Raw genomic sequence first — 115343 nt, 5'->3', positions numbered from 1 at the left:
CGGCGTCGTAGGTGTGCGTGAGGCCGTTGGCCGTCCACAGGGCGAACGGATCGGTCAGGGCAACGGCGTCGCTGCCGCGGCCGTCGAGTTGGCCGATGAGGCGGCCCTGGATGTCGTAGAGCGCGCGGCTGGTGCGCTCGTCCGTCGTGCCCACCGCGGTGGTGGTCTGGACCAGCTGGCCGACGCTGTCATAGGCGAACTGGGTGACGGTGCCTTCCGCGTTCGTGCGGGTGAGCAACTGGTTGGCCGCGCTCCAGGCCTGGATAGTGACTTGATCGCGCGCAGCATCTACGGCCGGACGGATGCTGTCCAGGGTGGACGTGCCATTGACGGCGCCCGTCGGATTGGCGCGCCGGATGATCTGCGTGACGTTGCCCCGGGCGTCGTAGAGGGTTTCGGTGAGGTAGCCCTCTCCATCGACTTGCCCGACAAGGCGGCCTTGGGCATCATGGAGGTTGTAGGCGTGGATGTCGGCGCTGCTGTTGGTGCTGGGGCGCAGGCCGCTCAGGTTGTAGCTGGCGCGTGCGATGGCCACGGCAGCAAGACGCGCTGGCAGGTTGGCGAAGTTGGCGGCGCGATTGGCGTAGCGGACGGTCTGTACCAGTTCGCCAGCGGCGTTGTACTTGTACTCGGTGAGGTAGCCCTCGGCGTCCAGGGTGCCTTGCAGGCGCCCGTCTCGGTTGTACAGCTCGGTGACGGTGCGGTCCTGCTGGATGTCCAGTGCCGCGTAGATGGTGGTGACAGGCGTGCCCTGGACGACCTGGCTGAAGCTGAGTTCGCCGTCGAGGTAGTGGGCATCGCCTGTATAGGCGGCGGTGAAGGTCTGCGTACCCGGCGGCAAGAACACGCCCGACAGCGTGGCCACGCCGTTGACGACCTGGGCGGTGCCCAAGAGGCGGAGGCCTTGGTAGAAGCTCACGAGGCCGCCAGGGGCGACGCCGCCGACCTGCACGGACAAGGAGCCGTCCTTGGCGATCGAAGCCGCCGTGAGGTTGGTTAAGGTGACCGGGGCCTTGGTTATCGTGACGCTGCTTGTGATCTGCGAGGTCGCATTGTTCGCATCGCCCGAGTACACAGCCTTGATGCTGTGCGATCCCACATCGAGGGTGCTCACGCTCAAGGTGGCCTTGCCGTTGACCAGGGCCACGGTGCCCAGCAGGACCGCGCCGTCGTAGAAGCTGACTGTGCCGCCTTCGGGGTTGCCTTGGCCCGTGGGAGTGGCGGTGAGGATCAGGGGAGCGCCGTAGACAGGTGCGGCGGGGCTGGTCGTCAAGCCAACGAAACTCTCCACGGGAGCAGCCACGATCTGCTGGGACAACGCCCGGTAAGACTCAACGCTGACGGCCTGGTAGCTGGCATCGCCCGCGTAGCTGGCCGTGATGCTGGCCGTGCCCAACGGCAGACTGCTCAGTGTCAGTGTGGCTACGCCATTGATCACATCGGCAGTCCCGATCGCCGTGCCGTTGCTATAGAACGTGACCGGGCCGGTGACGGGCGGACCGTTGAAAGCCCCGTCGTAATAGATATCCGTTCCCCTGACCGCGATCTTGGCCATCAAGGTCAGCGGCGAGCCAGCCGTAGCCTGGGACCTTGACGAAGTGACCTCAATGGCGGGCGGAGCCTTCTCGATGACGATCTGCACCGTGCGGCTCACTCCGGCAGGATTGCTTGCATCGCCCGAGTACACCGCCGTGAGATTGTGCGTCCCCAGAGACAGCGGCGGAATCTGGAAGGAGCCGCCGCTGCCGACACCAAGCAGCGTTTGCCCCTCGAAGATGCTGAAGGTGCCTCCGCTGCTGCCGGAACTGGGATACAAACTCGCACGCAACCCAACCGGTATGCCGAGGACTGGCCTTGGCACGGAGCCCTGGGACAAAGTCACCGAATTGGCCGCCACAGTCGGCGCAGGCACTGCCGTGGACCCCGCAGCCACCTGGACCGAAGGCCCCGCAGCCATGACGCTGCCCTGGTTGTTGGCGTCGCCGCCATAGCTCGCCTGCAGCACGCTGGCGCCCAGCGGCAGGTAGTTGGTCACGAGCGTCGCGACACCATTGACCACCGAAGCCCTGCCCAGGAACGTCGCACCCGCGAAGAAGGTCACCACGCCGCTGGGAGCGGTTCCGGCCACCTGCGCCGTCAGCGTCACAGCTTCGCCCTGCGTCACGCTGGTTGCGGAAACCGCCAGCGTCGTCTCCGAAGCCTTGACAACAGAAATACCGAAAAGATCGGCCGCGCTCGCAGCATTGCCTGCGTCGCCGCTATATACGGCGCGTAGCGTGGGTCTGCCTACGGGAAGCTGGTCGGCGCTGAGACTGGCTTGGCCGTTGACCAATGCAACAGTTCCCAGCAACTCCAAGCCGTTGTAGAAACTAACAGTGCCAGCGGGCGCAAGGAGCGATCCCTCGCCCGCAGTGACTACCGCGGTCAAAATCGGAGGCGAGTAGCTCCCGGTCGTCTGGGCGATAGTCAGCGTTGTGGTGGTGGAGACTGCTTGTGTCGATGCCACGATCTGCTGGTACAGCGCCAGGCGAGACTCAAGGCTGACGGCCTGGTAGCTGGCATCGCCCGCGTAGCTGGCCGTGATACTGGCCGTACCCAACGGCAGACTGCTTAGCGTCAGTGTGGCTACGCCATTGATCACATCGGCAGTTCCGATCGCCGTGCCGTTGCTATAGAACGTGACCGGGCCGGTGACGGGCGGACCGTTGAAAGCCCCGTCGTAATAGATATCCGTTCCCCTGACCGCGATCTTGGCCATCAAGGTCAGCGGCGAGCCAGCCGTAGCCTGGGACCTTGACGAAGTGACCTCAATGGCGGGCGGAGCCTTCTCGATGACGATCTGCACCGTGCCGCTCACTCCGGCAGGATTGCTTGCATCGCCCGAGTACACCGCCGTGAGATTGTGCGTCCCCAGAGACAGCGGCGGAATCTGGAAGGAGCCGCCGCTGCCGACACCAAGCAGCGTTTGCCCCTCGAAGATGCTGAAGGTGCCTCCGCTGCTGCCAGAACTGGGATACAAATTGGCATACAACCCAACCGGTACGCCGAGGACTGATTTCGGCGAGTAGCCCTGGGACAAACCCACCGAGTTGGTCACCGTCGGCGCAGGCACTGTCGTGGATCCCGCAGCCACCTGGACCGAAGGCCCCGCAGCCATGACGCTGCCCTGGTTGTTGGCGTCGCCGCCATAGCTCGCCTGCAGCACGCTGGCGCCCAGCGGCAGGTAGTTGGTCACGAGCGTCGCGACACCGTTGACCACCGACGCCCTGCCCAGGAACGTCGCGCCCGCGAAAAAGGTCACCAGACCACTGGGAGCGGCCCCGGCCACCTGCGCCGTCAGCGTCACAGGTTCGCCCTGCGTCACACCCGTCGCGGAGGCCGTCAGCGTCGTCGCCGTGGGCGACCGCACCACCGCGCCGTTCTGACCCGATGTGTTGCTGGTGGCATTGATCGCATCGCCGCTGTACACCGCCTTGAAGGCCGCGGCACTCGCCGGACCTGCGATCTGGATCGATGCAATGCCATTGACCAGCGCCGCGCTGCCTACCACCGTAGCGCCGTTGTAGAAGGTCACCGTGCCGCTTGGCGAGATCGGAAAAAGGGAAGCCGTGCCCACGGATGCGCTCAGATTCAATGCCGATTCGCTACCCGATACAACGAGCACAGTCTTGGTGGGGTTTGGACTGATCGTGAGGCTTTGCGGGCTGGAAGTTACCGCCGCGTGCATGGCGTCCCCCGCATACTCCGCTCGAATGTTCAGATTGCCCACCGGCAGGCTGGCGATCTCGAGCATAGCCAGCCCGCCGATGACTGTTGCAGTCCCGATGAGTACCGTTCCGTTGTAGAACTTCACCTCGCCGGCGGCTGACGCAAGTCCGGGCGGCTGCATGGTAGTCAGCGCGACCGACAGCGTCACCGCTTGTCCGTAGCTTGGGTGAGTGCCGAAAGCCCCGCCGTATGCGTCGAATCTGCTTGAGAAACTCAGTGCGGCGCTGGTGGTTGCACCCGAGATCGTCTTTAGGGCGATCGGCGAAATGCTCGCAGGCCGCTGTACATCGCCCGAGTACGCCGCGCGGATGCTGTGCCCCCCCACCGGCAGCTCAGTCGTGACGAGCGTGGCCACGCCATTGACCACCGCCGCGCTGCCGATCACGGTCTCGCCGCTGAAGAACGTCACCATCCCGCCGGGATTGGTCCCCTCGATGGTGGCCGTCAAGGTCACCGCCGTGCCCAGCGGGGCCGGCGCCGCACCCACGTTGAGCGAGATCCCGCCCACGGTGGCCGGATCGATCAGCAACTCGATGTTGGCCCCATTGCCCAGCTGCGTCACATCGATCGGATTGGCCAGTTGCGTCACGCTCAGGATGCGCGACGCCCCGTCATAGGTGGTCTGCTTCACATAGCCCAGCGCATCCACCTGCCAGGTGAGCCGGTTGGCCGTGTCGTAGAAGCGCCAGACCTTCTGGTCCCGCGCCGTGGCGGCCGGACGGATGGCATCGAGGCCGGTGGCCGTGTTGGTCGCACTCCAGGCGGTCGTTGGCTTGCCGACCCCATCCACCAGGGCCGCCGTGCCGATCGGCGTCGCATAGGCAATGGTCTGCCGCAGCTGCCCGTTGGCGTTGTACACATACTCGATCACCGCCCCCGTGGCATCGATGTCGGCGATCTTGCGGTCCGCCGCGTCGTACAGCATCCACTTGCGCACGCCCGTCGGGTCCTGCGTCATCAGCAGGTTGCCGTCCTTGTCGTAGGCATAGGTGGTGGTGCCCAGCACGCCGGTGCCCACGCTGGTCTGCGTGACGCTGACCAGCCGCCCGGCGCGGTCGTAGGCCGAGATGGTGACCAGGCCGCTGGCCAGCGTGACGGTGGTCCTGGCGTTGGCGTCGTCGTAGCTGGTGACGGTGACGTTGGCCGTGGCGCCGCCGTCCAGGGACGGGCCGCTCGCGGAGAGCAGCCTACCCAGGCCGTCGTAGACGTAGTGGCTGACGCCGGCAGTCGCGCCGGGCTCGATCTTCTGCAGCAGCAGGCCGCGCGGGTCGTAGATGTACTGGGTGGTGGCGGCGGTAGCAGGGTCGCCCTGCCCGCTCGCATTGACGGCCCCGTAGGTGGTGGCGGTCTGGAGTTCGCCGCGGCCGTCGTAGGTGTAGTCGGTGCGCTGGCTGCGCGTGAGGTCCTGGCCCTGGCGCCAGGTGGTCATCTGCGCCTCGGTGGGCACGGCCGTCTGCGCGAGGGCGGCGGTGTCGTACGGGGCGCCGGCGTATTCGACGGCGCTGGTGCGCAGCCCGTTGGCGTCGTAGCTGTATTCGGTGACGTTGCCCTGGGCGCTGACGGTGAAGCGCAGCTGGTAGGGGTTGTTCTGTGCGTAGACGTAGCGCACGGTCTCGGGCAGCGCGGCCTCTTTGCTGAAGGCGCCTCGGCTGGTGGCGGCATCGGCGTAGAGGGTGTCGGTGAGCAGCTGGTTGGCGGCGCTGTAGGTGCGGGTGCGGGTGTCGCCGGCCGAGTCGACTTCCTTCAGCAGGTTGCCGCGCTCGTCGTAGGTGAGCGCCACCTTGTGGCCTTCGCCGTCGGTGACGAGGGTGAGGTTGCCCGCGGCGTCGTAGACATAGCTGACCTGGCTGAGCCCGGCGGGGTTGCCGGCGGTGACGCCCTGGCGCACCTGGACGAGCTGGCCCTGGGCGTCGTAGAGGTAGACGGCGGCGGCGCCGAGCGCATCGGTGACGGTGGTGGTACCGGCGGCGGTGTCGTAGGCGAAGGTGGTGACGGCGCCGAGCGCGTCGGTGACGCTCTGGACCTTGTAGACGCCGCCGGCCTGCACGTAGGTGAAGGCCAGGCTGGTGCCGTCGCTCTGGCTGACGCTGGCCACGCGCCTGCTGGCGCCGTCGTAGGTGTAGGTGGTGACGTAGGTCTTGCCATCGGCCACGCTGTTGTCGTCGGGGCTGAGGTCGACGGTGACGGTGGACAGGCGGTTGCTGCCGTCGTAGGCGTAGCGCACGCGGGTGGAGGTGGCGCCCCCGGCGGTGACGGTGCGGATCTGGGTGAGGTTGGTGCCGCTGTAGTCGTAGTGGGTGACGTCGCCGTTGGCAGCGGTGGCGGACTGCACGGTGCCGTTGGCGTTGTAGGTGTAGCTGACCGTGTTGCCACTGGCGTCGGCGGCCGAGACGAGGCGGCCCTGTCCGCTGGCCTGGTAGCGCTCGGTCAGGCCGCTGTCGCCGTCGGTCCAGATGAACTGGGACGCGCCTGCGTCGTGGGCGATGGTGTCGAAGGCGCCCGCGCCGGCGGTGCTGACGTAGAGGTTCCTCGCAGCGTCCCAGGTGTAGACGGCTTGGGCGCCGTCGCGGTCGGTGCGGGTGAGGGTGCTGCCGGCGGTGGCCACGGTGCCGGTGAGCAGCATGCGCTGGCCGAAGGCGCCGACGGCCCAGTTGTCGGCGTTGTCGTCGCTGAGCTGGCCCTGGCTGTTGTAGGTGCGCAGGCTGACGGTGTCGGGACCGCGGCCCAGGAGGAGTTCGTCGCGGGTCTGCAGCACGAGGTTGCCGGTGGCGGCGTTGACGTAGGCCTGCTCGCCGCTGCGCCCCTGCCCCGCCGTCCCCGTCTGACCGCGCTGGCCCAGTGTGGCCTGCGAGCCCAAGCTCAAACCCAGACTATTGCCGCTGACGATTGCAACCATTGAGAGCCTCACCCATTGTTCCTGGGAACCGCCGATCGGCAGCCTTGGGATCCGCCCGCATCGCTTGGAGAGGGGCGGCTCACACGGAGGGACCTCCCCTCTGGCTGTGCCAGCCCCATACCGGGCTGGCTTACGGTTCTTCTGCGGAACTCATCCAGCGAGTTGCCAATTCGTTTAGCGGGAAGACCAACTGGAATGCAGGGGCAATCGCACGGAGCCTCAGCAGCTGCCGCTAAACAGATCGCCTGGGCACTGGATATGCTTGCGAAACGTTGCCTCGCCGCTGGCCTGCCTGTCTGGCAGATCCGGATGCTCCGACGCAGCGGATACCACCCCCTCCCATGCCTAAGATGGTCTTCGAAGACCGGAGATTGATATGACGAACAGTGAACCCATTGCGTTCGATGCCCTGATGTCCCAAGGCATGGCGGCGAGCCAAGCCAACGATGGTGCGCAAGCGGTCGAGTGGTTCCAAAAGGCGAGCGCCGCCGAGCCCGCTGCGGGCCTGCCGCAATTTTTGCTGGGTGCCGAACTTGCGTCGATGGGCAACATGGACCAGGCCGAAGCGGCATTTGCCAATGCCACGCGTCTGGCGCCAGACTTCCCGATGGCGCGCTACCAGTTGGGCCTGTTGCAGTTCAGCTCGGGGCGAGCAGCCATCGCGCTGCTGACCTGGCAGCCGCTGCTTCACTTGCCCGACTCCGATCCGCTTCCCCACTTCGTGAACGGATTCGCGGCACTGGCGCAAGACCGCTTCGACGAGGCCTTGCGGCACTACGAGCAAGGCTTGGCGCTCAACACCACCAACGATGCATTGTCTGGCGACATCGAGAAAATCATCGCAGGCATCAAGGCGCTTGCGCCAAATGCAGCACCGTCGGCAGACGGCCCCGGGGAGTTGCCCGCCGAATCTGACACCCACGTCCTGTTGGCCAACTACCAGCAGCAGGGCCGCCCGCATTGATTGCCGAGCAGGACTGCGCATGCCCTCTCCCAGCCCACGCACGACCCGATGATTGACCCGTCGACGCATTTGGCGGCCATGATCCGTGCCCAGTTCGGCGCGCAGTTTCGTGCGCAGGTTAAGGAGCGCGCCACTGTCGCGAGGGACGTGCCCCGCAATGCGGATGACCCCCGCTCGCCTCCTGGAAAGGACCAGGCGCAAATACAGGAGATGGTGGCGCTGCGTGTGCGGGCGCTGTCGCCCGATGATCCGCAGCGACAGCGCAAGGCTTTTCGGCTCTTTCTCGAATCGGTGCTGATGCAATCATTCGGCCGCGAGCGGCTCGACGACAGGGGGTTCGACCAGATGGTCGATGCTGTCTTGCAGCGGATGGAAAGCGATGCCGGCCTCCATGCGGCACTGCGCGAAGCGGGCGACCTCCTGCTCGCCGATGCGACGCCAGATGCCCACGGTCGACCCGCCTCGCGCCCGGGGGGGGCTTTGCCGCGCTAAGCGCCTTCTTCGCGTTTCAGTTCAGGTTCGAGGCCCGGCGGCAACAGATCGGCCATGTCGCCGCCCAAGGGAGCCGCGCGCCCGCCGAGCAGCCGCCTCGCAAGGCGTTGAAGATCGTTGGCATCCTTCACTTCGCCGCTCAGCAGTGCAATGGCATAGCGGCCCGACAAATTGCCCGGGTCGAGCCGCTGCGCCAAGGCGGCATGCGCCTCGGCATCTTGCCGCAACTGCTGCATCGCAAGAACGACCGCGAGTCCGCCATGACTCTCTCCAAAGTTCCGGTCCAGCGCCAGCGCAGCCTCGAAGCTGGTGCGTGCCGCCGGCAAGTTGCCCTGCAGGATTTGCGTCCATGCAAGGCCATGCCATGTCCCGATGTGTGCCGACATGGCCGACAGCGCGCGCACGAAGGCGGCGTTGGCTGCCGCCAGATCACCGGCCAGCAGCGCGGCAAAGCCCCGGGTCGACCAAGCCCGGCCATCGTCCGGATGGCGCTGCAAAGCCGCATCTGCCAATGCGGCCGCGCGCACGGCGTCGCGCGCCGCCAATGCCAATGAAGCCTGGGCCACCAGGGCTTCGACCGGAGGTTCATCCGGCGTGCTGCCGCCAAGGCTGGCTGCCGACCAGCGCTGCGCTGCGGCAAGCTCGGACGCATCGACGGCGATGAGGCTCGCGACGCCGGCGGCACTGACGTCGAGTTGGCGGCTTGCTTCCGCTTCCTTCGCCCAGGTCATGGCACGGGTGAGCTGACCGTCGTGATGCAGCGCCCGCAGCCACAACTGCTGCAGGGCCCGCGTCGCGACCACCGGTTGCGTGCCAGCAACTTCAGATGCGGCAGTCCCGACTTCGACCGTCGGTGCCAGCCGTGCGATGCAATCTTGATAGCGGCCACGCCTCAGATCGATGAAGGCCAGGTTGTGCAGCAGCACTTCGGCAAAACCAACCGGCGGCTGCGGTGTGTTCGTCAATGCCTCAAGCACGCCGGCGGCTTCGTCGTAGCGCTGCTGCGCGAGCCAGAAGTCGCCTTCGCGCAATCGCCAGGCGAGCGGCTCGGCCTCCAGGGTCTGGCCGTGTTCCAGGTGAAACCGCGCGCGCTCCCACTCTCCGCAGGACAGCGCGGTCTCGAAGGCGTCGATCAAGAGCGCATTGTTGGATGGATCTTCGCGCAAGAAACCGTCGAGTCGGTCAAGGCGCTGGCGTGCTGCGGCGAGGTAAGCGGTCGATTGGGTCATAAAGGAATGGATGTGGTCTTTTGGCCGATGGAGGTCACCAGGACACGTCGCAACGCGCGTCGTTGCTCAGAAGCTCACGCAGCCGCAGCAAACCCTGCCGATGCAGCTGCGAAATACGCCCTCGCGTCACCCCCATGGCGTCAGCGATTTCGTCGAACGGAACGTCCTGCAGATAGTGGTGGCGGATCACGCGCTTCTGCTGCTCGGAGAGCTGATCAACCAGCCCACGGAGGACGGTACGCAATTGCTGGACTTCGGTTTTCCGGAAATAGCTAACTTCGGGGGAAGGCGCATGAGTGTCGCCGCCGAAGGACTCGGCGTCGACCATGCCCGTGTCCTCGAGCAGGATACCCAGCGCGAGACCGATGCCGACCTCCGCGAGATAGCGAAAGAGCTTGTCGGCATCGCGCGTCGACGACCGGCCCGCTGCGGTCTCGTTCGTATTGGTGCCGGCGGCTTCCTGTGCGGCCTCTTTGGCCGCTTCGAGACGCTCCTGGCGCAGACGCATCTTGATGCTGATCTGCTGGTTTTTTTCGGTGAGGCGCACGAGCCCGTTGAGCACGGCACCCTGCACGCGCTTGGCCGCGAAGGTCTTGAACTGTGCGCCCTGGCCCGGATCGAACCGGTCGACCGCTTCGACGAGACCGACACGGGCGAGTTGCAGATAGTCTTCGAACTCCACATCGCTGTGGGTGCGCCGGGCGAAGACCGTGGCAGCCACCATGCGCGCATAGGGAAGATAGTGACAGATCAACTGCTCGCGTGCTGCGGCGTCGGCACCCTGCCGCCAACGGTTCCAGAGCGGTGCCGTATCCAGATCGGTATCGGCGTCCACCGGCATCGAACTTGCGCGAGACATCGTGCGCGTCGTCTCAATGGAAACTGCCGACCAGTGCCTTGAGCACAAGGCTCCAGCCATCGACCAGGATGAACATCAGTATCTTGAGCGGCAGCGCGATGGTGGTGGGCGGCATCATCATCATGCCCAGCGCCATCAGGATGCTCGACACGATCAGGTCGATCAGCAGGAAGGGCAGGAAGATGACGAACCCGATCTGGAATGCAGCCCGCAATTCCGACAGCATGAACGACGGGATGAGTTGCACGTTGCTGATGTCGTCCATCGACTTGGGAATGGGCGCCTTCGACAGTTCCACCATCAACGCCAGATCGGCTTCACGCGTCTGACGGACCATGAAGTCGCGCAATGGCGCAATGCCCTTGCCGTAGCCCTCCTCGACCGAGAGTTTTCCGGCCATGAACGGCTCGAAGGCATCCTGATTGAGCTTCTGCAGCACCGGAGACATGGTGAACAGGGTCAGAAAGAGCGCCAGGCCGATCAACACGGTATTGGGCGGCGTTTCGTTCATGCCAATGGCATGGCGCAGCATCGACAGCACCACGATGATGCGCAGGAAACTCGTCAGACACACCACCAGGGCCGGGAGGATGGCCAGCACCGTGAGGCCGAGCACCACCCGCAGGGCCTGCGCCGTTTCGGTGGCGGGAGTGCCTGAAAGCACCGGTGCGCTCGAAGACAGCGGCGCTGCATTCGACTTGCTGCCGCTTTTGGGAGCAGTCCTGGTCTCGGCAGTTTTTGGTGCGGGTGCCGGCTGTGCCACAGGAGGAGTGGCCGCCGGGGACACGGTGCCGCCCGACATCTCCGGTGCGGGAACCGATTCCGGCTCTGCCTGCGCGCGCGCATCACTGACCGGCCAGGCAAACAGGCAGACGGCCAACAGCACAAGCCAGATGGCGAGATGCAACGGCAGCCGCGCACGTCGATCGCGCTCCCCCACAGTACGTACGGCAGCACGCGTCATCGGAGTGCCTCGATGGTCGACCCCGCAACCGGCTCCGGCGACGGCTCCTGTTCGGGGGTCGAGGTCTCGGCGAGCAGTTGAATCGACTGGGCCGTGCACCCCAGCAGCAGTCGACGCCCACCCCAAACCACCACATGCAGGCTGTGGCCCGACGACAGTCGCGTGCTCGACACCCGTTCGATCTCGCGGGAGGACGCGGTGTCGAGCAGTCCGCCGAATCGCAGCCAGGAGGCCCCGCCTGCCCTCCTGGCAGGGGAGGACTTTCGGCGAGCCACCGCCAGGGCGCCAGCCAGCAATCCGCCCGCGACGAGAATCGCGATCCACCATCGATCGCCGGCGCTTCCGGCGGCGTCATTCGGATGTCCGCGTTTGACGGGAATGCTGGAGGGCAAGCTGGTACCGCCTGACAGTGCCACGGCATTGCCGCTGTCTCGCGTGCTCTGTGCATGGATGGGTGGTACCGCGAGCAGCAGACCCGCCGCGACCATGCCGCAGACAAGACTCGACTTGCAGGCGCCGATCCGCGGCTGCCATTTCGCCCCTGCGTCCATTTGTCAGCTACCAGAGCCTAAGGCCAGCGAAACAGGCAGCTCGGTGAGACGAACCGCGAAGTGCCCATCGACCGCGACGAGTTGGCCCCGTGCCACCACGCGTCCCTCGATGGTCAGATCCACGGCCTGATCGATTTCGCGATCGAGACGCAGGACCTGGTGCTCCTTGGCACCGAGCAGCTCGCCGACAGACAACGTGGCCTCTCCCACGCACACCTGCAGCTTGGCCCTGATCTGATGCAGCGGATTCCAGTCCTTGAGGATGGTGCCGTCGCCGGTCGGGTTGGCGCCTTCGTCGTGCTGACCTGCATGGAGATCCGGCAGCGCGATGATCTGCGCGGTGGGCGGGCTGCCGCTGCCTAGCATCGGGCGCGTTCTGTTCTCGCCGCGCCCATCGGAGGCGGTTCCGGATGCACCGATACGGTTATCGGTGGCAATGCCTTCCAAGGCTGTCGTCATAGGTTTCTTTCCTTCGATGGATGAGTATTCGAGAGCGGCGCTGCGACGGCGGTCGAAGATGTCGGCGCTCCCAATTCGACCGCGATTCGCCCTTCGCTTTGACCGAGCCAGCCGTGGCATACCGGTGCCCCGTCCGTACCGGCCACCTGGGCGGGCGCATCGAGCGCATGCGCGAGCGGCAATACGTCGCCGAGCTGAAGCCCTTGCAGCTGTCCGAGGTTCAACTCCGTGCCTTCGAGCATCACGCGCAGTGCCACACGTTGGCCAGACAGGGCTTGAGCGAGCGGCACTCTGGGCATTTGGGGCGGATAAGTGCGGGGCGGCGATGCAGATCCCGCGGCGTGGCCAAGCAGGACTGCGACGGCGCCGTGCGGCAGATCCAGGTGCCAGGATCCGCCGCACCACGGCCAGCGGACGCACAGCGCGCCGGACCATGGGTTGGAAGGCGTGCTGGCTCGTTCTGAACCCGCAGGCTCCTTTGCCTCGATCCCAAGGCCCGGAAACAAGGCATGAAATCTCTGCAGCCAGTCCTCCCACGCCGCCCGTGCGACGGCGAGTGCCACTGTCTGCGGTTCCTGGGAGGACGCTGTCGAGGTGTCTGCGTCGAATGCAAACATCCGGTCTGCAATCGCACGGATGGCAGCCTGTGCGGTGTCGTGCCCGTCGCGCGACGAGGAAGGAGCGTCCGGGCTCCGTCGACGCGTGCGATGCGCCGGCGCAGCGAATGACCAGCAGGCAATGTCCCCTGGTGCCAGGGGCACGCTCCCATCAGGCTCCTGAACCTGGATGTCGGCCTCTGCGGGCGATGTTTCCCGCGCCGGAATCCACTCGGCATGCCAACTGCGAAACAGCTCGGAAAAACGCACCCGCACCGCGTCCTTGTGCTGGTCTTGCCAGTTGCGCAACGGCCGCGCCTTGCGCATGGATTCCGCGACGCCGAGCAGCACCGGGATCGAGACCGCATTCGAAGGCCGGGCGTTCATTTGCTCTTCATGGAGAACAGCTCCTGCAGCATCTCGTTGGCGGTCGAGATCACCTGTGAACTGGCCTGATAGCCACGCTGCATGATCACCAGGTCGCTGAATTCCTGCGAAAGATCGACGTTCGAGATCTCGATCTTGCCCGAGGCCACCGAACCGAAGGCGCCTTGGCCGGCAACGCCGACGTGCCAGGCGTCCTTGTTCAAGACTTCGAACTGATTGCCGCCCAGTGCGCCCACTGCATCGGGCGAATCGAAGCGCGCCAGTGCCAAGCGCGCTCCATCGAGTGTTCGTCCGTTCGCATAGGTCTTTTTGAGCGTGCCGGTGTCATCGAACACCATGCCACTCAATGCGCCGGCCCCCAAGCCGTCCTGCGACCGCATCTCGACCTGGTATTCGCCGGCCCAGTAGAAGACTTCGGTCAAGTCCAATGTCAAGGCCATCGGTGCCTGGCCCGCGGGCGTATAGGTCATGGAAACCATGGCCGTCCCGGCGGTCGGCTTTCCATTGGAAAAGAGCAGTTGCCCCGTGCTGACGACCGTGGTGCCGTCCAGAAGTTCGACTTTCACGGGGATATTGCCGGACGTTGTGTCGCTTTTTGTGAACTTGGGAGTCAACGTATGAGTGGCACCCGCCGCATCGATCACCTGAAGGGTGTACTTGGTGTCTACAGGAATCTTGGGTTCTTGCACCGTGGCCGTGTTCGGCAGATTGCCGGCCAGCTTGAAACGGGAGCTGGGCCTTCCCAGATCCATCATCTGCCCTGCAAGCGTGATCGCCACGAAGTTGCCGCTTTCGTCCAGCCCCATGACCTTCTCGCCGTTGAGTCGGCTCACCAGCACGCCGTCCGTGTCGAACTTGAACTGCCCGGCGCGGGTGTAGCTGATCTTGCCGTCCGCATCCTGCAGGACGAACAGGCCCTGGCCGTCGACCGCCATGTCGAGGTCGTTGCCGGTCTGGCGCAGTTCGCCCTGCTTGAATGACAGCGTCGTTCCAGCCGTGTCGAGCCCGAAGCCGGTCTGGTTGTGGTTCTGGCTGGCATTGCCGCCGCTCAGGTTGCCGCCCGAATAGAACAGATCCGCGAACTGCAGGCTCGAGCTCTTGAAGCCGGGTGTGTTCATGTTGGCCGTGTTGTTGGCGATCACGCGCAGGCCGCGCGAATAGCCCAGCAAGCCGGTCATTCCAACGTAGATGGATTCAAGCATGAGAGATCTTTCGTGAATTCCAAAGCGTCTGCTGCGCGCGACGAGACGGCGCACTCACCGCACCGCAACCAGCTGGCTGAGCGAGACATCGGTCAGAACAGCACCGCTGGCCATCTTGACTGTCAGCAACGGCGAATCGCCCGACAGCGAAAGCGCGCTCACCGTGCCGGTGACGGAACCGGTCGACGTCGCCACATCGACGGTCTTTCCGATCAACCCGACCGACTGCAGCGCCGCCTGATTGCTGATCAGTGTCGCGATCTTGGTATTGAGCTGCTGGGTCTGCTCCAGGCTCGTGAACTGCGCCATCTGCGCCATGAACTGCTGGTTGTCCATGGGCTTCAGCGGGTCCTGGTAGGTCAGCTGGGTCAAGAGGATCTTGAGAAAATCCTCCATGCCCATGCTGTTGGCCTGCAGATTGGTAGTGCCCGTAGTGCCTATTGCGTCAATGGCCATCACGCCCCCTTTTGAATGTATGAATCGACTGGTGCCGGGTGACCGCCGCCACCCGGATCGGTTGTGTTGCTGAACACGGATGCATTGAAGCCATTGCGCCAGACGAGGCGCCCGTTGCAAACGACCTGGTAGAGGCGCTGGCCGCGGTCCTGCAGCATTCCGTGCTGAAGGTCTGCCACGATGCGGGGCAACATCGCCGCCAGCGCATCGTCGTCCGCACGCATGGCAATCCACACCGCCTGGCCTTCGGCCATGGACTCCTCATGCAAACGCAGCGGTGGCTGAACGTCCGACGCCGACGGTTGTTGCGCTCGGGATTCGTCGGCCGCTTCAGCTTCTAGCTCCGGCGCGCTGGCCGCCGCGGGGCCGTCCGCTGTCCACAACGGGACCGCACCACGGCGCATCTGCAGGTCCGCCGGTGCCTTGGCTTCCAAGGGTGGTTCTGCAATGAATGCGGGGCGCATCTCTGCGGAAAACCGAACGGCTGCGCGCGGCGCTTCTGCGGCACCTTCGGAGACATCGGCCACGCCGATCCGCAGACCCGCAGCAAGCGGCTCCAAGGGCATACCCGGCGCTGATCCGACAGCGGCGGGGTTGCTTCCGGCGATCGCACCCGAGGCTCGTGCCGCACTGTTGATTGCGCGGCGCGCGAGAGGTTCGGGTCCGCGACCTGGCGGCACTGCGTCGTCCCCTCGATCCGAAGCAACAGGAGGCTTGAACCAGTTCGCCAACTGCGCCCTCTCCATCTCGCGCTGCCATGCAACCTGCTGCTGTTGCACCGTGTCGCCCCGACCCGCGAGCGAGCCTTGCCGCACAGGCAAGGCGGCAGAATTGAGCGTCGCCGCCGGCGTAGGATTGGCGCTCATTGCGAAGACTCCCCCACATGGCCGCGCACGACCGAGCGCGCGAGCCAGTCGCGGTCCTGCTCGTTGCTGTTGCGTTGTCGGACTTCGTCGGCGTATTGCGTCAAGGCATCCTCCCTGTGCTGGGTCATTCCGTCGAGACGCAGTTGCAGCGCCATGCATTCCTTGCGCAGCCGATCTCTTTCGGCAAGCTGCTCTTTCCGCTGCGCATCCAGTTCTCGCCATTGGTCGCGCAGATGCGTCAGAAAGCCGAGTGCACCCCTGTGGGCACCGGGGTGCATGCGCTGCACCAGCGCCTGGCCGGCACTGCGCGCCTGCTCGTCGTGCAGGGACTGAACTTCGTTCAGGCGTGCTTCCGTTTCGACGAGGGATTGTTGCGTGCGCGCGAGCGACGCCATGAGCTTGTCCATGTGCCACTGCTGCCGCTGGCGCACCGGCTCGAGCGCATAGACGAAGCCGCGTACATCGACGTCGCGCGCGGACGAGGAAGCCTTGAGCGCGTTGTTCATGGCTTGGGTCCAATGGGCGCGGCTGTCGATGCCGGCGTTAGGATGCCGCGCAGCCCCTGGATCGCCTCTGCGCGGGACACGCCGCCCGTGCTCTGCCGCAGCCATGACCGCAACCCGGACTCGAGCTCGATCGCCCGGTCCAGTTCGGCACTCGCACCCTTTTCGTAGGCGCCGATGTCGATCATCTGCCGGTTGCGCTCCAGCACGGCGAGTTGCTGCACCGCCGAGACCGCCAGCGCACGCTGCTCCTTGTCGGCCAGTTCGGGCATCAGCCGGCTCACGCTCTTGAGCACATCGATGGCGGGGTAGTGCCCCCGGTGGGCGAGATGCCGCGACAGCACGACGTGGCCATCGAGAATGGCGCGCAATGCATCGGACACGGGCTCGTTGAGGTCGTCGCCTTCGACCAGCACCGTGAGCAGCGCAGTGATCGAGCCTCCGCCCGGGGCCGTGCCGCAACGCTCGCAGAGCTCCGGCAGCTCGGCAAAGACCGATGGCGTATAACCCCGCGCCGTCGGTGGTTCTCCCGCAGAGAGCCCGACCTCGCGCCGAGCCATTGCAAAGCGGGTGATCGAGTCCATGGTGAGCAGGACGTTGTGGCCGTCATCGCGAAAGAACTCCGCAATGGCGAGCGCGGCATAGGCCGCCCGCAAGCGGGCCAGTGCGGGCTGGTCGGAGGTGGCAACCACAACGACGGAGCGTGCCAGTCCTTCGGGCCCGAGCTGCTTTTCGATGAACTCGCGCACCTCGCGCCCCCGCTCACCGATGAGCGCGATCACGTTGATGCTGGCCTGTGTGCCGGTATCGGCGTGTGTCTTGACATGCCGCGCCAGCAGGCCGAGCAAGGTGCTCTTTCCGACCCCGCTGCCTGCGAAGATGCCGATGCGCTGGCCCTGCCCAAGCGTGAGCAGGCCATCGATGGCACGGATGCCGGTCTCGAGAACGCGCTGGATGGGCGGGCGCTGCATCGGATTGATGGGCGCGGCCTTGAGCGGCCTGCGCACCTGCGTCAGAGGCCTGGGTTTACCGTCCAGCGGATCGCCGAATCCATCGATCACGCGGCCGAGCAGGCTGTTGCCAACGCCGATCTGCGACTCCGCGCCGAGCGCGCGCACCTCGCAACCCGCGGCGATGCCTTCGACGGATCCGTAGGGCATCAAGGTGACGCGGCCGTGCTTGAGGCCCACGACTTCGGCGAGCACGCCGGGCTGGCTCTTGATTTCGCCGCCCCTTGCCACGCTATTGGTGCGGCCATGCGTCCGGACCATGATGCGGCAGAGCTCACCCACGGCTGCATCGGGGCCGAGCGCGTCGATGGCGAGGCCCTGCATTTCCTTCACCCAGCCGATGCGGCGGTGCAGCTCGGCACCCTTCACGGCTTCGCGGTAAACGTCGAGCGCGCTCAACTCATGCCTCCACGGTGCGGGCCGCGGCCCGGGTTTGCAGCAACAGCTCCCGCAACGCTGCCAGTTGGGTTTCGAAGCGGGTGTCGAGCCCGCCTTCGGGCGATTGCAAGATGCAGCCGCCCAGTACCACGTCGGCGCTGGCGACCCATTGCACGTCGGCCCCGCCCAAGAGTCCTTGCGACAAGCTTTGGCCCCGCTGGAGCATGGCCAGATCGTCGGGGTGCATGTGAATCGCCGTCAGCTTCCGGCTGCGCAAGCTGTCCATCGCCTGCGCCAGTTGCGCCCGCACTGCTTCGGGTTGCACGGCGTTTTCGCCCAGCGTGCGACAGACGACTTCGAAACACAGTGCGAGCATGTCGTCTTCCGTGGCAGCCAGCCGTGCTTCGATCTGCGGTGGCAATGCCGCAATCAGGCCGTCCAGCACCTGCACACGGGCTTGGTAACCGGCTTGGGCCTGTTGCTGCAGCTCCCGCGTCATGCGCTCGGCGTGATCTTCCAGGTCGCGGGAAGCCTTCTCGGCCGCTTGAGCGGCGAGCAGCCTGGACTCTTCGTCGCCACGCGCGCGCCCATCGATGCGGCCTTTGGCAAATCCTTCCTCGTAGCCGCGCTGGCGGGCTTCTTCTTCCACTCGCGCCAGATCGGCCCAGGCATCCGGCGCACTCCCCTGCGGACCAACGGGGATGGAGACGTCCGTCTCCGGTGCCGGAACGCCGAGCTGCGGGTTCCGGCCGGATGGCACCGAAAGCAGCGTCGCTCCCTGCGAGCGCTCAGCACCGCGGCCGTTCCGGCCGCGGGGAAGTGCCAGAGCCACTTGCCCCTGCATGACGATATCGCGCAACACGACCGCTTGCGCCAACGACTCGGCGTTCGGTGGCACGGCGTCGCTCCGATCCGGCAGTGCGGGATTCATCGATGCCAACCCCGGTGAGACGGTCCGCCTCGAAACATCCGGCTGAACGATTGCTTCAGGTTGTGCCACGGCGCCTCAGCAGGCGCTTCGCCAGCAGGCCGCTTCCGCAACCGTGCCGCCACAGCAGAGATCATGGCCGCGCGCATGCCAGGCGGCGCCTGAAATCCGGGCTCCGTTGCCAACAGCTTGCCTTCGATCCGACGTCGTTGAGCGGGCTCCAGCGCGGCGAGCAAGTCCTCGCGCCACGGCCAGTCGGCCAGACGCAGCCATTCGGTGATCAGCCCCACCGGCTCGGCCCGCAGGCACGCGACGAGCTCGCGCACTTGCCCGCCATCGAGCGTGTGCAGCATGGCTTCGTCCGACACGGGCAGCCGCGGCAGCGCCGTGGCCGCGAAATCTTGCTCCGGCATTGCCGGAGACGACGCATCGGCGGTCGCGTCGTCGATCAGTGCGGGATCTCTTTCGATGCCGAGGGCTTCCAACTCTGCCAGCAGCGGTACCAGGCCAGCCCGCTGCGAGGCGGGCAGCGCCTCAAGCATCCATGACCGGTCTTCGGGGGACATCGCGTGCAGCAACAGTGCCGCATGGCGGGCGCCGCGCGATTCAGGCACGCCGTTGCTCGCGTTCTGGGGTTGGGCGGGACGAGGCGCGGAGATCATCCGTTGGGCCCCCTCGCGCCCATGGTGCCGACAGTGGAAGAACTGGCGGCAGGTTCATGCATCCACGCACGCACCCTTCGCAGGGCGGCCGCGCGCTCGGCTTCCGAGAGCGGTGCCCGGCGGGGCTCATTGCCCTGCGGCAGTGCTTCGCGACGGCCGGCCCTGAATAGCAGCAGCGCGAGAGCAGCAATCAAGAATCCGCCAATCAGCAGTTGAAAAAGAGAAGGCTTGCCGTTGTCGAACAGGGCGGCACCCGCTGGGTTGGCAGCAACACTCTCTTCTGCCGCCGTGGCCCCGGTGGCGCCCGAGCTGCCCCCCGGCGCATCGCCCCCCTGGATAGCCCCACCCACCAACGACTGCACAACCACCGCATCACCGCGGTCGGTCGAAGCACCTGCCGCCGCAGCAATGACTTTTCGCAGCTGCTCTTCCTGTGCCGCGTCCAGGGCCTTGCGCACCACGGCCACCACCTGGATGCGCCGAATGGAGCCGGGCTGACTGACCACCTGTTCGACGCGACGGCCCACGGCGTATTCGACATCGCGCTGCGCGCTTCCATTGCGCGAACCGCCGGCATCACTCACCTTGGTGTCGAGCGATGCCCCGCTGTCGCGGAGGACTTCGCGTTCGCGCACCACCACGCCCGTGGCCTGCAGGCCGGTGCGCGTCGCGGCGGGCAGCACGTCCTCCGTCGTGGTGCGGATCTGGTCCATGTTCAGCGTCACGTCGACGCTGGCCAAGGCCTGCCCCACGCCGAAGCTCCGGTCGAGAACCACCGCGACCTTGCGCGAGAGATAGGCTTCGGTGTCGCGCTTGAGTTCGAGCCTCGCGCCATTCACCTCGGTCTCGCCATTGCTGCCTTCGGCGCGGGTCAGCGCCACGCCATGGCCATCGACAATGGTGACGTCCTGTGTCGCCATCCCAGGCACAGCGGCCGCGACCAGACGCTGGACGCCGACCACCTGCTCCGCGCGCAGCGCCTGGCCCTGCCGCATCGTGAGGGTGATCGATGCCTTCGCCTTCGAGGTCGCCTGCTTGAACAGCCCCTGCTCGGGCAATGCCAGCAACACGCGGACCTCGCGCACTTCGGACAGCGACTGGATCGTGCGGGTGAGTTCACCTTGCAGCGCACGCTGGTAGTTGATCTTCTGCGCGAACTCCGTCATGCCGAAGTCGGTGTTGTTGAACAGTTCGAGCCCGACCGCGCCCTGCAGCGGCAACTCCTTGCCCATCAGCTTGATGCGGGTGGCGTGCACCGTCGTCTTGTCGACAAGGATCGAGGTGCCGCTGTCCCCGAGGCGGTAGGGAATCTTGAGGCGCTCCAGCTCCGTCGTCATCGCCTGGGCATCCTGTGGTTTCAGGTCGGTGAACAGCGCCTGGTACTCCGTGTGGAATGCCCACCAGGCCAGCCCGGCGGTCATCAACAGGATGGCGATGGCGCCGCCGATGAGACCGACGCGCGCACGCTGGGTAAGTCCTTGCCAAAAACTCATATCGGCATCTTCATGATGTCTTGGTAGGCCTCAAGCAGGCGGCTGCGCACCTGCATCATCAGTTGGAAAGACACGCGACTCTCCTCCAGGTTGATCATGATCTGGTGCAGGTTCTGCGCGTCGCCCATCGCGAGCTTCTGCAGATCGACCTGGCTGCCGATCAACTGGTTGTTGACCTGCGAAAGTCCGTCGGACACCAGCTGGCCGAACGAGCCAGCAACTGGATTGGCCGAAGTTCCGGAAGCCATGACCGAGGCAGGGCCTTGCAGCGACTGCGCGTTGGCCGCGGCCACCATGGACTGCGCCTGTTGGGAAAGCCCGGACAGCGCCTCGACGGGAAGAAAACCACTCATGCGTTGCTCCCGATGTCGAGCGCCCTGAGCGCCAGCGTGCGGGCCGTGTTCATGGCCGACACGTTGGCTTCGTAGGCACGGGTCGCGCTCATCATGCTGACCATCTCGGTCGCAGTATCGACTCCCGCGTAGGCCACGAAGCCGCGCTCATCGGCCAGGGGGTGGCCCGGCTCGTACACCAGCCGAGGGGCAGCATTGGCGGGAACAATGCGTGCCAAGGGACCCGCCTGCGACGCGAGGTCGCTGCTTTCAAGTCCCTGGCTGACCAGCGCGCCGAAACCGCCGCCGTCAGTACCCGACAAGGCCCCGTTTGACGATGGGGCTTCCGCCAGCACCCGAAGCGGCTGGTAGCTGCTGCCGCCCACGCTCTGCACGGTGTTGGCGTTGGCCAGATTGAGTGCCGCGACGTCGACGCGCATGCGTTCGACGTTCATGCCGGCCGCGCTGATGGCAAACGATTGCATGTAGTCCATGGCTATTTCCTGCCGTCGCCGGCAGCCATTGAAAGGATTGCGAAATGACGCGAGAGGCCTTTGACCAGCGCCTGGTACTGCACCGCGTTGCGTGCCATGTCGGCCGCTTCCATGTCCAGCTGCACCTGCGCCGGAACGCCCTGGCTGTCCACCACGGTTTCCATGCGCGGCCGAACATCGCCCAGGGCGAATGCGTCGAGCCGCCCCGTCTGCGCCATGCTGCGTCGCGCGTCCACAAGCTGGTCCTCGAAGCTCACGCGCTGCGGCACATAGCCGACCGCGTTGGCGTTCGCGATGTTGGCCGAGATGGCCTGCTGCCGCAGGCTGGCCGCGTCGAGCGCCAATGCCAGCACCGATCGGGTCACGGCTTCGATTCCATCTGTCATGTCTGTCTCCGGAGGCTTCCTGGGGATGGTGGGGTTGAATTGCCTGGTGCAACACGGTCACTGGACGACCAGTTCCCCGTGCAGTGCGCCCGCGGCCTTGACGGCGCGCAGGATCGAAATCACATCTCGCGTGCTGGTCTTGAGCCGCGCGAGCGACTGCACGAGATCGGACACCGTGTTGGAGCCGGTCACGAAGCCGGTGCCGCCCTGCTCCTCGACGTCGACGCGCGTGTTGGTCACGATCGCGGTGCGGATGTCCGCCCCGCCGTTCACGATGTTGAACGGCTGCGAGGCGGTGTTCTGGCTCGAGATCGCGATCTTGATGTCGCCGTGCGAGATGGCCACCTTCGAGATCCGCACGTCACCGCCCGAGACCACCGTGCCGGTACGCTCGTTGATGACCACCTTGGCGCGCCGGTCGGGTTCGACAGTCACGTTCTCGATGCGCGTGAAGAGGCTCACCAGGTCGCCGCGCTGCGCCGGCGGCACGGCGATCTCGATGCCGGAGGCATCCTTCGCTTTCGCCAAGCCGCCGCCCAACTGGCTGTTGATGGCAACGGCAACCCGGCTGGCCGTGGTGTAGTCGGGCTCAGAGAGCACGAAGGTCACTCTCTGCTGTTCGTCGAGCATGGCCGCGTTGACGCCCACTTCAACCGTAGCGCCGTTCGGTACCGATCCGGAGGTCGGATGGTTCTTCTGGACCACGTTGCCATTCGCGTCATAGCGATAGCCGCCGACCGACAGGCCGCCCTGAGCCAGCGCATAGACCCTGCCGTTGGCCCCCTTCAGCGGCGTAATCAGCAATGTTCCGCCTACCAGGCTGCGTGCATCGCCCGCGGAACTCACGGTGACGTCGAGCGTGTCGCCTTCGCGCGCGAAAGTCGGCAGACTTGCACTGACCATCACGACGGCGACGTTACGGCTTTGCACGGCTTCCGGCGCGATCGTCAGGTTGAACTGCGACAGCACGTTCGCCAGCGACTGGCGCGTGGTGCGGTTCGCCGGCGAATCCCCGGTGCCGGCGAGTCCGGTGACGATGCCCGTGCCGAACAGCGCGTTGTCGCGCCAGCCCTTGAGCTTGCCCAGGTCCTTCACGCGTATGGCGTCGGCCGCATGCGCGACGGAGAGCCCGGTGCACAGAATAGCCACGGACAGCGCGCAGCGCAGCGACAAGGTTGAAATCATGCGGCGCATCAGAACCCCAGCCAATCAAGAACTTTCCGCCATCCGGCGCGGCGCGCGCGGTCGGTCACGTCGCCCTCGCCCACATAGGTGATGCGGGCGTCGGCCAAACGGGTCGAGAGAACCACGTTGCCATCGGAGATGTCCTGCGGACGCACCCGCCCTTCCAGGTTGACCTTCTGCAATTCTTCGTTGACCGTGAGCAGCTGCTCGCCGGCCACGCGCAATTCGCCGCTGGCAAGCACTTCCTGAACTGTCACGGTCAGCGTGGCGAGCAGCTTGTTGGCTCGCTGGGTGCGGCCTCCGCCATCGAACCCCCCGGATACACCGATGCCGAGCTGCCCCACCACCCTGTTGCCGGTTTGCGTGACCGAGCCGGAGATATCGTTGTTGCGGCGCGTGCCGGTGTCGGCGCTGGTCGATGCGGACGAGTTTTCGAAGACTTGGACGGTGAGCGAATCCCCGACGCGGAACGCCTTGTTATCGGCGGTGAGCGGACGGAAGCTGCCCTCCTGGTAGAGGCTTTCGGCGGCTACGGGCAGGGAAGCAGACAGCAACAGGGCGAGCGCCAAGCTCAAGCCGATGCGCCCTTTCTTCAGCAGGGAAGCGATCATGGCTGCACCTCGACCTGCCCCGGCCCCGTCACGCGAGCCAGCACCTCGCCGCTCGACCCGGGAACCTTGACGCGCACGACCTGGCCTTGGCGACCGTCCTGAAGCACCTCGACACGGCTCTCCACCGACACATCGCCGCTGCGGGCCTGCAGATGTGCCCAGTTGCCTCGCATGACCGCGGGCGTGGTCTCGAGGTGCGCGCTGGTGAGCACCTCGCCCGGCCGCAACGGACGCCGCAGGCGCTGGCGGCCGTCCGCAGAATCGCCGCCGGCCTTGCTGGCCACGGGCGTACCTTGCCTGACCGTTGTCAGGTCGACTTCGCGCGTTTGCATCGCGCCGCGAAGCATCACCGGATCGACGGTTGCACCGCGGCCGACATCGGTGGTGGCCACGGCAACCGGCGCCCATGCGCCCACTTCGAAGGTGACCGCCGTCGTCCGCACGAAACGGTCATCGACCCAGGCGTCGACCCACACCAGCATGCGACGCGTCGGCTGGGCCTGATTGGCCAGGGGTCGCACTCGCAGTGTTGGCACGCCCGGCGGCAAAAGCAGATCGCGTGCGGTGGACACGGGCTCGACCTCGGCGCGCACGCTGCGCTGAGAAAGCCAGTTCAGAAGCGCCGAACGCGCCGCGCTCACCACGGCCTCGCCGGGCAATTGCTGAGCGGCGCTTTCGATCTCGGTTTCGCTGGCGCCAGTCCATCGGATGGCGGGCGACTGCACGCGCAGCGCGCTGTCCACCGTCTGCAGGCCGCTGCGTGCCTCGACCCATCGCACGATTGTTTCGCGGTCCAGCAGCGCTGGCGATCCGGGCCGCGGTGCCGGGCCCAGTGGAAGCGCCATCAACCGGCGCAAGGTCGGCATGTCCCGCGTCGTGAGGAATGCGATGTCGCCCAGACGGACACTGCCGTGATCCAGCTTGACCTGCGGCCGCAGCTCGATCGAGACCTGCGGTTCGATCAACGACTGGGCGGCGGCGAGTGTCGGCACGGCCAGGGCGAGAGCCGGCGCCAAGGCTGCGCACATGGCCCGCAGCACAGCGGGCGCACGCTTATTTGCGCAGGCCATTGATCATTCCCAGCATCTCGTCCGATGCCTGCATGACCTTCACGTTGGCTTCGTACACGCGTTGGGCCACCATGAGACTCACCATTTCCTCGGTCAGCTTGACGTTCGATCCCTCGAGGAAACCCTGGGCCACGCTGCCGAGGCCCTCCTCGGCCGCCTTACCGGCAATGGCCTCGCCGGAATTGGAGCTCGAGCGATAGAGGTTGTCGCCTTGGGCGGTCAACCCCGAAGGGCTGGTGAAGCGGACCAGCTCCAGCTGGCCGAGGTCCACTGGCGTTGCCTGGCCGGCGATCTGGACGCGCACACGCCCGTCGCTGTCGATCTGCATGTTCTGGGCGTTGTCGGGGATGGCAAGGTTGGGCTTGAGCGGAAAGCCGCCCGAAGTGGCCAGCAGCCCCTCGCGATTGATCTTGAAGGTGCCGCCGCGCGTGTAGGCGCTCGAACCGTCGGGCATCGTCACTTCGAGGAAGCCCTCGCCCTGGATGGCGATATCGAAGGCGGATTCGGTTTTCTTGAGGTCGCCCATGTCGAACAGCTTGGCGGTGGAGGCAATGCCAACGCCCGCCCCGAGGCGGCTTCCTCCGCCCACGATGCCCGCGTCCTCCTGCGAAGGCACCAGTCGACCCGCCTCGCGAACCATCAGGTCGGTGAAGCTGATCTTGCTTTTCTTGAAGCCGGTGGTGTTGACGTTGGCCAGGTTGTTGGCAATGGTGTCGACATTCAGCTGCTGCGCCTGCATGCCGGTGGCACTGATGTAGAGGGCGTCGAACATGTTTGTGTATCCCTGTTGAAAATTGAGGTATCCGCGGTCCGGCTTACGACAGTTCGCCGAGCTTGCGCACCGCGCCGCCGATCATTTCGTCGTAGCCGAGCGCCACGCGCTGCATCGATTCGAAGTGGCGCATCGACTGGATGAGTTGCACCATCTCCTGCATCGAGCTCACGTTCGAGTTCTCGAGAAAGCCCTGGCGCAATTGCACTTCGCTGTCTGGGAGCTGCGTGGGTGTCTGATCGGTATTCAGAAGGCCATCGCCCATGCGCCTGAGGTCCTTCGCGTCGTCGAACTGCACCACCTTCAACTGCGCAACAGGCGTTGCTTCGGCACCGCCGCCGGGCCTGGATTCGAAGACCCGCCCGGCGGCATCGATCACCGGGTTGGGACGCGTGAGCACAATCTCACCGCCCTGCCCCATGACCGGATGCCCTTGCGCGGTGACCAAGCGGCCGCGTGCGTCCAACTGCCAACTGCCCTGGCGCGTATAGGCCGGGCCGGCCTCGGTGGAAATCTCGAAGAAGCCCGGGGTGGCCAATGCGACATCCAGGCTCTGGCCGGTCGACTTGAGAGTGCCGGGCCTGGCATCGGTCTGAATGAGCAGCATCCCCGTAGCCGCGGCGCTGCCAGGCACGCCGGGCTGCGCCCCAAGTCGCCGCGCGTCGACGTTGCGCATCGCGTCGGAGAAGGCATCGGCATGCATCGGCAGCGACGAGGCGACCTCCCGCTTGTAGCCAGGCGTCGTGGCGTTCGCCATGTTCATGCTGATGCGTTCGAGGCGCGCCATGTCCTGCTGCATGCTCCGCAGGCTGATCGCAAGTACGTCGGTCATGAAGAGGTTTCCTGGTATCTCAGAGCTGGACGACGCTGAAGGACTTCAGCTCGATGGTGTGCGGCACTTCGGACATGGACAGCACGCGCAGGTGAGGCATGACGCGCTCGGACAACGCGCGCACATGGCGCCGCAGTTCGGGCGCGCAGAGCAGCACCGGCAGCAGGTTGCTTTTCATCATGCGTTCGGCCTGCTGGACGAGCCGTTTCATCAGTTGCTCGGTCAGGCGCGGATCAAGCACGAACGGCTGCGCCCCTCCCGCTTCGGTGGCGACCTGAACGCTCTGCAGGAACTGGCTTTCTATCGCGGGATCGAGCGTCAGCACCTGCAGCGAAGTCGCTTCGCCAAGGAGTCCCTGGCAGATGGCATGGCCCAGTCGCTGACGGACGATCTCGGTCAATTGATTGGCGTCGCGGGTCGTTCGCCCTGCATCGGCCAGCGTTTCGAGGATTGCTTCCACGTGGCGGATCGAGACCTTCTCTCTCAGAAGGTTCTGCAGCACCTTCTGCACATCGCTGGACGAAAGGACTGTCGGGATCAGCTCCTCGACCAGCCCGGGCTGACTCTGCCGGACGCGGGCGAGCAATCGATCGACCTCGGCGCGCGTGAGCAGCGTTGCGGACTCGCGCCGCAGCATCTCGGTGAGGTGCGTCATGAAAACGGTGGCCGCATCGACCAGCGTGTACTTCGCCTGGCCGGCCGCGTCGCGCTGGCTTTCTTCGATCCAGAGGGCGGGCAAGCCGTAGGTCGGATCCCGGGTCGGCTCGCCCGGGACGGACTTGACGTCGCCGGCGGGGTGGATCGCGAGCAACCTGTCGGCCCGCGCCTCGCCCTTGCCGACCAGCACGCCGTCAAGATGGATTTCATACCGGTCCGCCGACAAGCGCGCCGAGTCCTTGAAGCGGACGCGCGGCAGCACAAGGCCGAGCTCCTGCGCATGTTGCTTGCGGAACGTGGCGATCCGTTCCATGAAGACACTTCCCGGCTGGTTGACCACGGAGACCCAGTGGGTCCCCAGGTGCACTTCAATGGGCTCGACCTGCAGCAGCGCGTAAGGATCGTCGCTGGCCGGCACAGCGGCGCCATCGCCTGCGCTCGCCGGCGTGCCGCCCACTGCATTGGCGGCGCCTTGCTGGACTGCAGCGGCGTCCGTGGCCTTGTTCTTCGTGGCCCGGTACAGCATCGTTGCAGCCAGCAGGAAGCACAACGTCAAAGCCAGGGTCGGCAACGCAGGGATGCCCGGCAACAGCAGGAGCCCGCCGAGGGCCATGGCCACTAGCAGGAGCGTTTTGGGAAAGGAACTGATCTGCCGCAGTGCCTCGCGGCTCAGATTGGCGTCGGAAGACGAGCGCGTGACGATGATGCCGGTGCCGACGGCGATCACGAGCGCGGGCACCTGCGTCACGATGCCGTCGCCGATCGTCAGCAGGGTGTATGTCTTCAGCGCCTGCCCCCACGGAAGGCCGTGCTGCATCACGCCGATCACCAGGCCGCCGACGATGTTGATCAGCAGGATGATGATGCCCGCGATCGCGTCGCCCTTGACGAACTTGCTGGCGCCGTCCATGGCGCCATAGAAGCCGGCTTCCTTCTCCAGATTCTTGCGCCGGCGCTGGGCCTCGGCCTGATCGATGAAGCCCATGTTGAGATCGGCATCGATGCTCATCTGCTGGCCCGGCATGCTGTCGAGCGTGAACCGCGCCGCCACCTCGGACACCCGCTGCGCACCGCTGGTCACCACCACGTACTGCACGACGATGAGAATCAGGAAGACGATCAGGCCGATGACATAGTTGCCTCCGACGACGAAGGCACCAATGGCGCCGATCACCCGCCCCGCGTCGCCGTCCGAGAGGATCAGCCGCGTCGCGGCCACGTTGAGCGACAGACGGAACAGCGTCGCGATCAGGAGCAGCGACGGGAAGGTCGAAAATTCCACCGGCCTGGCCATGTAGAAGGTCAGCAGCAGCACGAGGAACGCGAAGCTGAAGTTGCTCAGGATCAGGAAATCGAGCAGTCCGCTGGGTATGGGTGCAAAAAGCACCACCAGCACGCCGAGCACGAGCAACACCAACGCGATGTCGCTGTGCTTGCCCGCGACACGTGCCAGAGCGTTCATGCACCTGCTCCGGTGGCCGCACGGTCTTGACGTTGCTCGCGCATCGCGAACACCCAGACGATGATGCGCGCGACCTGCGCGTAGAGATGCGGCGGCACCGGATGATCCACCGGCAGCTCGCGATAGAGGCGTCGTGCAAGCGCAGGGTTCTGCACCACGGGAATGCGGTGGCGTGCGGCGATCTCGCGCATGGCGGCGGCCATGTGGCCCGCGCCTTTGGCCAGGAGCTGCGGGGAAGCCATCCGCCCATGTTCGTACTTCAATGCAATCGCGATATGGGTCGGATTCGTGATGATCACGTCCGCATTGCGAGTCTGGCGCAACGCCAGGCTTCGCTTGAGCATTTCGCGGCGCAGTTCGCGCAACCGGGCCCTGATGCGCGGATCGCCCTCGCGGTGCTTGGCCTCGTCCTTGAGCTCACGCTGGCTCATGCGCATTTTCTTGGCAAATTCGCGCCGCGTGTACATGAGGTCGAGCAAGGCGATCAGGCCGAGTACCAGCGCCAGCTTGAGGCCCACACTGGCGAGGTCGTCCAGCAGGGTCCGCAGATAGCCGATGGGGGACAAGGATGCAAGTGCGTAGAACTGGCTTGCCAGGGCCTTGAGACTCAGGAACGCCACCAGCGTCAACAGCGCGAGCTTCACGAGGGCGCGCGCGGTGTCGAACAGAACCCGCATCGAAAACAGCTTCTTGAGACCATTGACGGGGTTGATGCGATCGAAGTCGACCTTGACCGGCTCGAAGGAAAGTATCGGTCCGGTCTGCATCATGTTGCCCACGATGGCGGCAAGCATGATCGTGGCGAAGAATGGCGCCGACAACATGAGCACAGCGCGCAGGGCCCGTTCGATCATGGGCCAAAGGCCAACTCCCGACGGATCCATGCGGCCCGCGTGAATCAGCAGCGCGAGATCGAAGCGGAACTGGCTGGTCACCGCTTCGAGTCCCCGCCATGTCAGATAGATCACGGCAACAGCAAACACGAGCGCCGAAACAATGTCCGCGCTTTTGGCGGTTTGTCCGCGTTCGCGCGCGCGCTGCAGCTTGTAGGGCGTTGCGGCTGCGTTTCGATCAAGATCCTGCTCAGCCATCAGCGAACCTGTTCACGTCGAAGCTGGTTCGCAGGCAATGGGTTTGCAGCGACAAAGATCGCATCCCAGGTCGTCGCGATACTTGCGTAGACCCGCGTCATGACGCCGCCGATGCCCGAAAACCAGAGTGACAGCGCGATCAGGCCCACCACGATCTTGACGGGAATGCCCATGGTGAACATGTTCATCTGGGGCAGGTTTCGGCCCACCACGCCGAGGACAAACTCCACCAGCAAGATGCAAAAAACGACCGGTGCGGCCAAGGCAAAACCCAGGCTGAACAAGCCGGTGGCCTGCTTCATCAGCGGCTCCACGGCGTTGACCAGCGACCACGGCGCTCCGACAGGAAAGCGCTCGACGCTGTAGCGGATGCCGCGCAGCAACGCGTGGTGTCCGTTGAGCAGAAAGAAAACAACGATGGCGAGATACTGGAAGGCCGACGTCAGGATCGGAACAGGACGCGCTGTGACAGGATCGATCACCTGGGCGATGCCGAAGCCGAGTTGGACATCGAGCAACTGCCCCGCCACCACGAAGGCCCCAAAAGCCAGCAGGATTCCAAGACCCAGCGTCGCACCGAGTGCAAGTTCTGCGATGGCTGCAGTCAGGAAGGAGTCCCAGTCAGTCTCGCTGCCCGTGGGCAAGGAGATGCCAGAGGCCAGGGCGACGGACAGGCTCAACACGAGCAGCACGCGCACCGACGCCGGCAAAGGCACCGCATAGAGCACTGGCGTCATTGCAAAAGTGGCTGCGATTCGCAAAGCCAAAAGGGCGACGAAACCCAGCCAAGCCGTCCCGATCTCGGGGGCAATGGCTGTCAGCAGCGCGGGCGCCGGATCTAACGACAAAGCATTCACTCGAAGCGTCGATTCAGAACATCGAGGGAATGCCGCTCCAGAGTTGGGCGGTGAATTGCGTCAGCTTGCGGAGCATCCAGGGTCCGGCCAGAACCATGACCGCTCCGGCAGTGAAGAGTTTCGGAACGAACGTCAGGGACATTTCCTGTACTTGGGTCACGACTTGAAGCACGCTGATGGCGACGCCCACCAGCATCGTGAGACCCAGCAACGGCAGGCATACGACGAGCCCTGTCCAGAACAGGTCCGACATCATCTTCAATGCCAAATCCGCGTGCATATCCGCTCCCCATAAAACTTCTGCATCCAGCACCAGCAAGCTAACTTCTGAAACAGATTAGGCGTTCGAAAACGTCAGTTTTGTTAAGAGTGGTTTCAAACACAGAAGATTGTGCGTGTTTTTGCGCAATAAGTCGCATTTCTGTGCAGCTAAAATACATCGCGCTAGCAATTGTTAATTCTTTGGTTTTATATTAGTCGGCGAGCTTTGGCGTACCGGCACTCACCATCGAATCAGACGGCTGGCACAGGCCCCAGCTCCCTGCTCCTTTGAAGGCGGGAGCCCTCGCGAGCCTAGACGTGCAGACATAGCAACGTCGAGTCTCATCGGACAACTCAGCCGCGCGCGAACGGATTCCCGCTTTGGCGATTCGATTCAGCTTCGGGCCCAGGGGCTGGCGGACCCAGACTCGTCTGGTCACCTTAGCCAGCACGCTGAGGCTCGCGAGGTGCCGTCGAGGATCAGCGGACAACAAACCTTCGTCATGAACCTGCGGTCGTGCGTCGGAATCGCCTTGTTTGTAGACACCTGACAAAAGCAGTCACCGGCACCCAAGGCAAGGTTCGGCCGCGCCCGGATCAGCGGAATGCTGGCACCCGCGTGAAGCGGTTGGTGCTATCGGCAATATCTCTCCCTTCGGACGCTGCGCCACCGATGCGACGCCTGCCGCGTAGTAAAGGGGCGGATTCAACCGGTCGTCGCAACCCCTCCATGATTGAAGATGTTGCGACGACCGGTTGAATCCGCCCAGTATGCAAGCGAGACGTACCGACGCGCATTGCAGGAGCCCGGGCTTCGAGGCTCCACGAGCTCACCGGGCAATCCGTATCACAATGCCCAGGCCGAGAGCTTCATGCAGACGCTCAAGGTCCAAGAGGTGTACCTGGCCGGCTACGAGAACTTCGCAGATGTTGCAACGTGGCTGCCCCGGTTCGTCGAAGAGGTCTACAACGCCAAGTGGCCGCACTCGGCACTCGGTTACCGCCCACTTAACGAATTCGAACCCCAACTCGCTCAGCAGGCGACTTAGTTCTGACGGCCCCAGTGGTCCAGTCGATGAGACTCACTCCAATCTCGGATCAGAGATCGGCGAAATTCAACGCGCTCGTACTCAAAACCTCCGTTGTCCGCCTCGACGAAACCGGCGTCCGTCATAACTCCGATGTGCAGCACCCCTGCATTGGCGTACTGAGCGCCACTGCCGCAGGCAGGCTGCCCTCCCCTGCCGAAATCCGACAAGAGTTGATCGGCCGTGGTCGACGACACATCTGGCCGCAACATCGCGCCGGGGAGCGATACCCAGCCCAGTTGTGGGTCCCGAGGCACCGTCGAAGCTTCGTCGCCCCGCGCGCCAGCATGCGCGCGGCGGTTGCCTCAGCGCGCCGCTGTTATCTTCATTCAATATTGACCTGCTGAATTGGCGTGCCAACGGGTAAGCCACGAGTCTTCTCAAGCAATTGCCCCGCAATCTCCCAATACACCTCAAGATCTGAAAGTTCGAGGTTGTCCGTCGTATCCGAGCCGCCAAGAAAGAGTGGACGCTTGTACCCAACACATTGATCGATGCATGGAGCAGCCCCGCCCTGCGAGCGCCATTGCTTGTAGAAGCTCTTAGCCAAAGCTTCCTCCGAGTACTGAATCAACTCGACCTCGTGGAAGCTAGCTATGTTGCACGGGATTTCCAATGCCGCACCAGTTCCGGGTTCCAGCAACACGACGCCTGCTGCGCCGTCGATCAACCGCGTACGATCCAGCGCAAACACCCGACCCAGCCAGTCGATGCCAAAGCAAGTGACTTTTCCGACGAAACTCGGGAACATAGTAAAAACTCGCTAGCCCCACCGCGATACCGCCTCTACAGAGATAACTCTGTAGAGGCCTTGGTTGAAGGAAACCCCTCCATACCGTGCAAACAATTGATCGAGCCGATCATCACCGGAAGCAGGTAGAGTTTCCGCCAAGCTGCGGCTTTCATCTGCATCGGGAGAAAATTCTTTCTCGAAAATTTCAAACACGATCTAATCCCTAATAGTCACGAGCAACTGCCCAAGACCAAGCAGCAGTTCGTCTCCCAGATGCTGGAGACGGTGCTGGCGCAGGCCAGCCACTGAAGAACAAAGACCGGAAGACCAGACCAGGGAACGCATGGCGACCAACACAACGACAAGAACAGCCGGCGCGCTGCTGCCGCGCATCGAGGGGCGCATCCAGCTGCTGCGCGGCCTGAAGGTGATGATCGACGCCGATCTGGCCGAGCTCTATGGCGTACCGACCAAGGCGCTGAACCAGGCGGTCAAGCGCAACGCGGGGCGCTTTCCGCCGGACTTCATGTTCCAGCTCGACGCGGCCGAGAAGGCCGAGGTGGTCACAAACTGTGACCACCTCTCGAAGCTGAAGTTTTCCAGATCGCTGCCGTTTGCTTTCACGGAGTTCGGGGCGGTGGCGCTGGCCAACATCCTGGCCTCCAGCCAGGCCGTCGAGATGGGCATTTATGTGGTGCGCGCGTTCGTGCGGCTGCGCCAGGCAGCGAGCCTGCATGAGGACCTGGCCAAGCGGCTGGCCGAGATCGAGGAGAAGACGGAGCGGCTGGAATTGAGCCACGACACGTTCAGCCGCAACACGCGCAATCAGCTGAGGCAGCTCTTTGAGGCGGTCAGGGAACTGACGATGCCGATCGATCCACCGAAGCGGCCGATCGGGTTCGTGACGCCCGAGGAGAAGAAGGCCACGAAGGGCAAGGCGCGCTCGGGCTGACAGACGCCAGACCGATGACGCGCTCAGGGTGGTTGCAGTTTGCGCCCCCCATCGAACCCCGGCACTCGGCGGCCAAGGGGTTGGTGAGGCATTTATTTTTTAGCTGCTATCAACAGAGCAACGACTGCGCGCACGAGGCACTGCAGTCGTTCACATCCATCAAGGGACGAGAAGAACCATGAGCAAGCCAGAGATCTACATCAGCACCGATGTCGAAGCCGATGGGCCAATCCCAGGACCGCACTCGATGCTCAGTTTCGGGTCAGCCGCCTACCTTGCCGACAAGACCTTGGTCGCGACCTTCACGGCCAATCTGGAAACGCTGCCGGATGCCAACGGGCATCCCGACACGATGGCCTGGTGGTCGCAGAATCCAACCGCGTGGGACGCTTGCCGAGTGGATCGCCAAGCACCGGAGACGGCCATGCGCAACTACGTGGCCTGGCTCAAGACGCTGCCGGGCAAGCCGGTGTTCGTGGGCTACCCGGCCGCGTACGACTTCATGTTTGTCTATTGGTATCTGATGCGCTTCGCGGGCGAGAGCCCGTTTTCTCATTCGGCGCTGGACATGAAGACCTTTGCGATGGCGCTGCTCAAGACGAGCTATCGCGATGCGACCAAGCGCAACATGCCCAAGAACTGGTTCGACGATCTGCCGCACACTCATGTCGCGCTCGACGATGCAGTCGAGCAAGGGGCGCTGTTTTGCAACATGCTGAACTCAATCGCACCGCCACAGAACATGGCAAGGGCTTAGTCAACGCCCATCACTTCGACGACCGCCCCCATAGAAGGAAGTACGTCTTGCAGCAATCGGTCCATCAGTGCTTTGTTCGACGACACCGAAGAAGTTGCTTGAACAAACGAGACGGTGACATCGATCGGCTGCTCTCCGAACCACCACATCATCTGAACAGAATCCTCGTTCACACCTGAGACATAAGGGCCTTGCATATCGCTGTCCCCCTGCCGCCATTTGAAGTTTGGAAGTACGTTATCGAGTCGATCAAGCAGCGCGGAAGCCTCAAGCGCCCCTGTCATACGGACGTGAATGAAATCTTTCAATTTCCTCTCCTAAGGACATACTCGGTGGGGTCTCGTGGTTGAGGTGCTGGATACCCCACAAAGTTGACGTCACGTCCGAGGGTCGCGGACCATTTTTGACGGAATTCATCAAGTGCACCAAACGATCGTTGCATGTCGGCTGTCTTGAACACACCGTATTTTTCGCTGGGCGAGATGCCCGCGTTTGTCAGTGTATCCACCATTTTCGAGCTGGTGACGTTAAGGTCATAGTCGCCAAGCGCCGCTGGATTTGCATCCCAGTGATGGCCTAGATTCTTGCTGGGATTTTCAGAATAGAAGGTGGTCGATGTCCCCTTCAACCCGACTTCTGCATCTGGCAAACCAGCCTTGTTCAAGGCTCTATCGAGTTCGGATTTGAATTGGGCAACCTGCTGTTCACTCTTGAAGCCTAGCGGCACCTTGCCTTGTGACATCAATTCAATTTGTCCGCGCGTAACGCCGACCTTTGCCATGTCCTCTGCAAAGGTAGCGCTTGCTCTGAGTTCCGCATTCGCAAGTTGCCGAAGTTCAATAGCCGTAAATCCGCGCGCAGCACCCACGCTACCCATCCCGATCGGCAGCGTTGCCGCATTGATGAAGGTATCGATGCGCGCATCGCGTTGCTGCACCGGGTTGAGGTACTTGCCGGTCGCAAAATTGTAGCCATCCGAGCGGAAGCCAGCGACCCCAGAGCCCACAATATTCATCAAGCCACCAACCGCCTTGCCAGTGATGCTATTGCTCATGACGTGTTGGACCTCTGGCGACAAGTACGTTCGCTCCCAGACAGTGGGCGGCAGATTGGTGATGGTGCCTGTGACGGCACTGTCTTCCCAATGCCCCCGAACAAGATCGTCATCGACCATCTCGTTCGATACCCATCGGTACGGAGACGGCGACAGCGGCGTGCCCATCGCGCTCCCCTGATTGATCGGCCCTTCCGCCGCACTCCTGACTTCATCGATGAAGCTGTGCCCGTCATCCCCAACTCCACTGACCAAGATGCCGATCCTTCCATCGTCAGTGATGTAGGTGCTGGGGTCGCCTGTGCTCACATATCTCGAACTCGATTCCGGGCTGTTGGCCAGATTGAGCATCCGATCAATGTTCCGGTCGTGGTCGCTGCTGCCCGAACCCATGCCGCTGTAGCCCGAAGCTGCTGCGAGCTGCACGCCGGGATACCGGTTGCCCTCACCGGGCTGACCGAACGCCCCGACGATCTGGTCGTAGTAAGGCTGCGTCTGCCGCTGCAGCGCGGCGTTGTCACTCTGGATGTCCATGCCATTCCGATAGTCCGCATCCGACCATGGCCCAACGCCTTGGGTTCGCTGCCCATTGGCCGCCGCAATCGAGTCCCCCAATGCATTGCCAAAAGCATCGGCGCTGACCTGAACCACGCTGACCTTCCCGCCCCTGAGCACGGCGGTCGTCAATCCGGCAGCAAACCCAGCGACCGTGCGCCGCGCCAAACCTCCGCCAAGTTCCCCCCACTCGCTGAACGCCGGCGGCTGCGCCGGATCTGGCAAACCGGATGCAAGTGTGCCGCCGCTCAGCGCTTGGCCGACCCCCCACCCGACGCCCGCGCCGGCCGCGGACGCCACCACGCCCTTCCAACTGAACTTGTCCTGCAGCCCCGTGGCTACTGCAACCCCCTGCGTTAGGGCATTGCCGAGCGCGGCCCGGGCGATCACGTTGGAGGCATCACCGACTGCCCCACCAAAGGGCGTGGGCATCACCTCGGTAAGACCCGCCGAGACTCCCGCGCTCACGCCAGCAAGAGCCACCTGCTTCCAGCTGATGGTGTCCTGCACATCCATCGCCACGCCTGCCGCCTGGCCGACCACCGACCCCAGCATCGCACCGCCAATGCCGCCGGTGTAGATGGCAACCACCGCGGTAATGACTGCCACGATGACCTGCCCGACCCCGCCGCAGCCCTTCTCGTCCTGCGGCCGCGCCAGCATCGTCGGCGTGTCGTTCGCAAGCTTGCTCGGGTCGTACGGCTTGAATGTATTGACGTTGTTCGCGCCCGTCACGCGCGTGGGGATGGTGAGCACCTGACCCGCACGCAAGTCCGCATTGCTCATCAACCCGTTCGCATCTGCGATCAGGTACCAGAGGCTGCCGTCACCGTACGCACCCTTGGCGATGCTTTGCAGCGTGTCGTTGACTTGCACCGCATACACCCCCGGGCTGGCTGCGGGATAGTTGCCGTCGATGGGCTGGTAGCCGAAGCTGAAGCTCACCTCGGGCTCCACCACGTCGAGACCCGGTATGAAGGGATTGCCGTTCGGGTAGCGCTGATCGATCGTCATGCCGTAGCGTCCGAGTACCTCCCCATTCACGACCATCTGGCGCTGGCCGTTGTAAGCCGTGTTCGGATCCGTTGCGCTCGTGTAGTCCGCGTACAGCACCGTGCCTTGCACGTCGTTGACGAAGCGGTGCTGCGGCAGCAGTTTATCGTGCGCATCGATCGTTCGAATCATGTAGCCGTTGGCGTCGTACGCGTATCCCAGGTACCCCGGCAGCTTGCCGGTGGCCGCCGTCTCGCGGATCTTGACCTGATAACCTCCGGCGCGTTCGAACCGTGTTCTCTCGGCATGGTGCGAGGCCAGCATCGAGCCCGCTGACAGAGAAGACGACTCCGACAGCACCATGTTGCCCACGGCGTCGTACTTGTACGTCGTTTCGCTGTGCACCGGTGTAACGCCGACACTGTTGCTGACCTGGGCGGTCAAGCGTCCGTTGGCGTCGTAGCTATTGATGTCCCCGCGCAACGGGCCTCCCGCCAGATCCGCCGGCAAGGGCCCGCCGTTGAGAAGGTTGTGCGCGTTGATGTAACCGATATCCACGCCGCCGACGCCAAGTACGACCCCGCTCATCAGCACGCGGCTGGCTCCGTCGTAGACGCGCGTGTCGATCGTCACGCCGTCGCGCGTGTTGGTCTTCAAGCGACCGAGCGAATCGTAGGAATAAACCTCTTGGGTCTCGCCCGTCACATCCCGCACCGCCTGCCACTGGCCGTTGACCTGAACCACGCGCTGGTCGCTGTTGTGCGTGTCGCTCTCGCGGCTGCCGTCCTTGAAATATGTCAGCCGGTGGCCTTCAGTCCCCAGCGTCAGGGTGCCGTCGGCGAGCTTTTGCGCATCCACCATCGTCTGGCGGTTCATCGCGTCGTACGCGTAGTACTTGTCGATGTAGTGACCGTCGCCGCCTGCGCCGCTGGACGGGTCGTTCACATGGATGCCCACGTGGGTGCGATTGCCCACCTTGTCGTAGTCGATGCTGATGTACGCACGCGTGTCGGCCACCCAGCGCATGCGCCCGAGCGCGTCATAGGCGATCCGGTTGTCCTGGTAGGTGATGCCGCCCTGCACGGTGGTCTCGCGCACGCGTCGCCCCGCCAGGTCATACCGATAGCTGGTGGTTTGGACGATCGCGAGATCCTCGATGCGGATCTGCTGGCCTGCGGCATCGTAGGCGTAGGTCCGTTCCTGCCCCCGGCTGTTGTCCTGCGCGACCAACTGGCGTGCGTTGTCGTAGGTGTATGTGTAGGTGGCGCCGCCGATATCGGTATGCCGCTTGAGCTGCCCGAAGTAGTCATAGCGCCAGGCGGCCACCGCGCCGTTGGCATCCATCTCGATGATCTTGCGGTTCAGCGCGTCGTAGGCGGCCAGGGTGGTTTGGCCCAGCGGCTGCGTGGTCCTGATCAGGTTGCCGCGCAGGTCGTAGTCGTACTTGATCCGACCACCGGCACCGTTGGTCTGGCTGAGCTTGCGACCGGCCTGGTCCCAGCTCTGCCACTCCGCGATGGCCTCGGTGCCGCTTCCCCGGTTGGTGCGCACCAGCCGGTCATGCTTGTCGTACAGGAAAGTCGTGGTCCGATTGACGGCATCGATCGTGCGCAGCTTGTCGCCGAACGCGTTGTAGGCATGGCTGATCACGCCGCCGTCGGCATGCAGCTCGCGCACGAGGTTGCCGCCCGCATCCCACTCCTGACCGTTGACGTTGCCATTGGCATCGCGAACCGCCACCTGCCGCCCCATGGCGTCGTAGTAGATCTGGGTGACCGGCGCGTTGGCATTGCTGACGTTGCCGTTGGTATCCACGCCCGAATTGCCATCCGCGTCGGTCTGCACCTGGCGCACCATCTGGTTGTTGGCGTTGTAGCTGTAAGTGGTTTTCCAGGCCGTCGATCGAGGATCGGTGATAGCGACCACATTGCCCCAACGGTCCACGTTCTGGTTGACGACAGGCCGGCGGTTACCGTCGACGCCGTTTTGACCGGCGACCTGGGTGATCTGGCGCCCGCCGAGCAGCGGGTCTTGGCTGATGGCGTAAGGACCCAGGTTCGTCGCACTCCAGCCATACTGTGCAGGAGTCCCCGGCACAGTATGGCTCTGGGGCAGGGTACCCGCCGTGTAGAAGTGATCACCGATCGCGCCCTTATACATCCGCACGAGCGGGGTATCGCGAACAGCATTTGCCGCAGTCCCGACAAATCCAATCGGTCCGTTGTAGGTCCATCCCATTCCAACCAACTGCTGGATTTCCGCCCACGAAGTGGTATAGAGGTGCGCCGGGAAACCTCCTGAGAAGCTCGAAGCCCGAAAGAGGGGCGTGGTATCGGGAATCTGCGAACCTGCCACATAGCCGCTCACAAACTCATACTTCCACCCCGGGGTGCCTAAAACGGTGTCTCTCTCGCTCGGTGACGTGGTGTAGAAGTGCCTTCCAGAGATCGTGTTCAGCAACCGATAAATTGGCAGCCCACCGGCAAAGGGAGCGTGCGATATGTATCCAACGTTGCTCTCGACAACGTAGCCTATCGATTGCGCATAGGCTACTTCAGGGTTTGTGACGTTCGTGATGACCTGATACGGTGGCGTTTCCGCCACCTTGTTGATCTGACCGGTCGCATGAGCATAGGGCCCTGCTTCGCCCGGATGGGTCCACAGGATCTCGTACTCGTACTGCCCTGCGCCCAGGCCCGAGAGATTGATGGTGCTCCAGTCACTGCCCGCAGCCCGGCTGATGCCCCATGGCCCGCTCCAGCTGCCGCCGACCTGGCGCACCCGGATGGTCTGCAGGTCTCCCGCGCCCGGGCCTTGCCAGTCGAGTGTCTGCGCCGATGCATTGACACCGGCCACGCCGAATGTGGCCAGCGGCCGCGGCGTGATATTGAAGGTCCCCGTGGACGTGGTGCGGTCGCTTTGACCCGGCGCATGGGTGATGGCCCGGTATTCGTAGCGCCCCAACGGGATCCCCGAAAGGTCGCCCCGGGCCGCATTGCCGAACCGCACCGTGCTGAGCTCGCTCCACGCGCCGCTGCTGCCGGCCAGCCGGTATTGCACCTGCACCCAGGCGCTCGGATCGTCCGGGCTCGCCACCTGCAGGCTCTGGCCGGAATAGCCCACGCCGTTTTGCGAGATGAGCGTCTGCCAGTTGGCCTGGAGATCCTTCTTGGCCACCACGACGCGCGAGATGCGGCCAATGCCACCGTAGCCTTCGCCGGCAGCGGGATTCCAGCTGAAGCTGGCGCCGCCGTTGCCTTGCGTGGCGTTGAGCGTCTGGCTCTTGACCTGTTCGGGCCCCTCGTTGCCTTGGGCATCGATGGGGATGTAGTACAGCTCCACACGCACGTCGCCGCTGCCCAGGCCTCCGAGCGCGTTCCAGCCCAGGTTGACGGTGTTGGTGCCGCTCCAGCCTTGGCTGCCGCGAACGGCGCGGGAGGCGATTCCGCCCACCAGCGCATCGGTACGCACACTGACCCCGCCCTGCACCTCCTGGCGCTCCGGCAAGGCCTGGCTCAGGATGTGGCCGATCAGGTCATAGGTGGTGTCGGTGCGTCGCACGTCCGACAGCTGCGCGACCTGCTGGGCGTCGGCAGCCTTGCGCAGGTTGATGTCGCCGCGCCCCGAACCGGCACTGCGGATGTCGGCAGTCTGGCGGCCCTGCAGGTCGTACAGCGCGATCTTGTCCACGCCGTCGCCCGCGTTGGTGCGCCACAGGCGCCCGGCACGGTCGTAGTCGAAGTATTCGCCGCCTTCCTGGCCCACGACCCCCTTGCTCACCAGTTCGCCGAAGGCGTTGTATTCCAGGGCGGTGTCCACCACCGTCCCCGACGCGCCAGGCCCGCTCATCAGCGCGTTCTGCCCATCGGCCTGCGCTTGCGTCCCCTGCCAGCGCGGCGCGGGTTCCTTGACGGGAACCGGGAACGGAAACACGATGCCCAGCTGGTAGACGCGGATCTGCAGCACGCTGCCGTCCGCGCCGATCGGCCCGTACGAATCGCCGGGCACCAGCTCCACGCTGGTCGCGGTGTCCAGCAGGCCCATGTCCGTGAAGTCTTGGCCATAGGTGACCGTATGGGCAGGCACACCCGGCTCGATCGGAACGGTGGTGCCGGGTTGTAGCTTCGGTGGACGCGCGGGAGTGATGTAGTCGAACTCGACCCGGAACCCTGCGGCCGTCTTCAGGTCCAGGAGGTTGGCCAGTTGCGCGAGCTCGAATGTGAACTTGCCCATCTCCACGGTCGTGTCGACGCCGATAGGCACATCGCCGTGAGTGCCGTCTGAGGAGTTGTCGTTGCCGTAGATCACTTGCCCGTAGTTCGGGCCATAGCCGCCCGGCATCACGGTGACCTTGGGGTTATTGACGTACCCGTGGCCCTGCTTGGCTGCGCCTTCCGTGTAGACGGCCTTGTCACTGGAAGTTCCGGGATCGAGCACGTGGGTCTGGCGGCCCAGTGCGTCGTACTGGTAGGCGCGGAACAAGGTGCGGGTCGTGCCCGCGTTATCGCTGACGCCCTGCCATTCCTTGGCGATCAGGCCCAGACTGTTGTAGGAGCTGTAGTAGTTGACGCCCATGGCGTCGGTGCTCTGCACCTTGTGGCCCACGGCATCGTACTGGGCGAAGGTGGTTCGGTCCGAGTTGGCGATGGCATCGGCGTATGCCGACGGATCGGACATTGGATCGACCTTGACGGTGCCGGCCAGGTAGCGATGCTCCTCCCCCAGGATGGGCATCAGGTCGGTGGGGTCGATGTACGGCAGCACCTGCATGACCATCTGCAACGGCGTATCCATCGCACCGGTGCCGGTCGCGCCCAAGTATCCGAGGACGAGTGGATTGCCACTCCCGTCGAGGTCCAGGCTCCATCCAAGGCCTTGCAGTCTCGCAATCTCGTTGGAATCTGCGACCAGCTGGGTGAATTCGAGTTCGCTCTTTTGCCGCATGCGGTACAGCGGCCGGGTGCCGGAGGTCTGCGTCTGTGCCACATGTCCGATCGGCGTCGGTTCGCCCCAGATCGGGATGCCGTTCACGGGCGCCAGGTTCGAGGCCAGTTCCGCCTGCGTGACGTACTTGTAGAGGTTCGGGAAAAACGTCGCGTGAATCTGGTAGATCGGCACGCTGCCCGCAAACGGCACCGGCGAGAAGTACCCGATCGGACCGACGTTCGTCCAGCCATCCGCGGTCAGCTGTGCAAGCTGCGGGTTGGGCACCTGCACAGGGCCCAAGGCGCTCGGACTCAACGGATTGCCCTCGGCATCGGCGCCGTTGACGTACTCGGTCTTCATGACCACGTTGCCGAAGGCATCGCGGCGGAAGACGGTCAGCGGCGTGACCGGGGTTGCGCCGTCGCTGCCCGCGCGCGTGGGCTCGGCCACCGCGGTGACGCGGCCCAGCGCGTCGTAGTAGCTGTAGGTGGAGGCGCCCTTGGCGTCGGTCGTGCGCGTGAGGTTGCCCACGGCGTCGTAGCCGTAGCTGGTGGTCAGATCGCCGCGCGTGCTGGTGCCGTTGGACGCAGTGCTGTACTCCACGTTGCGCCGGATCTCGCTGGTCTTGCGGTTGTTGCGGTCGTAGGTGGTGTCCACGCGGCGGTCGTTGTTGGCGTCCGCCACGGGAGCCGGCGGCGTGCCGCCCGCGTTGGCCGTACCGGTCCAGCCCGCCAGGCTGCTGGTGCCGGCCCAGCTCACCGCCTTCGCATATTCGATGCGCATGGTGGCGTTGCCCACCGCATCGAACGCCTGGGTGGTCAGATAGCCCATCGCATCGACACTGGCGATCTGCTGGCCGCGGCGGTCGTAGAAGTTGGTGCTCAGGGTCCAGGTGCCCGCACTCTTGAGTTGTGCCACCTGGGTGAGTTCACCGAAGGTGTTGTAGGTGTTGCGGGTCGTCTTGCCCGCGAAGGTATCCTGCGCGGTGCTGCTGCCGCCCTCGTGAACGTAGGCAGCCGCCTCGCGCACCTCGATGCCCCGGCCCAGGCGGTCGTACGTGGTCGACAAGGTGCGATCGGCATCGTGAACCAGCGCATCGACCGTGGCCTGGACCTGTGCGCGGCCCAGGCTCGGCGGATGCCCTGCCGCCAGGCCGGTCGCGACGCCGTAGCGGGTGAGCACGGTCGCATCGCCGAAGGTGTTGCGGCTGTAGCCGGTCACGAAGCCCAGGGCATCGACCTCATGGACCACGCGTCCGGCGAGGTCGTAGGTCTTGTAGCTGTAGTTGCCGCCGATGTCGCGGTTGGCAACGGCATTGCCGAGCGCGTCGTAGGTGGTCTGGGTGTACAGGGTCTGGACGGTGTCGTGGCGGCCGTCCAGCCCATCGACGGCGAAGGTGTCGCCCGAGGGGTTGTACACGCCCACCGGCGGGTAGATGACCTTGACCTGGCGTCCCAGCTGGTCGTATTCGTACGTGGTGGTGCGCTGCTCGGGCCGCCCCGCTCCTTCCGTGCGGCTGCGCAGGTTGCCGAAGCTGTCGTAGGCCAGCACGGTGATGACGTTGCCGACACCGCTCGAGCCGGCGTTGACCTGCAGCCGGCCATCGCCGCCAACCGTGACGGCGGTGAGCTCGACCGGCGGAGAGATCTCCCGCAGCATGCGGCCGCTGCGGTCGTATTCGTACTGCCACACCCACGTCTTGGCATTGGTGTAGCTGGTCTTGTTGTCCAGTGCGTCGTAAGTCCACGACTCGGTGAAGTCCCCGTCGACGCTGGACAGAACGCGCCCTGCGGCGTCGTACTGGAAGCTCTTGCTGCGGTCTTCGGCGCTGGTGACGACAGCCGCGGCGATGGCGGCGGTGCTGGCGGTGCCGGCAGGGATGGACAGCGCATAGTGCAAGCTGGCGCGCACCTGCCCGAGGCCGTCGTAGTCGGTCTTGCTGACGAAACCCAGGGGATCGACGCTGTAGATTTCTTGTCCGCCGGCATTGAAGACGTGGGAGGACACACGGTCGTTGGCGGCGTCAAGTGCCGTGCGGGAACGGATGTCGCTCACGCTGGCGGTGGTGCTCAGCCCGGCGGTGTTGAGGGCCTGCGCATGGCCTCGGCTCTGGACGACCTGCCCCAGGCCGTCGTAGATGGATTCGGTGACGGCGCCCTGGGCATCGACAGCGAAGACCTGGCGGTTGGCCTGGTCGTAGGCAAAGCGCTGGATGCGGTCGGCGCCCGCGTTGGCAGAGACGGCGCCCTGCAGGGCCGCATCGGTGTAGGTTGTGGCTGCGGTGGGCGCCGCGATGGGGTTGGCATAGCCGATCTGCTGGGTCACGTTGCCGAAGGCGTCGTAGACGGTGCGGCTGACGCCGCCCAAGGCATCGACCGTGAAGGTGCGGCGGCCCGCGCCGTCGTGGGCGAAGGCGGTGATGCGGTCGGTGCCGCTGGCCACCGCGCTGGAAGGCAAGGCGCTGGCCGAGACGGGTGTGGCGTACTGCACCTGACGCACAAGGCGACCCGTGCCGTCGTACGCAAAGCCGGTGACTGCCCCCGTGCCGTCGGCCTGCCAGGCCAGGCGGCCTGCCGGGTCGTAGACATTGCGGATACGCACATCGTGCGCGTCGTCGGCCTTGCCTGCGAGAGCTGCCGCCAGCGATGCCGCGCTCGCTGTGTCGCCCGGATTGACCGTGCTCGCATAGGCACGCTGATCGACCACGTTGCCGTTGCCGTCGTACTGCAGATGCGTGACGGCACCCAGCGCATCAACGCGCCAGTTCTGACGGTTCGCCGCGTCGTAGAGGTAAGTGCTTGTCCGGTCGGCCGAACCGGCAACCACGCTGGTCGGATCTGCTCCTTCGGCGATGGGGTTGGCGTACTGGCTGCGGCGCGTGACGTTGCCGTTGCCGTCGTACTCGGTCTTGCTGACCGCGCCGATGCCGTCCACGCTCCAGGTCAGCCGGTTGGCCGCGTCATGGACGTTGCGCACGCGCGCATCGTGCGCATCGTCGGCCACCGGAGCGGGCGCCGTGCGACCGTCCCAGGCCGCAAGCGCTGCGGCCGTCAGAGGCGTGGCATAGCGGCGCTGCGCGGCGATGTTGCCGTTGGCGTCGTAGCTGTATTGGGTGACATTGCCCAAGGCATCGACATTCCACGTGGCGCGATTGGCGGTGTCGTAGACGCTGCGACTCCGCTGGTCGCGCGTGGCGTCGGCCGCCACAGGCGGTGCGGACGTGCCGTTCCAGCTGCCGAGCGCGGCACTGGTCAGCGCCGTTGCATAGGCACGCGACTCCGTGACGTTGCCATTGGCGTCGTGGAAGTACTGGACCACATTGCCGGCGCCGTCCACCTTCCATGTGGCGCGGTTCAGGGCATCGTAGACGGTGCGCACGCGCTCGTCGCGCGCCGTGTCGGCGTTGACGGGCGGATCGCTGGCGATGTTCCAGGTCGCCAGGTTGATACGGTTGGCATACGCCCGCGTCTCGACGACATTGTTGGCCTGGTCGTAGGTGTATGCGACGACGGCGCCTGTGCCGTCCACGCTGAAGCGCAGGCGGCCATCGCGGTCGTAGCGGCGCGATTCGACAAGGTCGACGCCGGCGCTGGCCACCACCTTGGCCTGGATCTGCGCGACGGTGGGAGCATTGCCAAGTCCCGTGCTGTCGATGGGCAGCGCATACGAGGTGCGGCGCACGACGCGGCCTTCGGCGTCGTATTCCTGGCGGGTGACGTTGCCCAGCGCGTCAAGCGTGAAGACAAGCCGGTTGTCGGCGTCGTAGGCGTAGCGCGTGGCATGGCCGTTGGCGTCGATGGAACGTGTGAGGTTGCCGGCCGCATCGTATTCGAACCAGCGCGAGAGATTGAGTCCTTGGGGGTCGACCTGCTCCTTCACGCGGCGGCCCGCGCCGTCGTAGGTGTACTGGGTGGTACTGCCGTTGGGCATGGTCACGCGCAGCACCTGGCCGGTGGTGTCGTAGGCGTAGGTGGTGACGAGGTTCAGGCCCGCGGGGTCGACCGCCTGGTGCAGGACCTGGCCGTTGAGGTCGTACTGGGTCGCGGTGACCACGCCGCGCGCGTCGGCGACGCGGACGGTCTGGCCCTTGGCGTCGTAGCCGTAGCTGGTGACGAGGTTCAGGCCCGCGGGGTCGACGGTGCGGGTCAGCAGGCGGTTGACGGCGTCGTAGGTGTAGCTGGTGACGACGCCGTTGGCGTCGGTGCTGGTGAGTTTGAGGCCGGTCTTGTCGTAGGTCGCGCCGGTGGTGATGGTCGTGGAACCATCCAGCGCGGCGGCTGTCTGCAGCAGGTTGCCGCTCTTGTCGTAGCTGTAGCTGGTGGTGTTGCCGCGCCCATCGGTCACGCTCTGGGTCTGGCCCTGGCGGGTGCGCACAGTGGTCAGGGTCACGCCTTCGGGCGTGGTGACGGTGGTGCTGCGGTTGGCGGTGTTGTAGCTGTAGCTGGTGGTGTTGTTGAGCGCATCGCGCTGGGTGAGCACGCGGTCGAAGGCGTCGTAGCTCGTGGTGCGGCTGGCGTTGAGCGCGTCGACGGTGGTGACGATGCGGCCGAGCCGGTCGTAGCCGACCTGGCTGCGGTTGCCGTTGCCGTCGAAGCGCTCGGTGACGCGGCCGAAGGCGTCGTAGGTCTGGCGCCGCGTGATGGCGAGGGTGGTCGCATCGCTCACGCTGCGGGTCAGCAGGCCGCGGCGGTCGTAGCTGGCGGTGTCGGTGACGACATAGCCGCTCTTGAGCGCGTAGGTGGTGGCGGTGGCCTCGCGGAAGGCGTTGTAGGAATAGCTGGTGGCACTGTCCAGCGCGTCGGTGGTGCTGGCGCGGGTGCCGGTGGCGTTGTAGGTGTGCAGGACGTGGGTGTCCTTGGCGGGATCGGCCACGGCGGCGAGCTGGCTGGCCAGGCTGGCGGTGTTCAGGCCGCCGGGGGTGGTGGCGCCGAGCGTCACCACATCGACGCGGCTGCCGTAGACGACCTCTTCGGCCAGTTGGCCCAGGGCGTTGTAGCGGCTCTCGGTGACTTCGCCCATGGCATTGACGGTGTAGGCCAGGCGCCCGATGGGGTCGTAGAAGAAGAGCGTGCGATGACCGTTGGCGTCGGTGGTGCTGGTGCGCCGGCCGGCGGCGTCGTAGGTGTGGGTGAGGCCGTTGGCGGCCCAGGCGCTCAGCGGGTCGGTCAGGGCAACGGCGTCGCTGCCGCGGCCGTCGAGTTGGCCGATGAGGCGGCCCTGGATGTCGTAGCGCAGGCGGCTGGTGCGCTCGTCCGTGGTGCCCACCGCGGTGGTGGTCTCGACGAGCTGGCCGACGCTGTCGTAGGCGAACTGGGTGACGGTGCCTTCCGCGTTCGTGCGGGTGAGCAACTGGTTGGCCGCGCTCCAGGCCTGGATAGTGACTTGATCGCGCGCAGCATCTGCGGCCGGACGGATGCTATCCAGGGTGGACGTGCCATTGACGGCGCCCGTCGGATTGGCGCGCCGGATGATCTGCGTGACGTTGCCCCGGGCGTCGTAGAGGGTTTCGGTGAGGTAGCCCTCTCCATCGACTTGCCCGACAAGGCGGCCTTGGGCATCATGGAGGTTGTAGGCGTGGATGTCGGCGCTGCTGTTGGTGCTGGGGCGCAGGCCGCTCAGGTTGTAGCTGGCGCGTGCGATGGCCACGGCAGCAAGACGCGCTGGCAGGTTGGCGAAGTTGGCGGCGCGATTGGCGTAGCGGACGGTCTGTACCAGTTCGCCAGCGGCGTTGTACTTGTACTCGGTGAGGTAGCCCTCGGCGTCCAGGGTGCCTTGCAGGCGCCCGTCTCGGTTGTACAGCTCGGTGACGGTGCGGTCCTGCTGGATGTCCAGTGCCGCGTAGATGGTGGTGACAGGCGTGCCCTGGACGACCTGGCTGAAGCTGAGTTCGCCGTCGAGGTAGTGGGCATCGCCTGTATAGGCGGCGGTGAAGGTCTGCGTACCCGGCGGCAAGAACACGCCCGACAGCGTGGCCACGCCGTTGACGACCTGGGCGGTGCCCAAGAGGCGGAGGCCTTGGTAGAAGCTCACGAGGCCGCCAGGGGCGACGCCGCCGACCTGCACGGACAAGGAGCCGTCCTTGGCGATCGAAGCCGCCGTGAGGTTGGTCAAGGTGACCGGGGCCTTGGTTATCGTGACGTTGGCCGTGGTTTGCGAGGTAGCGTTGCTGGCATCGCCCGAGTAGACGGCCTGGATGGTGTGCGAGCCGACTTCGAGGTTGCTCACGCTCAGGATGGCCTTGCCGTTGACCAAGGTCACGGTGCCCAGCAGGACCGCGCCGTCGTAGAAGCTGACGGTGCCGCCCTCGGGCTTGCCCTGACCCACAGGGGTGGCCGTAAGCGTCAGGGCTGATTCATAAGCGGGCGCCACAGGGGTGGTGGTCAAGCCAACCGAACTCATCACGGGAGCCGCCACGACCTGCTGCGATAGGCTTCCAGAACTGGATACCCTGTAGTTCGAATCGCCCGAATAACTGGCCGTGATATCGGCCGTGCCTAGGGCCAGGTTGCTGGTGGTGAAGGTCGCGACGCCATTGACCACAGTGCCGCTACCGATTGCCGTTCCATTGCGGTAGAAAGTAACCGTGCCGGTGAAGGAAGGCCCACTGAATGAGCCGGGATTGTTCGCCAGCGTGGTAGTGGACGGCATGACTTTTGCTGTAAAGGTCAGCGGCGCGCCAGCCGTCGATTCGGGCCTGGACGAAGTCAATGTGACCTTGGTGTATCCCTGCTCAACGTTAAGCCGAACCGTACGAGCGGCAGCTGCCCGACTTGCGTCGCCGGAGTACACGACAGTGAGATCGTGCCACCCCAATGACATCGCTGGCAAAGCCACATAACCCCCTAAAGGATTCATGTAACTCGCGATCAATTTCAGGCCATCGAAAAAGCTGAAGGTGCCTGAATAACCGGAGTCAGGAGACACGGACTCAATCGGATACGCCTGGGTCCACGTGGAGGCCCCCACCATCGACGCCGGCGGGAGACTGACACCAACCCCGTCGGCCTTCACCAGGGGAGGAATCACCACCGCGGATCCTGGCCACGCGCCGACCGCGAGTCCGCCGTCCAGCACGCTACCCAGGTTGTTGAGGTCACCCGCATAAGCGACCTGGAGAATGCTGACGCCCTCCGGCAGGTAGTTGGTCACGAAGGTCGCCACCCCATTGAGCACCGACGCTGTGCCCAGGAACGTTGCGCCGGCGAAGAATGTCACCAAACCGCTGGGGGCGGCTCCAGTCACATGTGCGGTCAACGTTACCGGCTGGCCCTGCGTCACGCTTGTGGCCGACGCCGTCAAGGTAATCGTCGAGGCTTGCTTCGCTGCTTGGTTACCAATGCTCGTCGCGCTGCTCGTATCGCCACTGTAGACGGCGCTCACTGCACCTGCATCTATCGATAAGTCGCTGACACTCAGACTCGCCTGGCCGTTGACGAGAGCGACGGTTCCCAATAGCTGCGTACCGTTGTAGAAGCTGACCGTACCCGTGGGTTCTGCTAATGAACCTGCCCCAGGAGTCACCGCTGCCGTATAGATCAATGGGGTGCCGAAGGCACCGGCGGGATTGACGGTCAGTGTCGTGGTACTGGAAGCGACCTGGGTCGAGGCAATCACCTGCTGGGACAGGCTGCCCGACACGGCCGTCAAATAGTTTGCATCGCCCAGGTATCTCGCTGTGATGCTGGTCGTGCCCAGCGCCAAGTTACCGGTGGTGAAGGTGGCAATGCCATTGACCACTGCGCCGGTGCCGATGGCCGTGCCGTTGCTGTAAAAGGTGACCGTGCCGGTCGAGGACGGGCCACTGAAGGCACCTCCGTAGGAGCCCATCAAACCGGAATCCGCGGTGATCTTTGCCGTAAAGGTCACTGGCGCGCCAGTCGTTGTTTGAGGCCTGGACGAGGTCACTGCGACGTTGGCGGTCGCAGCCCCTACAACAAGCTGCACTGTGTACGCAGCGGGCGACCGACCCGAATCGCCGGAGTACACCACCTTGAGCGTGTGCGTCCCCTTCGACATCGGAGGCAGATTGACAGGCCCCCCATTCGGATTCAAGAAGCTGGCAATCAGTGTCTGTCCGTCGAAGATGCTGAACGTACCCGGATAGGGCGCACTGCCCGCACTCGGACGGATCACCACCTGCGTCGGAAAACCGGCGACAGCTGAACTCCAACCGCTGACGGTGAGATTGGCCGAAACCGGCGGGGCGGGTGTGACAGGAGACCATCCAGGGTTCAGGGGCCCACTGACCGTATCTGCCCCGCTCCACCACAGCGCGGTGCCCGTCGCCGTATAGATCACCAAATTGCCATCGTTCTGGAGTTCGAGACGCTGTGCACCCTTATTCGCGCTGCCCGAGTTCCATACGTGCGCAACTCCCCCGTTCGCCGTGTTGTAGATGACAAGATTTCCATCTGTCTGAAAGACAGCTAGCGTTCCACCAGCCCCCCCTGTCTGGCTGTGCCAGACAGCTGGCGTGTTCTCTTTGAGGTCATAGACGACAAGGTTGCCGTCGGCCTGGAATACAAGTTGGTAGCGCCCATCGGGAGAATAGATCGACTGGCCTGCGGTTAGACTGGACCCCAGGGGGAGCGATGAGACCAGTGCGGACACCTGAAGCGTTGGTCCTTGCACAACGCTCATCACGTTGTTGGCGTCACCCGCGTAGGCGGCGCTGACCACGTTCGTGCCTACCGGCAGATACTTGGCCAGGAACGTCGCCACGCCATTGACCACCGACGCCGTTCCCAGAAAGGTAGTGCCGGCGAAAAAGGTCACCGTCCCACTCGGCGCCGCACCCGCAACTCGCGCCGTCAGCGTCACCGATTGGCCTTGCCTCACGCTCGTTGCAGAGGCCGTCAACGTCGTCGAGGTCGGCGACGTCACAGTGGAGCCGTAATCGATCGCGGTCGTGCTGGTGGCATTGTTGGCGTTGCCGCTGTACACGGCCTTGAAGGCCGCGGCATTTGCAGGGCCCGCAATCTGCAACGAGGCTGTGCCATTGACCAGCGCCGCACTTCCCACCACCGTGGCACCGTTGTAGAACGTTACTGTGCCGCCAGGCGCGGTGGAAGGTCCGGATGCGGTGGCGACCGTCGCGCTCAGATTCAAAGTGGAGCCGCTGCCCGACACCTGGAGCGTGGTCTTGGTGGGACTCGGATTGATCGTTAGCGACTGGGTAGTACCCGAGCTCGCGTGCGTTGCATCACCGGCATATTCCGCGCGGATGCTCAGATTGCCCGCTGGCAGGCTGTTGAGCGTGAGCACCGCCAAGCCGTTGATGAGCGAGGCCGTGCCAATCAGCGTCGGGCCACTGTAGAACTTCACGTCGCCGGTCGCTGCTGCGAGTCCTGGCGGCTGCGTCGTAGTCAGCGCGACCGATAAGGAGACCACTTCACCGAAGTTCGCCGTGCCCGGCTGGATGGTCAGTGCCGAACTGGTTGCCGCCGCCTGCGTGATCGTCTTCTGGGCGATGGGTGACACGCTGGCTGGCCTGCTCACATCCCCCGAATACGCCGCGCGGATGCTGTTGACCCCCACCGGCAGCTCAGTCGTCACGAGCGTGGCCACGCCATTGACCACCGCCGCGCTGCCGATCGCGGTCTCGCCGCTGAAGAACGTCACCATCCCGCCGGGATTGGTCCCCTCGATGGTGGCCGTGAGCGTCACGGCCGTGCCCAGCGGGGCCGGCGCCGCGCCCACGTTGAGCGTGATCCCGCCCACGGTGGCCGGATCGATCAGCAACTCGATGTTGGCCCCATTGCCCAGCTGCGCCACATCGACCGGATTGGCCAGCTGCGTCACGCTCAGGATGCGCGAGGCGCCGTCATAGGTGGTCTGCGTCACATACCCCAGCGCATCCACCTGCCAGGTGAGCCGGTTGGCCGTGTCGTAGAAGCGCCAGACCTTCTGGTCCCGCGCCGTGGCGGCCGGACGGATGGCATCGAGGCCGGTGGCCGTGTTGGTCGCACTCCAGGCGGTCGTTGGCTTGCCGACCCCATCCACCAGGGCCGCCGTGCCGATCGGCGTCGCATAGGCAATGGTCTGCCGCAGCTGCCCGTTGGCGTTGTACACATACTCGATCACCGCCCCCGTGGCATCGATGTCGGCGATCTTGCGGTCCGCCGCGTCGTACAGCATCCACTTGCGCACGCCCGTCGGGTCCTGCGTCATCAGCAGGTTGCCGTCCTTGTCGTAGGCATAGGTGGTGGTGCCCAGCACGCCGGTGCCCACGCTGGTCTGCGTGACGCTGACCAGCCGCCCGGCGCGGTCGTAGGCCGAGATGGTGACCAGGCCGCTGGCCAGCGTGACGGTGGTCCTGGCGTTGGCGTCGTCGTAGCTGGTGACGGTGACGTTGGCCGTGGCGCCGCCGTCCAGGGACGGGCCGCTCGCGGAGAGCAGCCTACCCAGGCCGTCGTAGACGTAGTGGCTGACGCCGGCAGTCGCGCCGGGCTCGATCTTCTGCAGCAGCAGGCCGCGCGGGTCGTAGATGTACTGGGTGGTGGCGGCGGTAGCAGGGTCGCCCTGCCCGCTCGCATTGACGGCCCCGTAGGTGGTGGCGGTCTGGAGTTCGCCGCGGCCGTCGTAGGTGTAGTCGGTGCGCTGGCTGCGCGTGAGGTCCTGGCCCTGGCGCCAGGTGGTCATCTGCGCCTCGGTGGGCACGGCCGTCTGCGCGAGGGCGGCGGTGTCGTACGGGGCGCCGGCGTATTCGACGGCGCTGGTGCGCAGCCCGTTGGCGTCGTAGCTGTATTCGGTGACGTTGCCCTGGGCGCTGACGGTGAAGCGCAGCTGGTAGGGGTTGTTCTGTGCGTAGACGTAGCGCACGGTCTCGGGCAGCGCGGCCTCTTTGCTGAAGGCGCCTCGGCTGGTGGCGGCATCGGCGTAGAGGGTGTCGGTGAGCAGCTGGTTGGCGGCGCTGTAGGTGCGGGTGCGGGTGTCGCCGGCCGAGTCGACTTCCTTCAGCAGGTTGCCGCGCTCGTCGTAGGTGAGCGCCACCTTGTGGCCTTCGCCGTCGGTGACGAGGGTGAGGTTGCCCGCGGCGTCGTAGACATAGCTGACCTGGCTGAGCCCGGCGGGGTTGCCGGCGGTGACGCCCTGGCGCACCTGGACGAGCTGGCCCTGGGCGTCGTAGAGGTAGACGGCGGCGGCGCCGAGCGCATCGGTGACGGTGGTGGTACCGGCGGCGGTGTCGTAGGCGAAGGTGGTGACGGCGCCGAGCGCGTCGGTGACGCTCTGGACCTTGTAGACGCCGCCGGCCTGCACGTAGGTGAAGGCCAGGCTGGTGCCGTCGCTCTGGCTGACGCTGGCCACGCGCCTGCTGGCGCCGTCGTAGGTGTAGGTGGTGACGTAGGTCTTGCCATCGGCCACGCTGTTGTCGTCGGGGCTGAGGTCGACGGTGACGGTGGACAGGCGGTTGCTGCCGTCGTAGGCGTAGCGCACGCGGGTGGAGGTGGCGCCCCCGGCGGTGACGGTGCGGATCTGGGTGAGGTTGGTGCCGCTGTAGTCGTAGTGGGTGACGTCGCCGTTGGCAGCGGTGGCGGACTGCACGGTGCCGTTGGCGTTGTAGGTGTAGCTGACCGTGTTGCCACTGGCGTCGGCGGCCGAGACGAGGCGGCCCTGTCCGCTGGCCTGGTAGCGCTCGGTCAGGCCGCTGTCGCCGTCGGTCCAGATGAACTGGGACGCGCCTGCGTCGTGGGCGATGGTGTCGAAGGCGCCCGCGCCGGCGGTGCTGACGTAGAGGTTCCTCGCAGCGTCCCAGGTGTAGACGGCTTGGGCGCCGTCGCGGTCGGTGCGGGTGAGGGTGCTGCCGGCGGTGGCCACGGTGCCGGTGAGCAGCATGCGCTGGCCGAAGGCGCCGACGGCCCAGTTGTCGGCGTTGTCGTCGCTGAGCTGGCCCTGGCTGTTGTAGGTGCGCAGGCTGACGGTGTCGGGACCGCGGCCCAGGAGGAGTTCGTCGCGGGTCTGCAGCACGAGGTTGCCGGTGGCGGCGTTGACGTAGGCCTGCTCGCCGCTGCGCCCCTGCCCCGCCGTCCCCGTCTGACCGCGCTGGCCCAGTGTGGCCTGCGAGCCCAAGCTCAAACCCAGACTATTGCCGCTGACGATTGCAACCATTGAGAGCCTCACCCATTGTTCCTGGGAACCGCCGATCGGCAGCCTTGGGATCCGCCCGCATCGCTTGGAGAGGGGCGGCCCACACGGAGGGACCTCCCCTCTGGCTGTGCCAGCCCCATACCGGGCTGGCTTACGGTTCTTCTGCGGAACTCATCCAGCGAGTTGCCAATTCGTTTAGCGGGAAGACCAACTGGAATGCAGGGGCAATCGCACGGAGCCTCAGCAGCTGCCGCTAAACAGATCGCCTGGGCACTGGATATGCTTGCGAAACGTTGCCTCGCCGCTGGCCTGCCTGTCTGCAGATCCGGATGCTCCGACGCAGCGGATACAACAACCCGCTCCCATGCCTAAGATTACGAATGATGAAATGACCGCGCACGGGTTTCTCGCCATGGCCCGCACCGTCATGGCAGAGCAACTGCATGGCATCCAGCCTGACGTGATCGAGGCGCAGCTTGCGCACGGCAAGAGCGGCCCGCTGGGTGCAGCCTACGACCGGGCGGAATTCATGGACAAGCGCAAAGACATAATGCAGCGCTGGGCGGACTATCTGGACTATCTGGACCAACTTGCGGCCGGCGCGCAGGTCATGGCGCTCAAGGCAGCTTGAGGCGACGAGCGCTCATCGCTTTCTTGCCTTAAAAACCAGGCCCGGCGCATTTCTCTGTTAGCGGACAGCAGGCTATTCCGCCGCCTGCGCCACAGGCGTGCTGACCCAGCGGCGACCGGGTGGCAGGCAACTGCATTCACTGCGCTGGCGATTGAGGTGTGTTCGAGTAACTCTCCGGATCGCCGATCCACCGCTGAAGCGCTGCGCGCGGCCACCTGCAGGCCCGCCCTCCTAAATGGACCGGTGCGGGAACTTGCCTCCGACATTTCTTCGATACACGGTCGCGCGACTTAATGCGGTGATGCGAATCACGTCAGCCATGCGAAAAAATGCAGGCATACCGACGGTCGGAGCACCGAGTTCGCGGCGGTCGACATGGCGTTCAAGTTGCAGGACCGATCCTTTAGAGCAGTCTGGCTGATGCTCAACTTCATACATTTGCAGGACTTGCTACTTTCGGGCTCTTCCGCTGCCATGACATCCACTTACATAATCTTCGTGGATCCAATCGCAGGTTTGTAGCTCCGCCGTCCGCAACCGCTCTAAGAGGTGTATCCCGGCGGATTTTTGATCCTTGAATAAATAAATCAGGAGGAATCTGAATGAATCGTCTGCGTCAACTGCTCTTCTCAGCGCTCGGACTGTTTCTCTTACTCTTAAACTCCGCGCACTCAGCAGACTATCAAACGGTTACTGCCAACAGTTCGAGTCAATTGTGGCCACTCACCTCTGCCTACGATGGCAATGGTTCAACAGTTTGGAGTAGCAACACTCATGCGTCTCCTGCAGCCACAGAGGAAATCGCGTACTGGTGGTCAGGACTTCAGAGCACCAATTATGTGAAGTTGATGCCGCGCTACTCGCAGAACTGTGCCGCGCTCGGATTCCCCATAGATTTCAAAATATATTATTCCAATGGGCCCAGCTGGGTGGAAGTTGGAAATTACGTCAATTATCCTCGGCCCACCCGATGTGACTGGATTGTCATTCCACTCCCGACAAGCAATCAAGCAAACGGAATTCGCATCATTGCCACAAAGCTGGGCGGTGATGATGCAGGGACTCCAGTTTTCCAACTGGCGGAGGTCAAGGCAGGCACTGATGCTGGCTTCAATCAGCTATCTTTCGGCGGCAACAATGCACCTGCCTTGCCAAATAAAACGCAAGTGGCCGGGATTCAAGCCAATGCTTTCGATCCAACTCGACTCGGCAACTGGAACTACGATGAGCGAGGATCTTCGATGATTGCTCCAAATCCTGGGGCGTATCGAAATATCTATTCTCCTCAGGCCGTCCAATTGAGCGGTTCGGTTTGGCGTGTGTATTTTCACGGCTGGGACGGAATCTCTCCCCCTTTGTTTGACCGTATATACACCACTGTCACCTTTGATGATTTTCTGAACTTCGATGCTCACTATGTTCAGATCGACCACGGCGACTGTTTAAACGTAGGAAATGAGTCAGTGGTACGAGTTGCCCCAGGAGACTGGCGCATGACCTATACGTGCATGCGACCCAATAACCTCAACAAAACCGGCTATGCCACGTCTGGCGATGGGGCAAATTGGTACCCAAGTACAGGAGGCTCAAGCATGATTAATGTCACCGGCTATCCGAACTGGGTAGCAGGTGATTACAACGGTGTTAATCCAATTATTAAAGATGCCAACTCCGTTTGGCACTACTACTTCATGGAATCGAGCACCAATCCAGGCGTGGAGCATGCTACGAGCACCGACGGCGTAAATTTTGCTTTTGTCAATCGCGCTCAACCAGAACCGATGCGAGCGTTGAATGATGTCAAAGCCTTTTCATATGGAGGTTCCACTCACTACCTATCGTGCTATCACATGGGGCAATCGAATTTGTGGATCTCCACCAGCACCAGTCTGAGTAGCCTTGGGCCGACTAGAATTGCCTTCAGCAGTTATAGCAACGAAGATCAAATGATGATCACGTGTGGTTGGGTGCAGGATGGTACGCGGGTATATGGGATGTTGTACGGCGCGTGTGCTGCGGATTGTGACCCTGCTGCCCCTAGTCGAAATCGCTTGTTTGCTCGTTGGCTTCAGAAGAAGGTGGTCTTCCAGAACAATCATGTGAATTGGGATGTAAGCACTGGATTTGGAATGAAAAACTCTCGGCTCGCCATGAGCAACAAGATCGAGACCGGCGTCTTCAAAATTTATGACACTGATGGACAAACCCTGCTGTACACCAGCCCACTTGTCACGGTTCGGGAGGGTGACCTGTGGAATTACACCGGACCATAGCAGATCTTTCCTCGAGGCCTCTGCGTTCAATAGTCCGGAGGGGCTTACCAAAAGTTTATTCGCCCGACCTGAAGCCAACTCGCTTTTGCTCGTGACCCGGTTTCAGCTTGCCCCTTGGAGAAAGGCCGATGACCGGAGTGGCCCCGATTCTGTTGAAAAACTCGGTCGCAGCGTTCACCGCTGCACCGTGGCGACAACCCACCTCTCAGATCGACCCAGGATCGACGATCGCGGCCCAGGGAATGGTTTGACCACTCCTGTAAATGTGCCCAAGAGAGCGCCACTCGAGTTTTTCAACAGAATCGCCCCACTGCAGTCCTTCGCGCTTCTCGGACGTGGACGTTTAGCAGCGCGAAGGGCTGACATTCAGCGTGGCAGCCGACTAATATGCGCCAGCACTCTCGTCAGCAATTGATAGCCATGCATCGACAAGCAGATTGAACTGACTGTCCTTTGCCCTAATATTCAGTGCAGAAATTGCAGTTCTGGCATCTCGGATAGTCCAGCCAGTTGAATTCAGTGTCAGCCACGCACATTTAAGATTGCCGGCACCTAGATACTCATTGAATAGTCCAATTTTATCCTTGCCAATATCATCGATCCAAGCTGGCTTGGGTAAATTAGCGGGCCACACAGCCAGGATTTCTTGGGAAATTTCGAACGAGCAGGCGCTGTTCCACCATGGCTTTAGCTTATCGAAGCTCACAAGTGGAAATTCTCCTGAATAGGCGCCTACGGCTTTCGCACTTTCCAGCGGAGTCTGATTTTTAAACTGGTCAATCATTGCCAAGCCGCGCGCATCATCACCCGATATCAATGACACGGCATTAATTTGATCCAGATTTTGAAGGCCGACCGCCTTTGCAAAATTGACTAAGTCGCTTTCGACGCCGTCTTTTTCGCCGATTGACATCATTGCAGCAAGAGCGAACAACTGCTCGACGGTTCGCGCTATTTCGATAGTCGTGCGCCCGGCCCCGACATGCATTTTTATATATGTTGGTTCGCGATCCATGAACCAATGCTTCCATGCCCCGATATAGGTCGGACGCGATCCGTCGCTCCATATTGGAATCAATGCGGGTGGAAATCCGTACCACTCTGCCGGCGCCTTAAATGTAGCCAAAGGCGGTTCAATCGTTCCTGCAGCACACTGACTTACCGTGGCCGGAAAATAAAGGGACTCAAAGACTTTTGCGTATGAATTCATATTATTTTGGTGCCCCCGACTGTGCGAAATGGTCATTCAGCGGAACTTTTATGCTGAGGCGCGATAGTCCCACCCCAGCGGAAAAGCCCAAGGCGAGGTTGCCACTCCTCTTTGCGTGAATAGCCAGGCGGGAGCGCGCGTGCACGGCGGACCGTGCAGCCGATGAGCACTACAGACCTCACGGGTCAGCTCTTCGGAGATGCGGCGAGCCTCGTCTTTGGCGAGAAACACCCAATTTGGCGGAAGCGACTGCGGCTTAAGGTTCGTCATCAAGAAAGCGCGTTTCAAGGTCCGGTTACGGCCGACAGCCGTACAAGATGTTTAAGCCCAGGAAGAGCGTTCCTTCACTCCCAGGCCAAGTTGGTAATCGAGACGATTTTTCACCTTAGATACTTCGCGCAAGGGCGCATCGGGTTCTCATGCCCTTGCCGCCGACAAAGATATTCTATTGCCCCCAAAAGCACAGCGGTATTTCTGGCTTCTTCGTTGTCGAAATCATCAGCCATCCTCTTTTTGAACTTCTTTATTGATAGGGGGCTTATTCTGCGCAATACAGCTCTATCCAGAAGCTCAAAAAGTTGGTGTTCCATGTCACTGTAACGTTTTATTTCCATCCCATTTAAGACGATTTTTGGATAGCCAACTTTCCTTTCGCGCTCTAGTGAGTTATCCACCTTCAATGAAAACTCTTGCAGGCATCTATCCAAGCCATCAACTCTTAAGGATCCTCCATCCAGATAAACTTCACCCTTGGATATAGTCACTATGTCCTGACAGTTCGCACCTCCATTCATCGGCCCAGCGCAAACGTTCACAGAAAAAAGCAAAACGAGTATTGAGAGTAAGCTTTTCATGGGTGAACATGATTGGTTTTACCGGGTTGGTTTTTCCGCCGCCATGAAGGATGAGGGTGTCGCCGAAGCCGCCTACCCGCGTGTTCAGAATCTTGCTGAGCCGTTCAGCGAGTGGATCCGGGCCAGTGGCAGCGTTGCACCCGTAAATGGTAATCGGCATGCCATCTTTCCACTTTCCGCTTCCTCGGATGAGTCTCGCCAGAGCCTCGGCATCAAGGCTTTTTCGATTGTCGCTGAGTAGGCCACCATCTCTGTCATGGGCTATCGATTTGCTGTCAGCGCGACCAAATATCAGCAACTCACCACGCCGATCGGGAAACCTGCTGGCTTGCAACATGGCCTGAGAATTGGAACTCCATACTGACCGTCCATTGATCAGATTCAATTTCTCCAGCCCAAATGGGTCGGTGAACTGCAAAGGATCGGCTTCCACATACCCGAATCGGTTCCACCCGCCGTTCAGACCAATTGGATCTGGCTGGCTGTAGCGCCCCACCCTCGCGTCATAGGTTCTGAAGTAGTTGTAGAAGAGTCCCGACTCCTCATCCGCATACTGCCCCGGGTACCTCAGGTTGAATTTCACTTCCGAGACGCTAGTAGTGTCCGGGTTCGGTGTCGTGTCCATGTTCGCGAACCGGTTCTTCGCAATCGTCGGCTTGTCCTCTCCGAACGCGCTGTAGCTCCACTGCCAGACGGCTTGCCCGCTGTCGTTGCTCAGGCGTCTCGACGTGTTCAGGTGGTCGCTGTGCACCGCATAGGTGGCGCCGTTGATCACGGCCGCAATCGGCATCGGCCCGTTCGCCGTCGGCAGGTAGATGTAGCTGGCCTCGCCCGCGCTGTTGGCCCCGCCGGGATCAAGTCGTGATACACCGTTACCAAACGTCCCGCTTCAGAGCACCACCGGTGGTCGCCTGTCGGAAGGCGGGATCGATCTTGTTCGCTCGCGACATGCAAGGGCTGCCAGTCATGACGCGCAACAGTTTCATCGAACTTTCGGCTCGAAGAATTTGAAGTCCGTGCGCCCCGGCGTCCGGTTCATTTCTGCGTCTGTCCAGCGTTCAGCCAACCGCAGATCGTCGGTCTGCACCTCGGGCATTCGCGCACTGAAGTGATCCACCTGCGCCGCCAATCCCGCTTCGCCTTGTTTCCTCAGCATGTCCGCCGTCGCTTGCCAATCCGCCAACACCTCTTGCCGCGTATCTAGCATTTTTACCTGACCCGCCTCCGAACCGACTTGGCCGGCCTTCAGGTCCCCCAACACCTTTTCCAATTTCGCGCGCATCGCCGTGGAAGGCTTCGGCGCACGCCGTCCATCGCGCTCTGCGATTGGCAACTGCGCGAAGGCCCGAATTGCACGCAGCCTATGATGCATCGCATCCTTGTAAGGCTTGCGGATCTGCCCTCGTACCTGTCGCGGCGTCGCGTTGGCCGCCACGCCCTGCTCGCGCATCAGCGCGGCGAACTGCTCGCGCCATTGACGCAGCGTGTGCTTGCGGATGTAGAGACGCTTGCCAGGTTCGAACTCATGCTCGCACTTGACCACCAGGTGCACATGCGGGTGCGCTTGGTCGGTGTGCAGCACCATGGCGTAGCGATATTGCAGCGCGAAGTTCTCCCGCGTGAAGACGCGTGCCGCCGCGAGCACCTTGTCCGGCGGCGTGCCAGCGGGCATGGACAGGACGATGTTGTGGACCAGCTTCGCACGCGTGTCTTTCTGCCCCTGAACGGGTTTCGGCTTGTACTGGCTTCTGCAAAGCTCCAGCTGCCAGTCGGCCGTGATCTCCCTGGCTGCACCCCTTCCCTGCGGCGTCAGCCCCTCGTCGGTTTCGATCGGCAGCTTGCCGTGGCGGCCGATGTAGCGCAGGTGCGCCTCGACGCCGCCGATATCCCGTCCGCCGCCGGAGACTTTCACCATCACCTCGGGCGTACGCCCCACCGTGCGCTGGATCTGCGCGATCTGGTCGGCGCCGAGGCGCAGCTGGCCACCCGGTCCCCGCCGACCGTAGCTCACGATGTCCAGCGCCAAGTCGCGCGACGAATGGGCCGCGCCAATGCCGATTCGATGCGCGCGCACCGCGTGCTCAGGCATGGGCCCTCTCGCCGCTGGTCTCCCAGCTGATGAGGTCGCGGCGCACGACGGCCGCCGTGGCTTCGCGTGCCGCCTCGACGTCCCGCCGGACCGATGCAATCGCTTCGCTGAGATCCGATGCCGTTGGCGCCAACCAAGTGTTCGGCACGCCGAACATCCGAAGCTGTCGCCCCAGCGCGGCCAACTGAGCGTTGATCACTTTGATCTGATCCAGTTCGTTGGGCGGCAGCACGGCCGCGGCACGGACATGGTTGTGGATTAGGAGGGCCAAGTAGCTGCCTGTCTTCATCCCGCGTGCACGGGCTCGCCGCGCCGCCAAGGCTCGATCGCCTTGGCGAAGCCGCAGCGTGATGCGGTCCGTCACGCCAGCGCCGCTTTCCAATGCTTTGGGGGATCGCTGTCCGGCCGAGCCCGGCGAGCTCTCGCCGTTGGTCTTGAGCACTTCCTCGACCATCTTCGCGAGCAGATTCGACGCACTGAGGTGATGCCGAGCGGCCAGCGCGGCGAAGCGCGCCTTCGTGTCGGGTGACACCCGGGTACCTATCACGCGGCTGGGTCGAGAGGTCTTGGTCATTGCAACGCGCTGGCCGTAAACAATGTCTGACGTCAGTCTATCCTGCCCTCATAGCCGCACAAGGACTTTGCCCTCGGAATTCCACCGTCGAGCTCACCTCGCCGTTTCGCGGCTCCGGAGCGTTGCCGTCGATCGACAGCTCGAAGACCGCCATTAATGTTCGGCATGCCGAACATCGATGGCGACAGGCACAGCAGCCCAGCGCGCAATGAACTCGCGAGCAACCCGAACGACCTCGCCCCGTCCGAGCGTTGCCCGCGTGCGAACCACGATCTGCATGCCTTCAGCCCGCATTGCCACGCAAGGACTTTGCCCACCAAGTTTCGAACTGGTCCTGCGGCCAAAGCGTCCAAGCCCCCGCAGCCGTACATCCATCCCGATTGCAGAGCGAGCCCACGCGGCCGCTGCATCACATTCCTTACCACTCCATCAACAGGAAGACCGCCGCTGTCGATACTCGTTCGAGGCTTTCTCGGTGTTCGGCATGCCGAACACCGAGAAATACAGCCAGACAGAGAGGTGAATCCGGCACGCAGCGAATTCGGGGAACCGTCGAACGGGCATCGGCGTCGCCCCCGCTACGCGGCAATGCCGCCAAGAACAGCCTACTCTCGCAGCGTGAACACCACCGACAGGTACGATACCGGCCCGTTCTGAATAGCCTCGATGCCATGCAGTGCGTTCGCATCGAACAGCAGCGAGTCCCCTGCTCTCACCTCCGCGGTCCTGCCGCCGTAACGGTAGCTGACCTCCCCGGACAGGAAGTACAGGAACTTGAGGCCGGGATGCTGGAAGGTCACGTAGGGATCGGCATCGGGCAGCAATGTGACCAGGTAAGGCTCTACGAACAGGTTGCCCGACAGTAGGTGGCCCAGCAGTTCGTAGCGGTAGTCGGAAACCGCACCGACGCGATCCACGACGACGCCCTGTCCCGCGCGCACATGGCAGAAGTCCGTGCGACGAGCCTGATCCCCAAAGAAGCGCGACGTCGGCACGTGCAGCCCCTGCGCGAGGCGCTCCAACGTCTCCACCGAAGGCGAGACTAAACCACGCTCGATGCGAGAAAGCATCGAGGCAGAAACTCCCGAGGTTTTGGCCAGTTCGCCGCCAGACACCTCTGCCGCCATGCGCAGCGCCCTCACCTGTGCGCCGATGCGCGCCGCTGACAAGCTGCGCACGACAGGGGCGGGTCGCCGCGACCTGACACGGGTCACCGAAACCGGCAGGCGCAACGGCCGAGCTGTCGGCAGCGGCGAAGCAAGCACTCTATGGGCCATCTTGAATCTCGCACATAAGAACGGTCAGTTAGCGCACCTGCACAAAGCATCAGACGACGAGCTCGGCACTCATTAACTCGTCATATACTTTGTAGCTCTATGCCATTCTATATGGGGCAATTGAGCGGTGCCAAGCCGCCGTGCTCCTCCTATTCCGCCGCCCAATTTTCCGCGTGCTTTTCGAGCAGCGCGGGTCGCGATAGGCATCCCGCAGGAGGCATTCGACACGGTCTCATCTCGAACTTATGTCAGTATTCTTGAGAGGGGCGTCAACGTTCCCACGCTCACGAAGATCGATGCCCTCGTTCGGGTTCTAGGCCTGCACCCGTTGACCGTGCTCACGCTCGCCTACGCGAGTTCACCGTCGCCCGAGGAAATCGGCAAACTTCAAGAAGTGGTGGCAGGAGAGATCGCAAGTCTCGGGCTCACCGCGTTCTCTTCAAACTCGTTGCCCCGAGGAAAGACTCTCGGCACTAAATAAGAAGTGCGATGAAGAGGTCTGCCCGTTCGACAGACGCAGATTCTTCACAGTCAAAGCCCTTCGCTCTCAGAGCGCCCCAGCCATGTATTCGCGTCGCGAGCAGTCGTTGAAGCAACACGCTTGACCCCGTCGGGGAACGATGCGACGCAGCCTTGCTGTAGAAATCGAGAATCTCTTCGTCGACCTTGCGCACGTGCTCCAGCTGGGTTGTGGAGATAGAGTTTCAGCGACTGCACGTCGGCCTCGGTAATGGGCCTAGGCTGCGTACCTATGGCCGTTGACCACGCGAGCCAATTGCCTTCCGATCAAGAACGTCCGGAGCACCCCATGGAATCCTCTGCCAAAAAAGCAACCAGGCGACCAACCTATGGCGATTCTAGACTTTCAGTCACTGATGCTCCCCGTACTCAAAGAGTCTGCCGCCGGCGAGGTCCGCATCTCCGACGTTGTCGGCAGCCTAGGCGCCAAGCTCGCGCTGAGCGAGGCTGAACTTTCAGAGCTTTTGTCCCCAAACGCCTCGACGTTGGGCGCGCTTCATCTCTATGGTGTCTTGCGGAGTGCCCGTGACTTAGACAGCACCCTTCAGAGCCGATGACGAACCAAGCTCCGGTCGACCCCGTAGCCGCCCTCAGGCTGAATTCGATCAGGCCGTTTCGGAGTTCAACACCGCAATGGGCGGCAAGAAAATTCGCGCGCAACAGGCTGCGGCGTCTATCGCGCACCAGGCCGTGTTGGGAATCATCACCCGCCTAGAGGTCCCGCACCCAGAGCAGACTGAGCTGCGAGCCAAAGTCGAAGCGGCGCTCATGGACATCCGGTGGGGACGAGCCATCGCTGGTTAGGCGCCATCGCCGGCGCCGACTGACCGTCAGGTGACTCTAAATGCGTTCATCCAATGCCGATTTGTGGTCGGTTCGCCTGCAGTACCTATTGGAGCGGAGCATCGCCGCCGGCCTGTCCAACGTCTGCGAGCGGGAGCGCAGACTTCACCGCTGCCACCGCAATCGCCGCAGGCTGCTGGGCCACCACGATCGAAGCAGCGATACCTTCTTGCCCGCTCCACAATGGATCACTCTGCAGGCCATTCGACTGTACATGGGCATCGCGCTTCGTTTCGAACGCCGTCTGCGTGGTTGTCATCACAACGTCATCACGCATCAGAACTCGGCTGTATGTGTCAAAGATGTGCTGGTACTCGCTTGACTGCTTGCTCTCTAGCGCCTCCAGCACACGATCTACCTTGCCGCTCGGCAGATTCTCACCGAAGAACTCGCCCTCGAAATGCGGAAACTGTGTGAATACATGACTTCCGTTGGACTGCGCAACCGCGTTCCGGATGTGTTCGTTGATCGTCCATGTACCGCTCTTGACCAGCTTTTCCTTGCGCCTGATGAACGGCGTGTCGGCATCGTGGATTGCTACATAGGGCACCTTGAAGTGGTTCAAGATCCGCGCAAACAGGGGCACGTTGGCTTTGCCCATGCAGTCGATCACATGAACATCCGCGCCGATCAACCCCGCCACGTGCTCGACCACCAGGTGCTCGGTCGGGCCTTCCACCAACACGATGTTGTTGTAGAAGAAAAACTCGTTCACTACGGGGTGGCAGGCACGGACCATCTTTAACCGCGTACGCTCATCTTCGTCAAAGGAAATCGAATCGGTCGAGATGTAGTGTTCGCTGGTCGGGTCTGCGTCGACCCGAATGATCGTTGTGTGGTTCTTGGACAGATCGATGAAGACCGGCGAATGTGTGGTCGCAATGACTTGCCAGTCCGGATTGCCAGTGGCGAAGTCATAGAGCGCGTCACGCGCACTGCGAATCGTCGGTGGATGCAGGAAGGCTTCAGGCTCGTCGATCAACAGGATTCTGGGCGCCGCCACCGCTGCCGGCTTCTTCTTGGCATCGCCCTTGTCAGCCATCACCGCCAAAGCCGACCACAGTAAGGCTCGCTGCAAGCCGGTGCCCTGCAGAAGCAACGGCGTGGAGCCACCGCCGGCCGTGGTGACTTTCAGGTAGGAGTCCGCGCCAATGATGTTCTCATTCAACGCATCTTTGGACCTGGGAATGAGTTCGACTGCCGTACCGGGAAAAATATTGGACACGCTAGCATTGATTCGCGTAGCAACGTCGTCAAAGGCCGCCCTGGAATCATCAAAGATCGATTTTGCCAAAGCCTCGATCTGCGCAAACGCATTCTTCGTCGCGGAAGAATCGGCTTTCAGGCGAGTCTTGACGTGGTCTTTAAGCATCGCAGCAATTTTGGTCTGCGTCGTCTCCACTGACTCGGTCGGACGGATGCGCAATGGCTGCGGTATCCGGCTTTGAATTTGCGAATCCCAGCCACCCATACCACCGTCTTCAAAGGCATTGGTGGCCGGATTGAAAGACTGCTTCAAGCCCTTTTCACCCGGCTTGCTCCAAACCCAGCGCACCTTCAAACACGTGCCGTACTCGGCATCGTCATAGGTCCATTTCTTTCCAACGGCATCCTCATCTGCGGCATTCACTTCGTTGAACACGCCGGTGATCTCGATCTGTCGAGACAGGTCTTCGCGATGAAACTCGTCGTGTTCCCGCGCTGCGCCGGCCGAAGCGAAGGCTTCGTAGGCATCCAAAATGGTGGACTTGCCAGCGTTGTTCTGACCGATCAAAACGACGATACCGTCGATACGAAGACGACGCTCGGTATCGCCGATGCATTTGTAGTTTTTTATGTGCAGTCCAGCCAAACGCATTCAGTTCTCCAAGTCGTGACAAATCTCACCGCTGTGCCACCAGCGTTTTGGAAGAGCCGACTCAGCGGGATAAATACCGACCCATGGGGTGGCAATACAGCCGGCTAACGGCGAGGCAACACTTTATGTTACAACGTCTTACTCTCACTTGCTGCTGATCGCCGGCCTTCATTGGAAACGCCTGTCCTCGATTCTCTGCATGCACGTGCTCGGCGCATCGCCGCCGAGGGTCGAATCGTTTCCGTCGACGTCGAAGCCCATCCGGAAAAGGGCGAGCAGATTTTCGCTGTCGGCGCCGTTCGTTCGGACAGCTCGGATACCTATCGCAGCACCTGTTCTCCTGCCAAGGCAGCCACGGTGGCGGTATCCCTCAACAGCTTTGCCCGGGACGGCCAGGTTCTTCTCGGCCACAACATCAGGCGCCACGACATCCCTCTGATGCGCACCCAGCTGCCGCATCTGGAGTGCCTGCACTGGCCTGTGCTGGATACGCTGGAGCTGTCCGCCCTCGCCTTCCCCAGCAATCCCTATCACCGGCTGGTGAAGGGCTACAAGCTGCTCTCCGACGAGCGCAACAACCCGACCAAGGACGCCCGAATCGCGCTCAACGTGTTCGAAGAGGCCGTCGAAGCGCTGCTGGAGACAAACGCGCAGGGGCCTTGGTGGCTGGCGTTGCTGCACTTTCTGCTTCGCAATGACGAGAGCATGGCGACGCTGTTGGCGCAGGTGCGTGAGGAGACCGCTCCCGCTGGCGAGGCGGTCGGGCCGATCGTAGCCAGCCGTTTTGCGGATCGCTGCTGCGCCACCCGTTTGCAGGCGCTGGTCGCCGAGATTGCGACCTCTTCCGCCGGCCGCGACCCCTGGTCGGTGGCGTTCGCCCTGGGTTGGATCCGCGTCGCGGGCGGAAACTCCATCCTCCCTCACTGGGTCTTTCACGAACTGCCTGCCGTCAGGCATTTGATCGCAGAGCTGCGGGAGATCGACTGCGGTCAGCCTGACTGCCCATATTGCCGCCAGAACCACAACCCCGAGGCGCTGCTGTCATCGCTGTTCGGCAAGCCAGGCTTCCGGGCGCACCCGACAACCGCCGATGGCTCATCGCTGCAACGTGCGATCGTCAGTGCCGGACTGGCACGCGAGAGCCTGTTGGCCGTCTTGCCCACCGGCGGCGGCAAATCCATCTGCTACCAGCTGCCCGCTCTTGTCCACTACCGCCGCTCAGGGCGGCTGACCGTCGTCATCTCTCCATTGCAGTCGCTCATGCGAGACCAGGTGGACAACCTGATGAAAGCCGACATCCAGTGCGCGGCAACCGTCAACGGAATGCTCACTCCCCTGGAACGACGCGATGTGCTGGACCGCATCCGCCTGGGCGACATCGGTATCGTGCTCGTCTCGCCCGAGCAGTTCAGAAGCAAGACTTTCGTCGAAGCCATCCGCATGCGGGAGATCGCCGCCTGGGTCTTCGACGAAGCCCACTGCCTCTCCAAGTGGGGGCACGACTTCCGCACGGACTATCTGTACGTCTCGCGCTTCATCCGGGAGCAGTTTCCAGGGCAGGCACCGGTTGCCTGCTTCACCGCCACCGCCAAGCCGGACGTCATCGACGACCTGTGCGACCACTTCCAGGAAGGCCTGCAGATCAAACTGAAGACCTTCCTCGGCGGCCACGAGCGCACCAACCTGTCCTATGCCGTGGTGCCGACCTCGGGCGGCGAGAAGACGCAGCGCATCGTGGAGCTGCTGCGCGACGGTCTGCGACGAGAAGATGCCGCCGTGGTCTTCTGCGCCACGCGCAAGAGCGCCGAGACCATCGCGCAGATCGTCGCGCAACAGGGCATCGCATGCGGCTGCTACCACGGCGGGCTCACCGCCGATCTGCGCAAAGAGACCCAGCGCCGATTCCTGGACGGGGAACTGCAGGTGATCGCCGCCACGAACGCGTTCGGCATGGGTGTGGACAAGCCCAACGTTCGGTTGGTGATCCATGCCGAAATTCCCGGCTCCCTGGAGAACTACCTCCAGGAAGCTGGAAGAGCCGGGCGCGATGGCGACGAAGCCAAATGCGTCCTGCTGTTCGACCCCAAGGATGTCGAAACCCAGTTCCGCCTGTCCTCCACCTCCCAGCTGTCGCAGCGGGATTTCATCGGACTGCTGCGTGCCTTGCGCTTCCAGGCCAAGAAGCTGGGAAAAGATGAGATCGTCATCTCAGCGAAAGAGCTGCTCGCGCAAAGCGTCGGAACCGGCATAGAGATTGATGCCCCTGACGCCTCCACCAAGGTCACCACGGCGCTGTCGTGGCTTGAGCGCCATGGTTTCCTGAAGCGCAACGAGAATGCCACCAAAGTCTTTCCTGCCAGTCTTCGGGTGACCTCACTGCAGGAAGCCAAGGATCGCATCGACAAGGCGGATTTTTCCGCCAGCGTTCAGCAGAAATTCCTCGCTGTCGCCACAGCCCTGTTCCGCTCCGACACGCCCGAGGGACTGAGCACAGACGAGCTCATGCTCGACGCGGGCATCCGACCGGAGGAGTGCTTTCGCATCGTTTACCAATTGGCCAAGCTGGGCATCCTGGTCAATGACCTCGGACTGACGGTGCGCCTGATGCGCGGCGTGAGGGGCGCGTCCGCATCTCGCCTCGAATATCTGAGCGCCATGGAGAAGGAGCTCATCGACCTCATGGCTGAAAGCGCCCCGGACGCAGATCAGGACGAGGCGCAACAACACCTGAATCTCCGAGCGGTCTGCACCGAACTGCGCGAACGTCTGAAGCTCGACGACGAGAAGGGACAGCTCGACCCCGCACAGGTCCGGGCCTGCTTGCGATCCATGGCCGACGGTTTCGGCGCCGGTAACGACAAGCGCAGCATGATCCAGCTGCAGTCGCTGGGCGAGGACACCCTGCGCGTCACCGTGCGCCGGCCTTGGTCCCAGATTCGCAGAATCTGCGAACTGCGACGTGCCGTCGCCCAAGTCACGCTCACGCGGCTGCTTGCAGAGGTGCCGGACGGCGTCAAAGGCGCATGCCTGGTCGAGTGCAAGGCCCAGGCACTGATCGACGCGCTCAGTGACGATTTGGTTCTGAAGACCCAGCTGCGCGAGCCCGACGTGGCGCTGGAGAACGCGCTGCTCTACCTTCATCAGACGCGTGTGCTCGAACTGGACAAAGGCAGGTCTGTCTTCCGCTCTGCGATGACCATCCAGATGGACGAGGACACCGCCAGGCGGTTCAACCAAGCATCGTTTGCACCCCTGGAAGAGTTCTACAAGGAACGGACGCTGCAGACGCACGTCATGCACGAGTACGCCAAGCTGGGCGCGGAAGATCCGGCGAAAGCGCTTGCCCTGGTTAAAGCGTACTTCACATTGCCCCACAAGCAGTTCATCAAGGAATTCTTCCGCGGACGCACCGACCTGCTGGAGCGCAAGACCACCGACGAGTCCTACCAGCGCATAGTCGATGACCTGCAGCACCCCGTGCAGCAAGCCCTGGTCACGCAGCCCCGGACAGGCAATCACCTCGTCCTGGCGGGTCCGGGTTCCGGCAAGACGCGGGTGATCGTCCATCGCATCGCCTACCTGCTGCGCGTACTGCGCGTGAGTCCGGGGCGCATCATCGCGCTGGCCTACAACCGGGGGGCGGCCATCCAGCTGCGGCGCCGACTGGTGGCGCTCGCCGGAGACGACGCGCGGGGCGTGCTGGTCATGACCTATCACGCCATGGCGCTGCGATTGACCGGAACCAGTCTGGCGGGCGCCGAACGCACATCCAGCAGCGTCGACTTCAGGAAGATGCTTCAGGATGCCGTCGACCTGCTCGAAGGCAAGAGCTCGGCCCTGATCGACGCGGACGAGGTTCGCGACCGCCTGCTGCAGGGCTACGAATACATCTTCGTCGACGAGTACCAGGACATCGACGAGCAGCAGTACGCGCTGGTCAGCGCCCTCGCCGGCCGCCGGCGCGCAGAGGCCGAAAGCAAGCTGAGCATCATGGCCGTTGGTGACGATGACCAGAACATCTACTCCTTCAAGGGCGCGAACATCGAGTTCATCCGGCGCTTCCGGGCTGACTATGAAGGGGAGCTCACCTACCTGGTCGAGAACTTCCGCTCCACCCAGAACATCATCTCGGCCGCGAACCATGTGATCCAGCGCGGTGCCAATCGCATGAAGGTCGATCACCCGATCCGGATCGACGCTCGGCGCAAGGACGATCCACCAGGGGGCCGATGGGCCACGATCGACCAGGAAAGCCGTGGCGCGGTACGGTTGATCACCAGTCCGGCTGACCCGAACCTTCAGGTCCAACTGGTCCATGCGGAGATCGAGCGCCTCCGGCGCATCGATCCGACGGTCAAGCTCTCGGAGATCGCGGTGCTTTGCCGCACGCATGCGCCACTGGAAAAGATGAGGGCTATTTGCGATGTCCAAGGGCTGCCCTGCGAGATCACCGGCCCGGAGGCGTCCAAGGGACGGATCACGCTGATGCGGACGCGCGAAGGCTGGGCATTGGCCCAGGCACTGAGGCGGCGACAACTGCGCATGGTGCGACTCGGCGCGCTGCGCAGATCCCTGAGCCATCTGCAGCGCGCCCAGCCCAGAAATGCTGCGCTGCTGGATCTCCTCGATATCGTCGATGACGTCGCCGCCACACTGCAGGCAGACGTCGTTCCAGCCGCCGAGGCGCTCGACCTCTTCTATGAAGCCTCCGGCGAAATGCGACGGGACGGCCGCGAGAGCGCCATCAAACTCATGACTGCACATGGCGCCAAGGGACTGGAGTTCGACCACGTCATCGTGATGGACTGCGCCGACTGGCGCTGGGACGAAGAAGATGAGCGGCGGCTTCTCTACGTGGCCATGACCCGCGCCCGACAGTCGCTGAGCCTGATGCGCGCTGAGGGTGGACGCAGCCCCTATCTCGTCGACCTTGGGACTGTCAACGGCGTCCACGACCAGTTGCCCAGGGACCGCCCACAACATCGAGCGGATCTGGAACGCCGCTACGTCATGCTCGGCCCCGCCAGCATGGACATTGGATTTGCCGGACGGGCGTCGTCCACCCAGCCAGTTCATCGCGCAGTTGCTGCTTTGCGGTCCGGCGATCTCGTCGAGATCAAGGACCGGTTAGTCCACTCGGTATCTGGACAGATCGTTGGCCGGCTGGCCGCGAGCATAGATCCAGCGCCCCTCCAACAAGGCGTCGCCTCCGTGGTTGCAGTCATGGTGCGAACCCGGTCTCAGACGCCCGAGGAGTACTGGCCGGCGCTGCAGGTCGATCACTGGGAAACGCCGCTTGTGGAAATCCGGCTGGGCCTCTGAGGTCCTCGGTAATAAGAGGAAGAGCGCGCATGTCAAGAAAGGGCATCGATCGATGGATCGTTGGCAATGTGGTCTCGTGCTGTTTTCGGCATAGCGCTGTGAGCTGTTAAGCACAATGTGGATAAACACGCGACCGGGCGCAGGGTAACAGTCGACGGATTTCTCAGTGGCTTGCCACTTGGAACCGTAATGGAGCGCACACAGTTGAAACGCGGGCTAGCTATTTATGGACGATTCAACTGCGAGCATTTCGCCCGCTACGCGCACGGCGTGTCCGAGGGCGCCGACAGTTGCAGCAATGGGCATTTCCTAGCAGCGTTCTTGGGTCGCGCTCTTATCTGCACGGACAAGAGCAGTCAATCAAGACGGACCGGTCGAGGAGGCAGGCACTTTGGTCGAAAAATCTAGAGCAGCAAAGGACGGCAATGAGTTCCATGAGACGTGGGCGGCGCGTCGCTCACTTGAACTCTTGATGCCTCGGGACGAGCTGGTCGGAATTGCCGTCGAGGGCTTTTCCATGCAAGACGGGGACCATGTTTCCTCCGCCGCATCGGAAATCGCAGACCTCGTTCTCTATTACGGCGATGGCTGTTCCTTCGAGTCCGCTAAGCGCGTCGAGGTCTCACAGTTCAAGTACTCGATCGCAAGCCAATACAAGCCGTTCGTCGCGTCGGATGCGAAGAAGACATTCGTGAAGTTTGCGGAAGCAGAGCGAGATCATCGCAAGAAATTCGGTATGGCAAAGACCGAAAGAAAGCTCCGTTTCAGCATCGTTACGAATCGTCCAATCGACAGCCACTTCTCGTCCGCACTCTCAAAGCTTGCGGAGGGGACGGACAGTCTCGATCTACAGACGATCCAACAGGCAAACCAAATCTACGATGCATGCGGACTGTCTCCCGTCGTCATACAAAGCTTCCTCTCGCGATTCGAACTTCGAGGTGCCACAGGCTCGTTAACTGCGCTCAAGTCAGACGTTTCTACCCGAATTGTCGACTGGTCGGTGTCTGCCGACTACGTTGCGCATGGCCGACTCGGCTCGCTAAAAGCTCTGCTGCGATCGAAGGCTGGAACTGAGGGGCAGGGCAGGAACGTCGTGCGCCTGGTGGACGTCCTAAGCGCGTTGGGCGTCGCGGATGACCGTGACCTCTTGCCAGCTCCCGCTAGCTTCGTCGACGTTGGACCAGTTGTAGCTCGACCAGAAGTTGAGAATGGTCTGGTATCAACTCTTTGTCTGAATAAACCTGTTTTGGTTCACGCGGCTGGAGGAGTAGGTAAAACAGTTTTCATGCAGGGTCTGGCATCCAGGCTGATGGAATGTGGCGAGGTGATTCTGTTCGATTGCTTCGGTGGAGGTAACTATCGGTCAGTCGAGGATTCCAGGCATTTGCCCATCAAAGGGCTACTTCACATTGTGAATGCTTTGGCGTCGCGCGGACTCTGCGACCCAATCATTCCTGGCCCTGTTCTACTCGCCGACTTGCTAAGCACGGCGAGGCGACGGTTCAATCAGGCGATAACGACACTTCGCATCGAGAATAAGAAGGCTCGTTTGTTCATATTGTTGGACGCTGCAGATAATGCAGCTCAGCAAGGGATCGACCAGCACGAGAAGGCATTTCCCACTCTGCTTATGGAGACCTTCTCGCAGCTCGGGACGCCAGATGGCGTGGATCTGATCGCCAGCTGCAGAACCGAACGGATCGGAATAACAGCCGGTACTGCCGATCCGGTCTTGCTGCCACTCCCTTCGTTTACGCGAGAGGAAACGAGGGCGTTTCTTTCTGCTCGTGTAAACGCACTAGCCGACGCGGAGATTGACATTGCCCAGGTTCGCTCGGAAGGCAATGCGCGAGTTCTTAATCACTTGGTGGAAGAATGGGATGCACTAGTCCGACGTCCCGATCATTCGGATGCGCCGATTCAAGTTGAAGAGCTAATTCAGCGCAGATTAGATCGCGCTATGGCATATGTAGAGAAGCAAGGATTGAATGAAGCAGTTCGTGCGTTCCTGTGCGGTCTGACCGTCCTTCCACCGCCTGTTCCCGTCAACGAATATGCAGCGGCGATCGGCCTCTCGCACGCCGCGATAGAGAGTTTTGCCGCCGACTTAGCGCCACTGCTCGATCGCACCTCACTTGGAATTGTGTTTCGAGACGAGCCCACGGAAACGTTTGTCCGTACCAGACACGGTAACGATTCGGCGCTGCTCGCAGCCTTGGCGCGGCGATTGACGGCGGCACAAAGAACCTCAGCGTACGCTGCGCGAGCACTTCCGCGCCTTCTGAACATGATCGGCGACGCCGACCTGGCTGTCGATCTAGCATTCAGTGACGACCTCCCGAGTGGCGTGACAAGTGACTTCGGTAAGCGTGCCATCCGCACTCGCCGGTTGACCACGGCGCTCGCGATGTCGTCGCGCAGCGGGCAGAAGGCACACGCCATACGCCTTTTAGTCGAACTCGCTTCGGTTGCTGCCAGCGGCGATCGACTCGATAGCCTTATCGCATCCCATCCTGATCTGGTTGCAGCAGCAGCAGATGCCGAAGCACTTCGTAGACTGTTCGAAGTTCGCACAACATGGCCGGGCGCACGCCATGCCCGGCTAACAATCGCTCATCTTCTGATGGGCGACGAGTCGGAGGCGGCGCTTCATGCTGAGCGCAGTCTCCAATGGCTCCGGTGGTACTACAACCAAGACACCCGAGACAAATGGATGAAGGGGCCGACCTCGATCGAAGCGGCAGCTAGATCCATACACCTGGCAAGCAAGGGGCAGCTTGATAAGGCTTTCAACGATCTTGGGGTCTGGCGCGCTTGGTTTGGATTTCTTGTGGCCAAGGATTTTCTTCGAGTTGTGTTCGATCACCTTCAAATTCCCCCCAGCGCGATCGTTGAGACACTACGAGCCGCGCCACTCAAGGGGCCGGCGATCTATGCTGCTTGCATTCAAACCATGCCTGAGATCGAGACGGAGGATCGCTCCGCTCTCGTGGCACTCCTAGCTAAAGCGTGTCGGGCGAAAGTCGCCGACCCAAATCACGAACGTGATGAGCACTTGCCGTTTGAGAATGCGCTACTGCTTAGCGCCGGCATAGCTCTGCGAATGGGTTCGCCCCACCATGCCCGTTCGATACTCGCGCAAGTGCACATCCGACGCCCGAGCTATCACACGTTTCAGGACAACTGGCCTGACGAAAGTGTCGCGCGCTGGCTTCTTTTTGCGTGCCTGTCCGCCGTCGCAAGTGGAAGAAGGCCAACACTCGTGGACATTCTCTCCAGGGAGGCGAGGGAGAGTTTGCCCAAAAGACTTAAAGGTGACTATTCGGCCAAAGACATCGAAGAAAGAATCAAGAAGAAAGCGAGCCTTCGAGCAACAGCAGAGGCGGCGGGGGGTCAAGAGTCGACGTCGAAAGGCTACGAATCCTCGCGCGCCGTCTCGGACAGCATTGCGCCGCTGTTGCCGCTATGCGAACTATTTTCGACGGAAGTTCTTACGCCTCCGAAGGCGCCCTTGTTCCCGATCCTTGATGCATGGGTGGAATCGCAAGACGGTCACTCCATGCTTCGAGAAGCAACGCGTCGGCTGCGAGACCACCTGGGACGATCTATGGCCCTGTTCTCGCTTCAACTCGGCGGGAGTGACTGTTCAGCCTTTGCAGACCAGTTTGTTGCGATCATTTCGATCAAAGTGAGTTTGCCTACATCGGTGGGCGTCGATTGTCTGCGCGCGTTGTCATATAGCGCATGTACTTCTGGCGCGGGTCAAGCACTCCTTCCGTGGCTGGACAAACTCTTGGAGCGTGAAGACGATGCAAGTCGCAAAGGCGATCTGCTGGCTGATATCGCGACGATTCTTTTGGGAATGAGTCCGGACGATGGCGTTCACTACTTCCAACGCTCCATGCAGCAACTCAACTCGCTTGGATCGGCAGATTACGAGACCGTTCAAGATCTTATGCCCCTAATGGCAAAGCTGGAAGGCAGCTCATTGCCGCCCGAGAACTTTCAACGGTTTGCCAATCTTTGTGAAATGAATTTTCAAGGCGAACCAAGCAAGTTCGCTTGGAATGCGTTTGCACAGGCAGCCGTGCCGGCGCAGGGAGTTCGGTCACTCGCTCAGATCGGCCGTTGGTGTTCGCGAGAAGCCGTCGATTTTGGCTACTGCGCGCCGCCCCTTATCGTTGAACTTGTTCGAAGCCGCCAGTTATGCGTGGACTCCGCGCTTGCGCTGCTGACTCTCGATGAGGTTGGCGAAGCCCATTGGTTCTCCTGGGGTGACATCGCTGCCGTTCTCCTGGACGCTGAACCAGCTCGCGCAGAGCAGTTGGCCCTCCAGATAATTCGAAAATTTGAGAAAGATCAACCTTCGACTTCTTCATCTTATTCATATGAACGACTGCGGGAGGCAATCTCGAAACGGCTGCCGACTAAGTCGGCAGCTCTCGCTTATTTGGCCGAAAGAGTGGCCTTCTTTTCCTCACTCAAGGAGCCATCCACCTCACGCGGTGCTGATCTTGGAGTCGAGAGCCAGCGATATGCACGGCAAAGAGCTGTGAAGCAGGAGAAAGACGAGAAGTCAATAAGGACAATGGGCGCTACCTGCCCTCCTCTTGACATCGCATCAGTAGCAGGTTCACTCCGAATCATCAAAAGTATGGATGGAGCATGGGATGCAAGAAGAAGATTCTGCCGCGCGCTTGCCAAGCGAGTCCCGATTGCTCGTCGGGCGGCTTTTGTGGATTTACTGACAGAAGTCGAAGGTCTTGAACTGGATCTGCGATTGGACCTTGTCGAGGAGATCCTCCGAGAGTGGGAAGCTCACTCGCCCGCGCTCCGGGCGCGGCGGGAAGTCATTTTTGAACGCGTTCTTGTCCGGCATGCAGCGGAACTCGTTGGATTGAATTGGGGGTTTTCGCGCACATTTGAGCGCATCGCTAAGCTCGGTGGGATGCCTCACGATCGGGCAGCACTAGTGCTGGCTAGCAACTTGACCCAACTGTCGGTCGCATCGAACGCCAGACATTGGCTGCAATTGGCGGTGTTTGTTGCGGAAGGCGACGATGGCGCAGCTGTGCAGCTCGCGCTAAATCGCCTCCTAAGCAGTTCTGCTCTCGCGATGGCAGGAGACTTTGGCGATGGCGCATTCCGAGCAGACTTTGATCCGGGCTTGGATGAGGATTGCATCGTTGCAGGTGTGATATGGACGAGATTGGCTTCGGCTGATGCATTTGAACGCTGGCGAGCAGTTCACGCGATTCGAAACCTGATTGACTCGAATCGAATGGCAGTGGTCGATGAGCTGGTAATACTATTCCGGAGCGGGAAAGGTGGACCGTTTCTCGCGCCATCAATGAAATTTCACTTGTGGGACGCTCGCCTGTGGCTGCTCTTAGCGTTGGCGCGAGCCGCCAAAGATCATTCGGAATTGGTGGATCGATATCAGGTTTTCTTACTTGAAGAGGCGTTCACGCCAGCAACTCCGCATGTCCTCATGCAAAGCGTGGCTGTTAACGCACTGCTTTGCGCCCAGAAGGATCTTGCGGAGAAGCTAAAGCTCCAACGCTTGCTAGTCGAAAATGACCCGGCACGTGGACCTCGCGTGAAGTATCCGCGGACTTCAAGTGACCCATACCGCCCGGTGGGGGTGCCGGCCTCAGAATTCAAGTTCTCGCTGGATTACGACTTTCGAAAGCACGAGACTCCACCGCTGGGCGCTGCATTTGGTGTTCCGGCATGGAAAATTGCCGAACTACTGGAGGAGCAGGCCTCCAGTTGGGACCCCCAGTCACCTGGCATGTACGACCAGTACGGGCGATATTCGAGTGGAAGGCGGTCGGACGCAGCTGGACGTTTCCGCAGCTACGGAGGCCATCTTGGATGGCACGCGCTTTTCGTGGTCGCCGGGAGATTGCGGGCCGCGAAGTCATTGGCCATGATCGACGAGTGGGATAGAGATCCTTGGCGAGAGTTTATTCATCGGCATGCTCTAAGTCGCATCGACGGTCTATGGTTAAGCGATGGTACCGACCCCTATCCCGCAGCAGCGAATTACAGACTGCGCTCCAAAGGAAGCGACAGCGATGAATTGATCTCAGATGTCCCTACCCTCTTGAGTTTGGCGGGAATCTCTAATGAAAGAGCTCTCGCCGCCATCGTGGCCGAAGGCATTTGGGAGAGCCGCGACGATGTCAAGATTTATGTGCACACAGCCATGATCAAGACAGACAAAGCAATTGGGGCGTGCAGCGCCCTCGCAGCGAAGAAGAGTCATGATGTTTGGCTGCCTCGCCATCGACAGTACCGGGGAACCGACCAACAAGAGTCCGATTCCCGCTTACCTTTCGAGCCTTGGATAGTCACGGTGGACACCAGCCCTGGATGGGACGAGTTCGATCCCTTCTGTTCGACTTCGGCAAACACGCGAGCAATGCCCGATTCCGCGTTTCGTGCGATGGCTGGCGTGTCCGCAGCTGATCCATTCGCGCGAAGTTGGATCAACGAGGAAGGGGAGGAGGTGATGCGTTCTATCGCTTGGGGCGAGCGTCGAGGATATGGAGAGCACGAGAGAAAGCTATCCGCTCAGGCCTTACTGTGCGACGCGCGGACTTTGAGGCAATACCTTGCGGCGACTGGTCGTAGCCTGGTAGTTCTAGTCAGAATTGAATACTACAGCGAAAAGCACTCGCAGAGTAAGGTCCGCTACCGTAGCAAAGGTGCAGCGGGCGTTCTGGCAGCGAGCGGTGGGCTCGTTTTCTCTGCGGCAATAAAGCCAGTGGAACGGACTAGCGACTGGTAGGCAGCCCTCGGCGCGCCGCATTCAACCATTGTGACTCGTCGCGCGTCTCCCAATATCGCCCACATAGTCGCGCACCGCTCGTCGGCACGCGACTACCGCTTGCTTAGGGTTGACCCACGCACGGATCTGACGAGACGATGGCTTTGGCTTTGGCTTTGGCTTTGGCTTTGGCTTTGGCAGAGCTTTTTGGCACCGTCTGTCGTTAAGCAGTGAGCCGTTGATGCAGTCGGTCACCCTGCGCGACCGGACGTAGGGCACACGGCTGCGCTCCTCGAACGTTAGATCGGCGGCTGCGCGCTCGACTTACATTCAGAAATTTCGAATTATCAATCGATCGAAATCTTCGAATTCCGCCATTCTGTCTAAGATTTAACTATTTCCGTCAAGTTGTACCATGTTCGCCCCTTTGATTCAGTAATAAGAATGGAGTACTTCTGACCAACTTGACCCGCAAAGGCTTGCACCCTCTCCAGCAAAGCTTTTCGATCAATCTCACCAGAAAAAGTGTATTCCCCGAGAGGCAATTGGTACGCCTTTCCAGTATCAGACGAAATAATACGCCGAAACCCCCCGGTACTCATTATTTTATTGAGCTCGATGTAATGTTGATCATCAGGGCCATGGAGATGCACGCGAATTGTAAAATTACCCATGGAGCAATTTCCCTTCTTCGTTAAATCCCTCAGATGATTGCTCGCTCTCAGTCACAGCAATCACCACAGATGCGTCTAAATCTTCCCCATCAACAGTAGAAGGTGCCTTTTGGCCGACTAAGTCAGCCTCCTCAATCGCAACATAAACCCCACTATAAGGAAGCATCCAGTCCGAATAATTCAAAGTAAAGCCTTGCGGTGTATTGGTGTGCTCGCATGCGTGCGTCTCCATATTAAATCCATATGACTCGACTTTACAACGAATGTCCGAAGGATGAAATACGCTAAGCGAAAAGCCTTTCGTTGGGAATAGCAACTTTGCGGTTATCGACTTGTAATTCGTAGCCAAGTACTTTGCAGAGATTTTTACGATTGCCCCATCAGCATACTCCTTTCGAACCGTCGCATCCGATTGCGACAGTCGTTCAAGTTGAATGACTAGAGAAATGCCGTCTTCAGGATTTTGCGCAAAATTATGCTCAATCAAATCGGAAGTATTGTCTTGGTTCTGTTCCGAAGGCCATTCGAAGAGTTTTTTAGACCCTATGTGGACGGAAAAACTCTGAAGCTGTCTAATTTCATCTTTTGACGCTTGCCACCGAATGTCTTTTTGCAAGTCATCACCCATCGATCGCAACTGATAGGTAAGGTCGTCGGTAATCAGACATATTCTTCCACCCGCCAAGGGCGCAGCCTCATCTTCTAGCGCAGTGATCGAAAGAGTATTTCGATAATGCTCTCTATAAGGGGAGCCAATATAGTTTTGCAAATTTGTGCTGAAAAATCTGTAAAAGCTATTTTCACGATTGAAGTCGTTTGAATTCTCGAAATAGCGCTCTAACACGGTTTTTTGAAGTTTTTCAAGTTGCGTTCGATTGAGTTTCTCAACATAACTCTCTTTCATAATCAAATCCGAAAGAGTCGACGCAAAATACTCTTTGGTATCCTTCAACTGCAAAATCACCCCGATTACCGAAAGCGATATCAATGTTCCACTTATATTTATAATCACAGAACCCACGCCTGGGTTGATGTATTTCGGATCCGCGTAGATTCCAAAAACAAGCATCGCAAATCCGAGGAGGCCCCATATGTAAGAAAGTCTGACACTGCCTTCATCCTTGTAGGTGTAGGCGTAGATGAGCCATAAAAATAATACTGGCACCAACGTTGCCGACGTAACAACGATCCATGCTTGTTGATCAACGAGCAAACCTGCCACCAAGCAGATCAGAATTGCCAGAAATGGCCAATTCGCGCCCTGAGTTTTCTTTTGTTTGATGCTCTTGCTCATAAGGAATTATGTCTTTATAGAATACACAGGTCGCGTGAGCTCAGGAATTCACTCGATCTTGCAATAAACCGCCTCTCCTCGTGAGTGAATTCAGGGGTCATGATGAATGCTGTTCAAAGCTGTAGTGGGGAGTAGGTCGATTGTTTGTCAGACTAGGCTGACTGTAAGCGAGCTTCGGCACAATCTGGTCTGCTTGCTGGCACCATGACATAGCGACGCTCACGCGCGAAAACGATTGGCACTAAGCCCGTCTCCCCAGACACGCAGCAGAGCGGCGTTGACGAGTTCGCGAAGACGTGGGCGCTGGCGGGCGCCCCAGAGGCGGCGCAATTGCCGACGTCTTATTTCCAGGAGGAGCGCTCGGAAAGGATGTCGTGTATCAAGGATCGGGCACCAGGCCGGAAGCGGCACTGCGCAAGGTCTTGCACAGCGTGGATTAGTTAACGGCTACACGGGTCGGGCCTGATCGCACCCTACTATTCGTGAGGTGCAAGGCAAGCGTGTCCATCTATGGTTGCTCCGGACAAGTTCAGCAAGAACATCGCGCCGGACGCTCTCTTCTTCCAAGCCCTTGAAGGGCTTTGATGACTCCATTGCATTTGACACGAATGATACTTAGTCGTGGAAGATCAGCTACATCGGTCGAAGCAGTTTGGTTTGCCGGTATTTTTGTCGGTATTGCTAGTGAACCGACGAGAGGAATTGAGTGCCCGTGCGCACTGTGGCGGGAGATTCGATCCCCTCCGGGGGCCAATTCAGTGTTCCAAGAGTCCCAAATGCCCCGCCCGAACGGGGGACATCGAGCGGTACCTCGCGAGCGGCCGCCTCGTACAGGTGCTGCCGCAGTACCGCACGCCCGGCACCGACATTTATGCCGTGCATGCGCAGCGGCAGCAGCTTTCTTCGCGCATACGCCTGTTCGTGGATTGCCTGTCCAACGCCTTCGCGCGCCTGGGGAACACAAGCGACCCTGGCTCGGCAGGCATCGCCTGAAGACTTACATCGCTTCGCGCGGGCGGCTGTCGCGGCTGGCTGCAAGCGCGCGCAATCGTTGCCACATGGACACCACAGACCCTCGGTCGCCCTTCCCCTCCTGGTGGCGCATTGGCGCGCTCGCCTATTCCACCGTGGGCGTGGTGTGCGTGGTCTCGTCCGCCACTTTTCCTGAAAGCGAACTGGCCATGCTGGCCGCCATCGCGGGGGCGCTGCCCTGGTCGCTGGCCCTGCTCACACTCGATCTCGCGCCGGGCGTTGCGCAGACGGCGCTGCTCCTGCTCGCGGGTGGCTGGGCCGTCAATGCAGCGCTGCTCTGGTGGCTGGCGCTCAGGCGGTCGGGGCACCGGGCGCCGTCACGGGGCGACTGAGCGACACTCCTTTTTTCGGCCGCCGCGCGCGGTACCGCAAGCGGCTTTTCGATGCGATCATTTCGCCCTGCCTCGTGCCTGGTGCGCGCACCCTGAACTCTGCATACGAAGGTTTCCCATGCTCCCTGATACGCAAGTCAATACGCCGCTGATCGGGCTGGCCGGCGGTCGGCAGTCGCTCGATACGCCCGCGCTCCTGCTCGACCTTGGCGCGCTCATGCGCAACATCGAGCGCATGGCCGCCTTTGCCAAGGCACGCGGTGTGGGCCTGCGCCCGCACGTGAAGACGCACAAGTCGGTGGAGATTGCGCGGCGCCAGGTGGCCGCGGGTGCCGTCGGGGTGAGCTGCGTCACATTGGGCGAGGCCGAGGTCATGGTCAAGGCCGGCATTCCGGATGTGCTGATCACCTCGCCCGCCGTGACCCCGAGCAAGATCGCGCGGGTGGTCAAGCTTGCCAGGCTCGCGGGCCCCGGCGGAATGATGGTGGTGGTGGACGACCCGCGCAACGCCGCGGACATTGCCGCCGCCACGCTGGGGCTGCCGCATCCGCTCGAGGTGCTGGTCGACTACGGCGCGGGCTACAACCGCACCGGTGCCGCAACCGAAGCGCAGGTGCTCGAGCTCGCGCGCCGCATCGCGGCCGAGCCGCGCCTCAAGCTGCGCGGTTTGCAGGCCTACGCCGGCAACCTGCAGCACATCGTTGACCGCGAGCAGCGCAGCGCCGCAGCTGCCGCCCTGCGCGAGACCGTTGCGCGCATCGTCGCGGAGGCCAGGCGGGAGGGCATTCATTTCGAGATCGTGACGGGCGCCGGCACCGGCACGCACGACCTCGACGCGCAGCGCGACGCGTTCACCGAGCTGCAGGCGGGCTCCTATGTTTTCATGGATGCGGAATACACCCAGGTGCTTGGCGCCCCAGGGCAGCCCTCGCCTTTCGAGGTGTCCCTGTTCGTGCAGACGGCGGTGGTGAGCGCCAACGCGGCGGATTGGGTCACGGTCGATGGCGGCACCAAGTGCTTTGCCACCGATGCCGGCGCGCCGCTGGTGGCGCGCGGCGCCGACCCGGCGAGCCGCTACGCGTTCTTTGGCGACGAGCACGGCAAACTGCTGTTCGCCGGGGCGCGGCCGGTGCTGGGGGAGCGTGTCGAGTTCGTCACCCCGCACTGCGACCCGACCGTCAACCTGCATGACGCCTACCACGTGGTCGATGGCGATACCCTGGTGGCCATCTGGCCGGTGGATGCACGCGGCAGGCACTAGGGGTGGCGCAAGGGCTGGCGCTGCGACTCCGGACCGAGGCGATGGCGAAGAATCGCCGAGCGGGTGGTCAGACGCGCGGCAGTGCCGCCAAGTAGGTAGAGACCACGATCGCGGCCGCGCGGTCCAGTTGCAGGAGGTCCGCTATCTCGAATGCGCGCGCAGCAGCGCTTCCGCTCATTTCGGGCGGTACGCGGATCTCGACAAGAACTTCGGCCGCGAGCTCACGGTCGCTCCGGGGCCTGCCGTCGGGGTGCATTACCCACTCGTCTATTTGCTCGAACGGAATGCTTCGAAAGACGCCGACGACAGGGATGTACTTGTAGCGATCCTCGCCCACCAGGATGGGCACGCTGAGATTGCAGAAAAACGTGGTCGACATGCAGGATCGCCATCGCAGTCAAAAGGATTAATTGTTAAGGAATGTGACTGACTCGGCCACCCTTCCGAACCCTTAATCCCAGTCAAGACGTGACCTTAGTCACACAAAGGTCATGTTTGTCCGCAGAGGACCAGTCCGCGACAAAGCAATGCTTAGTTCTTACAAACCGGCCGCGCTGAACGGGAAATTGGCCGCTTTGCGCCCTGAAAGGCGAGAAACAGCCTTTCCCCGCCGAGGCGATGCGGGTCAGGTCGCGGCGCCGAATTGCGGCAAGCGTCGCTCGATGTTGGCGCGAACCGCCTCTGTCTGGTTTGCGCCCCCGATCAGTGCCCGCTGCTCCACCGATTCGGCAACCAGCAGATCGGCCGCGCTTTGCGACAGCGCGGCATTGAGCAGGCGCTTGCCTGCCCGGATGGCGTCGGGGCTCTTGCCCGCGATGCCGCGCGCCATCTGGAGGGCTTCGGCCACGGGGTCGGTTGCCAGCCGGGTGGCAAAGCCAAGTTGCAGCGCCTCCTCGCCGGAGAAGATGCGCCCAGTGAAGGTGAGCTCGCGCACCACGTCGCTGCGGGCGAGCTCTCGCATCAGCACCATGCCGCCCATGTCGGGCACAAGGCCCCACTTGATCTCCATGACCGAAAGCTTGGTGTCGGGCGCCACGATGCGGATGTCGGCACCCAGTGCCACCTGCAGGCCGCCGCCGAAGGCCACGCCATGCACGGCAGCGATGACGGGCACCGGCACTTCGCGCCAGACCATTGCAACGTATTGGGCCGCATTCGAAATGCCATGGGTCCGGTTAGCCAGGTCGGTGCCGCCGGCCGCGGCGCCCAGCACGGCGCTCGCGGCGCCCTGCCCCATGCGCTCGAACGAAGCCATGTCGAGCCCGGCGCAAAACGCCTTGCCCTGGCCCGAGATCACCACGGCGCGCACCGCGGCGTCACCGCGCAAGGATTCGCCGGCCTCGATCAGCGCGTCGAACATCGCGGGATCGAGCGCATTCATCTTGTCGGCGCGCGCAAGCTGCAGTTCCACCACGCCGTCGGGGTGGCGGGTCCATTCGATTCGGTCGGCCATGTCGTGTCTCCTTCGGGTTTCTTCGCGCCAGTATCGCCCGGTACGGGCGCTCGGCGATGATGGCGCCTGTCGCCCACCCAACACCTGCTTCGACTCATGCCCCTGGATCGCCGGATCTTTCTGCAATCGGGCGCCGCCGCCGTGGTGGCGTTGCTCCACGGAAGCGGTGCCCACGCATCCCCCAGCCGCGCCGACCCGGCCATGCTCGGCTTCACTGCCGTTCCGGTTTCACTGCAAGACGCGGTGGTGGTGCCGCCGGAATACGAATGGCAACTGCTCTATCCATGGGGCACGCCCACGGGAGTGAAGGGGCATCCGATGCCGGCCTTTGCGTCCGATGGCTCCGATAGCGCGGCCGACCAGGCACTGCAGGCGGGCATGCACCACGACGGGATGCACTTCTTCCCGCTTGCAACACCGGACCGCGCACTGCTCGTGATGAACCACGAATACACCGACGAGCAGTTGCTCCATGCGGACGGCGTCAAGGAATGGACCGCCGAGAAGGTGCGCAAGTCGCTGCATGCCATGGGTGTTTCGGTCATCGAGATCCGGCGCACGCGCGATGGCTGGCGGCAGGTGCGCCCGTCGCCCTATGCCCGCCGCGTGCACGGCAACACGCCCATGCGCATCGAAGGCCCCGCGGCGCGTACGCCGCTGATGCGCACACAGGCCAATCCCGCCGGTGACGAGGTGTTCGGCACCTTCGCCAACTGCGCCATGGGCGTGACGCCGTGGGGCACCTACCTGACCTGCGAAGAAAACTTTCACGGCTACTTCGGCGGCCCGAAGGAAGCGGCCAAGGACATCACGCCCGCGCAGCGCCGCTACGGCACGGTGCCGGGCTCGCAGTGGGTCGACTACTGGCGCTTCGACGAACGCTTCGACATGAGCCGGCATCCGAACGAAGCCCACCGCTTCGGCTGGGTGGTCGAAATCGATCCCTTCGATCCCGCGGCCAAACCCGTCAAGCGCACAGCGCTCGGCCGCAAACGCCAGGAAAGCGCCACCTGCACGCTCGCCAAGGACCAGCGCCTGGTGGTCTACATGGGCGACGACGCGCGGTTCGAATACATCTACAAGTTCGTCAGCCACGGAAAGGTTTCACCCAGCGGCGGCAGTGCCGCCAACAGCCGCCTGCTCGACGAAGGCACGCTCTACGTCGCCCGGTTCGATGCCGACGGCCGCGGCCGATGGCTCGAACTCGTCCACGGGCGCAACGGCCTGGATGCGGCCAGCGGCTTTGCCGACCAGGCCGAAGTGCTGATCCACGCCAGGCTGGCGGGCGACATGGTGGGCGGCACCCGCATGGACCGCCCGGAATGGATTGCGGTGCACCCGCAAACCGGCGAGGTGTACGTTACGCTCACCAACAACAGCCAGCGCGGCGAGATCGGCAAGCCCGCAGCGGACGCAGCCAACCCGCGCGCCGCCAACCTCTTCGGCGGCATCCTGCGGTGGCGCGAGGATGGCGGCGATGCAGGCAGCGAAGGCTTCGCCTGGGACCATTTCGCGCTCGCCGGCGACCCCGCGCAAACGGACAGCGGCGCGCGCTATCCCTGCGCCCATGCAGACATCTTCGGCAGCCCCGACGGCTTGCACTTCGACAGCGGCGGCCTGCTCTGGATACAGACCGACATGAGCGGCCAGCTCATCGGCAAACCGCCCTATGCATCACTGGGCAACAACCAGATGCTGTGCGCCGATCCTGCGACGGGCCGCATCAAGCGATTCTTGACGGCACCGAACGGCAGCGAGGTCACCGGCTGCGTGGTAACGCCCGACCGGCGCACGCTGTTCGTCAACATCCAGCATCCGGGGGAATCGCGCGATGACGGCAGCGGAACGCCGACCAGCGCCTGGCCCGACGGCACCGAGCCCGGCAGCGCACGCCCGCGCTCGGCCACGCTGGCCATTCGCAGGCGCGACAGCGGTATCGTCGGCACCTGAAGCAGTCAGAAAAAAACGGAAGGAGACCCTGCATGAGCATTCGCATCGTTCGCCTCGGCACACCGCGCGCCCACGGCGAGGGCCTGCGCATCGGCACCGTGCGCCGCCCGCCGCGCGGCGTTCCGAAGACCGAGTTCGCCTCGCAAGACTGGTATGACGTGTGGTACCCGAATCTCGCGCCTTCGGCCGAGACCATGAAGCTGGGCCAGGAGGCGGAAACGCCCGCGCAATGGAACGCCTTCATGCGCAAGTACAAGGCGGAGATGGCCGAGGCTGACGCGAGTCGCAGCCTCGACCTGCTCGCGGCCCTTTCGCACAGCACGGCGCTTTCGGTAGGCTGCTATTGCGAGGACGAGTCGCGCTGCCATCGCTCGCTGCTGCGCGGCCTCCTGGCCGAGCGCGGGGCAGACATCGCGAGCTGATTCAGCGCTGCGCCTTGTCCTTCTGGTTCTGCGCCTCGATGCGCTCGCGCGCGGCCTGCCAGTCGTCGTCGCTCCATTGGCGCAGCTCGTAGAAGTTGCCGCCGGTGGCCAGCGCGTTGCCGCCGTCCATCATGATGCTCTGGCCGGTGAGCCAGTCGCACTGGCCGGGCGCCATGAGAAAGGCCGCGAGGTTCTGCAGCTCGCTCATGCGGCCGGTGCGCGCCATGGGGTTGGTCTTCTTGCTGCGCGCGCCGGGCTCCTCGCCGGGGTTCAGGCGCTTGCTCATGCCCTCGGTCGGAATTTCGCCCGGCCCGACGGCGTTCAGGCGAATGCCGTGGCGCGCCCACTCCACCGCCAGCGACTTGGTCATGACTTCGATGCCGGCCTTGCTCATGGCCGAAGGCACCACGTAGGGGCTGCCGTTGTCGACCCAGGTCACGATGATGCTCATCACGCTGCGCAGCGCGTCGCCCTCCTTCCATTTGCCGGCCTTGGCTTCGGCCACCCATCGCTTGCCCACGGCCTGCGTGACGTAGAAGCTGCCGTGGAAGACGATGTTCGCAATGGCGTCGAAAGCGCGGGGCGACAGGCTTTCGGTCGGTGCCACGAAGTTGCCCGCCGCGTTGTTGACGAGCCCGGTGAGCCCACCGCTCTGGAACAGGCTCTCGACCATGTCGTCCACGCTCTGCGCAATGCGGATGTCCACGCCGAAGGTGTCGATGCGGCGCTCCGGGAACTGCTGGCGCCACTCGGCCGCGGTTTCTTCGCAGACCGACTGGCGACGGCCGCAGATTGCAACGTCGGCACCCAACCCCAGAAAGCGCTCGGCCATCGCACGGCCGAGGCCGGTGCCACCGCCAGTCACGAGAATGCGCTGGCCGCTCATGAGGGAAGCTTCAAACATGGTGAATCTCCTTGGTCGTTGCAACAGAGCGGCAAGGCGCGGCGCCGCCATGGCGCATGCTACGCCGCCGGCAAATGCCATGGCTTGCGAAATCTGGCTCTGAGCGGGTAAAAATGTCCTTCGCCCTGATCACCGGATACATGACCATGCAAAGCCCCGCTGCCTCGTCTTTCCAATCGCTCGCCGGCGTGCGTGTGCTGAGCCTTGCGCTCAACCTGCCGGGCCCTGCGGCACTGCTGCGCTGCCGCGGCATGGGTGCCACCTGCCTGAAGTTCGAGCCGCCCGCCCGCGACCCGATGGCGCTCTACAACAAGGCCGCGTACGCCGCGCTGCACGAAGGCATCGAGGTTCGCACGGCCGACCTGAAGACCGAAGCCGGCCAGCAACAGCTGCATGCCGAACTCGCGCGCACGGACGTGCTGCTGACCTCTTTCCGGCCTTCAGCGCTCGTCAAACTGAAGCTCGACTGGGCATCGCTCCAGGCGCGCCATCCGTCGCTGTCTCAGGTCGCCATCATCGGCGCCCCTGGCGAGCGTGCCGAGGAGCCGGGCCACGACCTGACCTATGTCGCGGAAAGCGGCCTGGTCACCGGCACCGAACTGCCGCCCACGCTCTACGCCGACATGGGCGGCGCCCTGCTCGCAAGCGAAGCGGTGCTGCAGGCCACCTTGCATGCCCGGTCCGCGGCCAAGGCGAACGGCGTGTACCTCGAAGTGGCACTCAATGCCTCGGCCGACTGGCTGGCGCTGCCGCGCACATGGGGCCTGACCCGGCCCGAAGGCGCTGTGGGCGGCGCGCATGCGGGCTATCGCGTGTATTCCTGCGCGGACGGACGCGTGGCGGTTGCCGCGCTGGAGCCGCACTTTGCAGAGCGCCTCTGCGAAGCGGCCGGGGTGGCTTCGCGTGACATGTTCGCGTCGGCTACGCGCGAAGGCATTGCCGCTTGGATTCGCACCCGCACCCGCGCGCAACTCGAAGCCATGGCGCGGGAGCGCGATGTGCCGCTGCTCACGCTGGCCGACTGATCAAAGGCGCAGTTCGCTCAGCTTGCGATCGAGCTTGATGAGCCAGATGCGCACCGGCCGTTCCAGGTCGCTGCCGCGCGTGATGCGCGCGCCCGTCACGCCAGCCGGGCACTTGGCAATGATCGCGCCGGTGGCATCCACCGTGCAGTCCTCGACGCTGCCTGCCACGGTCTTGCCGTCGGCATCGAGCAGGATCGTGCTCAGGCCGAAGTCGTTGTCGTTCACCAATGCCAGGGTCTGGTCGTCCACCACGGTCAGGCCCTCGGCCTTTTCGGCCAGCCAGCCCAGCGCGTTGAGGTCGAGCAACTCGGTTTTGCGCATGGCCACTATCGCGGAGTAGTCAGCGGCTCCCGAAGGCGCCTGCGTGATGCTGCTGATTTCCAGGTTGTGGTCGAAGGCCGCAATGTCGGTTGCATTGGCCGGCAACTCGACCAGCATCAGCTTGTTGAACACCTTGCCATCGCTCTTGCGCGCACCCTGCTCGATCACGATGAAGCGGCCGTTGCCCAGGCTCACCACGTCGCCGAGCTTGGCGTTGCCGGTGCGGTTCTTGTCGTACTGGCTGCCGTCGATCGGGTAAGCGTAGAGCTTCGACGTCTCGGTGGCCGGGTCGAATGCGAGCCAGCGCGTGAACTTCGCGATGTGGCGCACATCGGTCTTGCTGCCGCCCGGCGGCGCGGCCTGGATCGACTTGCCCGCGCCGTCCTTCGGATCGATCGGGCTCTGCAGAAAGCCGTGCAGCTTGCCGTCCGCCGCGTCGAGCGTCAGCCCCTCCATGCCGCGATTGGCGCGGCGCTGCGCGAGCACCAGCGGCAGATCGGCCGCGCCGTTGCCTGGGGCGTACTTTTTCTCGATCACGCCGGTCGCGATGTTGATGCGTGCGATGAACGGCCCGTACTCGTCGCTGGTCCACAGCACGTTGCGCGCCTTGTCGAGCACCATCGTCTCGGGGTCGAGTCCGTTGGCGTCGTAGTTGGCCTTGGCGGCATCGAACACATAGCGGTCGGTCAGCGGCGTTTCACCCGTCGAGCCCACGCCCGACTGGGGCGGCAGGCCGGTGATCTTCTTGTTGGCATCGAGCTTGAGCGGCACGCTCGACGAGAGCACCGCGCCCGTCTTGCCGATGCGCACGATGCCGAAGCTCGGCGCGAACGACGGCGCGGGAAACACCTTGCTGATGCTGGTGGCGCCGCCGCCGTTTGGCATGGGTGCGGTCGGGCCGTCGCCGTTCGGGCCGCGGTCGGTAATGGCATAGAACTCGAGCGTGCCGTCGTCGGCCTTGCCCTTGAATGCCAGGCCCGATCCGTAGGCCGGCAGGAAGCCCCCGGGAAAGTCGGCCTTGGTCTTCTCGTTGTCGCCCTCGTAGGGCACGTTGAAGCTGGCATCGGCCTGCAACTGGTATCGCGTGACGTCGATGCCGATGGTGCCGAGCGCGTTCGTCTGCGTCGAGGCTTCTGTCACCGGCGCGCCGAGGCGCGAAGCCAGCGTGTCCTCGAAGTGTTCACGCGCCAGCGTGCGGCGGCTTGAATCGACCATGCGGGCATTGTAGGGAGCAGGCAGCCCCGCGAGCACCGCGTTGAGAGCGGCGTCGAAGCTCGCGGCCGCGGCGCTGAAATCGATGGACCCGGCCGTGAGCGCGGCCTTCAGCGCCGGAGTCAGGCGAATGCCGTTGGAAGGATCGCGGTCCTCGTCGAAGCTCTGCAGTGCAAGCAGGCGATTGACCACGGCATCGGCCTTCACGTCGGTGCCGCCGGCCAGGGTCAACGGGGTGATCGCATCACCGCAGGCGGCACTGCCGAGTGCGAGCGCACCAACGGTGAAGACGACGGTCTCGCCGTCCTTGCAGGTGAATTCGCCGGCTGCGTTGGTGGCCGCCTTGTCGGCGTTGCCGGTAACGTAGTCCAGGCCTTCGACCGCCGCGTCGAGGAAGGTGCCGGTCTTCGACTGGGCCGTAGGCGGATTCGTCGTGCCACCGCCGCCACCGCCGCCCGATGCCGGGGGGAACGCCCATCCGCCACTCCCGCCGCCACCGCTACCGCCGCAGGCACCCAACAGCACGCTGGCACCTGCGAGCGCCAGCCATCCCACCCTCGATCCTCTTGTCTTCCGCATTGCTTGTCCTCGTGAAGCGCCCGCGCAAAGGCGCAGGCCTCGGCGATTAATGCCGAGACAGATGACAAGCCCGTGAAATTGCAGTCGAAAGGTTGCGACGGCTTCGCTTTTTCAGTGCGCTTTCAGTGCCTTTTAGCGCTTTGTGCCGTCGCGTTCGCGGTCCTCGCGCTTGATCGCAAGGTAGGTTTCGAGTTCGATCTCGTGCAGCTGCCGCGGATACTGCTCGGCCGCGGCAAACCACGAGCGCTCGCGCCGCTCGGGCGGCGCGCCGGCGTCGGAAGAGAGATAGGTGTCGAGGGTGAGAAAGTAGCGCATCGCATTGCGCTCCACCAATCCGCGCGCACCGCGGATGTAGTCGGGCTGCCCGTCGGCCTCTTTGCCGACCACGGTAAAGCCCACCTTGTTGCGGCCGAAGGTGGCCAGGTACGCCTGCGTGGCCATGCGAACCATCATGTTGTGGTCGTAGCTGTAGCCAAAATGCAGGAAGCTCCTTTTCTCGTCGAGCGCCACCGCTTCCAGCGTGACCCGATAGTTGCTCGTGCCCAGCGGTCCGCTGGCCGCGTTCATCTCGACCGACAGGTACTCCGGCGTTGCGTTGGCCACGCGATAGATGAAGGGCAGCTGAAACGCCTGATCGACCGGCTTGTCGTAGCGCCGCACGACAAACAGCGTCAGCATGTCTTGCCCCTGCGGCGTGGTGCCCGCGCGGCATCGGCGATTGTTGACGTGCAGCTTCAGCAGTTCGCACCAGTGGGACGACTCCTTGAGCGCAGCGCTGATCTCCGGCAGCGAGTGGTCCACCACCGCGTAAATGTCGCCCTGCAGCCCGCCCGGCGTTTCCAGCGAATCGAGCTGAATGGGCCGTGCGAAGCCGCTGCGCTCGAGCTTGCCTTTCATGCGCTGATGCGTACCGCGCAGCGCTTCAGCCGAAGCGGAGGCCGATGCAGAAAGGGATTCGGACGGTGCCGCCAACGCATGCACCGAAGCCGCGAACAGAACGCCCCCCGCCAAGGCTCGCAACCATGAAACCCGCGGAGAGAACAAAGTACTCATGGGGCTACACGATACAACGCGCGGCGAGAATCCCGCCATGCATCCTTCTCTTTCTCGCTGCAAACCATGAAGCGCCAAGGCCGGCTCGTACGCTGGGAACCCAAGCGGGGCTTCGGCTTCATTCGAAGCCCCGAGGTCTCCGCAGCCAATTCGCGACGACGCAGCGGGGCGGCGCCCTCCTCCTCATCGTCGATGCTGCCCATGGGTCTGCTGCTCCTGGGTTATGCGGCCTTGCTCGGCTACGGCGTATGGACCGCACGCCTGCCGCCGCTTGCCTTGGGCGTGCTGCTGCTGGTCAACCTTCTGACCTTCGCGATCTACGGTTTCGACAAGAACGCTGCGCAAGCCGGGCGCTGGCGCACCGCGGAGAGCACGCTGCACCTGATGTCGGTGGCGGGAGGATGGCCGGGCGCATGGTGCGCGCAGCGGCTCTTCCGCCACAAGTCGCGCAAGGCGAGCTTCATGGCGGGTTACTGGGCCACGGTGCTGCTGAATATCGCCGCTGCGGCTGCCTGGGTCGGCAAGCTGGCGCCGGCCGGACTGCTCGGGGGCTGAGCTCGGCTCAGCGCGGCTTGCGGATGTTGCCGCGCACCGGGCCGGCCGCGGCCTTGCGCGCGGGTGCCGAGCCGTTGTCGCGCGGCGGCAGGCCGGTGTGCTGCGTGAGCATGCGACCCTTCGATGGCTTTACCGGTGCGAGCCTGACCGGCGCCTTGGCCGCCACTGGCGCACTGGTCGAGTTCTTGCGCCGCGCGCTCGTGTAGCCGCCGTCGGTGAGCGGCTGCCACGTTGGAATGAGGTGGTGCTTACCGTTGCCGATCAGGTCGGCGCGGCCCATGCTCTTCAAGGCTTCGCGCAGCAGAGGCCAGTTGTTGGCGTCGTGGTAGCGCAAAAAGGCCTTGTGCAGGCGGCGGCGCTTGTCGCCGCGCACGATGTCCACCGTCTCGCTGTCGCGCGTGATCTTGCGCAGCGGGTTCTTGTTGGTGTGGTACATCGTGGTGGCCGTGGCCATCGGACTCGGGTAGAAGGTTTGCACCTGGTCGGCGCGGAAACCGTTCTTCTTGAGCCAGATCGCGAGGTTCATCATGTCCTCGTCGCTGGTGCCCGGGTGCGCTGCAATGAAGTACGGAATGAGGTACTGCTTCTTGCCCGCCTCGGCCGAGAACTTCTCGAACATCTGCTTGAACTTGTCGTAGCTGCCGATGCCGGGCTTCATCATCTTGGTGAGCGGGCCCTGCTCGGTGTGCTCGGGCGCGATCTTCAGGTAGCCGCCGACGTGGTGCTGCACCAGTTCCTTCACGTACTCAGGCGACTGCACGGCCAGGTCGTAGCGCAGGCCCGAGCCGATCAGGATCTTCTTGATGCCCTTGAGTGCACGCGCGCGGCGGTAGATCTTGATGAGCGGATCGTGGTTGGTGCCCAGGTTCTGGCAGATGCCCGGGTACACGCAGCTGGGCTTTCGGCAGGCGGCCTCGATCTCGGGGCTCTTGCAGCCGAGCCGGTACATGTTGGCCGTGGGGCCGCCCAGGTCGGAAATGGTGCCGGTAAAGCCGCTCACGCTGTCGCGAATGGCCTCGACCTCCTTGATGATCGACTCTTCCGAGCGGCTCTGGATGATGCGGCCCTCGTGCTCGGTAATGGAGCAGAAGGTGCAGCCGCCGAAGCAACCGCGCATGATGTTCACGCTGAAGCGGATCATTTCCCACGCGGGGATCTTGGTCGCACCGTCGTGGCTGCCGTTTTCGTCGGCATAGCGCGGATGCGGGCTGCGTGCATACGGCAGGTCGAACACGTGGTCCATCTCGGCCGTGGTGAGCGGAATGGGCGGCGGGTTGATCCACACGTCGCGCGCCGTGGCGCCCTCGCCGTGCGCCTGCACCAGTGCGCGGGCGTTGCCGGGGTTGGTTTCCAGGTGCAGCACGCGGTTGGCGTGGGCATAGAGCACCGGGTCGGCGCGCACCTGCTCGTACGAAGGCAGGCGAATCACGCTGCGGTCGCGCGGAGGCACCTTGATCTTGGCGCGTTGCGCAAGCGCGGGGTTCGGCACGAAGGTCAGCGGCTTGATGGCCGGGTTCACCGGGTTGGCCGCGGCGCCGGCTTCGGCGGCCTGGGCCACGGCCTGGGCTTCGTCTTCCTTCGCGCAGGTCGCGCCATTGGCCTTGGCCTGCTCCGACACCATGAGGTATGGGTTGACGTGCGCCTCGACGCGGCCGGGCTCGTCCACGCTGGTGGAGTTGATCTCGAACCACTCTTCGGGCGTATCGCGCCGCACGAAGGCGGTGCCGCGCACGTCGGTGATCTCATGCACAGGTTCGCGGGCCGCCAGGCGGTGCGCGATCTCGACAATGGCGCGCTCGGCGTTGCCGTACAGCAGCAGGTCGCACTTCGAATCGACGACGATCGAGCGGCGGACCTTGTCCTGCCAGTAGTCGTAATGCGCAATGCGGCGCAGCGACCCTTCGATGCCGCCGAGGATGATGGGCACGTCGTTCCAGGCTTCCTTGCAGCGCTGCGAATAGACGATGGCCGCGCGGTCGGGCCGCGCGCCGCCCACGTCGCCCGGGGTGTAGGCGTCGTCGCTTCGAATCTTGCGGTCCGCCGTGTAGCGGTTGATCATCGAATCCATGTTGCCGGCGGTCACGCCGAAGAACAGGTTCGGCTTGCCCAGCGCCTTGAACGGCTCGGCGCTCTGCCAGTCAGGCTGGGCGATGATGCCCACCCGAAAGCCCTGCGCCTCGAGCATGCGGCCGATCACGGCCATGCCGAAGCTTGGATGGTCGACATAAGCGTCGCCCGTCACCACGATGATGTCGCAGCTGTCCCAGCCGAGCGCGTCCATTTCCTTGCGCGTGGTGGGCAAGAACTTGGCCGTGCCGAAACGGGCCGCCCAGTACTTGCGGTAGCTGGTCAGCGGCTTGGCGGCACGCGCAAAAAAGGAGACGTCGACGGGGGCGTTCATCAGTGGGAAGTTGGCGGCGCGGCTTGGCGGGCTCGGCGCCGCAGTGGGCAACCCATGATTTTAGGGTTTTCCATCACTTCTGTCGCGCCCGACCGCTTTGGCGCGACCTCCGCAAGGCCTTTAATTGGTTGCTAAAGTCAACCATCAATATGACAATGGCAATCATGTCGAGCACCCTGGCCACTCCCGACGCCGCCGCCGTCAAGGCGATCCGGCAGTTCAACCGCTTCTACACGAGCCGAATCGGCGTGCTCGACCCGTACCTTGGCAGCGACATGTCGCTGACCGACGTTCGCGTGCTGTACGAGCTGGCCCACCGGCAAACGCCCGTGGCAAGCGAGATCGGCCGCGACCTGCGGCTGGACGCCGGCTACCTGAGCCGCATCTTGCGCCGCTTCGAAGCCGAAGGCTGGCTCACGCGCCAGCCCCACGCCCGCGACGCGCGGCAAAGCGTGCTGCGCCTTACCGAAGCGGGCCACGCCGCATTTGCGCCGCTGCAACAAAAGTCGCGCGACGAGGCGGCCGCCCTGCTCTCCCCGCTGCCGCCGCAGGGCCGCCAGCAGGTGGTCGATGCCATGGCGCGCATCGAACGCCTGCTCGATCCGGCAGCGGCCCCTGCGGCGCGCACCCGCACCATCGTTCTACGCGACCCATTGCCGGGCGAGATGGGCTGGGTGGTGCAGCAGCACGGCGAGCTGTATGCGCGCGAGTACGGCTGGAACAGCGAGTTCGAGGCGCTGGTTGCGGAAATCGTGGCCCAGTTCGTCCGCAAGTTTCAACCGGCGTGGGAGAAGTGCTGGATTGCGGAGCTCGACGGCGAACGGGCAGGTGCGATCTTCGTGGTGCGCAAATCGCCTACCACGGCCCAGCTGCGGCTGCTGCTGCTTGCACCTTCGGCACGCGGTCTGGGGCTGGGCGCCCGGCTCACCGACGAGTGCATTGCCTTCGCACGCACCAAGGGCTACCGGAAGATCGTGCTCTGGACCAACAGCTGCCTGGAGGCCGCCCGCGCCATCTACGCCAAACGCGGTTTCAAGCTCGACAAGTCCGAGCCCTATGAAGGCTTCGGCCAGCAGCTCGTGGGCGAGACCTGGTCGCTCAAGCTGCAGTAGATGAAGCAGTGCGCCGCCCCCTCACCCACAGCTTTCGAAGCAGCGGCGCAAGCCACACCAGCACAACCACCGCTGCCAGCGAAGCGGCAATGGGCCGCGACACGAAACCCGCGAGGTTGCCGCCGGACTTGATCATGGAGGTGATGAAGTTCTCCTCGAGCATGCCGCCGAGCACCACGCCCAGAATGGCGGGCGCAATCGGAAAACCGTTTTCCTCGAGCAGGTAGGCCACGATGCCGGCAACGAGCATCACGCCCACGTCGAACAGCGAGTTGTTGATGGCAAATGAGCCCACGATGCAGAACAGCAGGATGAGCGGCATCAGCACGTTGCGCGGCACCCGCAAGATGCGCTTGGCCACCTTGATGCACAGGATGCCCAGCGGAACCATGATGATGTTGGCAATGATGAACAGCATGAACACCGCATAGATGTTCTGCGGGTTGGTGGTGAAGAGCGTCGGCCCCGGGTTGAGGTTCTTCATGTAGAGCACGCCGATCACGATGGCGGTGATCGAGTCGCCCGGAATGCCGAACACCAGCGCCGGAATCCACGCGCCGGCCAGCGCGCTGTTGTTGGCCGAACCCGATTCGACGATGCCTTCGACATGGCCCGTGCCGAACTTCTCGGGCTCCTTCGAGAATTTCTTGCTCATGGCGTACGACATCCATGCCGCAATGTCGGCGCCAGCACCTGGCAGTGCGCCCACCGCAGTGCCCAGCACGCTGCCACGCAATATCTGCACCGGGTACTTCTTGGCCAGCGCCCATTGGCCCGAGAGCACGCGGCCCACCTTCTCGACCACGATCTCGCCCGGCGGCAGCGTGTCGACCGCGAAGCGGATCACCTCCGAAACGGCGAACATGCCGATCATCATCGGGATCATGCCGATGCCGCCGGTCATCTCGGCATTGCCGAAGGTAAAGCGCGGAAAGCCCGCCGGGTTGCCAAGCCCCACGCACGCCACCAGCAGGCCGAGCAGCAGCGTGACCATGCCCTTGAGCGGCCGGTCCGACGTGATGAACACCGCGCAAGTGAGGCCCAGCAGCACCAGCCAGAAGTACTCGAACGAACTGAAGTTGAGCGCAAAGTCGGCCAGTGCCGGCGCCGCCACGATGAGCACCACGGTGCCGAAAAGCCCGCCGACGGCGGAGAACACCAGGCCCGCGCCGAGTGCGGTTTCGGCCATGCCCTTGCGCGTCATTGCAAAGGCTTCGTCGGTATAGGCGGCCGATGCGGGCGTGCCCGGAATGCGCAGCAGGCAGCCGGGAATGTCGCCCGAGAAAATGGCCATGGCGGTGGCCGTCACCATGGCCGCGATGGCGGGAATGGGCGGCATGAAAAAAGTGACCGGCACCAAGAGCGCAACCGCCATGGTGGCCGACAGCCCCGGTACCGCGCCAACGAACAGGCCATAGAGCGAGGCCAGCACCATCACGAGGATGGTGTAGGGCTCGAAGACCATAGAGAAAGCCTGCAAGAGTGCTGCCGACATGAGAAGAGGCCCCGGTTACCAGGCAATGGGTGTCAGCACACCCCAGGGAAGAGGAACGCGCAACAGCTTGTAGAACGCGGCATGGATGAGCAGCGAGGCAATCAGCGCAATCAGCACCGCGCGGCCCGGCCGCACGCGCATGGCAAGCATCAGCGCCAGCAGCGAGATCGCCGCGGTCGGCAAGAAGCCGAGCCGCTCCGAAGCGAAGATGTAGAACAGCACCGCGCCAATCACCAGCGCGGCGGCCAGCACATGGCGCGGCGAAGCGGTCCAGCCGCCAAGCCGCATCCAGGGCGCGGCATGCCGCTCTCGCCAGCCCTTGACCAGCAGCATGAAGCCGCAGATGCACAGCCCGATGGCAATCAACCCCGGGAAAAGCGCCGGCCCGACCTGCTGGCCCGGTATCCCGGGATAGCTGCGCACCACGGCCAGCACCAGCGCGCCGAGCACCAGCAGGATCAGCCCGAAGACCGCGTCGTTGAACTTCATTGCGCGGCACCTCCGCCGGGCGCGCATGCACGCCGCGCGGCGCTCACTTGACGATACCCACGGCCTTCATGGTTGCGCCGAGTTCGGCGTCGGACTTGGCCATGTAGGCAGCAAATTCATCCGGCCCCGCGTAGATCACTCCAAAGCCGCGCGAAGCCATGAAGTCGGTGTACTCCTTGCTCGCCACCACTTTCTTGAGCGCACCGGCAAGCTTGTCGCGCACGTCGGCCGGAAGGCCCTTGGGCGCAACGATGCCGCGCCAGGCCGCCATCGACCAGTCGCTTCCGATGGCCGCCTTGAGCGTGGGCACATTGGGGTACAGCGCCGAAGGCTTGTCGCTCATGATCGCAAGGCTCTTGACCTTGCCCGCATCGATGAGCGAGCGCGCCTCGGGCAGCGAGACCGGTGCGATGTCGACGCCACCGGCCACCACGTCCTGCAGCCCCGGCGCGGCGCCGTTGCTCGGCACCCACGGCACGGCCGCGGGATCGATCTTCTGGTCGCGCAAGAGGCCCGCAATAGCCAAATGCCAGATGCCGCCCTGCCCGGTGCCGGAGGCCTTCAGCTTGCCGGGGCTGGCCTTGATGGCCGCCAGCAGTTCGGCCACGGTCTTGTAGGGCGCATCGGCGCGCACCTGGATGCCGGCCGGGTCGAGGTTGGCAAGGCCGATGGGGGTGTACGACGTGCTTGTGAGTTGCGTGAGCCCCTGCCAATGCATCATGCCGATTTCGACCGTGGCCATGCCGATGGTGTAGCCGTCGGGCGGCGCGGCGGCAATGGCGGAATGGCCCACCACGCCGTTGCCGCCGGTGCGGTTCACCACGGTGAACGGCTGGCCCAGTTCTTTTTCGAGCAGGCTGGCAATGATGCGCGCCGTCGCGTCGGTGCCGCCGCCCGCTCCCCAGGGAACGATCAGCGTGACCGGGCGGCTCGGATAAGCCTGCGCTGCCGCGGGAGCCGCCGCTGCAAACATGGCGAGCCCGGCCGCAACGCCCGCGGCATGGGCAACGAAGGAGCGGCGCGAAAACACACGGGAGGAACTGACACGGGGCGAACTGACACGCATGGTTGTTGTCTCCTGGCGAAGGTCATTGGTATGACGTTTGAAATGGCCATGCGATTTTTCGCACAGTTCACTCGCCGGAGACATTAGGGTGAACCATCGTGTGCCGCGCCCAGCGGCGTCATTTGGTTACTGCATGAACCAGCCGTGGCTCACCACCAGCGATTGCCCGGTCAGCGCATTGGTCGGAAAAGCGGCGAACAGCAGCGCCACCCGGGCGACGTCTTCGGTGGTGGTGAACTCGCCGTCGACCGTCTCCTTGAGCATCACGTTCTTGATGACCTGCTCTTCGGTAATGCCGAGCGTCTTCGCCTGCTCGGGAATCTGCTTTTCGACCAGCGGCGTGCGCACGAAACCCGGGCAGATCACGTTGGCGCGCACGCCGTGCTTGGCACCTTCCTTCGCAACGGTCTTGGCCAGCCCGATGAGGCCATGCTTGGCCGTGACGTAGGGCGCCTTCAGCAGCGAAGCTTCTTTCGAATGCACCGAGCCCATGTAGATCACGCTGCCGCCACGGCCTTGGGCGTACATGTGCTTGAGACAGGCCTTGGTGGTGAGGAAGGCACCGTCCAGGTGAATCGCGAGCATCTTCTTCCAGTCCGCAAAGCTGAACTCATCGACCGGATGGACGATCTGCACGCCGGCATTGCTGACGAGGATGTCGATGCCGCCGAAAGCCTTGGCCGCTTCTTCGACCGAAGCGTTGACCTGCTCTTCGCTGGTCACGTCCACCGCCACGCCAATGGCCTGTGCGCCCGCGGCGTTGAGCTCCGCAGCCGTGGCATCGGCCGCTTGCTTGTTGAGGTCGGCAATGACGACCTTGGCGCCTTCGCGCGCAAACAGAACGGCAATCTCCTTGCCGATGCCGCTGGCCGAGCCCGTGATATAGGCGACCTTGTCCTTGAGTTGCATGGTGAACGTCCTTGAGGTTGAAAGAAGAAAAAGAAAGAAGACGGAACTGCAGGATTCAGGCGAGCACGCGAGCCGCGGCGCCTTGCATCAGCGGGAGAGCCCGGGCCGCTTGATGCGCCCCACCCCTGGCTCGCCAAGGTCAAAGGTGGTCACGCCGTTCACCGTGGCGTCGCTGCGCAGCGTTTCGGGATGCGCGAGCGTCCGCCGCATGTCGCGCGCGCCGGCGTCCCAATGTTCTTCGACGGCGGCGCGCGAGAACTCGTAGTCCTTCGATTCGGCCTCGTACGGCTTGTCCCGGTAGATCAGGTGAAAGATGTCGATCGGGTGGTGCGTGAGCTCGGCCTGCACCGCAAGCACCGAAGGGTCGTTGCGCAAGTTGGCGGGCAGCTTGGAGATGAGGTCCGCAATGGCCTGCTGCAGGTTCAGGTTGGCGGCCAGTGCATCGGTGTTCATGCGGGTGCGGCTCGAATAGGTGATGTCCTTCTGCCGCTCCAGCACGCCCGACAGCGTACGCGGCATTTCGCCGCGTGCATTGAAAAGATCGACCTGCAGCACCACCAGAGGCTCGGAGCGGGGATGAATGTCGAGCACGTATTGCAGCGGCGTGTTCGAGACGATGCCGCCGTCCCAGTAGTCGTCGCCGTCGATCGTCACCGGCGCAAAGCCCGGCGGCAGCGCGCCGCTGGCCATGATGTGCTCGGGGCCGATGCGCTGGCGCGTGTTGTCGAAGTACACCGAGTTGCCGGTGCGCACGTCGACCGCGCCCACGCTGAAGCGCGCCTCGCAGGCGTTGATGCGGTCGAAGTCGATCAGACGCTCGAGCGTGAGCTTGAGCGGCGCGGTGTCGTAGTAGCTCAGGAGCGGTGCCGCGGCGCCCATCAGCAGCGCGGGCGAATAGCGCGGTTCGAAGAAACCTGGAATGCCGACCAGCATTGCCATGGAAGCGCTCCACTGGTTCTGCGCGGCGCGGTCGCCCAGCCATGCCGGCAGACGCTGCGCCGGCCCGGAAGACACGAGGTGCCAGAACTCCCGCAGCCGGTCGACCCGCTTGTCGGGCGCATTGCCCGCAATCAATGCGGCGTTGATCGCGCCGATCGAGACGCCGGCAATCCAGTGCGGCTGCAAGTCCGTTTCACTGAGCGCGGCATACACGCCGGCCTGGTAGGCGCCGAGGGCGCCTCCGCCCTGCAGCACCAGCGCCTTGCGCGCGGAGCGCATGTCTTCGCGAGGCACTGCGAACGGGCTCAGGGTCTTCTTGCTTGCCGCGCGGGATCTCTGGGGCTTCGTCGTCGTCATATGGTGTCATTTGACACCAGCCCCATGGCGGCAAGCTGACCGCCACCCCTTACATCTTGGGCAGCATCTGTCCCCGGATCTCGCCCGCCGGGTTGGCGGCCGTGTGGATGTTGGCGTACCACTTGCCGGCAAGCAGGTCGGCCGCCTGTGCAGGGGTGAGCGTGGCCTGGCCTTCGATCGGGCTCTCCGTCCGGGCGAAGGGCAGCACCACGCCGGCGTTGGCACCCGCTGCCGCAGGTCCGTGGAAGTGGCCAGCGGTTGCCGGACCGCTGAGGCCGCTGTAGGTGATCTTGTATTTCAGGACGTTCGTGTCCCTGTTGAGCCAGGCTTCCGCCAGGCCGCTGCCGCGCGTCATGTTGGGCGGCACTTCGCTGGCGGCGTTCATGGTGCCGCTGAAGCTCGCGACGTTCGACTTCGACATCATCCCGCAGCCGGCCAGCGCAGCGCTGGCTACGCCGGCGATGAGGGTTGCGCGCAAAAGGGTGCCATATCGGTTCATGAGCTTTATCTCCTGAGTTATGAAACCGCTTCAGCATAGGCAGCGCCGGCCCGTCCCGATGTCGGCCACCACCGCGACTTTCAGGGCCCCGGCGCAGCGCCCCAACCTGAAAGAGAATGCGGCGATGAACCCTGCCGACCTTCCCACCGCCCACGACGTGGTCGACTTCTGGCGCAGCGCCGGACCCGACCGATGGTTTGCCAAGAACGATGCCTTCGATGCCGAGTTCGGCGGGCGCTTTCTTGCCGCCCATGAAGCGGCGGCCCTTGGCGAACTGGACCATTGGTCGAACGAGCCCGAGGGCGCGCTCGCGCTGATGGTGCTGCTCGACCAGTTCCCGCGCAACACCTGGCGCGGCAACGCGCGCATGCTTGCGACCGATGCCAAGGCGCTGGCCGTGGCCCGCAAGGCAATCGAGGCAGGCCTCGATCTGAAGGTGGACGAAGAGTTGCGCCGCTTTTTCTACCTGCCCTTCATGCACTCCGAATCGCTGGCCGACCAGGAGCGTTCGGTCGAGCTCAACGCGGCGCTCGATGCCAACACGCAGCGCTTTGCGGTATTGCACCGCGACATCATTGCGCGCTTCGGCCGCTTTCCGCACCGCAACAAGCTGCTCGGCCGCACCAGCAGCGCCGAGGAACAGCGCTTTCTCGACGAAGGCGGCTTTGCCGGCTAGCGCTGGGGCAGCGGCTCCGAACGGGTGGGCGAAGGATTCTGGCTGGCGCTGTCCCTGGCATTCTTGAGCGAGCCGTAGGTTTTGGCATACACCCAGGTGAACTCGGCGCCCAGAAGAAAAATCTGCGCCGAGTAGTACACCCACACCAGCACCACCACCAGCGAGCCCGCGGCGCCATAGCCGGAGGCCACGCTGCTCTTGCCGATGTACAGGCCGATGAGATGCTTGCCGACGGTGAAGAGCAGCGCCGTGACCGCGGCGCCCACCCACACGTCGCGCCATTGGACCTTGGCGCGCGGCATGATCTTGTAGATCATCGCGAAGATCACCGTCACCATTGCAAAGCTGAAGACGAAGTTGACCGCTTGCGCCAGCGTCGCCCAGGCGCCGAACACCGGCGACCACCACTTGCTGAGCGCGGCAAGCGCCGCGCTCGCCACCAGCGACACCATGAGCAGAAAGCCGATGCCCATGATCATGCTGAACGACAAGAGCCGCACGCGCAGCAAGTTGAAGAGCCCCTTGTTCTTCGCACGGGCCGGTGCACGCCAGATGCGGTCGAGCGCATCTTGAAGTTCGCCGAAGACGGTGGTCGCGCCGATCACCAGCAGGCCGATGCCGGCCACCGTGGCCACGATGCCTTCGGCCGGCTTGTTGACCGCCTGCAGCATGCTCTGCACCGCGGCCGCGCCCTGCTCGCCCATGAGGCCCGAAAGCTGCAGGAAGATTTCGCCTCGCGCGGCCTCCTGCCCGAACACCAGGCCCGCCACGGCAATCACAATCAGCAGCAGCGGCGCAATCGAGAACACCGTGTAGTAGGCCAGCGCGGCGCCCATGCTGGGGGCATAGTCGTTCGACCATGAGGCCACGGCCTCTTTGCACAGATCGAAAAGCGCGCGCATTTGCATGAGCATGAAGTCTCCCTTTGAATGACACAGGGCATGTCAGCCCGGTGCCCGGCGTGTTGCAGGTAGGGCTACGATAATCGCTCCACATGCATCCGTCTCCCTCAGACGCGGCGGCGCCATCCGCCCCTCCGCAACCGAAGTCGCCACGCGACCTTTTTGTTTCATTCACCTGGCTTGCGCTGCAGGGATTCGGCGGCGTGCTGGCCATCGTGCAGCGCGAAATGGTCGAGAAAAAGCGCTGGCTCACGCCCGAGCAGTTTCTGGAGGATTGGGCCGTGGCCCAGGTGATGCCGGGCCCGAACGTGGTCAACCTCGCGCTGATGATCGGCGACCGCTATTTCGGACTGCGCGGTGCCATAGCCGCCGTGGCCGGCATGCTCGCAATACCGCTCGTCGTCATTCTGATGCTGGCCGTGCTGTACGCCCACTACGCCGGCAACCCGCAGGTGGCGGGCGCGCTCCGCGGCATGGGGGCGGTGTCGGGCGGCCTGATTGCCGCTACCGGCATCAAGCTGATTCCGCAACTGCGCAAGCACCCGCTGGGCTTTGCCGCCTGCCTGGTGTTCGTGGCACTGGTGTTCGGCGCCATCGCGGTACTGAAAATCCCGCTCGGCTGGGTGCTGCTGGCCGTGGGCGGCGTGGCTTGCGCCTGGACGTGGCGGAGGATTGCGCCATGAGCCATATAACGATCGTGATGCAATGGCACGACTGGCTTGCGCTCTTCGGCCAGTACCTGCTGCTGTCGCTGCTGTCGATCAGCGGCGCGATCACCACGGTGCCCGACATGCACCGCTACCTTGTCGCGCAGCACGGCTGGCTGACCGACGCGCAGTTCAGCTCGTCGGTCGCCATAGCCCAGGCCGCGCCGGGGCCCAACGTGCTCTTTGTCGCGCTCATGGGCTGGAACGTCGGCCTCAACGCGGGCGGCGGCATCGGCGCCGGGCCGAGCGCGTGGATGCTCGGCTTCCTGGGGCTCATGGTCACCATGGTCGGCATCATGCTGCCGAGCACCACCCTCACCTATCTTGCCACCCGCTGGGGCCACCGCAACCGCGACAAGCGCGGCGTGCGCGCCTTCAAGCAAGGCATGGCGCCGGTGGTGGTGGGCCTGTTGATTGCCACCGGCTGGGTGCTCGCGGCGGGCAACCATTCGGGCGACGCGCCCGCCTGGCATTTGTGGCTGCTGAGCGCGGCGGCAACGCTTGTCGTGTGGCGCACGCGCATTCACCTGCTGTGGCTGCTCGGCGCGGGCGCGCTGCTCGGTGCCATCGGTTTTGTCTGATCCTCGCTCTTTTTAGGGAAGAAACTCATGTCGCAACTTCGCTCGCTGGGCCGCTCGGGCCTCCTGGTTTCACCGCTCGCCTTCGGCGGCAATGTGTTCGGCTGGACGGTGGACGAAGCCACCTCGTTCCGCCTGCTCGACGCCTGGCTCGATGCGGGCTTCAACTTCATCGACACGGCCGACGTGTATTCGAGCTGGGTGCCGGGCCATACCGGAGGCGAGTCCGAAACCATCATCGGCAAATGGCTCAAGCAAAGCGGCAAGCGCAACCGCGTGGTGCTGGCCACCAAGGTCGGCAAGCCGATGGGCGAAGGCAAGTCAGGCCTGTCGCCCGCATACATCCGCGAAGCGGTCGAGGCTTCGCTCAAGCGCCTGCAGACAGACTTCATCGACTTGTACCAGGCGCACGATGACGATACCGCCACGCCGCTGGAGGATTCGCTGGGCGCTTTCGACGAGCTGATCAAGGCCGGCAAGGTGCGCGCCATCGGCGCCTCGAACTACAGCGCGCCTCGGCTGGCTGAAGCACTCGACATATCCGAACGGCTCGGCATTGCACGCTACGAAAGCCTGCAGCCGCTCTACAACCTGTACGACCGCGCGGTGTTCGAAGACGAACTGGAACCGCTGTGCGTGAAGCGCGAGGTGGGCGTCATCAACTTCTATGCGCTCGCGGCCGGTTTTCTGACTGGCAAGTACCGCACCGAAGCCGACGCGTCGAAGAGCGCGCGCGGTGCCAACACCACCAAGAAGTACCTGAACCCGCGCGGCCTGCGCATTCTCGAGGCCCTCGACAAGGTGGCCCAGCAGTACAACGCCAAGCCGGGCCAGGTGGCCATCGCCTGGCAAATTGCACGGCCTTCGGTCACCGCCCCCATTGCCAGCGCAACCTCGATTGCGCAGCTGGAGGAACTGGTCGTGGCCACCCAGCTCAAGCTGGATGCCGGCACCATCCAGATGCTGGACCGCGCCAGCGAAGAAAGCTAGCCGTCGACCGGATTCAGCGGGGTCGAAAGAATCCGCTGATAAAAGGCCACGTCGAGCCAGCGGCCGAACTTGAACCCGGCCTGCCGCACGGTGCCGGCATGTTCGAAGCCCAGCCGTTCGTGCAGGCCGATGCTGCCGGCGTTCGCCGCATCGATGGCACCGACCATCACATGCACATCGCGCGCGACCGCCTCCGCAACGATCGCCTCCATGAGCGTGCGGCCGAGACCAGCGCCGCGGTGCCCGGCCTCGACGTACACCGAGTGCTCCACCGTGTACTTGTAGGCCGGAAAGGCCCTGAACGCGCCGTAACTCGCAAAGCCCAGCAGCTTGCCGGTCTCCTCGTCCTCGGCGCCGATCACCGGAAACCCGTTGGCGCGCTTGGTCGCAAACCACGCGACCATGCTCTCGGGCGTGCGCGGCTTGTAGTCGTACAGCGCGGTCGAACTGACGATGGCTTCGTTGAGGATGGCGAGGATGGAGCCCGCGTGGGCCTCCTCCGTGCAGGTAATCAGGCGCATGTTGGTTCCTTTCGAACTGGCGGCGACATGTGGGGCAGATTGTCTAATATAGGAGAATAATGGTCTCATATGAGAAACAATTCTTCTCCGCCCGATGAACCCGCCGGCATCGACTCGCTCATCGCGGACCGGCTTAATGCGCTGCGCCGAGCCAAGGGGCTGAGCCTTGCGGAGCTGGCCGGGCTTTCGGGCGTCAGCAAGGCGATGATCTCGAAAGTCGAGCGTGCGGAAAGCAGCCCGACCGCCGTGTTGCTGGGCCGGCTTGCCGCCGGACTGGGCGTGCCGCTTGCGCAGTTGCTGACCGAAGACAAGGGCTCGGCGCGCCGGCTGCGCACCCGGGCTGAGCAGGAGGTATGGCGCGACCCCGAGGCCGGCTATTTGCGCCGGCAAATTTTTGAGCGCGGTGCGAACGGCGGCGTGGAGATGGTGGAGATCGAATTGCCGCGCTCGGCGCAGGTCGGCTATCCGCGATGGAGCGGCAAGCCGTATCGCCAATGCCTCTGGATGCTCGAAGGCGCGCTGCGGGTGGACTATGGCGACGAGCGTTTCGAACTGGCCGAGGGTGATTGCCTGGATTTTGGCGTGGATCGCCCGCTGGTTTTCAAGGCTCTTGGCCGCACTGGCTGCCGCTACCTGCTGGTTGCATCGCCCCCGTAAGCCGGCGCTGGCCGGCCTAGAAGTAGTAGGCAAGTTCCCACAGCGACTGGCGACGAAGGCCTGTGCTGGCCCCGGCACCGGCCGAGATACTGCAAGGCATCACAGTTTCGAGGAAACAAGCATGTCATTTGTGCTCTACATGATCGGGTTTCTGATTTTCCTGGGTGGCCTCGCCTGGGGCGCCTCGGTCGCCGGCGTGCCCACGCTCTACATCGGCATTGGCGCGCTGATCATCCTGGGCATCGGCATCTTCAGCGCAGTGGGGCGCACACGCAGCAAGGACCCTTCCTGAGTTCGATGCTGGCTGCCGCTCATTTCACACAGGCTTCACGCCGCGCGCACATGGCGTAGCTAACTTCGCGTGCGCACCGCAGGTCGCGGTGCGCATCGCTACAAGTCAGCTCGCCCATGTCCGCCTCAAGTTCCTTCGCCCGTCTCGACGACGCCCCCTCTCCCCTTGTTGCCACGCCTGCCTCGTTGATGGTGGCCGAACGGGTTTCGACCACCCAGGTCGACCTGCTCGTGGTTGGGGCCAGCTTTGCCGGCCTGGCCTGCGCACGCGCCGCAGCGCTGGCCGGCCTCAGCGTGATGGTGCTGGAGAAAAAGTCCAGCGCCGGCGCCAAGCTGCACACCACCGGCATCATCGTGAAGGATGCGGTGGATACGGTGCCGTGGCTTGCGGAAGTGCCGCCCGCGCTGGTACGCCGCATCGATGGCGTTCGGCTTTATTCGCCCGATATGCGCCACGTGGACCTGCATGCGCCGGGCTACTGGTTCTGGGCCACCGATGCGCCCGCCCTGCTCGACTGGATGGTCGACTCGGCCCGTGCCAGCGGCGTCGACGTGCGTCTTGGCACGCTGTTCGAGCAGGCGCTCTGGATGAACGACCGCTGGGAGATCCCGCTGGCCCACAGCCCTGGCCAGGGCACCTGCATTTCAGCCCGTTACATCGTGGGGGCCGACGGGCCGCACTCGCGCGTTGCCAAGGCCCTCGGCCTGTCGCGCAACACGCGCTTTCTCTATGGCGTCGAGCACGAATACCGAGGCGCGAGCATGGCGCCTGGTTTTCTGCACTGCTTCGTCGACCGCCGGCTGGCGCCGGGCTACATCGGATGGGCGCTCGACGGGTTCGGCGTGAGCCAGATCGGGCTCGCGCGCCGCATGGGCATGCAGGACGCGGCGGCGCTCCGGCTCGATCCACTGCTGCGAAAGATCGCCTCGGTCGTGTCGCCCGGCGACGCGCCACCCGTGGCGATTCGCGCCGGGATGATCCCCTGCGGCGGCGTGCTGCCCGTGGTCGCCCGCGAGCGAGCGCTGCTGGTGGGCGATGCGGCCGGCATGGTGTCGCCGGTGACGGCCGGCGGCATTCACACGGCACTGCAGCACGGGGAACGTGCCGGCGAAGCCATCGCGCAGTTTGTTCGAGGCAAGGCGCAAGACCCAGCCGGCTGGTTCGTGCGCAGCTATCCGAGGTTTAGGCTCAAGCGAGCGATGCGCTGGGCTTTCGATCACTTCCAGAGCGACTGGATGTTCAATCGCCTGCTCGGTACGCCGCAGCTGCGGCGAGTGGCGGAGCTGGTGTACTTTCATCGCAAGGCCAGCCCATTGGGCAGGAACTAGCTAGCGCGCCAGCAGGCCACGCTGGCGCAAGTAATCGGCGTCAGGCGCTGCGCTGGCGCATCGCCTCGTACAGGCACACGCCGCTTGCCACCGAGACGTTCAGGCTTTCGACCGCTCCGGCCATCGGAATGCTCACGAGCTCGTCGCAGGTCTTGCGGGTGAGTTGGCGCATGCCCTCGCCTTCGGCGCCGAGCACCAGTGCCAGCGGGCGCTTCAAGTCGCTCTGGTAGAGGGTGCCGGGCGCATCGTCGCTGGTGCCCACGCACCAGATGTTGCGTTCCTTGAGCTCGTTCAGCGTGCGCGCCAGGTTGGTCACCATGAAGTACGGCACGGTTTCGGCAGCGCCGCTCGCCACCTTGGCCACAGTGGCGTTGATGCCCGCCGCATGGTCCTTGGGCGCGATGACCGCATGCGCCCCGGCGCCGTCGGCCACGCGAAGGCAGGCGCCCAGGTTGTGCGGGTCGGTCACCCCGTCGAGCACCAGCAGAAGGGGCACGGTGCCGGCTTCTTCGAGGCCCTCGAGCAGTTCGTCGAGCGAGCGGACCTGCGCAACGGGCTCGACCCGCGCCACCACGCCCTGGTGGCCGTGGCTGCCGCTGAGCTTGGCGAGGCGCAGGCCGTCCGCCTCGACCAGCCGCACGCCGGCTTCCTGCGCGCGCGCAATGAACTGTTTCATGCGCGCATCGCGCCGGCTGGTGTCGAACATCACTTCGAGCACCGATTTGGGCGCGGTCTTGATGCGCACGCCCACGGCATGGAAGCCGAAGATCACTTTAGGGGAAGACATCCCTCGATTATCGAGGGCGGCGCGCCCTGCCTTTCAGGCAATCGGCAAACCGCTGTGCGCCCCGGCTTTTTCGTCGTGCAGTTCCTGCACGGCCAGCGCGTTCGGATGCACCCGGCCGCAGTTGCCGGCGCTTTCCAGGTACTGGCATGCGGCATGGCTTTCAGCGGCTTTTTCGTAGCGCGCCACCCAGGCGTCGCGCACCGGCAGCTTCTCGGGCGACACGGGCCAGACGCCCGGCTGCGGCCGCATGTGTTCGCCGATGCCGATGCGCCAGGGCTTGGCGCTCAGCCGGGCGCGAAAGCAGTTCTGGTTGCGGCACATGCGCGCATAGGTCTTGTCGACGCCCAGCGCCTCGAAGCATTCCGCCACCGCCGGGTCGGCCGGGCTGAAGACGTCGTGCATCGCCAGCACGCGAAAGCCGGCCGGGGTGCGGTAGAGGCGCAGGTGCCAGTCCGGGTTTTGGTGCACGAAGCGGCCGATACGCTCGGCCGCGCGCTTTTCAGGCGAGGGGTTGGTGCTGGCCTCGCCGCGCTTCTTGGCGAGGCCGATGCGGTAGGCAACGATGAAGACCACGAGGGCCGCGATCAGCCCGCCCACCCAGGTCTTGGCGGTCCATCCACCGACGACGCCCGCAATCAGCGCGGGCGCCAGCGCAAAGCCGAACACGCTGCCGCGCAGCGGCTCCTCGAAGTCGATGTCCACGAACAGCACATCGGGCGTGTTGAGGCATCGCGCGCCGTAGCTGTTGCGGGTAATGACAGTGTCGCCTTGCCGCTCGACGATTTCCTCGCGGATGGGCACGCCCTGGGCGCCGTTGTAGGCCAGCTTGCGCTCGCGGCGGTCGAGCTGCTCGCCGCGGGCAATGCGCTCGAAGGCTTCCTGCGTGCGCTGGTCGGCATGCGCCTGCGCGGCAATCGGGCTGTCGTCGGACCAGCCGTAGCGCCGCACGGTGATCTGCTTGCCCTCCACCCGCTCCTGGATTCGGCCTTCGGCCCAGAACCTGGGAACGATCATGCCTCGAGCGAGGCCACCAGCACGGGCTTGGACTCGTTGAGCGCCATGCGCCCGGCTTCGATGGTGATGCGGCGCTCGCACTGGGCCGCAATGCCGCGGTCGTGCGTGACGAGCACGAGCGTGGTGCCGAGTTCGCGATTCAGGTCGAACATCAGGCGCATCACCTGCTCGCCGGTCGCAAAGTCGAGGCTGCCGGTGGGCTCGTCGGCCAGCAGCAGGGCCGGCTGAACCACAAATGCCCGAGCCAAGGCCACGCGCTGCTGTTCGCCACCTGAGAGTACCTTGGGATAGTGCCCGAGCCGCTGCCCGAGCCCCACCCGTCCGAGCATTTCGGTAGCGGCCTTGCGCGCGTCCTTGCGGCCGGCCAGCTCCAGCGGCAGCATCACGTTTTCGAGTGCGCTCAGGTTGCCGAGCAGCTGGAAGCTCTGGAAGACGAACCCCACGCGCTGGGCCCGGAGAGCGGCGCGTGCGTCTTCGTCGATGGCAAAGATGTCGTCGCCCGCGAGCTTGACGGTGCCGCGCGTGGGCGTGTCCAGCCCTGCGATGATCGACAGCAAGGTACTCTTGCCGGAGCCCGAAGCCCCCACGATGGCGGCGGTTTCCCGCGCGCCCAGGGTGAAATCGATGTCCTGCAGAATGTCCAGCGTACCGGTCGAGTCTGTAACGGACTTGAACACGTGCTCGACGGCGACAATGGCTTCAGACGGGAGTTGGGACATGGAAAGGCTTTTCGTTTTGAATCGACGTGACTTTATCTTGACCGCCGCCGCTTCCGGCATTGCAGGGGCATCGGCAACGGCACACGCCCAGACCGCACAGGCTGCGGCGCCCCGCAAACCGGTGATTCTGGTGCTCGGCGATTCGCTGAGCGCCGAATACGGCCTGAAGCGCGGCGAAGGCTGGGTGCCCCTGCTTGAGAAGCGGCTTGCTGAGCAAAAGATCCCGGCCACGGTGGTCAACGCCAGCATCAGCGGCGACACCAGCTCGGGCGGGCGCGCCCGCTTTGCGTCGTTGCTGGCGCAGCACAAGCCCAGCCACGTGGTGGTGGAGCTTGGCGCCAACGACGCCCTGCGCGGCCTGCCGCTCCAGAACACCGAGGAAAACCTGCTGCAGATCACCAGGGCGGCACAGGCGGCCGGAGCCAAGGTGCTGATCGTCGGCATCCAGGTGCCGCCCAACTACGGCGGCGACTACACGCGGCGCTTCGAGGCGGTGTTCGGCAAGGTGGCCAGCGCCACCAAGGCGGCACTGGTGCCCTTTCTTCTCAAGGGCGTGGCCGATGCGCCAGACGCGCTTGCGCTCTTCCAGGCGGACCGCATTCATCCCACGGCCGCGGCGCAGCCCCGGTTGCTCGAGAACGTGTGGCCGGAACTGCGCAAGCTGCTTGCCGCCAAGTAAGCCGGCCGCAAACAAAAAAGCCGCTGCATGCCCAAAGGCCTGCAGCGGCTTTTTTGTCGAAAGTGTCGATCGGCGAATCAGCCGTTCTTGGTCGGCAGCTCGGGCACCGTCGGCGGGTCGCGTTCGAGCGAGGCCACATCGGTTTCCGGGTCGCCCGGGGCGAGTCCTTCGCTGCTTGGAGAGAGCTTGCGATTGGCCTTCTCGCGGAGCTTCTCTTCCTTTTTCTTCTTCTTGGCCAGCTCCTTCTGGCGCTTTTCGTAGCCGTAATTTGGTGTTGCCACTGCTTCTCCTTGAGGCGAGACAGTCACGGTGACTGTGCGTAGCCTACTGTAAGCGATAACGGTGCGGTCTCAAGGCATGGGGCCGGAGGGTGTTTCGAACTCGAACACACCTTGCAAACCCGGATAGCGCTGGTCCATGAACCAGCCCATGGCACCGGCGCCGGCCACCATCGCCAGGACCAGGGCCGCAATCATCCAGCCGACGTGTTCGCCCAGAGGCCAGAAGAGAAACACGGCCAACACCGGCAGCAGCGCGGCAAGGGACGAAAGCCACATCCAGCGCCTTGGCGCCAGCATGGGCTCCCAGGTTTGCGGATCGATGCCGGCGTCGATGAACACCTCGGCGGCAAAGCGCAGGCGCGGCCGGGGCTGCGTGGCGAGCCGCAGGAGCAACGCACGCAGGAGCGCGGCGCGGTTGCGAAAGCGCACCACGCGCGGGGCGTCCATGGTCAGCGCCAGGGGCAGCTTCACATCGATGGTTTCGCCGCCGCCTGCGGCCCGCTGGAAGACAAGCCGCTTGACGATCGCATCGCTCGAAGTGAATTCGGTTTTCACATCCTGCAGGCCGGCGCGCCCGCGGCAGACCTCGCGCCAGGCCACGGCCTGCGGCGACGCGGGATCGCCCCAACGCATGCCTTCGGCGTCGATCCGGATCGAGCCCTGGCCCACCTGCGCAAACTGCCGCAGCAGATACCAGAGCCCGCCACCCAGCCCGGCAACAAGCGCGAGCACGGCCAGCGCGACGATCCCCTCGTTGCCGTGCAGGTTCGACCAGTCGTCCTGCAGCAGCACCGCGGCCCCAAGGGAGAGCGCCAGCAACGCGAAAATCGCCACCAGCCCGCCGAGCAGGAGCCGGGTGGCCGCGAGGTCCGGCACACCCTCCAACGGCCCCTCACCTGCCAGCGCTTTCAGCACGTGCGCGGGAACCTCGAGCACGCGCGGCCCAGCGGTATGGGTATCGGCCGCGCGTGCCGGTGCCATGCCGCGCGCGGCGGACGCGGCGATGGACTGGCTCTTGCGATTTTTTCTTGCCATGCGCCTGGGCAAGGCCTACATCTGCAGCAGCGCCTGCTGCAGGTCGGCGCGCAGGTCTTCCACGTCCTCCAGGCCGATCGAGAAGCGCACGAGCGTGCCCTTGTGCGGCCAGGGAGCCACGTTCGCATCGCGCATCAGGCCGATGTCGTAGGGCACCACCAGGCTGACCGGGCCGCCCCATGAGTAGCCGAGACGGAACAGGTTCAGGCTGTCGCAGAAGCGGTCGACCTGTTCGGTGCTGTAGCGTGCGTCGAACACGACCGAGAACAGGCCCGCGGCCAAGTCGGTTTCGCCGCAGAGGGCGCGCCAGTTCGTATGGCCCGGCGACTCCTCCAGCGCCGGGTGGAGCACCTGGGCGATTTCTTCGCGGCCGCTGAGCCAACGTGCCAGTTCTCGGGCGGTGCGGTCGTGGGCGGCGTAGCGCAGCCCGATGCTGGGCAGCGAACGCAGCAGCGTCTCCACATCGCCCACGCCCACGCCAAAGCCCATGCGCATGTGGGTCAGCTTGAGGGCACGGTGCAGCCGCTCGTCGCGCGTAATCACGCTGCCCATCAGCACGTCGCCGCCGCCGCTCGGGTATTTGGTGAGCGCATGCACCGAGATGTCGACGCCCTGCCCGCTTCCGTTGAAATCGAAGGGGGCAAACGCCAGGCCCGCACCCCAGGTGTTGTCCAGCGCCGTGACCACCCCGCGGGCGCGGCAGACGTCCACCAGGGCCGGCAGGTCGGGAAACTCCATCGTCACCGAGCCCGCCGCCTCGACCCACACGAGCCGCGTACGGTCCGAGAGCTTGGCCTGCAGGTCGGCCGGGTTCATCGCGTCGTACATGCGGTGCGTGATGCCGAAGTTGGCTAATTCGCCGGTCGCCAACGCCTTGTTGGGCCCGTAGGCGTTGTCGGGAATCAGCACCTCGTCGCCGCTCTTCAGGAAAGCGAAGGCGACCAGCGAGATGGCAGCAAGCCCGCTTGGCACCAGCAGGCATTCGGTGCCGCCTTCGAGCGTGGCCAGGCGTTCCTCGAGCGTGAAGGTGGTCGGCGTGCCGTGCAGGCCGTAGGTGTAGCCGGCCTTGGTTTTCCAGTCGCGTGCGCGCATGGCGGCCACGTCGGCGAAGAACACGGTCGAGGCCTTGTAGATCCCCGGCTGCGGCGCAGCGAAGTTGGCTGGCGGCTTGTAGGGATGGTGAATCAGGGTCGTGGAGGGCTTGCTCATGGGTGAATGCTAGCGCGACTGGGCTGCCGCGGCTTCCGCCTCACAATGCGCTGATGCAGCTGACGCGGCCTCCTCCTCCCCATCTGCAGCCCTTCGTGAAGCTGCTGTGGGCCTCGGCGCCTGAAGGCGTGCCGACCGAACGGCCGGGCGCGCGCGAACACGTGCTGCCTACGGGCGGCATGCACGTGGTGTTCCGCTTGTCGGGTCCGCCGCTGAAGTTATTCGGTAGCGCTGACGACACGCGCGGCCAGACCTGCGGTTACGCGATCGTCGGCGGCGCGCGCGCCGCCTCGTACATGCGCGACGTGTCGGTGGCCACGCGCTCCGTCGGCGCGCAGCTTCAGCCCGGCGCAGCCCGAGCCCTGCTGGGTGCGCCGGAAGACGCACTGGCCAGCCAGCACACGCCGCTCGATGCGTTGTGGGGCGCGCGGCAGACCGATGCCGCGCTCGAGCAGGTTCATGCCGCGGGCGGCCTCGACAGACAGCTCACAGTCTTCGAAGCCTTGCTCGCGCAGCGTGCCATCGACTCGTTCGGCGCCGGTCTGCGCGGCCTGCACCCGGGCATCGCCGCAACTCTCGGACCGCTGGCCCATGGAAGCCCTTCGATCGAGGGACTGGTAACTCGCAGCGGGTACAGCCACCGCCGCTTCATCGCGCTCTTTCGCGGCGCCATCGGCCTCAGCCCCAAGGAATACGCACGCGTGATGCGTTTCAATCGTGCGCTGACGCTGGCAGGCGACCCCGCGCAAAGCTGGGCCGAGATTGCACTCACCGCCGGCTACAGCGACCAGGCGCACCTGAGCCGCGAGTTCTCAGCGCTGGCGGACATGTCGCCGCAGGCGTGGCGGCGGGCGGGGGCCGCGTCGCCGCGGCATGTTCCGGCGGGCACGACAACAGGTCAAATTCGTTCAAGACGCTAGCGGTGCAGCGGCCCAGAATCGGCGCCACGACAACTGCGTTCCCCCTCTCGAAAGGCAACCACCATGGCCATCCACGAACTTTTTCCATACCTCTGCGTCGACGATGCAGGCGCCGCCATCGACTTCTACTGCAAGGTCTTCGAGGTCAAGGAGATCTTCCGGCTGACCGAACCGAACGGCCGCATCGGGCATGCGGAACTCGACTTCCATAACGGCGCGATCCTGATGCTTTCTGACGAGTTCGCCGAATACAACATCCACAGCGCCAGGACGCTCGGGGGCACCGCGGTCACGCTGCATCTGCACGTGGACGACGCCGATGCCGTGGTGGCGCGGGCCGTCGAGGCTGGCGCCACGCTCGACATGGCGCCGCAGGACCAGTTCTACGGCGAGCGATCGGGCGTGTTCCGCGATCCGTTCGGGCATCGCTGGAACGTGGGCCACAGCATCGAGAAGCTGACGCCGGAAGAGATGCAGCGGCGCTACACCGCGATGTTCGATTCCAGCGGAGCGTAGGCAGAGGTCGCGGGGCCTCCTCGCGAGGCTTACCCGCGCACCGATAAGCGCCGATGCTCGCGCTTTCTCGCGGCGCCTACTTCCTTCGAGATGGACGAGACCACGGTCGCCCACTCCTCGGCCGTGAGCAGCAGCGCGGTTTGCGAATGCAG

87 protein-coding genes and 2 pseudogenes (2 of these 89 cut by a window edge) are annotated in these 115343 nt (G+C 63.6%); 28 read left to right on the top strand and 61 right to left on the bottom strand.

The features are described from left to right. Window positions 1-6664 carry the 5' end (the start) of an Ig-like domain repeat protein gene (locus GOQ09_RS12035; RefSeq protein WP_157613626.1) on the bottom strand. Its footprint begins 12425 nt before the window's first position, so 6664 of the gene's 19089 nt are visible here — the first part of the coding sequence; it begins with the start codon at window positions 6662-6664; the stop codon falls past the left edge of the window. Window positions 6665-7040: 376 nt separating this feature from the next. Between GOQ09_RS12035 and GOQ09_RS12030 the strand changes: the two genes are divergently transcribed. Further along, window positions 7041-7628 (top strand): tetratricopeptide repeat protein, encoded by a 588-nt coding sequence (locus GOQ09_RS12030; RefSeq protein WP_157613625.1) that lies wholly within the window; start codon window positions 7041-7043, stop codon window positions 7626-7628. Window positions 7629-7676: 48 nt separating this feature from the next. Beyond that, complete coding sequence (locus GOQ09_RS12025) at window positions 7677-8120, top strand: hypothetical protein (protein WP_157613624.1); 444 nt, start codon at window positions 7677-7679, stop codon at window positions 8118-8120. On the opposite strand, the gene GOQ09_RS12020 is transcribed toward GOQ09_RS12025, so the two are convergent. From GOQ09_RS12020 to GOQ09_RS11895, 26 genes are all read right to left on the bottom strand, one after another. Beyond that, the gene (locus GOQ09_RS12020) at window positions 8117-9349 is read right to left on the bottom strand and encodes a tetratricopeptide repeat protein (RefSeq protein ID WP_157613623.1); all 1233 of its coding nucleotides are present in this window, start codon (window positions 9347-9349) and stop codon (window positions 8117-8119) included. The two genes, GOQ09_RS12025 and GOQ09_RS12020, sit on opposite strands and share 4 nt — an antisense overlap. 34 nt (window positions 9350-9383) lie before the next feature. After that, window positions 9384-10190 (bottom strand): sigma-70 family RNA polymerase sigma factor, encoded by an 807-nt coding sequence (locus GOQ09_RS12015; protein WP_165442081.1) that lies wholly within the window; start codon window positions 10188-10190, stop codon window positions 9384-9386. Window positions 10191-10221: 31 nt separating this feature from the next. Continuing rightward, entirely contained in the window at window positions 10222-11172 is a 951-nt protein-coding gene (fliP, locus tag GOQ09_RS26345) for a flagellar type III secretion system pore protein FliP (RefSeq protein WP_242631091.1), read from the bottom strand. Further along, a complete protein-coding gene (locus tag GOQ09_RS12005) occupies window positions 11169-11723 on the bottom strand; it encodes a flagellar biosynthetic protein FliO (RefSeq protein WP_157613621.1) in 555 nt (184 codons plus the stop codon). The genes fliP and GOQ09_RS12005 overlap by 4 nt, the downstream gene beginning before the upstream one ends. Before the next feature lie 3 nt (window positions 11724-11726). Beyond that, window positions 11727-12182, bottom strand: coding sequence for a FliM/FliN family flagellar motor switch protein (locus tag GOQ09_RS12000; protein ID WP_157613620.1), 456 nt, complete (start codon window positions 12180-12182; stop codon window positions 11727-11729). Next, complete coding sequence (locus GOQ09_RS11995; protein WP_157613619.1) at window positions 12179-13165, bottom strand: FliM/FliN family flagellar motor switch protein; 987 nt, start codon at window positions 13163-13165, stop codon at window positions 12179-12181. Before GOQ09_RS11995 ends, GOQ09_RS12000 begins: the two co-directional genes overlap by 4 nt. Beyond that, complete coding sequence (locus GOQ09_RS11990; protein WP_157613618.1) at window positions 13162-14367, bottom strand: flagellar hook protein FlgE; 1206 nt, start codon at window positions 14365-14367, stop codon at window positions 13162-13164. Before GOQ09_RS11990 ends, GOQ09_RS11995 begins: the two co-directional genes overlap by 4 nt. A 54-nt stretch (window positions 14368-14421) precedes the next feature. After that, window positions 14422-14823, bottom strand: coding sequence for a flagellar hook assembly protein FlgD (locus tag GOQ09_RS11985; protein ID WP_157613617.1), 402 nt, complete (start codon window positions 14821-14823; stop codon window positions 14422-14424). Beyond that, window positions 14823-15689, bottom strand: a complete 867-nt coding sequence (locus GOQ09_RS11980) for a hypothetical protein (RefSeq protein ID WP_157613616.1) — start codon at window positions 15687-15689, stop codon at window positions 14823-14825. Before GOQ09_RS11980 ends, GOQ09_RS11985 begins: the two co-directional genes overlap by 1 nt. Beyond that, entirely contained in the window at window positions 15686-16195 is a 510-nt protein-coding gene (locus tag GOQ09_RS11975; RefSeq protein ID WP_157613615.1) for a hypothetical protein, read from the bottom strand. The genes GOQ09_RS11980 and GOQ09_RS11975 overlap by 4 nt, the downstream gene beginning before the upstream one ends. Further along, a complete protein-coding gene (locus tag GOQ09_RS11970) occupies window positions 16192-17601 on the bottom strand; it encodes a FliI/YscN family ATPase (RefSeq protein ID WP_157613614.1) in 1410 nt (469 codons plus the stop codon). The genes GOQ09_RS11975 and GOQ09_RS11970 overlap by 4 nt, the downstream gene beginning before the upstream one ends. Window position 17602: 1 nt before the next feature. Then, the gene (locus GOQ09_RS11965; RefSeq protein WP_157613613.1) at window positions 17603-18511 is read right to left on the bottom strand and encodes a FliH/SctL family protein; all 909 of its coding nucleotides are present in this window, start codon (window positions 18509-18511) and stop codon (window positions 17603-17605) included. Next, window positions 18508-19170: a hypothetical protein gene (locus GOQ09_RS11960; protein WP_157613612.1), complete on the bottom strand. Its 663-nt coding sequence runs from the start codon at window positions 19168-19170 to the stop codon at window positions 18508-18510. Before GOQ09_RS11960 ends, GOQ09_RS11965 begins: the two co-directional genes overlap by 4 nt. After that, the gene (gene fliF / locus GOQ09_RS11955; protein WP_157613611.1) at window positions 19167-20663 is read right to left on the bottom strand and encodes a flagellar basal-body MS-ring/collar protein FliF; all 1497 of its coding nucleotides are present in this window, start codon (window positions 20661-20663) and stop codon (window positions 19167-19169) included. The genes GOQ09_RS11960 and fliF overlap by 4 nt, the downstream gene beginning before the upstream one ends. After that, window positions 20660-21016, bottom strand: a complete 357-nt coding sequence (fliE, locus tag GOQ09_RS11950) for a flagellar hook-basal body complex protein FliE (RefSeq protein WP_157613610.1) — start codon at window positions 21014-21016, stop codon at window positions 20660-20662. The genes fliF and fliE overlap by 4 nt, the downstream gene beginning before the upstream one ends. Further along, window positions 21013-21489 (bottom strand): flagellar basal body rod protein FlgC, encoded by a 477-nt coding sequence (gene flgC / locus GOQ09_RS11945; protein WP_157613609.1) that lies wholly within the window; start codon window positions 21487-21489, stop codon window positions 21013-21015. The genes fliE and flgC overlap by 4 nt, the downstream gene beginning before the upstream one ends. A gap of 2 nt (window positions 21490-21491) precedes the next feature. Then, window positions 21492-21875: a flagellar basal body rod protein FlgB gene (locus tag GOQ09_RS11940; RefSeq protein ID WP_157613608.1), complete on the bottom strand. Its 384-nt coding sequence runs from the start codon at window positions 21873-21875 to the stop codon at window positions 21492-21494. Between the two features lie 57 nt (window positions 21876-21932). After that, a complete protein-coding gene (locus GOQ09_RS11935; protein WP_242631090.1) occupies window positions 21933-23060 on the bottom strand; it encodes a flagellar basal body P-ring protein FlgI in 1128 nt (375 codons plus the stop codon). An 8-nt stretch (window positions 23061-23068) separates the two neighbouring features. After that, window positions 23069-23671, bottom strand: coding sequence for a flagellar basal body L-ring protein FlgH (locus GOQ09_RS11930; protein WP_157613606.1), 603 nt, complete (start codon window positions 23669-23671; stop codon window positions 23069-23071). Next, window positions 23668-24663 (bottom strand): flagellar basal body P-ring formation chaperone FlgA, encoded by a 996-nt coding sequence (flgA, locus tag GOQ09_RS11925; protein ID WP_242631089.1) that lies wholly within the window; start codon window positions 24661-24663, stop codon window positions 23668-23670. Before flgA ends, GOQ09_RS11930 begins: the two co-directional genes overlap by 4 nt. A 61-nt stretch (window positions 24664-24724) precedes the next feature. Further along, complete coding sequence (gene flgG / locus GOQ09_RS11920; RefSeq protein ID WP_157613604.1) at window positions 24725-25513, bottom strand: flagellar basal-body rod protein FlgG; 789 nt, start codon at window positions 25511-25513, stop codon at window positions 24725-24727. A 43-nt stretch (window positions 25514-25556) separates the two neighbouring features. Next, window positions 25557-26345: a flagellar hook-basal body protein gene (locus tag GOQ09_RS11915; RefSeq protein WP_157613603.1), complete on the bottom strand. Its 789-nt coding sequence runs from the start codon at window positions 26343-26345 to the stop codon at window positions 25557-25559. 19 nt (window positions 26346-26364) lie between these two features. Beyond that, window positions 26365-28464 (bottom strand): flagellar biosynthesis protein FlhA, encoded by a 2100-nt coding sequence (gene flhA / locus GOQ09_RS11910; protein WP_157613602.1) that lies wholly within the window; start codon window positions 28462-28464, stop codon window positions 26365-26367. Next, on the bottom strand, window positions 28461-29555 hold the full coding sequence (locus GOQ09_RS11905) for an EscU/YscU/HrcU family type III secretion system export apparatus switch protein (RefSeq protein ID WP_157613601.1): 1095 nt from the start codon (window positions 29553-29555) through the stop codon (window positions 28461-28463). Before GOQ09_RS11905 ends, flhA begins: the two co-directional genes overlap by 4 nt. Then, window positions 29555-30412 carry a flagellar biosynthetic protein FliR gene (locus tag GOQ09_RS11900; protein WP_242631088.1) on the bottom strand — a complete coding sequence of 286 codons (858 nt, stop codon included), beginning with the start codon at window positions 30410-30412 and terminating at the stop codon, window positions 29555-29557. The genes GOQ09_RS11905 and GOQ09_RS11900 overlap by 1 nt, the downstream gene beginning before the upstream one ends. Window positions 30413-30425: 13 nt before the next feature. Continuing rightward, window positions 30426-30725 carry a flagellar biosynthetic protein FliQ gene (locus GOQ09_RS11895; RefSeq protein WP_347563378.1) on the bottom strand — a complete coding sequence of 100 codons (300 nt, stop codon included), beginning with the start codon at window positions 30723-30725 and terminating at the stop codon, window positions 30426-30428. An 820-nt stretch (window positions 30726-31545) separates the two neighbouring features. On the opposite strand from GOQ09_RS11895, the gene GOQ09_RS26340 reads away from it, so the two are divergent. Continuing rightward, window positions 31546-31722: a hypothetical protein gene (locus tag GOQ09_RS26340; protein ID WP_242631087.1), complete on the top strand. Its 177-nt coding sequence runs from the start codon at window positions 31546-31548 to the stop codon at window positions 31720-31722. A gap of 364 nt (window positions 31723-32086) precedes the next feature. On the opposite strand, the gene GOQ09_RS11885 is transcribed toward GOQ09_RS26340, so the two are convergent. Next, entirely contained in the window at window positions 32087-32512 is a 426-nt protein-coding gene (locus GOQ09_RS11885; protein ID WP_157613599.1) for a T6SS immunity protein Tdi1 domain-containing protein, read from the bottom strand. A gap of 12 nt (window positions 32513-32524) precedes the next feature. Then, window positions 32525-32707, bottom strand: a complete 183-nt coding sequence (locus GOQ09_RS11880) for a hypothetical protein (protein ID WP_157613598.1) — start codon at window positions 32705-32707, stop codon at window positions 32525-32527. A 130-nt stretch (window positions 32708-32837) separates the two neighbouring features. On the opposite strand from GOQ09_RS11880, the gene GOQ09_RS11875 reads away from it, so the two are divergent. Both GOQ09_RS11875 and GOQ09_RS11870 read left to right on the top strand, forming a co-directional pair. Further along, a complete protein-coding gene (locus GOQ09_RS11875; RefSeq protein ID WP_157613597.1) occupies window positions 32838-33446 on the top strand; it encodes an ORF6N domain-containing protein in 609 nt (202 codons plus the stop codon). 178 nt (window positions 33447-33624) lie between these two features. Beyond that, the gene (locus GOQ09_RS11870) at window positions 33625-34203 is read left to right on the top strand and encodes an exonuclease (protein ID WP_157613596.1); all 579 of its coding nucleotides are present in this window, start codon (window positions 33625-33627) and stop codon (window positions 34201-34203) included. Here the strand turns inward: GOQ09_RS11870 and GOQ09_RS11865 are convergent. Both GOQ09_RS11865 and GOQ09_RS11860 read right to left on the bottom strand, forming a co-directional pair. Continuing rightward, window positions 34200-34511, bottom strand: a complete 312-nt coding sequence (locus tag GOQ09_RS11865) for a hypothetical protein (protein WP_157613595.1) — start codon at window positions 34509-34511, stop codon at window positions 34200-34202. The genes GOQ09_RS11870 and GOQ09_RS11865 overlap by 4 nt on opposite strands. Further along, window positions 34508-53839 carry an Ig-like domain repeat protein gene (locus GOQ09_RS11860; protein ID WP_157613594.1) on the bottom strand — a complete coding sequence of 6444 codons (19332 nt, stop codon included), beginning with the start codon at window positions 53837-53839 and terminating at the stop codon, window positions 34508-34510. The genes GOQ09_RS11865 and GOQ09_RS11860 overlap by 4 nt, the downstream gene beginning before the upstream one ends. A gap of 355 nt (window positions 53840-54194) precedes the next feature. Here GOQ09_RS11860 and GOQ09_RS11855 point away from each other — a divergent pair. Then, window positions 54195-54449: pseudogene (locus GOQ09_RS11855) on the top strand (integrase); the annotation flags it as partial. A 231-nt stretch (window positions 54450-54680) separates the two neighbouring features. On the opposite strand, the gene GOQ09_RS26335 reads toward GOQ09_RS11855, so the two are convergent. Further along, window positions 54681-54770, bottom strand: coding sequence for an AlpA family phage regulatory protein (locus GOQ09_RS26335; protein WP_242631121.1), 90 nt, complete (start codon window positions 54768-54770; stop codon window positions 54681-54683). A gap of 281 nt (window positions 54771-55051) precedes the next feature. On the opposite strand from GOQ09_RS26335, the gene GOQ09_RS11845 reads away from it, so the two are divergent. Then, a complete protein-coding gene (locus GOQ09_RS11845) occupies window positions 55052-56722 on the top strand; it encodes a discoidin domain-containing protein (RefSeq protein ID WP_157613593.1) in 1671 nt (556 codons plus the stop codon). Window positions 56723-57104: 382 nt separating this feature from the next. Here GOQ09_RS11845 and GOQ09_RS11840 read toward each other — a convergent pair whose 3' ends face one another. The 6 genes from GOQ09_RS11840 to GOQ09_RS11815 all read right to left on the bottom strand — a co-directional run bounded on the left by GOQ09_RS11840 (window position 57105) and on the right by GOQ09_RS11815 (window position 62576). Continuing rightward, window positions 57105-57968 carry a hypothetical protein gene (locus tag GOQ09_RS11840; protein WP_157613592.1) on the bottom strand — a complete coding sequence of 288 codons (864 nt, stop codon included), beginning with the start codon at window positions 57966-57968 and terminating at the stop codon, window positions 57105-57107. 344 nt (window positions 57969-58312) lie between these two features. After that, window positions 58313-58696 (bottom strand): hypothetical protein, encoded by a 384-nt coding sequence (locus GOQ09_RS11835; RefSeq protein ID WP_157613591.1) that lies wholly within the window; start codon window positions 58694-58696, stop codon window positions 58313-58315. Further along, window positions 58677-59576, bottom strand: a complete 900-nt coding sequence (locus GOQ09_RS11830) for an RHS repeat domain-containing protein (RefSeq protein ID WP_157613590.1) — start codon at window positions 59574-59576, stop codon at window positions 58677-58679. The genes GOQ09_RS11835 and GOQ09_RS11830 overlap by 20 nt, the downstream gene beginning before the upstream one ends. A 192-nt stretch (window positions 59577-59768) precedes the next feature. Beyond that, window positions 59769-60875: a relaxase/mobilization nuclease domain-containing protein gene (locus tag GOQ09_RS11825; protein WP_157613589.1), complete on the bottom strand. Its 1107-nt coding sequence runs from the start codon at window positions 60873-60875 to the stop codon at window positions 59769-59771. Continuing rightward, a complete protein-coding gene (locus GOQ09_RS26330) occupies window positions 60868-61449 on the bottom strand; it encodes a hypothetical protein (protein WP_242631086.1) in 582 nt (193 codons plus the stop codon). Before GOQ09_RS26330 ends, GOQ09_RS11825 begins: the two co-directional genes overlap by 8 nt. 605 nt (window positions 61450-62054) lie before the next feature. After that, window positions 62055-62576 (bottom strand): helix-turn-helix domain-containing protein, encoded by a 522-nt coding sequence (locus tag GOQ09_RS11815; RefSeq protein WP_242631120.1) that lies wholly within the window; start codon window positions 62574-62576, stop codon window positions 62055-62057. Window positions 62577-62853: 277 nt separating this feature from the next. On the opposite strand from GOQ09_RS11815, the gene GOQ09_RS11810 reads away from it, so the two are divergent. Then, entirely contained in the window at window positions 62854-63207 is a 354-nt protein-coding gene (locus tag GOQ09_RS11810) for a helix-turn-helix domain-containing protein (RefSeq protein WP_157613587.1), read from the top strand. Window positions 63208-64134: 927 nt separating this feature from the next. Here the strand turns inward: GOQ09_RS11810 and GOQ09_RS11805 are convergent. Further along, a complete protein-coding gene (locus GOQ09_RS11805; RefSeq protein WP_157613586.1) occupies window positions 64135-65946 on the bottom strand; it encodes an ATP-dependent nuclease in 1812 nt (603 codons plus the stop codon). Window positions 65947-66117: 171 nt separating this feature from the next. Here GOQ09_RS11805 and GOQ09_RS11800 point away from each other — a divergent pair, with 171 nt between their 5' ends. Beyond that, entirely contained in the window at window positions 66118-71268 is a 5151-nt protein-coding gene (locus GOQ09_RS11800; RefSeq protein ID WP_242631085.1) for a RecQ family ATP-dependent DNA helicase, read from the top strand. Window positions 71269-71659: 391 nt separating this feature from the next. Beyond that, window positions 71660-78067, top strand: a complete 6408-nt coding sequence (locus GOQ09_RS11795) for a hypothetical protein (protein ID WP_157613585.1) — start codon at window positions 71660-71662, stop codon at window positions 78065-78067. A 645-nt stretch (window positions 78068-78712) separates the two neighbouring features. Here the strand turns inward: GOQ09_RS11795 and GOQ09_RS11790 are convergent. Next, window positions 78713-80014: a hypothetical protein gene (locus GOQ09_RS11790; protein ID WP_157613584.1), complete on the bottom strand. Its 1302-nt coding sequence runs from the start codon at window positions 80012-80014 to the stop codon at window positions 78713-78715. Window positions 80015-80809: 795 nt separating this feature from the next. On the opposite strand from GOQ09_RS11790, the pseudogene GOQ09_RS26325 reads away from it, so the two are divergent. The 3 genes and pseudogenes from GOQ09_RS26325 to GOQ09_RS11780 form a co-directional block, all read left to right on the top strand. After that, a pseudogene (locus tag GOQ09_RS26325) lies at window positions 80810-81007 on the top strand (LysR family transcriptional regulator); the annotation flags it as partial. 65 nt (window positions 81008-81072) lie between these two features. Continuing rightward, the gene (locus GOQ09_RS11785; RefSeq protein ID WP_242631084.1) at window positions 81073-81378 is read left to right on the top strand and encodes a hypothetical protein; all 306 of its coding nucleotides are present in this window, start codon (window positions 81073-81075) and stop codon (window positions 81376-81378) included. Window positions 81379-81496: 118 nt separating this feature from the next. Then, window positions 81497-82639 (top strand): DSD1 family PLP-dependent enzyme, encoded by a 1143-nt coding sequence (locus tag GOQ09_RS11780; RefSeq protein ID WP_157613583.1) that lies wholly within the window; start codon window positions 81497-81499, stop codon window positions 82637-82639. 67 nt (window positions 82640-82706) lie between these two features. Here the strand turns inward: GOQ09_RS11780 and GOQ09_RS11775 are convergent, their stop codons facing one another. Together GOQ09_RS11775 and GOQ09_RS11770 are read right to left on the bottom strand one after the other, a co-directional pair. Then, window positions 82707-83018 carry a hypothetical protein gene (locus GOQ09_RS11775; protein ID WP_157613582.1) on the bottom strand — a complete coding sequence of 104 codons (312 nt, stop codon included), beginning with the start codon at window positions 83016-83018 and terminating at the stop codon, window positions 82707-82709. A 246-nt stretch (window positions 83019-83264) separates the two neighbouring features. Beyond that, window positions 83265-84092, bottom strand: a complete 828-nt coding sequence (locus tag GOQ09_RS11770; protein ID WP_157613581.1) for a crotonase/enoyl-CoA hydratase family protein — start codon at window positions 84090-84092, stop codon at window positions 83265-83267. Between the two features lie 96 nt (window positions 84093-84188). Here GOQ09_RS11770 and GOQ09_RS11765 point away from each other — a divergent pair, with 96 nt between their 5' ends. Then, window positions 84189-86042, top strand: a complete 1854-nt coding sequence (locus GOQ09_RS11765) for a PhoX family protein (RefSeq protein WP_157613580.1) — start codon at window positions 84189-84191, stop codon at window positions 86040-86042. Window positions 86043-86074: 32 nt separating this feature from the next. Next, the gene (locus GOQ09_RS11760; protein ID WP_157613579.1) at window positions 86075-86464 is read left to right on the top strand and encodes a DUF488 domain-containing protein; all 390 of its coding nucleotides are present in this window, start codon (window positions 86075-86077) and stop codon (window positions 86462-86464) included. A gap of 1 nt (window position 86465) precedes the next feature. On the opposite strand, the gene GOQ09_RS11755 is transcribed toward GOQ09_RS11760, so the two are convergent. Continuing rightward, window positions 86466-87368 (bottom strand): SDR family oxidoreductase, encoded by a 903-nt coding sequence (locus GOQ09_RS11755; RefSeq protein ID WP_157613578.1) that lies wholly within the window; start codon window positions 87366-87368, stop codon window positions 86466-86468. Between the two features lie 146 nt (window positions 87369-87514). Between GOQ09_RS11755 and GOQ09_RS11750 the strand changes: the two genes are divergently transcribed. Continuing rightward, on the top strand, window positions 87515-88393 hold the full coding sequence (locus GOQ09_RS11750) for a CoA transferase (RefSeq protein WP_157613577.1): 879 nt from the start codon (window positions 87515-87517) through the stop codon (window positions 88391-88393). On the opposite strand, the gene GOQ09_RS11745 is transcribed toward GOQ09_RS11750, so the two are convergent. Together GOQ09_RS11745 and GOQ09_RS11740 are read right to left on the bottom strand one after the other, a co-directional pair. Further along, window positions 88394-90505 carry an esterase-like activity of phytase family protein gene (locus GOQ09_RS11745; protein ID WP_242631083.1) on the bottom strand — a complete coding sequence of 704 codons (2112 nt, stop codon included), beginning with the start codon at window positions 90503-90505 and terminating at the stop codon, window positions 88394-88396. Window positions 90506-90637: 132 nt separating this feature from the next. Then, window positions 90638-91402: a hypothetical protein gene (locus GOQ09_RS11740; RefSeq protein WP_242631082.1), complete on the bottom strand. Its 765-nt coding sequence runs from the start codon at window positions 91400-91402 to the stop codon at window positions 90638-90640. A 222-nt stretch (window positions 91403-91624) separates the two neighbouring features. On the opposite strand from GOQ09_RS11740, the gene GOQ09_RS11735 reads away from it, so the two are divergent. Further along, window positions 91625-92113 carry a DUF1294 domain-containing protein gene (locus GOQ09_RS11735; RefSeq protein ID WP_157613575.1) on the top strand — a complete coding sequence of 163 codons (489 nt, stop codon included), beginning with the start codon at window positions 91625-91627 and terminating at the stop codon, window positions 92111-92113. 7 nt (window positions 92114-92120) lie between these two features. On the opposite strand, the gene GOQ09_RS11730 is transcribed toward GOQ09_RS11735, so the two are convergent. Continuing rightward, complete coding sequence (locus GOQ09_RS11730; RefSeq protein WP_157613574.1) at window positions 92121-94514, bottom strand: YgiQ family radical SAM protein; 2394 nt, start codon at window positions 94512-94514, stop codon at window positions 92121-92123. A gap of 155 nt (window positions 94515-94669) precedes the next feature. On the opposite strand from GOQ09_RS11730, the gene GOQ09_RS11725 reads away from it, so the two are divergent. Then, a complete protein-coding gene (locus tag GOQ09_RS11725; RefSeq protein WP_431769305.1) occupies window positions 94670-95626 on the top strand; it encodes a bifunctional helix-turn-helix transcriptional regulator/GNAT family N-acetyltransferase in 957 nt (318 codons plus the stop codon). Here the strand turns inward: GOQ09_RS11725 and GOQ09_RS11720 are convergent. The 6 genes from GOQ09_RS11720 to GOQ09_RS11695 all read right to left on the bottom strand — a co-directional run bounded on the left by GOQ09_RS11720 (window position 95613) and on the right by GOQ09_RS11695 (window position 101380). Further along, on the bottom strand, window positions 95613-97121 hold the full coding sequence (locus GOQ09_RS11720; protein WP_157613572.1) for a tripartite tricarboxylate transporter permease: 1509 nt from the start codon (window positions 97119-97121) through the stop codon (window positions 95613-95615). The genes GOQ09_RS11725 and GOQ09_RS11720 overlap by 14 nt on opposite strands. Before the next feature lie 15 nt (window positions 97122-97136). Continuing rightward, window positions 97137-97610: a tripartite tricarboxylate transporter TctB family protein gene (locus GOQ09_RS11715; RefSeq protein WP_157613571.1), complete on the bottom strand. Its 474-nt coding sequence runs from the start codon at window positions 97608-97610 to the stop codon at window positions 97137-97139. Between the two features lie 43 nt (window positions 97611-97653). Then, the gene (locus GOQ09_RS11710) at window positions 97654-98676 is read right to left on the bottom strand and encodes a tripartite tricarboxylate transporter substrate binding protein (protein WP_157613570.1); all 1023 of its coding nucleotides are present in this window, start codon (window positions 98674-98676) and stop codon (window positions 97654-97656) included. Window positions 98677-98802: 126 nt separating this feature from the next. Beyond that, the gene (locus GOQ09_RS11705; RefSeq protein ID WP_157613569.1) at window positions 98803-99585 is read right to left on the bottom strand and encodes a 3-hydroxybutyrate dehydrogenase; all 783 of its coding nucleotides are present in this window, start codon (window positions 99583-99585) and stop codon (window positions 98803-98805) included. A gap of 87 nt (window positions 99586-99672) precedes the next feature. Next, the gene (locus GOQ09_RS11700; RefSeq protein WP_431769310.1) at window positions 99673-100803 is read right to left on the bottom strand and encodes a patatin-like phospholipase family protein; all 1131 of its coding nucleotides are present in this window, start codon (window positions 100801-100803) and stop codon (window positions 99673-99675) included. Between the two features lie 127 nt (window positions 100804-100930). After that, complete coding sequence (locus GOQ09_RS11695; protein WP_126747310.1) at window positions 100931-101380, bottom strand: CHRD domain-containing protein; 450 nt, start codon at window positions 101378-101380, stop codon at window positions 100931-100933. Between the two features lie 124 nt (window positions 101381-101504). Between GOQ09_RS11695 and GOQ09_RS11690 the strand changes: the two genes are divergently transcribed. Further along, window positions 101505-102056, top strand: coding sequence for a DUF924 family protein (locus GOQ09_RS11690; RefSeq protein ID WP_157613567.1), 552 nt, complete (start codon window positions 101505-101507; stop codon window positions 102054-102056). Here GOQ09_RS11690 and GOQ09_RS11685 read toward each other — a convergent pair. Beyond that, on the bottom strand, window positions 102053-102970 hold the full coding sequence (locus GOQ09_RS11685) for a YihY/virulence factor BrkB family protein (RefSeq protein ID WP_207309949.1): 918 nt from the start codon (window positions 102968-102970) through the stop codon (window positions 102053-102055). The two genes, GOQ09_RS11690 and GOQ09_RS11685, sit on opposite strands and share 4 nt — an antisense overlap. An 80-nt stretch (window positions 102971-103050) precedes the next feature. Here GOQ09_RS11685 and GOQ09_RS11680 point away from each other — a divergent pair, with 80 nt between their 5' ends. Genes GOQ09_RS11680 through GOQ09_RS11670 form a run of 3 tightly spaced genes read left to right on the top strand, consistent with a single transcriptional unit; the run spans window position 103051 to window position 105233 of the window. Next, window positions 103051-103641, top strand: a complete 591-nt coding sequence (locus tag GOQ09_RS11680; protein WP_157613566.1) for a chromate transporter — start codon at window positions 103051-103053, stop codon at window positions 103639-103641. Then, the gene (locus tag GOQ09_RS11675) at window positions 103638-104246 is read left to right on the top strand and encodes a chromate transporter (protein ID WP_207309948.1); all 609 of its coding nucleotides are present in this window, start codon (window positions 103638-103640) and stop codon (window positions 104244-104246) included. Before GOQ09_RS11680 ends, GOQ09_RS11675 begins: the two co-directional genes overlap by 4 nt. Before the next feature lie 27 nt (window positions 104247-104273). Further along, window positions 104274-105233 (top strand): aldo/keto reductase, encoded by a 960-nt coding sequence (locus GOQ09_RS11670; protein WP_157613565.1) that lies wholly within the window; start codon window positions 104274-104276, stop codon window positions 105231-105233. On the opposite strand, the gene GOQ09_RS11665 is transcribed toward GOQ09_RS11670, so the two are convergent. Next, window positions 105230-105754, bottom strand: a complete 525-nt coding sequence (locus GOQ09_RS11665; protein WP_157613564.1) for a GNAT family N-acetyltransferase — start codon at window positions 105752-105754, stop codon at window positions 105230-105232. The genes GOQ09_RS11670 and GOQ09_RS11665 overlap by 4 nt on opposite strands. Before the next feature lie 69 nt (window positions 105755-105823). On the opposite strand from GOQ09_RS11665, the gene GOQ09_RS11660 reads away from it, so the two are divergent. The 3 genes from GOQ09_RS11660 to GOQ09_RS11655 all read left to right on the top strand — a co-directional run bounded on the left by GOQ09_RS11660 (window position 105824) and on the right by GOQ09_RS11655 (window position 108031). Beyond that, complete coding sequence (locus GOQ09_RS11660; protein ID WP_157613563.1) at window positions 105824-106411, top strand: helix-turn-helix domain-containing protein; 588 nt, start codon at window positions 105824-105826, stop codon at window positions 106409-106411. Window positions 106412-106532: 121 nt separating this feature from the next. Then, window positions 106533-106703 (top strand): SoxR reducing system RseC family protein, encoded by a 171-nt coding sequence (locus GOQ09_RS26110; protein ID WP_148110631.1) that lies wholly within the window; start codon window positions 106533-106535, stop codon window positions 106701-106703. A 116-nt stretch (window positions 106704-106819) separates the two neighbouring features. Then, the gene (locus GOQ09_RS11655) at window positions 106820-108031 is read left to right on the top strand and encodes an NAD(P)/FAD-dependent oxidoreductase (RefSeq protein WP_157613562.1); all 1212 of its coding nucleotides are present in this window, start codon (window positions 106820-106822) and stop codon (window positions 108029-108031) included. Window positions 108032-108071: 40 nt separating this feature from the next. Here GOQ09_RS11655 and rlmB read toward each other — a convergent pair whose 3' ends face one another. Genes rlmB through GOQ09_RS11640 form a run of 3 tightly spaced genes read right to left on the bottom strand, consistent with a single transcriptional unit; the run spans window position 108072 to window position 110551 of the window. Further along, the gene (gene rlmB, locus GOQ09_RS11650; protein WP_157613561.1) at window positions 108072-108818 is read right to left on the bottom strand and encodes a 23S rRNA (guanosine(2251)-2'-O)-methyltransferase RlmB; all 747 of its coding nucleotides are present in this window, start codon (window positions 108816-108818) and stop codon (window positions 108072-108074) included. A gap of 33 nt (window positions 108819-108851) precedes the next feature. Beyond that, entirely contained in the window at window positions 108852-109832 is a 981-nt protein-coding gene (locus GOQ09_RS11645; RefSeq protein WP_157613560.1) for a hypothetical protein, read from the bottom strand. Further along, the gene (locus tag GOQ09_RS11640) at window positions 109829-110551 is read right to left on the bottom strand and encodes an ABC transporter ATP-binding protein (RefSeq protein ID WP_126747300.1); all 723 of its coding nucleotides are present in this window, start codon (window positions 110549-110551) and stop codon (window positions 109829-109831) included. Before GOQ09_RS11640 ends, GOQ09_RS11645 begins: the two co-directional genes overlap by 4 nt. On the opposite strand from GOQ09_RS11640, the gene GOQ09_RS11635 reads away from it, so the two are divergent. After that, complete coding sequence (locus GOQ09_RS11635; protein ID WP_165442079.1) at window positions 110550-111230, top strand: arylesterase; 681 nt, start codon at window positions 110550-110552, stop codon at window positions 111228-111230. The two genes, GOQ09_RS11640 and GOQ09_RS11635, sit on opposite strands and share 2 nt — an antisense overlap. Before the next feature lie 77 nt (window positions 111231-111307). Here the strand turns inward: GOQ09_RS11635 and GOQ09_RS11630 are convergent, their stop codons facing one another. From GOQ09_RS11630 to GOQ09_RS11620, 3 genes are all read right to left on the bottom strand, one after another. Continuing rightward, entirely contained in the window at window positions 111308-111511 is a 204-nt protein-coding gene (locus tag GOQ09_RS11630; protein ID WP_126747299.1) for a hypothetical protein, read from the bottom strand. A gap of 69 nt (window positions 111512-111580) precedes the next feature. After that, window positions 111581-112546, bottom strand: coding sequence for a hypothetical protein (locus GOQ09_RS11625; RefSeq protein WP_157613559.1), 966 nt, complete (start codon window positions 112544-112546; stop codon window positions 111581-111583). Window positions 112547-112561: 15 nt separating this feature from the next. Continuing rightward, window positions 112562-113755, bottom strand: coding sequence for a PLP-dependent transferase (locus tag GOQ09_RS11620; protein WP_157613558.1), 1194 nt, complete (start codon window positions 113753-113755; stop codon window positions 112562-112564). 53 nt (window positions 113756-113808) lie between these two features. Here GOQ09_RS11620 and GOQ09_RS11615 point away from each other — a divergent pair, with 53 nt between their 5' ends. Together GOQ09_RS11615 and GOQ09_RS11610 are read left to right on the top strand one after the other, a co-directional pair. Then, entirely contained in the window at window positions 113809-114675 is an 867-nt protein-coding gene (locus GOQ09_RS11615) for a helix-turn-helix domain-containing protein (protein WP_207309947.1), read from the top strand. Window positions 114676-114738: 63 nt separating this feature from the next. Beyond that, complete coding sequence (locus tag GOQ09_RS11610) at window positions 114739-115191, top strand: VOC family protein (RefSeq protein ID WP_157613557.1); 453 nt, start codon at window positions 114739-114741, stop codon at window positions 115189-115191. 29 nt (window positions 115192-115220) lie between these two features. Here the strand turns inward: GOQ09_RS11610 and GOQ09_RS11605 are convergent, their stop codons facing one another. Then, window positions 115221-115343: the final stretch of a hemerythrin domain-containing protein gene (locus tag GOQ09_RS11605; protein ID WP_157613556.1), read on the bottom strand. Its footprint extends 411 nt past the window's final position; 123 of the gene's 534 nt are visible here — the last part of the coding sequence; its start codon lies off the right edge, out of view; its stop codon occupies window positions 115221-115223.

Source organism: Variovorax paradoxus (genome assembly GCF_009755665.1).
Lineage (GTDB): Bacteria > Pseudomonadota > Gammaproteobacteria > Burkholderiales > Burkholderiaceae_C > Variovorax > Variovorax paradoxus_G.
The sequence above is the reverse complement of the archived record's forward strand: the minus strand, read 5'-3'. Positions and strand labels throughout refer to the sequence as shown.

What these genes read in the sequence shown, in the direction of transcription:
- GOQ09_RS11730 (WP_157613574.1), bottom strand. Translation starts at nt 94,514, where the DNA reads ATGAACGCCCCCGTCGACGTCTCCTTTTTTGCGCGTGCCGCCAAGCCG.
- fliP (WP_242631091.1), bottom strand. Translation starts at nt 11,172, where the DNA reads ATGACGCGTGCTGCCGTACGTACTGTGGGGGAGCGCGATCGACGTGCG.
- GOQ09_RS11965 (WP_157613613.1), bottom strand. Translation starts at nt 18,511, where the DNA reads ATGAATCCCGCACTGCCGGATCGGAGCGACGCCGTGCCACCGAACGCC.
- GOQ09_RS11935 (WP_242631090.1), bottom strand. Translation starts at nt 23,060, where the DNA reads ATGATTTCAACCTTGTCGCTGCGCTGCGCGCTGTCCGTGGCTATTCTG.
- GOQ09_RS12030 (WP_157613625.1), top strand. Translation starts at nt 7,041, where the DNA reads ATGACGAACAGTGAACCCATTGCGTTCGATGCCCTGATGTCCCAAGGC.
- GOQ09_RS11685 (WP_207309949.1), bottom strand. Translation starts at nt 102,970, where the DNA reads ATGCTCATGCAAATGCGCGCGCTTTTCGATCTGTGCAAAGAGGCCGTG.
- GOQ09_RS11735 (WP_157613575.1), top strand. Translation starts at nt 91,625, where the DNA reads ATGAAGCGCCAAGGCCGGCTCGTACGCTGGGAACCCAAGCGGGGCTTC.
- GOQ09_RS11635 (WP_165442079.1), top strand. Translation starts at nt 110,550, where the DNA reads ATGGAAAGGCTTTTCGTTTTGAATCGACGTGACTTTATCTTGACCGCC.
- GOQ09_RS11770 (WP_157613581.1), bottom strand. Translation starts at nt 84,092, where the DNA reads ATGGCCGACCGAATCGAATGGACCCGCCACCCCGACGGCGTGGTGGAA.
- GOQ09_RS11765 (WP_157613580.1), top strand. Translation starts at nt 84,189, where the DNA reads ATGCCCCTGGATCGCCGGATCTTTCTGCAATCGGGCGCCGCCGCCGTG.
- GOQ09_RS11700 (WP_431769310.1), bottom strand. Translation starts at nt 100,803, where the DNA reads ATGCGCTCCGCGCGCAAGGCGCTGGTGCTGCAGGGCGGAGGCGCCCTC.
- GOQ09_RS11690 (WP_157613567.1), top strand. Translation starts at nt 101,505, where the DNA reads ATGAACCCTGCCGACCTTCCCACCGCCCACGACGTGGTCGACTTCTGG.
- GOQ09_RS11975 (WP_157613615.1), bottom strand. Translation starts at nt 16,195, where the DNA reads ATGAACAACGCGCTCAAGGCTTCCTCGTCCGCGCGCGACGTCGATGTA.
- GOQ09_RS11860 (WP_157613594.1), bottom strand. Translation starts at nt 53,839, where the DNA reads ATGGTTGCAATCGTCAGCGGCAATAGTCTGGGTTTGAGCTTGGGCTCG.
- GOQ09_RS11845 (WP_157613593.1), top strand. Translation starts at nt 55,052, where the DNA reads ATGAATCGTCTGCGTCAACTGCTCTTCTCAGCGCTCGGACTGTTTCTC.
- GOQ09_RS11760 (WP_157613579.1), top strand. Translation starts at nt 86,075, where the DNA reads ATGAGCATTCGCATCGTTCGCCTCGGCACACCGCGCGCCCACGGCGAG.
- GOQ09_RS11750 (WP_157613577.1), top strand. Translation starts at nt 87,515, where the DNA reads ATGCAAAGCCCCGCTGCCTCGTCTTTCCAATCGCTCGCCGGCGTGCGT.
- GOQ09_RS11755 (WP_157613578.1), bottom strand. Translation starts at nt 87,368, where the DNA reads ATGTTTGAAGCTTCCCTCATGAGCGGCCAGCGCATTCTCGTGACTGGC.
- GOQ09_RS11675 (WP_207309948.1), top strand. Translation starts at nt 103,638, where the DNA reads ATGAGCCATATAACGATCGTGATGCAATGGCACGACTGGCTTGCGCTC.
- GOQ09_RS11660 (WP_157613563.1), top strand. Translation starts at nt 105,824, where the DNA reads ATGAGAAACAATTCTTCTCCGCCCGATGAACCCGCCGGCATCGACTCG.
- GOQ09_RS11875 (WP_157613597.1), top strand. Translation starts at nt 32,838, where the DNA reads ATGGCGACCAACACAACGACAAGAACAGCCGGCGCGCTGCTGCCGCGC.
- fliF (WP_157613611.1), bottom strand. Translation starts at nt 20,663, where the DNA reads ATGAGTTTTTGGCAAGGACTTACCCAGCGTGCGCGCGTCGGTCTCATC.
- GOQ09_RS11610 (WP_157613557.1), top strand. Translation starts at nt 114,739, where the DNA reads ATGGCCATCCACGAACTTTTTCCATACCTCTGCGTCGACGATGCAGGC.
- GOQ09_RS11830 (WP_157613590.1), bottom strand. Translation starts at nt 59,576, where the DNA reads ATGCCGATTGCGGCCGTGATCAACGGCGCCACCTATGCGGTGCACAGC.
- GOQ09_RS11640 (WP_126747300.1), bottom strand. Translation starts at nt 110,551, where the DNA reads ATGTCCCAACTCCCGTCTGAAGCCATTGTCGCCGTCGAGCACGTGTTC.
- GOQ09_RS12005 (WP_157613621.1), bottom strand. Translation starts at nt 11,723, where the DNA reads ATGGACGCAGGGGCGAAATGGCAGCCGCGGATCGGCGCCTGCAAGTCG.
- GOQ09_RS11960 (WP_157613612.1), bottom strand. Translation starts at nt 19,170, where the DNA reads ATGATCTCCGCGCCTCGTCCCGCCCAACCCCAGAACGCGAGCAACGGC.
- GOQ09_RS11785 (WP_242631084.1), top strand. Translation starts at nt 81,073, where the DNA reads ATGGACACCACAGACCCTCGGTCGCCCTTCCCCTCCTGGTGGCGCATT.
- flgC (WP_157613609.1), bottom strand. Translation starts at nt 21,489, where the DNA reads ATGGACTACATGCAATCGTTTGCCATCAGCGCGGCCGGCATGAACGTC.
- GOQ09_RS11655 (WP_157613562.1), top strand. Translation starts at nt 106,820, where the DNA reads ATGTCCGCCTCAAGTTCCTTCGCCCGTCTCGACGACGCCCCCTCTCCC.
- flgG (WP_157613604.1), bottom strand. Translation starts at nt 25,513, where the DNA reads ATGTTCGACGCCCTCTACATCAGTGCCACCGGCATGCAGGCGCAGCAG.
- GOQ09_RS11620 (WP_157613558.1), bottom strand. Translation starts at nt 113,755, where the DNA reads ATGAGCAAGCCCTCCACGACCCTGATTCACCATCCCTACAAGCCGCCA.
- GOQ09_RS11745 (WP_242631083.1), bottom strand. Translation starts at nt 90,505, where the DNA reads ATGCGGAAGACAAGAGGATCGAGGGTGGGATGGCTGGCGCTCGCAGGT.
- GOQ09_RS11775 (WP_157613582.1), bottom strand. Translation starts at nt 83,018, where the DNA reads ATGTCGACCACGTTTTTCTGCAATCTCAGCGTGCCCATCCTGGTGGGC.
- GOQ09_RS11840 (WP_157613592.1), bottom strand. Translation starts at nt 57,968, where the DNA reads ATGACCATTTCGCACAGTCGGGGGCACCAAAATAATATGAATTCATAC.
- GOQ09_RS11990 (WP_157613618.1), bottom strand. Translation starts at nt 14,367, where the DNA reads ATGCTTGAATCCATCTACGTTGGAATGACCGGCTTGCTGGGCTATTCG.
- GOQ09_RS11715 (WP_157613571.1), bottom strand. Translation starts at nt 97,610, where the DNA reads ATGAAGTTCAACGACGCGGTCTTCGGGCTGATCCTGCTGGTGCTCGGC.
- GOQ09_RS11720 (WP_157613572.1), bottom strand. Translation starts at nt 97,121, where the DNA reads ATGTCGGCAGCACTCTTGCAGGCTTTCTCTATGGTCTTCGAGCCCTAC.
- GOQ09_RS12020 (WP_157613623.1), bottom strand. Translation starts at nt 9,349, where the DNA reads ATGACCCAATCGACCGCTTACCTCGCCGCAGCACGCCAGCGCCTTGAC.
- GOQ09_RS11740 (WP_242631082.1), bottom strand. Translation starts at nt 91,402, where the DNA reads ATGAAAGGCAAGCTCGAGCGCAGCGGCTTCGCACGGCCCATTCAGCTC.
- GOQ09_RS11615 (WP_207309947.1), top strand. Translation starts at nt 113,809, where the DNA reads ATGCAGCTGACGCGGCCTCCTCCTCCCCATCTGCAGCCCTTCGTGAAG.
- flhA (WP_157613602.1), bottom strand. Translation starts at nt 28,464, where the DNA reads ATGAACGCTCTGGCACGTGTCGCGGGCAAGCACAGCGACATCGCGTTG.
- GOQ09_RS11980 (WP_157613616.1), bottom strand. Translation starts at nt 15,689, where the DNA reads ATGAGCGCCAATCCTACGCCGGCGGCGACGCTCAATTCTGCCGCCTTG.
- GOQ09_RS11695 (WP_126747310.1), bottom strand. Translation starts at nt 101,380, where the DNA reads ATGAACCGATATGGCACCCTTTTGCGCGCAACCCTCATCGCCGGCGTA.
- GOQ09_RS12000 (WP_157613620.1), bottom strand. Translation starts at nt 12,182, where the DNA reads ATGACGACAGCCTTGGAAGGCATTGCCACCGATAACCGTATCGGTGCA.
- GOQ09_RS11665 (WP_157613564.1), bottom strand. Translation starts at nt 105,754, where the DNA reads ATGCGCCTGATTACCTGCACGGAGGAGGCCCACGCGGGCTCCATCCTC.
- GOQ09_RS11670 (WP_157613565.1), top strand. Translation starts at nt 104,274, where the DNA reads ATGTCGCAACTTCGCTCGCTGGGCCGCTCGGGCCTCCTGGTTTCACCG.
- GOQ09_RS11940 (WP_157613608.1), bottom strand. Translation starts at nt 21,875, where the DNA reads ATGACAGATGGAATCGAAGCCGTGACCCGATCGGTGCTGGCATTGGCG.
- rlmB (WP_157613561.1), bottom strand. Translation starts at nt 108,818, where the DNA reads ATGTCTTCCCCTAAAGTGATCTTCGGCTTCCATGCCGTGGGCGTGCGC.
- GOQ09_RS26340 (WP_242631087.1), top strand. Translation starts at nt 31,546, where the DNA reads ATGCAGACGCTCAAGGTCCAAGAGGTGTACCTGGCCGGCTACGAGAAC.
- GOQ09_RS11780 (WP_157613583.1), top strand. Translation starts at nt 81,497, where the DNA reads ATGCTCCCTGATACGCAAGTCAATACGCCGCTGATCGGGCTGGCCGGC.
- GOQ09_RS11870 (WP_157613596.1), top strand. Translation starts at nt 33,625, where the DNA reads ATGAGCAAGCCAGAGATCTACATCAGCACCGATGTCGAAGCCGATGGG.
- GOQ09_RS12025 (WP_157613624.1), top strand. Translation starts at nt 7,677, where the DNA reads ATGATTGACCCGTCGACGCATTTGGCGGCCATGATCCGTGCCCAGTTC.
- fliE (WP_157613610.1), bottom strand. Translation starts at nt 21,016, where the DNA reads ATGAGTGGTTTTCTTCCCGTCGAGGCGCTGTCCGGGCTTTCCCAACAG.
- GOQ09_RS11985 (WP_157613617.1), bottom strand. Translation starts at nt 14,823, where the DNA reads ATGGCCATTGACGCAATAGGCACTACGGGCACTACCAATCTGCAGGCC.
- GOQ09_RS11930 (WP_157613606.1), bottom strand. Translation starts at nt 23,671, where the DNA reads ATGATCGCTTCCCTGCTGAAGAAAGGGCGCATCGGCTTGAGCTTGGCG.
- GOQ09_RS12015 (WP_165442081.1), bottom strand. Translation starts at nt 10,190, where the DNA reads ATGCCGGTGGACGCCGATACCGATCTGGATACGGCACCGCTCTGGAAC.
- GOQ09_RS11790 (WP_157613584.1), bottom strand. Translation starts at nt 80,014, where the DNA reads ATGAGCAAGAGCATCAAACAAAAGAAAACTCAGGGCGCGAATTGGCCA.
- GOQ09_RS11625 (WP_157613559.1), bottom strand. Translation starts at nt 112,546, where the DNA reads ATGGCAAGAAAAAATCGCAAGAGCCAGTCCATCGCCGCGTCCGCCGCG.
- GOQ09_RS11885 (WP_157613599.1), bottom strand. Translation starts at nt 32,512, where the DNA reads ATGTTCCCGAGTTTCGTCGGAAAAGTCACTTGCTTTGGCATCGACTGG.
- GOQ09_RS11725 (WP_431769305.1), top strand. Translation starts at nt 94,670, where the DNA reads ATGGCAATCATGTCGAGCACCCTGGCCACTCCCGACGCCGCCGCCGTC.
- GOQ09_RS11995 (WP_157613619.1), bottom strand. Translation starts at nt 13,165, where the DNA reads ATGAACGCCCGGCCTTCGAATGCGGTCTCGATCCCGGTGCTGCTCGGC.
- GOQ09_RS11815 (WP_242631120.1), bottom strand. Translation starts at nt 62,576, where the DNA reads ATGGCGGCAGAGGTGTCTGGCGGCGAACTGGCCAAAACCTCGGGAGTT.
- GOQ09_RS26110 (WP_148110631.1), top strand. Translation starts at nt 106,533, where the DNA reads ATGTCATTTGTGCTCTACATGATCGGGTTTCTGATTTTCCTGGGTGGC.
- GOQ09_RS11710 (WP_157613570.1), bottom strand. Translation starts at nt 98,676, where the DNA reads ATGCGTGTCAGTTCGCCCCGTGTCAGTTCCTCCCGTGTGTTTTCGCGC.
- GOQ09_RS11680 (WP_157613566.1), top strand. Translation starts at nt 103,051, where the DNA reads ATGCATCCGTCTCCCTCAGACGCGGCGGCGCCATCCGCCCCTCCGCAA.
- GOQ09_RS11645 (WP_157613560.1), bottom strand. Translation starts at nt 109,832, where the DNA reads ATGATCGTTCCCAGGTTCTGGGCCGAAGGCCGAATCCAGGAGCGGGTG.
- GOQ09_RS11805 (WP_157613586.1), bottom strand. Translation starts at nt 65,946, where the DNA reads ATGCGTTTGGCTGGACTGCACATAAAAAACTACAAATGCATCGGCGAT.
- GOQ09_RS26330 (WP_242631086.1), bottom strand. Translation starts at nt 61,449, where the DNA reads ATGACCAAGACCTCTCGACCCAGCCGCGTGATAGGTACCCGGGTGTCA.
- GOQ09_RS26335 (WP_242631121.1), bottom strand. Translation starts at nt 54,770, where the DNA reads ATGGCTGACGTGATTCGCATCACCGCATTAAGTCGCGCGACCGTGTAT.
- GOQ09_RS11705 (WP_157613569.1), bottom strand. Translation starts at nt 99,585, where the DNA reads ATGCAACTCAAGGACAAGGTCGCCTATATCACGGGCTCGGCCAGCGGC.
- GOQ09_RS11905 (WP_157613601.1), bottom strand. Translation starts at nt 29,555, where the DNA reads ATGGCTGAGCAGGATCTTGATCGAAACGCAGCCGCAACGCCCTACAAG.
- GOQ09_RS11915 (WP_157613603.1), bottom strand. Translation starts at nt 26,345, where the DNA reads ATGACCGACGTACTTGCGATCAGCCTGCGGAGCATGCAGCAGGACATG.
- GOQ09_RS11825 (WP_157613589.1), bottom strand. Translation starts at nt 60,875, where the DNA reads ATGCCTGAGCACGCGGTGCGCGCGCATCGAATCGGCATTGGCGCGGCC.